Genomic DNA, 115,343 nt, shown 5'->3' with positions numbered 1-115,343 from the left:
TCTTCGAAGAACTTGCAGGCATCCCTGTAGAAGTCGAGTACTCGTCTGAGTTCCGCTATCGCTCGCCGATTCTGGAGCCGGGAACGATCGTGTTTGCGATTTCTCAATCCGGTGAAACCGCGGATACCCTTGCCGCGATTCGGGAGGCAAAGCGGCACGGCGCTCCGGTATTCGGAATTTGTAACGTTGTGGGATCAGCGATCGCGCGTGAAACGGATGCCGGAGTGTTTCTTCATGCCGGCCCTGAAATTGGCGTCGCTTCGACGAAAGCGTTTACGTCGCAGATTACGGTGCTATTCATGCTCGCCCTGCAAATGGGCCGGAGTCGACGCGTCGGAGCGGGCCGTGGACGCGAACTTGTGCAGCAATTGAAGGACATTCCGCAGAAGATTTCACGGATACTGGCCTCGCGCGAAAAGATTGAAACCATTGCGCACCGTTACCGCGACAGCAATAATTTTCTTTACCTCGGTCGCGGCTTGAACTTTCCAGTTGCGTTAGAGGGTGCTCTGAAACTCAAGGAAATCTCCTACGTCCACGCAGAGGGCTACCCCGCCGCCGAGATGAAGCACGGCCCCATCGCCCTCATTGATCGCGATATGCCGGTTGTGTTCATTGCGACGCACGACGGAACATACGAAAAAGTCATTTCCAATATTGAGGAAGTGCGCGCACGTGGCGGACGGGTTCTGGCCATCGCGACAGAAGGCGATACGGAGATCGTCAAGCGGGTGGATGAAGTCGTCTATGTCCCGGAGACTGACGCGCTTCTCACACCGCTCCTGACAGTCGTGCCGCTGCAATTGCTGGCCTACTACATGGCAGTGCATCGGGGCTGCGACGTAGATCAACCGCGAAACCTTGCGAAAAGCGTCACGGTGGAATAAGTGAGACTGCTGCTCGCCATTCTGGTATTTTCATTCGGGGCGTTTGCGTCGCAGTCGGCGGATCTCAAGCGAGCGCTGACTCAGTTTGAGGCCGGAGAGTTTGCCGCGGCTCGCAAGTCCACTCAGGATATTCTGCTGTCCGGGTGTGGTGAAGAGTTGGAAGCTTCGCTGTATCTGCTTGCGCGGATTGATCTGGCGCTGAAGGAACCGGAGTCCGCGCAGAGAGGGGCGGAGCGCATCATTCGCGCCTTTCCGCAAGGAGTATATTACCCGTTCGCAAGGTTTACACTGGCGGAGGCGCTATTCCTGTCGGGAGACGTGGAACGAAGCCGGCGAGAATTGCAGTGGTGCGCCGACAGTTCGGGCGACTCCAGACTCAGAGAGCGAGCCGCCGAGATTCTTGCCGAACACGCGAGTTTTGCGCAAGCTGAGTATCTGTTTCCAACGGATAATGTTGCACGACGGAGTGAAACTTATGGGAGCGAGCACCGTCCGCATGTTCTGCTTCTGCTGGCTTTCCCCGATGCAAATGATCCTGCACCGCGCCAGCTCGAGGAAGCGTTCAAGTTTGCGGCACGGGTGAACAATACATTTGAGACGCACGTCAGGGCCGCAGGTTCCGCGTATCGCACGGTTCAGCTGCTTGATTCTGTGGCGAAGCGCGAAGTAGATTTGATTGTTTTCGCGGGTGACGAGGGATCCGCCACCGCTTTGGCACTGGCCAATGAAGAATACGGCCTTCCGATTCTGAAGATAACCAGCACACCGCATTCACTTGCGCTTTTGTGCGAAGGGATGGTAGAGTTTCTTTCGAGTCATGAGACGATTGCGGCGAATTCGGCGAAGTATGTTGTGCACGAGTTGGGAATTAGACACGCGATTATGCTGACTCCTGATAGCGATATGGGCAAGGCGAACCGTGAAGGGTTCAGAAGAGGGTCAGATAGCGGTCTGGAGTTAGATGCGGATCTTAGTTATCCTGCGGAAACAAAGACTTTGCGACGGGAGCTACATGACGTCTTTTCCGCACCGGACCGGCTTGCCCGTGGTGGCAGCATGGTGGATGCCTTGTTAAGCCGTGAAGAGCGTGAAAGGCTCTTCGGTGATCAGCGTGCGGGTGAAGTCAGTGTTCAAGCTACTACTGTGGAATTCAGTGACAGCGGCAACACCGGACCCAACGAAGCCTTTTTCTTTTCGCTTTCCAGTGACCAGATCAATAACTATTGTTCGCAGCTTGGAAACTTGCCTCGCAGCACAGTTCTTGTCGGAAACAGTTCGTGGCTGGATGAGCGCGCGTTAACCGCGCAGTCGCACATCACGGACGGCATGCTGATAGGTGCGCCGCTGCTGCCGGAAGCCGATGTTCGGACCGAGTTATTGGCGGACTACGAAGCACACAACTCACTTGATGCGACAGTCTGGGAGCTTCTGGGCCTGGATGCAGCTCAATTCGTCAGCGCGGTTTATGCGAAGCAAAAGTCTTCCGGCGGGGATTTTGTGCAAGCTGCGCGCGAAGTCGGAGAGTTTCGCGGCGCGTCCGTGCGGGCGGAGATCGGAGCAAACGGAGAGAATCAACGCTCTCGGATTCTTACCTTTGACGGTCAAGACCTGACCGTGGTCAAATAGTGCAGCTCTGGGAAGCGATTGTGCTGGGGATAGTGCAGGGACTCACCGAGTTTCTGCCGGTATCCAGTTCTGGTCATCTTGTTGTCACGCAAAATGTGCTCGGCTTGCGAGAGCCACAGCTGACTTTTGACATTATGGTTCATCTCGGGACGCTGGCTGCGGTCCTGATCTATTATCGAAAGCGACTCTTTGAGATAATCGCAAATCTGTTCGGGGCGAAACGCGGCGAGGCATTCCGCGTTGTAATGTTGCTCGTCATCGCGACGCTTCCCGCCGTTGTATTTGGGCTTGCCTTCAAGGACGCGATTGAACATGTGTTTGGAAGTCCATTCTTTGTTGCTCTGATGTGGATGGCCTTCGGCCTCCTGGCTATCGTCAGCGCACGCTGGACGACAGGAACGCGATCTTTTGAGAGTATGGGTTACGGCGAGGCGCTGTTCATCGGTTGTGCTCAGGCGATTGCAATTCTGCCGGGCGTGTCTCGTTCCGGATCAACGATCATCGCCGGCATGATTCGCAAAGTGCGACCCGCCTCCGCAGCCGATTTCTCATTTCTCATGGCGATTCCGGCAATCGCCGGTGCAGCTGTCCTTCATCTGAAGGACACTTCTATGTCGGGTGTGTTTACGGATCCGGTCATGCTCGCCGGCGGGGCAAGCGCATTCCTTGTAGGATATGCCGCGATTGCTTGGCTATTGCGACTGCTCGGGCGAGGAATAATTCGACCTTTTGGTATCTACTGTGTTGTTGTCTCGGTCATCACGCTTGTTCTGCTTTTTGTGACCGGTAATTGATTGAGGATGAAGACTGTGAAAAAGTTTGGACAGACGGTGCCGGTGATTGGAATATCTCCGGGCTATGCGGGACCCGACTTGAAGCGAAACTTCGCTCCGGCGGGCCGCATTATTTTCAGTGATTTGAACTACGTTGAAGGGGTGGCCAAGGCAGGTGGTTTGCCGCTCCTGATCGGATATACAAGTGAGCGCGATCAATTGGAACGGTATGCAGATCACCTTGATGGTGTGGTACTGATCGGCGGCGTGGATATCCATCCGTCACGATACGGGCAGGAACCTGAGGCTACCGAACAGGTTCCCGTGCCGGAACGTGATGAGTTTGAGCTGCGGTTTCTTGAGGTGTTTTGGGAGCGAGAGAAGCCGATCTTTGCGATTTGTCGCGGCTTTCAACTTGTGAACATCGCCTTCGGTGGTTCGCTTGTGCAGGATATACCGTCGCACATCGGACCGGTGCATCACCTGCAAACACCCGGTTCTACCAGCATAGCTCATTCGGTTCGCCTCGAAGAAGGTTCGCTTCTGCATAGTATTCTCGGTGAGACCTCGATTGACGTGAATAGCTTTCACCATCAAACTGTTGAGAAACTCGGTCAGGGCCTGAGAGCTGTCGGGTGGTCTGAAGAGGGACTAATCGAAGTCTTTGAGCACGAGACGCATCCTTACCTGCTTTCTGTTCAATGGCACCCTGAACGCATGCGCGACTCGGAACAGCAAGAGTCATTATTCCAACATTTCGTCAGTGCATGTGCGCGTGAGCAGTGTGAAGTGGTTAGCTGACTCCATCCCGACGTTTCGCCGTCTTGCCAAGGCGGTCGAAGAAGGGCATTCGTTCCCTGTGGTGCTGCTTGGGGGGACAGAGGAATTCTTGCTAAGTGAGGCGAAAGACCTTGTGTGCAGGCACCTCTTGCGTGAGGCGAGCGCGGATTTTGACTATTTTGAGGCGGAGGCTGCGGCGCTCGATTCGAAAGATCTGAATTCGCAACTGTCTGCGCTCCCGATGTTCGGGAAGCGGAGAGTCGTTGTTCTTGTCGATCCGGACGGTTTGAAGAGGCAGCGTGAATCGGCGGACAATGAGGCAAAACAGCAGTTGCTTAAGCGGTATGTTGCGAGTCCTTCACCGACGAGCAGTCTGATTCTGATTCAGCCGTTGGAGCGCAAGCCCGGGAAGTTTGAATTGGAAAGATTGCAGGCGGATGCGAATAGTTATTGGTTCTTTGAATTGCGGAGTGATGAACTTGCCAAGTTTGTTCGCAACTTTGTGGCGTCTGCCGGCAAATCGATCGCCGGACCCGCAGTAGATTACTTGATCGAGAACTCATTGGCTCAGCTGCGCGACCTTAAAGCAAAGCTTGAACATCTCATTTTGTTCGCGGGGGAGGCTGCTGAGATCACGCCGGAGATGGCTATGAGGGTAACCGGAGTTACAGCGGAGGTGGAGATTTTCGGGTTTGAGGACGCATTATTGGAGGGAAATGCCTCTCGAGTTTTGGCCGATGCTCGTGAATTAATGGACAAAGGGATGGCACCGTTGGAATTGCTGGGTCGGTTACGATTGTTGACTCAAAAAGTCTGGTTATGCGGTGGGATGGCCGCGCGCAGGCTGCCAGATGATGACTTCAAGCGATTGCTTGGCGGCCAAGTGTTTAAGAAAAATAGTTTTATACAAGCGTCTCGTCGAATCGGGGACGCTCGAATGCAAGAGTTGATGTTGAATTTGCTTCAAATCGAATTGCACCTGAAGTCAAAGTCGTCTGATGTTAGGTCTTTAATCTTGGAATGGTTATGGAATGCGTGTTCTCAAAAAAGTTCGGGAACACTTGGAACCAAGGTCAATCAGCAGGAGTTTGTCAAGTAAGCGATGGACAACAAGCCGTTCGCAGCACATACCGACGAAGAGCTGATCGCCGCGTTCCAAGATGAGAACCAGGCTGCCTTCGATGAGATAGTTCGTCGCTATCGAGATCCGCTCTATAACTTTGTGGTCCGGCTGTTAGGGGATACACTCTTCAGCGAGGACATTGTTCAAGAGACCTTTGTCAGGGTCTACCGGAACAAGCACCGGTATCATCAGGTGGCCAAATTTTCCACGTGGATCTATACGATCGCGTCGAATCTTGCCAAGACCGAATTGCGGCGGCGCAAAGTGCGGAATTTCTTTTCCATCAGTTCCAAGGGCAATGATGAGCGTGACTACGACATCATTGATCAGCATGCGGACGTAGAGAGGGACGTGGACGGCAAAGTGCGCACGGAGATAATCCTGCGGGCGATCGAGAAACTGCCGTACCACTTCAAGGAAGCCGTCTTGCTCAGAGACGTGCAGGATCTGTCCTACGAAGAGATATCAGATGTACTTAAAGTGCCGTTGGGCACCGTTAAATCACGGGTCAATAGAGGGAGAACCCGCTTGCAAGAAGCTTTAAAGTTTTTGGAGAATGAGGAGTCAGATCGTGGTTAGTCCCGACAACAACAACACGACCAACGATTGGGGAAGCGTCGAGCCGGACATGACGGCTGCACATGCGCGAGTCCGGTCGGCGTTGAAAACTCTACCTAAAGCAACTTGTCCGGTTGGATTCGAATTTCGACTGGAACGCAAATTGGCAGGCAAGCCGGTCGGAGAGACCCCCAAGAGTTGGAGCATGGGTTGGCTGGGAGCGGGAGTGGGATTCGCAACCGCGATGGTATTGGCGGTGTTCGTGTTCGATTTCGGCGGAACCACAATCAGCCCTGCAGGTATGGTGCCTACGGCCACGAAGTCCGGTTCAGCAGTTGAGCAGCCTGCGACCATTACGCCGACGACTGAGCAGCCGATGAACATGGCTCAAGAGAAAGCCACCCCAAAGGAATCAGAGCAGCTTGCGGCTACGCCTGACAGTATGAAGGATAAGACGAAGCCGGGAACGTTGCCTGATGGAAATTATCAGGTGGTGAATAAGCCGGGCGGGGGAAGATAGCCTAAGTAGCAAAGGGTTCGGATGGACAAAGCGGCCTCAGCAGAGATGTTGGGGTCGCTTTTATTTGGGTGCTGGGATCAGAAGCCCTTACCAATGTGATGCTAATATAATACAAAATTTACGAAAAGTCAAGACTTTTTCGATAAAATGTTGTAAACGTTTGGGCAAATTGAAGATAGGGTGACAGCCGGGTAGAATCGAAAAACCTTTACAAGATGCCCTGAAAACGGTTCGTGGTTACAAGGGCAACTTGCGCCTAAATCACAGCTTCCCGACCAATTGACAAACCTCGGATTCGTGTCTATATTCAATTCATATGCTTGGACTATTAGGTTCCGTCTTATAAGCGAGAATAGTCATGAAATCTATCCGGCTCTTTATCAAATCACTATGTTTCCTCTTTGTTTTGAGTCTGATGTTCGGGTGTGACGGCAGCGACTCGGACGATGACTCTAACGGAGGTAACCCACAAGCCTGTCTCTTGCACGGACATGTCAGTGACGCAGTTAGTGGCAGCGCACTTCCGAACATACATGTTCGCTTGCTTTCCAACGGTCAACTGTACGCCGACCAGTTCACGACGCAAAGCGGAGACTACTCATTTGCGAATGTGCCATTCGGTGCTTATAGTCTCCACTTTGAGGGTCAACAATGGGATGCTGCAACGGCGCTGCTTGGCCTGAACACGAGCGACTACACCCACAATGTGCAGTTGACAGAAAGGTTTCCGCGCATTCTTGAAGCTCACGGACACGTGGACACACCGGGCGGAGTCACGCACTATTTGTTCTACGACGTGCGGGTTTACGATGCGGTGGGTATCAGTACGGTTACAGCTCACCTCAGCGATAACTCCGGCCAGAACACGGTCACAATTGACTTGAGCGATTCGGATCAGGACGGTGATTTGGAAGGTGAGCATTGGAACACTGCCGGTATCAACTTCAGCTACTCGTTCGGTATCCGTGCTGTAGACACAGACGGGAATCTCGCCGAAGAGTTCTTCTCTTTTGAATGAGGGGGACTGCACAAGGCGAACATGTCATTGGTCCGGCTTAGTTCTTCCTTAGGGTCCAAAGTAGCGGGAACCGGAGGGAGCTGTGGTGCGTTAGCTTGACAAGCAGGAGGAAATGCGTTATATTCCCTCTTGTTGAAAACCCTGAAGGAAACAATAAATGGCTAAGAAACAGACCTTTACTGACAAGCTCTCGAAGAAGAAGAGCTCCGGTGCGGCGCACTGCCCGGTATGTGACGACATCCTCCACCCAGTTCGCGTGCGCGAATTCTCGACCGAAGGAGGTCGCCGCCGCCAGACGACCAAGATGGTCAAGATTTGCAAGTGCAATCAAAACGAGGTGTACGGTTAAGCCGCAGGCCAAGTTAGTCGTCGCCACGCGCAACGCGGATAAGTTCCGCGAGATTCAGGAGAAGCTGTCGGACCTGCCGATTCAGCTCCTGAGCCTCGCGGAATTCTCTTCTCTGCCTGCGACAGACGAAGACGCACCGGATTTGCTGGGCAACGCCATCAAGAAAGCACGTGAAGCCCACGACGGAACGGGGTTGTGGGCAATGGCCGACGACACGGGGTTGGAAGTTGACGCGCTGGGCGGTGCGCCGGGAGTGTTTACGGCGCGGTTTGCGGGTGAGAATGCGACGTACACCGAGAACTGTGCAAAGATGCTGCGCGTGATGAGTGAAGTTCCGCAAGAAGAACGCGGCGCACACTTCAAAACAGTTATTGCCTTGAAGTCCGCCGACACGCTGCATTGCGTTGAAGGTGTTTTGCCGGGGAGAATTGCTTCTGCTAAGCGCGGGGACAAAGGGTTTGGATATGACCCGATTTTTGAGCTTGCGGACGGCAGAACGCTTGCGGAGCTTGAGCTTGCCGAAAAAAACCGCCTGTCGCATCGCGGACAAGCGGTTGAGAAAGTGAAGAAGCTGCTATCGTGGCTGCTGGAGAATCAGCCTTGAAAAGCGAACGGGTTTATTGAAGGGTTTGATCCCCGCAGGCCAGAACGTATCCGCTCGTGAAGCGGATTTTGTGTCTCAGAAACTTACCATTGTTTCGATGCGAACGGTGCGATACTTTTCCCCGTTGGCATAGCTTACACGGTGGTCATAAACGAGGTTGACGTTTTCTGCGAGCGCGAAGAAGACTTTGCCGCCGAAGACAGTGCCATCGTAGGGCTTTTCAAAGAACTTCTCGCGGTTCGGTTGAAAGTAGTAGGCCGCGAGTTTCTTCAAACGACTTAGGTTGGGCGGGGTGAAGGCCGCTTCGCCGTACAATGTTTTGCCGCTTGGATAGTTGGGGCCGTGCATGTCAATCGCCCACGCATAGAGATATCCGAGATCTGTCAAGGACAAGGTTATGTCGCTGTAGAACCCTTCGGCTTTGCCGAGACCTTTCAGCCGCGACTCTTTCGTGCGATACGTGGTGTCGCCGACGACTTGCGTGCGCTCAAGTTCATAGGCAAAATCAAAGTAGTTTCCGATGAATTCTTTTTCATAGCGGCGATACTCGAGGCCGATCTCAAGGGGCTTGAAGACAGTTCGCACGCCCGGAAAAGCCCAGCCCCAACCGTAGTCATGAACCTGCGCGGCCTGCGCGTAACCCCAAAGCGAAAAACCTTTGGACTTGGCCAAAGGAAAACCCACGTCCAGTCCGGTGAGCATGACTTCATCTGTGCGATCACGATAGTCCCGCGGCAGGCGGTAGATATTCGGCAGATGTCCCCATTCGATGAGCTGATCGATCTCCTCGGGTTCCAGCAGATTGAATAGTTCTTCAACTCTGCGGCGATCGTCAATGTCTCTGAAGAGATCCAGACGGTTGGGGACGCCGTCATCGTCCGAATCGTTGAGTCCGTTGAACTGATTTCCGTCCATGCCGAAAGTGGCACCGAAGACTGGACTGAGCTTGATCGGCGGCCGTAGGGCAATTCTCCCTGCTAAGACACCCGGGCCGTCGAGTTCACGAACATTGTTCGTCATGCCCTGATAGCTTATCAGGCCTTTCTTGCCATACTCTCCTTCCACATACACGCCAACGCGCTTGATCTCGGGATACTGAATCGTATTCGCGTAGCGGTGCATGACCATGCCGTAACCGAGCGTGACGTTGTCCAGCGCGCCGACACGCATGTAGAGCGGATCGCCGGGTGCTCCATAGCGGATGTAGTATATCTTCTCGACCGCATCGAGCGGCTCATCCCATTCGTCTTCCTTGAGATTGCCTTCTTCATCCACTCGCAGAGTCAGGTCAAGGCCGAGTCCCCATTTGCCCAGAGGAATGTCAGGCCGCAACCCAAACTGTTGATACAGTTTGCCGTTGATAATGACCATGCCGATCGTGCCGTTCCAGCGAATACGGCGACCGCCGGAGTCACTGGGTCGGAAGGGGGGATCAAAGGCCGGGTCGAGCGCTTCCTGCGGGGAAGCCGGGCAAGCCAGCAGCAGAGCGCACAGCATTAAGAGGACTCGGGTGAACGGGGCCATAATGCTGGTTAAGTTACGTAAATTGGTGAGGTTTGTCAAGTCTTAAGCTGTGAGAAAACTTGCTTTTTCGTGGGGCAAGGGTTATATTTATAGGTTATGTCCAAAGTCGTTTATCTTGATAATGCCGCGACAACGCAGCCTGATCCCGCAGTGGTGGAGGCCGTTCGCTCCGCTTTGACTGAGTCCTGGGGCAACCCCTCAAGCATCCACGAGCGGGGAAAGCAGGCTAAGCTGGCCATTGAACGCGCGCGGCAGTCCATCGCAACGCTTGCCGGTTGTCATGCCGATGAAGTGTATTTCACTTCGGGCGGCACTGAAGCCGACAACTGGGCGGTGCTTGGAACGATCGCGGCGAGCGACAAGGTCAACAAGCATGTTATCGTTTCGGCGATTGAGCATCATGCAGTGCTTGATGCCTCGAAGGCTGCAGAGAAGTCTGGTGTTGCGCTGACTATCGTTCCGGTATCGAGTTCGGGGTTCGTCAATCCGGAAGAGATTCGGAAGGCTATCCGACCCGAGACAGTTTTAGTTTCGGTAATGCATGTGAACAACGAATTGGGAACTGTGCAGCCGATAGTCGAGATTGGGGAGATATGTCGAGAGAGTGGTGTGTTGTTGCACAGCGACTTTGTCCAAAGCTTTGGTAAACTTCCCTTCAAGTTCGCGGGTTCTCCTCTGGATATGATATCAATCTCAGCACACAAGATTCATGGACCGAAAGGAATCGGTGCGCTGATAGTTCGCAGAGGAACCAAGATCGCCCAGAGGCAGTATGGCGGCAGTCAAGAGCGAGGCAAGCGAACCGGCACGGAGAACATGCCGGGGGCAGTCGGCTTCGGCAAAGCTGCGGAACTCTGCCAGAGGATGATGGAAGAAGACGCGATCAGGATACGCGAACTGCGCGACCGATGTGAACGCGAACTTCGTGAGTTGATTCCGGATCTCATTGTGACGCCACTTGACGGTCCTCGCTCTGACGGGATACTAAACGTGCGGATTCCCGGTTGTGACGGGGAGGAGCTGTTGATCGCCTTGGATCTGCGCGGCATATGTGTTTCGACAGGCGCGGCCTGCAGTGCCGGGGCAACAGGTGCTTCGCACGTGATGCGTGCGTTGGGATTGACAGTCGAAGAGGCTCGTTCCAGTATTCGAATTAGCTTTGGCCGTTTCAGCACTGCGCAGGAGGTTGACGAAATCGTGTCGGCACTGCCGGGAATTGTCTCCAAGCAGCGATCTGCATTTCAGGTACATTCATGATTCAGACTACCACCCGTACAAAACTGTTGTGGTTAATCCTGCTGGGGCTGTTGGCCGCAGCGATTCTCATGTATCTAATGTTTGCGCGAGGAGCGGAGTATTCCGCCGAAGCGCTGCAAAATCAGCGCGCAGAGTTAAAGCGCCACGACCTGACTTTAATATCACGAGGGCGGGAGTTTGCCTGCTACGATGTCGCGCTCACGACGATGCAAAATGACACCGTGAGGACACTTTACAGGCTGCCAGCGACGGAGCGTCGGATCAAAGCCGTGATTCTCGTATATGACGCTCCGCAGGATGTTGACGTGCGCGCTCTGTTGGATGACATTCCGGAAGCCCGGCATGCCGCCGTTATGTCCTACAATACGTCGGTGAATTTTGTCAAAGATCGAGACGGCAAGCCAAGCACTGCGACGAACGACTACTGGCAAGGATTGTCCAAAACGCGTCGAGGGTTGGATGTGATATTCCAGTTCCTCAGAAAGCACCACGTGGTTGATAGTTCGCAGATATACATAGCCGGTGCGGGCTGGGCCAATAGTCCGATGCTTGCGGCATTGGCAGGTTTACCCTATCATCGTGCCGGCATCGCGCTGATAGACTATACGCAGGGCGTTGAGGACTGGAAAGAGTCGGCTCCGTCGAGATTCTCGGCTCCGCAAAAGTGGCTGCGCGATGCGGCAATGGGTAAGGTTGCCTATGTTGAATCAGGTGCGCCTCAGGTTTCGAACAAGAAGCTCTACACAGTGGACGGTGAGCATATAGCCTTGTCGGAGGCCTATGCATCAACGAATGATCAAAGTCTGAAGAAAGGTGCGTCGGCGGTCTTGCGCTGGGTTGTGGGCGATGATGTGATACTTGAAACGAAGCCCGGAATTCCGGACTCAGTTTATACCCGCGCCGTAAATATAGATTCCTGAAGAAATGTCAACATCCGTGCCAAGCATTCTGACGCCCTCCAAGACGACAACAAAAACAGTCGTGGCAATTGCCATGTCCGGCGGAGTCGACAGTTCGGTGGCTGCAGCGCTGCTGGTCGAGCAGGGCTATGAGGTGATCGGCTTAACGATGCACCTTTGGACAGATGAGAGGGGAGAGGAGATGTCCTTGAATCGCGCCAGCGGGTGCTGCAGTATTACAATGGCACAGGATGCACGGGCGGTTGCCGATCGAATGGGTTTCAAGCACTATGTGCTAAACCTGTCCAAGGAGTTTCACGGAGCTGTTGTGGAGAATTTCGCAGGAGAGTATCTGAGGGGAAGGACCCCGAATCCCTGCGTTCGCTGCAACACATTCGTGAAATGGCAGACTCTGCTCGAGAAGGCGCGGAAGCTTGGTTGTGAGTACTTGGCAACAGGGCATTATGCAAGGATAGAGCGGGGAGGAGCCAGGACTAAGTTAAAGCGCGCCGCATATCCGGAAAAGGATCAGTCGTACGCCTTATGGGGCCTGTCTCAGGACAGTTTGAGTCACACTCTGTTCCCGCTTGGTGATTTGCCGAAATCACGAGTGCGCGAGCTTGCACGGGGGCTTGGTCTGGTCACCGCAGAGAAGCCCGATAGCCAGGACATCTGCTTTGTGCCAGACAATAACTATCGCAGGTTCCTGGAAGACAACTATTCGTCTCAACTGCGGGTCTTAGGCGGAGGCGAAATTGTCGGGCCAGAAGGCAAAGTTGTTGGCCGTCATGACGGAATCACGAATTTCACTGTTGGCCAGCGCAAGGGAATTGGCTTGGCGGCAGAACGTCCACTCTATGTGACTCGAATCGAACCGGAAACCGACAGAGTCTACGTTGACTACGAGGAAAACTGTCTGACCACGTTCGCTTTTGCACAGGATGCGAATTGGGTGTCCATCGCAGAGCCGAATGAGCCGATTAAGTGCGACGTCAAGGTGCGCTATCGTTCTGAACCGGTGCCGGCTGTGATTGAGGCGCAACCTGACGGTCAGATTCGCATTGAGTTTAAGCACGCGGTGCGTGCGGTGACGCCGGGGCAGTCGGCTGTTTTCTATCGAGACGACTATGTGCTTGGCGGTGCGATTCTCTCCAGTTTTAACGGAGGTCCAGCATGAGCAAAGTCAATGTATTCCCCCGTGTGACCGCGCCGCAGTTGGTGCGTTGCAAGGAAGAAGGGCGCAAGATCGTTGGCCTCACGGCCTACGACGCCGTTTTTGCCGCTCTCGAAGAAGAGGCAGGAGTGGATTTCTTGCTCGTTGGTGACAGCGCCGGAAACGTCATTGCGGGACACGCCACCACGATTCCTATGACGATGGAAGCAATGCTGTTTCTAACCCGTTGCGTGTCGCGAGGCACATCTCGAGTCATGGTAGTTGCCGATATGCCGTTTGGCTCGTTTCAGGTGTCGATGGAGGATACACTTCGGAATGCGATACGGTTTCTCAAGGAGGGTGGAGCACAGGCTGTAAAGCTGGAAGGCGCCGGTTACCTCTTGCCGACTGTTACTCGACTTGTGGATGCAGGAATTCCGGTCATGGGGCACCTGGGATTGACGCCGCAGATGATCAATGTATTCGGAGGGTATGGGGTGCAGGCGACGACTGCGCAGGAAGGCGAGGAGTTGATTCAGCAGGCGTGCGAACTTGAACAGGCAGGTTGCTTTTCGATCGTGCTGGAGAAGATTCCTGCGAGCCTTGCGTCCCGTGTCAGCAAAGAAGTGAAGATTCCGACTATCGGAATCGGATCGGGTGTCGGCTGTGACGGGCAAATTCTGGTAAACTATGACCTGCTTGGGATTTTTGACAAGTTCAAGCCGAGATTTGTACGTCACTACATGAAGGGTGCTGATTTGGTCCGCGAGGCGGTCGCAGCTTGGGTGAATGATGTGCGGGAAGGCAGTTTCCCTGCTGAGAACGAATCGTATGAAGCTCCGCAGCAAGGAGAAATTCCGAAAGGTGCAAAGCGAGGGCGGAAGACTCAGTGAAGGTCTTGACGTCGTATTCAGAACTCGCCGCAGAACTTGACATCCTGTGGAGTTGCGGTGCGCCAATCGGGCTGATCCCTACCATGGGGGCACTGCACGAAGGCCATCTGAGTCTGGCCCGGCTGTGCGGACCGTGCGACGTGAGGGTCGTTTCGATCTTCGTCAATCCGACACAATTTGGACCGAATGAAGATCTGGCCAGATATCCAAGGACGCTGGAGCAAGATGTTGATCTGCTCGAGCATGAAGGTATAGATTATGTGTATGCACCAGACGCAAACGATATGTATGGAGACCGTTCGCCCGTGCTGGTCGTTCCCGGGCCAATGGGCGATGTGTGGGAAGGCGCGATTCGACCAGGTCATTTCGCCGGCGTGCTGACTGTTGTGCTCAAACTTCTTCACCGAGTGAGGCCCGACCTCGCTGTGTTTGGGGAGAAGGACTTCCAGCAATTGGCACTTATCCGAGCGATGTGCCGAAGTTTGGATATTGACGTCAGAATTGTGGCGGGAAAGACGGTCCGCGAGCCGGATGGACTGGCAATGTCTTCGAGGAATCGCTTTCTAAAGTCAGCCGAGCGAGAACGTGCTACCCTTTTGTACAAAGCATTGCATGCCGGGAGGTCGTTGTTCATGGCAGGCGAGAAGCGCCTTGGCGCCATTCAAGACGCGATGAAGAGTCTGATACCAAGCGACATTCCGACTGACTATTTGACGGCTGTTGCAGATGACACTCTCATGGAGATTGATCCTGTGCCGGAGAACGCACGGCTGATTGGCGCGGTTCGGGTGGGCAGCGTGCGACTGATAGATAATCTCCCTGTGTCCGATGCAGTTTCGGAACTTTCAATTGACTGAGCCAGTTTTCCAGATGAGGGACTCCAGACTCGCCGTAGTTGTTCTCGCTGCCGGAATGGGCACGCGAATGAACAGCAACTTGCCCAAAGTCTTGCACAAGATTGCCGGCCGCGAGTTGATACTGCATGTTCTGGATACCGCTGAGAAACTTGGCCCGCGTGAGACCGTTGTGGTGATCGGCCATGGGCGGGAATTGGTGAAGTCGGTTCTATCGGGGAAAGCCGTCACGACTGTCATTCAGGATCCTCCAAAAGGGACCGGCCACGCCGTTTTGCAGGCGAACGAGGCCATTCCGCAGAGCTGTGATGACGTTCTCATACTGTCTGGGGATGTCCCCTTGTTGCGGGAGGATACTCTTGCCAATCTATACGGTGCCCATGTTGACAGCAAGAGTTGCTTGACTGTATTATCGACTATCGCGCCTGACCCGTTTGGGTATGGTCGGATTCTGCGGGGTTATGATGGGGAATTCCTGAGGATTGTGGAAGAAAGAGATGCTACCCCAGAACAACGTAAGATCAATGAAATCAATAGTGGAATTTATGTGGTTGCTCGAAATGCCCTGTTTGATGCGTTGAGACACGTGAAGCCAAACAATGCCAAGGGAGAGTATTACCTTACCGATATCGTTGGGATATTGGGGATGGCTGGGGGACGGATTCAGGCGATTAACGGCGGCTCATATGAAGAACTTCAGGGTATTAACACCCCCGATGAACTGGCCCGCGCCGAGCGGCAGTTTCTTGCACGTCTTAGCGTCTGAAGTGTTGATTTTCAAAGTATTTGTGCTTAACTTAGGTTCTATGCCGAAGCAACGGAGAGATTCATGACTCGCTTGGCCATTGTGACTTTTTTGTCCGTAGCACTTTTTTGTGTATCAGTTGCGGAAGCGCAGTACCGTGCGCAGCAGTCAACCAGTGCAACATCGGAATATTTGCGGGATTATGAGCAGCAACAGCTGGGAGTCAGATCTTTGCGGGGCCTGCTGGACCCATCACGTATGAAGATGTCGCATTCCATGAGCGTTGGCTATGCGAGCTCAGGCGGGACAAGTGTGTCTCGGGGATTGTACATGAATCGAATTGACTATCAGATTGCACGACCTTTGACCTTGACTACACATCTTGGATACCAATTCCAGCCGAGTGGTCCGTCTGAGTGGAATCCCGCAAATACGGGCCAAGACTTTGTAGGTGCGACAGATTTGACTTGGCAGCCGAGTTCGAATTCGCTGTTCAGGCTGTCGGTTGCGAAAGGAATGACACCGGTTGATCGCTGGGGCAATTCGCCGTACGGTTCGTGGGGATACGGTTATAATCCTTGGATGTTTCCAGGCAGGCCGTAGTTCCACGTGGGGGAGTTGATCGAGCGCTTGTTTCTGAAGTATCGTATTGCCTGCCGGATCGGTTGGCTGATTGCTGCGACCGAGAGTGACAATTTCTCGGTCATTTTTTTGGCGGCGGTTCCTCCCAAGTTGATCCCGCACATGTCCGGCATGGGCCATCCCGCCTAAACGTCAGTTTCTGCTTTTCGACCTCGTTTAGGACTTCCAAGAGCGTGTCATGCTGGCGTCGGTTAAACTGTATGGCGTATCCAGGGTCAAAAGAGTACAAAGGCGTTCGTTATAAGGCATGGGAATATGGTGCGGTACGACGATAGATTTAGAGAATTGTGTAACGATAGGCATTTGAGTATAAACCGGAGATTTCGACTGAGAAACGCTCGTCCGTTACAATTGGCTAAACAGATTGCCCAAGCTGCTTTGGAAAAGAAAGCAGAAGACGTTACGATACTTGACTTGACCCAGTTGGATACCGTGACGGATTACTTTGTTATTTGCACGGGAGAAGTGAATCAGCAGGTCAAAGCCATTGCCACACATATCGAGAAGAGCACGCGCGAAACACTTGGCGAGAAAGCCGCGCATCGCGAAGGCATGGACGCATTGAACTGGGTTCTAATTGACTACATCGACGTAGTTGTACATGTGTTCCGCCCGAGTTTCAGAGATTACTATCGACTCGAGGATCTGTGGAGTGATGCGAAAGTAATCGAAGTTGTTGATCAAGCAACTTCGAAAAGCGCAGTGAAGGAGTCCGCGAAGCGCACCGCAGCAATCAAGAAGAAAGCTTTGGTGATCACGCAGAAGTCCGCCGCCAAAAAGCAAGCAGTGAAAAAGAAGACAGCAAAGAAGGCTGCGAAGAAGGCAGTCAAGAAGGCGGTCAAGAAGGCTGCGAAGAAAGTTACTCGACGCAAACGTGACGCCTCAGCGTGAGAAGGGTGCACGACTATCTCAAATCCGCGCTCACGCAAGCGCTGAACTCGCTTGGAGTAGAAGGAGCCGCCGTAACGCTTGAGAAACCGCGCGACGCTTCGCACGGAGATCTCGCGACCAATGCGGCTTTGGTAAATGCGAAGACTGCGAAGGTCGCACCGCGGACTCTTGCTGACAAACTTACTGCAAGTCTCGAGCTTGACGAGACACTCGTGTCCTGTACGGGGGTCGCAGGACCGGGCTTCATTAACTTCAGGTTCGCGCCAGAGTACCTGCAGTCAATAGTCGAACTCGCTTTGGCAAAAGGCGAGCATATCAGCCGGAGCGATGAGCGCAAAGGCGAGCGAATCCTGATAGAGTTTGTCTCAGCAAATCCCACGGGACCGCTAAACGTCGTGAGTGCTCGTGCCGCAGCTGTGGGCGACACTTTGTGTCGAATCTATCGCGAACTAGGTGCTGAGTGTGAGGCAGAGTTCTATGTCAACGACGCGGGCAATCAAGTCGAACTTCTGGGGAAGTCCGTGCGTGCTCGTTATGAGACGCTCTTGGGAAATGAAATTGAGATTCCCGAAGGCGGTTACCACGGGGAATATCTCATCGAGTTTGCACGGGCCATAGTGCAGAAGTACGGCGCCACGCTCCGATCTGAAGGTGAGGAAGAGGCAGCCGCTGTTTTAGGAAGACTCGCGATTGACCACCACCTTGCCCTTCATCGGAAGTCACTCGAATCCTTTCGAGTACACATCGATCGCTGGTTTCAGGAAAGCACCTTGCGTGCAAGCAATGCAGAGTGGCAAGCGTATGAAGCACTTGATTCACGTGGCGCGGTTTACGAAAAGGACGGCGCGATGTTCGTCAGGACTTCTGACTTCGGGGATACGCAGGACTGGGTTATCGTTACGTCACAGGGCAAGCCAACCTACTTTTTGCCTGACATCGCGTATCACTGGGACAAGTTTAGACGCGGATACAACCTCATTTTAGACATTCTGGGACCTGATCACCACTCCTATTTGACGAAGATGTCGGCCGCCATGTCCGCATTGGGGGAAGATTCGAAGAGACTGGAGATCATGCTGCTTCAGCACATCAATCTGCTCCGCGATGGAGAACCTGTCAAGATGTCAAAGCGTGCCGGGCAGATTATCGAGATGGACGAGTTGCTTGACGAAGTAGGAATTGACGCCGCCCGCTATTTCTTTCTGCTGCGACGAACGTCGACACCACTCGATTTTGACATTGAGTTGGCAAAACGACATTCGGATGACAATCCCGTGTTTTACGCGCAGTATGCACATGCACGAATTGCTTCCATTTTCAGGCGCGGGGAGATTCCGTTGCCTGAGAGTGCTGAGCATTTGAATTTGCTTACGCATGAAGAAGAGCTCATCCTATTACGCCGAATAAGAGAGCTCGCCGACGTCTTGACCGACTGTGCTGCGAGCCGTGATCCGCATGGGATGACCGTGTGGCTGCGCGAAGTTGCCGCACAGTTTCACAGGTTCTATCATCATTGTCGTGTGTTGACGACGCCTGCAGAACTTCAAACGGCACGGTTGTGTTTATGCCGGGCCACACAAATTGCCCTGCAGCGCGGGCTAGCGCTGTGTGGGGTGAGCGCACCTACGGAGATGTAGCCTTGAATTCCGCGAGAAAGCCAAGAGTAAAGAGATTGAACAGCGTGTCCTCGCCGGACGTTGTTGTTGTCGGCAGTGTGGCAATTGATATTCTGCATACACCTGTTGTCGAGGGCAAAGTCGTTCTCGGCGGTTCTGCTTTTCATTTCGCAAATGCCGCATCTCGATTCGCTTCGGTAGGACTGGTCGGTGCCGTTGGCGAGGACTATCCGTTCGAGCAGGCGGAGTTCCTGCGCAGAAGAAGTGTGGATTTTCATGGAGTCGAAGTCAAGCAGGGTCAGACCTTTCTTTGGGAAGGACGATATCATGAAGGATTCCGCACGCGCGAGACGATTCGCACTGAGCTTGGCGTGTTCGAGCATTTCTCGCCAAAACTTCCCGAGAACTATCGTCAACCGGACATTCTGTTTTTAGCGGCGATAGAGCCTCGCCTTCAGATTGAGGTCTTAAAGCAGGTTAAGCGCCCTCAACTCGTAGCGATTGACACCTTCCAGCTTTGGATAGATATCGCACGCAAAGATTTCATGAAAGTGCTTAAGCAAGTGGATTTGCTGTTTGTCGACGAGTATGAAGCTCGATGGCTTACAGAAGCTTCAAGCTTGATTGGTGCCGCGCGAGAGTTACTGAAGTTCGGGCCCAAGTGGGTTATCGTGAAGAAGGGTGAGCACGGCAGTTTTCTTGCGTCAAGTCGGGGAATGTTCATGACGCAGACCTATCCCGTTGAAGAGGTAGTCGATCCAACGGGTGCCGGTGATTCGTATGCGGGGGGATTGCTCGGCTACCTTGCAGCATGTGAGAAAATTACAGACGTGAACTTTCGCCGTGGCATGCAGTGGGCATCAGTAATTGGATCTTTCTATGTTGAGGGTTTTGGTCCTGAAGGACTGAAGGACCGGAGCAGAGAAGAACTTGTTGAGAGGCATCGCGCCCTTGCGGCTATGACTCAAGTGCCATGAGTAAAGTCGTAGCACTGAAGTGGTTCAAAGGTGAGCTGCAAATTCTCGATCAGAGGTTACTGCCCAAGCAAGAGAAGTGGATAACAGCGAGAAGCGCTGAAGCCGTTGCAACGGCAATAGAGCGCCTTGCAATACGCGGTGCGCCCGCGATTGGAATCGCCGCAGCTTACGGCGTCGCAGTCGAAGCGCTGCGACCGCGCGCAAATCGCGAAAGCCTGCTGGTCGCGATAGAGAGACTTCGGAGGACGAGACCTACTGGCTACAATCTATTTTTGGCGCTTAAACGCATGAAAGCAATTGTTGAGCGTGCGGAGAGCGTGCAAGGCGCAGCGATCCTTCGTGAGGCTAAGTCGATTCATGCAGAAGATGCCGCGGCTTGCTCTGCGATGGCCAAAGCAGGTCTAACACTGCTCAGTGAGTCAGAGAACGTACTAACCTATTGCAACACAGGGGCGCTTGCAACGGGAGGAATCGGCACTGCTCTTGGTGTCATCCGCGAAGGATACAAGTCAAAGAAGATTCGAGAAGTATTTGCCTGTGAAACACGGCCTGTCGGACAGGGCGCCAGATTGACTGTCTGGGAATGCGTGAAGGAGCGAATTCCCGTTACTCTCATTTGCGACAATATGGTCGCCTCGCTGATGAATTCGGGCAAAGTGCAACGAGTGTTTGTCGGTGCTGATCGAATTGCGAGAAACGGCGATACAAGCAACAAGATTGGGACACTTGGCGTCGCGACAGCAGCATCTAATTTCGGAATCCCGTTTCACGTTGTTGCGCCGACTTCTACGTTTGACTATACTCTTGAGTCCGGGACAGAGATTCAAATCGAAGAACGGGATGCCAATGAAGTCATGCGTTGCACTCCGGGGCTTAAGTCTCTCAAGCGTGCGAAAGTCTGGAATCCTGCATTTGATGTCACTCCGGCACACATGATCCATTCAATAATTACCGAACACGGCGTACACATGCCGCCGTTTCGATTCACAGATTAGAGTTTCTCCCAAAATATTGGTTTCCTTCAAGAAGGATATTGGTATGCATCGTACTTTCTTAGCAACACTTCTTACAGTCTTAACCGCGACATCCACATTTGCGGGAGTCGCGCTAACGTCGGCGCGGATCTACAAGAAACAAGGCGAAATTGCCAAATCAATTCAGTTTTATGATGAGGCTGTCGTCGAGGAACCGGGCAATGCAGACGTACTCTTTGAGCGCGGTGAAATACTTGGTCTGATTGCAATGGATGACGAGCAGGTTGGTTTACGAAAGAAGCTTGCTGGTGATGCAGTAGATCCGCAACGCGCGTTGCTCGAACGAATGGTGACTGATTTTGACGCAGTTCGCAGCATGAGTGATGACAAGAAGGCAAAGAAGCTGATCAAGAAGATCGATACGCTGCTTCAGGACTATTGGTGGGAATTCTATAGTAAGGCTGTGGCGACCGACTCAGCTTACCGGGCAAATGCGCAATCATTTGAGAATAATGAGCGAACTGCCATAGCAGATCGAATTGGCCTAAAAGAGGATGTCAAAGCAGTCTTCCTGAGCGACGATGAGGCTGCCGATTCGATATTCTCTGCTTTTCAAACCCGAGTCTTGGAAACAGGATTGGAAGCAGCGCAAACATCCATAATGCTTGATCCGAAGCACTGGAGCAGTCGCTTTGTGTTCGCACAATTGCTTGGATTCAAGGTCAAGGATGACCAATACGTTAAAGCTTGGAATGAGGCGCTTGAGGCTCTTGAGAACTCAAATTTGAAGTCAGAGGAACCGGAGAATTACAAAACGAATCGAGAGTATGCTCGTCTTCAGTTGATTCAGTATTTTTATGCCTCCGAAGATTATGTGAATACTTTGGCTATTGCTGATAAAATGCTTGCGGATGACCCCGGTTCAATCGAAGCCGTGCAGTATAAGGCTTTCTCGCTCGCAACCATGGCCAACGAGCAAAGTCTGACAGAATCTTCACGGGATTCGCTAAAGCGCGTTGCGTTAAGGGCGCTGGACATGGCTAAGGAATCGAACCCGAGCGATGAGAACATTCTATACTATATTGGGCAGTTCAATCTCCAACTTAAGGACACGGCCGCTGCACTTCAGGCCTTCGATGAGTATTTGACCAGATCGCCCGCTGATCGCGATGTGCTGTTTACTCAAGGCCTAATTTATCTTGAAGGTGACAAATTTGGTGATTGGAATAAGGCAGCTGAGAAGTTCGGTACTATCAAGGACAATGATCCGGATGATGGGGCTGCATGGATTAACTATGGAATCGCACTGATTCGTCTCGGTAAGAACGAGGAAGGGGCAACCGCCGTCAAGAAGGGTGAGAAGCTCTCAGGAAACTGAGTTAGATCGAATGTCTGTCCCGCGACATGTTGCAATCATAATGGACGGAAATGGCCGATGGGCAAAAGCACGGGGGCTAACGCGCGTGGCAGGTCATCGCGAAGGTGTTCGTTCAGCAAGAGAGATCGTGAGAGTATGCGGGGAATTGGGAATTGAAGTGCTCACTCTGTACACATTTTCGACGGAGAATTTCAACCGCACCAAGTCCGAGGTTGATGCGTTGATGACGCTCTTGGTGACAACTATCGGCCGTGAAGTACGCAATCTGCTTGAAAATAACGTTCGTCTTAGTGTGATCGGCAGGCTAGACCATGTTCCCGATAGAACGCGTAGGGCGCTTGAATCCGCAGTAGAAACTTTGAAGGAAAACACAGGTCTTCACCTTGTGCTGGCAATAGCTTACGGTGCGCGACAGGAGATTCTGGACGCCGTAAACCATTTGATGGAATCCGGCGCGACCAAGGTTGATGAAACGATGCTCTCGAAAGCACTATATACCAAGGGTATCCCAGATCCCGACTTAATTGTCCGCACTTCCGGTGAAATGCGATTGTCGAACTTTCTGCTTTGGCAGTCCGCATACGCTGAACTCGTCGTAACTCCCACACTTTGGCCAGACTTTCGCCGCGAGCAATTGATGTTGGCGCTTAACGAGTATGCGCAACGTGAACGAAGGTACGGCGCACGACCAAAGGCAAACGATGCCTGATTGGACACAGCTACTTGCAGACAGAAGGTTTGGATTGATGCAATCCGAGCCGTACCCCGTTGTTGCGCCGATCGCAGTTGAGGCCGTGCTTGAGATTATTATGGTTTGTGCGGATCACGGCTTCAACGTTTTGCCGATGGGCTCCGGAAGTTCCTTCGCTCCAAACCATGAGTTGAAGCGTGACAGAACTCTTGCATTGTCCACTTTGCGAATGCACTCGGCAAGCAGATTGGACAGTGGCTTTCTTCATATCGAGTCTGGAATCTCTTTGAGCACTTTGTTGGGCGAGAATTATCAAGGAGATCGAAAGACTTTGGGCGGTCTGCTCTGCGCAAAAGGAAACTCTTTAGCACGCGAACTTGCTCTTGAAGTAGCGCAGAGAATTCGTAGAATAGAAGTTGCGGATGCTCGTGGAAATCTCGTCGCGTACGCGGGACCTGCGTCACCGAACTATGTAGCGTCTCCTACCAGTTCGCTGTTTCTTGAGTCGAGAGGCAAGGCTGGCGTTGTCATTGGCATGGAACTCAACGCGACAGAACTGCCGATTGTCATTTGCAAAAAATCCCTTAATACATTAGGCGAAGGCAAAGTGAATCAGGTTTTGTCTCGCCAGTTTGCCAATCGCTTGGTAGAGCCAGCATCACTTTTTGACTGGTAATGAGTTGTGGATGAAGACGGCGGAAGAGTCGCGAGATTGAGACGCGGGTGGCGGCGTGTTGTCTGGACTTTAGTAAGTTTCTTTGCGCTCATGCTGGCAACAGTTGTCCTGTTTCCGAGAGCTTTGATCAATCAGGAAGCAGCAGCAAGGCTAACCGAAATCCTCGTTGCAAAACTCGGGACCGAAGCAATCTGCGGTGATGTTGAGATCGGCTGGCGATATGTTAGAATGTGGGATATCGTTTTACCGCTCGATGACCGCGGATCGCGGCTTTCTATTCGACATATCGACGTGGGGATTGATCCCTTAATAGTTTTTGCGCAGCCGGGAACGATTGAGCGAGTATTCAGAAGCGTACATGTGGTTGGGCCCGAACTTACGATTGCCATTGGGGGGAGTGATAGTCCGAAAGCGAATACGAGTTCGATTCCTGATGGATTATTCGAGTTGCTCGCGCGAACAGACAGCCTTCACGCGTTATCCTTCGAAAACGGGCAAGTCTTGTTTCTGGTGGAGGACTCGGTTATTACTGGGCTAAGGGAGTTGCGTGGTTATCTATCCCAGGCGCAGGCAGGCGAATTCAGAATAGAGTCGTATGGGCGGGGGGGGCTTCCTGTCTCGTTCGGAGTTCGAGTGGACGGAAGTATTTTCCCTGCTTATAGTGAACTGGACATCACGGCGTCGTTTGAGTTGTCGGATGGTGAACTAGACTTCGGGCGTCTTGTGCCTGTCGATTTGTCTTCGAACGGTGGGGAGGTTGTTGTACGACTCCAGCAGTCAGAAGGCAACTTAGATGTTTCAGGTCGAGTACAGCTTTCCAGCATTGAAGCGATTGTTAGCGGAAACAGCTATTTTATACCCGATCTGAGTCTGCTGCTCGAAGGTACCGAGTTGCGAGCGGACGAAGTAGAGATTTTGGGGCGTGGTTTCTCTGCGAGTCTTCATGGATCTATCACCTTTGCTGACTCGCTACGATTAAAAGGCAGCATTTCCGCGTTGGTAGATTCACGGTCGATGATGGAGGTTTTTTACGCGGGGAAAACGGTAGTTTCCGGTTCGGCGCAAGTCTCGGCCAGCATTTCAGGTACCGCAAGGCTGCCACTCATTCACGCAACGGTCGCTTCTGAATCGCTCATAATCGGCAAGACTGTCTTTCGGTCGTTCCTATCTGAACTGAGCTTTGCGAAGGACAGCATAAACGTCCTCTCGATGTCGTGCGGATCTGAAATTGGAAGAATAAGCGGATCGGGCGTATACACTTTTGGAGCAAATCCACAAGTAGAATCAAATGTGACGCTGGTTGTTGATAGTATGCCAGATCTGTTTGGCTCTACAAGCACTTTGCAGCGAGTGGATGTTCATCTGTCTGGCGGGATCTCCGCACCAATCATTGAGTGGATTGCGCGCGACTCATCAGATAGAGTTAGCGGTAATGGGAAACTGAGATATTCTGACAGTGCCGTCACTGTAGAATTTGCTGATGCAAGTGGACGGACAGGAGGTGTCACGGTAACTCTGGGCGGTGACTTTGTTACTGCGCGAGTTCAGAATCTGCATACGCTTGTCCCGATCGCGTATCCTGCGCTTGAAAGCATTTTGTCTGATGTTCAGTTTCTGAATGTATACTTTGCCGGTGATGAGGCAAGTGGCTACCTTGAAATCGATGTTACAAGCGATTCAACTTCAAGTAGCGTGGTCTCGGAGGTCTTGAGCGAACTTCAGTTTAACGGTGGCTATGCGCGGCAAGCCGAGCGAACTTACGAGCTGAACGGTGCGTGGAAGGGGAAGACGGGAAGAGGGGATGGTTTCTTCGGTCGCGGTGTAGTGATGGTCCGCGAAAAGCAGATTGAGATTGTGGATCTGTATATTGATGAAGCAGGCCTCCTAAGCGGCTTCGTCTCCCTTGATCCGACTGTCCTTGACCTGCAGCTCTCCATCGATGCGCTGCCCCTTGCAAAGATGCCTATTGTTTCGAGTTTGGCAGAAAAGTGGAATCTGTTGGGGTTAGTATCGGGAGAACTGACGGTCGACGGTAAAGTAGACTCACTTGACTGGTTTGCTGATTTGAGTCTAATCGAAGGCAAGGCGCAGGGTTTGCCGGGCTATTGGGGGCTTCTGACGTTAAGAAGCCGTCACACAATAGTGGATTCCTTGCACTTCACTTTTGGTCGTGGTGTGCGAAGCATCATCGAAATGGAAGGGAATCTCGATCTGTCGAGTGAACATGTCGATTTGCGTGCAAGTTTCCCAACGTCGGAGTGTTCGGACTTCATTCAAGCTTTGACCGGTCGTGGTGGACTCGTCAGTGGCCAACTTGAGGGCGATGTCTTGATCACGGGTTCCCTCAAGTCGCCCGAAGTTCTTGCAAGCATGCGTGTGACGAACGGGGAGCTATTTGGCGAGTTAACCATTGACAGGCTCGCAGTTGACGCGACTCTAACCACTGAGCCTGACGGCACAAGACTGCTTGCGATACCTCAACTCTCGTTTTCAAAGGCGGATAAGTATCGTTTCTACGCGGAGATGATGACGGTGCCTGTTAAAGGCGGGAAGTTCCAAGCACTGCTCGAAGGCCAGGGTGATTTTCTTGATCTTCTACAGCAGGTTGACGCGGATTTTACCTCCGCCGGAAGCAACAGTTCTTTGCGAATAGACTTCGGTGGAACGTGGGATAGGCCGGAATTCAGGGGGGGGAGACTTGAGGTAAATGAAGGGAAGTTTACCTACCCTCCGGCTGCACCGGGTATTCTGGGATTCAATGCGAATGTCATTCTGAATGCCGACGGCAACGTGAGTAATGGCTTCCTACAAGTTGACGAAGGTGCTGACTACCTTCGATTGGATTTCTTGCCGTCCGGAAGCAAAGCCGTCGAGAATCTTTCGCCACTGGTTATCCCGTCGCCGCGAATTGAGCTTGGTATTCTGCACATCTCGACCGCAGCTCAGGGGGCCCTCGTGCGACTTCCGGGCTTCATGAAGCCGGAGTGGTTGTGCCGCCTTTCTTCAGGAACAGGCGATCTTGATGGCCTTACAATCTCCGCACTTGATTCAACTCGATTGCTAATTGCGGGTGATGCTTTCATTCGAGACGGGCGATTCGCCTTTCCTTTTCTCTCTTATGGGGGGGGAACTATGCGACCAGTCACCAAATGGCTTGTTGATCGTCTTTACGAGGCATACTGGGATTTAGACATTGGCATAGGCACCGGGTTGCACTATGATGTGGAGGTTACGGGGTTCAGGGACTCAGAGTTGTTTGCTAAAATGGGTTCCAATCCGTTATTGGGAACCGTCGCGGAGTACTTGGATCACATCTCTGTCGACGCGATCGTCACGCCAACTGATGCTCCCTTGGATATGCGAGGGTCTTTGGTTGATTCAAGTTTGCGACTTGTTGGCCAACTTAGTGCTTCTTCTGGGAGTGCCGACTACCTGGACCAGACTTTCTGGATAGAATCTCTTCGAGCCGACTTTGACGAAACTGACATTTTCCCCGTCCTGCGCGGGCGGGCGGCGACCTACGGTGCCGACTCGCTTGGCAGAACAGTCACTGTGTACCTGACCATCTACGAGATCGACGCGGAAACAAACTCTCGAATTCCGTATGGCCGTTTTGAGGATGTCACGTATGTACTCGAAGCGGATGGTTATGCTGATCCTGAGCAGGTGCTTGCACTGCTTGGTTATGATTTGACAAACCTCTCGCAAGGGAAAGCAACTAAACTGCTAACCAGGACCGCGATGTCTGCGGCTAAGCGCATTTGGCTTGATCCGATTTCTCGAAGACTGGAACGGGCAACTTTTTTGGATCAGATTTCCTTGTCGCCAGGTGGAGGGCCAAGTGCAAGCATGTTTAGAGCGCAACGCGAAAATGTTCTGACTGACACACTCGAATCTGAGGGATTTGTGCGTTTACTAAGAGGTTCGCACGTTACCGTCGGTAAATACCTATACAACGATGTCTTTGTCACCTATACCGGAGAACTCTCGGAAGCGAGCGGAGAGGCTGAAGGAGGCAGACTGGGCTTGATTCACTACTGGAACTTGCAGTACAGGGTGGTGCCGCTCAGTCGCGACTTCGTCCTAGATTTTGCCGTTGAATATGACGAAGCGAGTCGACGCCGTGATGAATCTGTCGCACTCAAGTACTCGTTTACCCTGGAGCCGTAGTCGTGAGCATGAATCTATTGAGGCTTCAGTTTCTATTCCTATTAGTTGCTGTTGTTCTTTTGAGCGTACCGACGCAAGCCCAGGAGAAACTTCGCGTTTTGGGCATTTCGATTGAGGGAAATTCTTCCACCGATGCGGGGCTCATAAGGGCTCATTCGGGGTTGGCCGTTGGGAAGGAGATTACCGGTGATGATGTGCAATCAGGTATCAAGCAACTTTGGAAGCTTAATTTGTTCAGTGATATTCAGATCATTGAAGAGCGAAGCACCACCGAAGGCGTATACCTGCGAGTGCAGGTTCAAGAGTTCAGGCGGCTCGAACGCGTTGACATCCGTGGAAATCGCAAGCTGAAGGGAGAGGATCTCAACGCACTCCTTAAGCTCAGTCCCGGACAAGTTGTGCGCCCGGCTGACGTCACTCGTCTGCGTGAGTCGATGCTAAAGAAGTACAGCGAGATGGGTTTTCTTTTGGCACAAGTGCACGTGGAACAAGATACGCTTGAGAGCAACGGTCGTGTCAGGCTTGATTTGGAAGTACGCGAAGGCAGCAAGGTGAAAGTAAGGCGCGTCGAATTTGAAGGGAATGAGGCGTTCACAGACAGGAAGCTGCGAAAGAGAGTTCGCACAACCAAGAAGACTTTCTTCAGGTCGGGGGAATATAAACGCGAGAAGATTGACGCAGATAAGCTCGCTTTGGTGGCTTTCTATCAGAGTGAAGGCTTTCGAGACGCAGAAGTGCTCAGTGACTCGGTCACATATACTGAGGACAAGCGCGGAATCTATCTGACTTTTCGAATCGCTGAGGGACCAGTTTTCAAGTACGGGACATTCAACTGGTCGGGCCAGAGATTGTTCACTCAGGAAGAGTTGGCGGCTAAGATGCGTGTGGAGACGGGTGAGAGGTACAACCGTCAAGAATTTGATCGAAGTATGGCCGACATAGGATCCATGTATTACGATCGTGGTTACATCTACGCTACGGTAAACCCGGTTGAGTCTGTACGAGATAGCCAAATTGTTGATGTAACCATGGAAGTTGTTGAAGGGAATGAGTTCAAAGTAAACCAAATTTTTGTCACTGGAAACACTAAGACTAAAGAGAAGGTGATTCGACGTGAACTGGTTCTCTATCCCGGTGAGACATTTGACGTCTCGAAGCTCAGACGCTCAATTCGTGAAGTGACAATTCTCAATTACTTTGCAAGTGTTGTACCCGATGTAGTGCCCATTTCCGAGAACCAAGTAGACCTTTACATTGATGTAGATGAGAAGTCAACTGACCAGGCAAATGTCTCTGCCGGGTACAGTCAGCGTGATGGATTCATTGGTTCAGTCGGTTTTCAAATGAACAATCTGCTTGGCAATGGCCAGCAGTTTGGACTGGACTGGAACTTTGGTCGAGTGTACCGATCCTTTACAATTAGCTTCACGGAGCCATGGTTCCGGAACACCCGGACTCTGGTAGGCTGTAGTTTCTTTGATACTCATCGTGGTGGAAGCTACTACGGGTTTGATGAAGATATTATTGGTGGTACACTCCGCGTAGGACGCAGACTGCGCTGGCCGGATGACTATTTCAGACTGGATTACATTTATCGACTTGACCGCACACTATATTCAAGATTCTCGGAGGACTTCAAGGCAAGCAATCCGCGGAATCTGGTAGCTGACGATCCTCGTGTTTCATCAGGGATTACGCAAATCATTTCACGTGACAGCCGTAATGAGGCCGAGTTCCCCTCGTTAGGTTCCGTGAACACTCTTCGCACAGAGTTAACGGGTGGTCCTCTTTTGGGGGATGACCAGTTCTTCAAAGCGGAATTGGGTTCACAATGGTTTTCGCCGATTCTTGGCGACCTTGTGCTTGTGTCAGATACAAGAATAGGCGCGGTAGAGCTGCTCAGTTCGAATCAGCGAGACATTCCATACTTTGACTATTTCTTTATGGGGGGTTCGGGACTGTCGCTGGGGACAAGTCTTAGGGGGTACGACGAGCGGGATGTCGGGCCACAGAGCGGCGGCTATCCTGTCGGTGGAAAGACCATGTTCAAGCAGTCCTTCGAACTTCGGTATCCGATAGTTCGCAATCCGACGATTTACGTGCTGAGCTTTGCAGAGGGTGGAAATGTCTGGGCAAGGTACGAGGACACGAATCCTGCCGACGTGCGCAAATCCATTGGATTCGGAGCGAGGCTTTTCATGCCTTTCATTGGCATGATCGGACTTGATTATGGTTATGGTTTTGACTATTACGATTATCGTGGTATTCGAAGCGGGAAATGGTTGCCGCATTTCCAATTTGGTAGAACTTTTTAACGACATCATAGAAAAGGGTTGATCATGAAACAGAGCATCTTAGTGCTCATTGCCGTCAGCTTGTCTGTTATTCCTGCCATCGCGAAGGAGATGAAGATCGGCTACATCGATTCCGAAGCCATACTCGCGCAGTACACAGACTTCCAGGAGGCGCAGCGCAAGCTTCAGGAAGAGGAGCTAAAGTATATGGCAGAAGCCCAGGCGAAGGAAACTGTGCTTCAAACTATGGTTGAGGAGATACAGTCTCAGAGTTTAATGCTCTCTGCCGAAGCGCGTCAAGAACGTGAGCAGAAAGTTCTGGAAAAGAAGAGAGAGTTGGAACAGTTTCGCGTTGAGACTTGGGGTGAGGGTGGCAAGCTCTACAATAAGAACCTTGAATTATCCCGTCCCATCCTGGAAAAGGTGAACCAAGCTATTGAAAAGATAAGTCAGCAAGATGGCTACGACATGGTGTTTGATGCTGCTGGGGGAAACATTGTCTTCGCCCTCCCGCAGTATGATATCACCGAGCTTGTTCTTCAATCCCTGAAGAAGGAGTAGTCGTGCCAACGATCACGGCAGCACAACTTGCCGAATTGGTCGGCGGTACCCTCTACGGCGACAGCGAACGCGTACTGCGTTCTGTTGCACCATTGGAGCATGCTTCATCTGACAGCGTGACGTTTCTGGCAAACGTCCGGTACGCCGCACTGCTAAGCGAGACGGCGGCAGGTGTTGTCCTCGTTTCATCTGGTGTGAGGCGTGATCAAGGTGACGTGATCGAAACGGCAGACCCATATGCAGCATTTGTGAAAACTCTGGTCTACTTTCATCCGGAAGTGGAACACGGTGAAGGCATTCATGAATCGGCAGTAATCGCTGACGATGTTCAAATTGGTGCAAATGTATTGATTGGCCCTTGCTGCGTGGTTCAAAGAGGGGCTAAGATTGGCGATAATTCGCTCTTGGAAGCTGGCGTATTTGTTGGGGAACAATGTGTCATTGGAAACAACTGTCGAATACATCCCCATGCGACTATTCGCCATCATGTTCAGATAGGGAATCGTGTGACGATTCACTCCGGCACTGTTATAGGAGCAGACGGGTTTGGTTTTGCTTTCGAGTCAGGCAGATATCAGAAAATTCCACAGATTGGGACCGTGATCATCGATGATGATGTTGAGATTGGAGCAAACACCACGGTGGATCGTGCCACGATGGGCGAGACCAGAATTGGAGAAGGCACGAAGATAGATAACTTGGTGCAGATTGCACACAATGTCAGAATCGGTCGACACTGTGTCATTGCAGCGCAAGCCGGGATTTCAGGCTCCACAGTCTTAGGCGACTACTGTCGCGTCGGCGGGCAGGCGGGATTTGTCGGTCACTTGAAGATTGGGGACGGTGCGGCATTCGGCGCTCAAAGCGGAATTTCACATGACGTTCGGCCCGGCGAGGTTCTGTCAGGGAGTCCAGGCAGGCCACATAGTGTCTGGAAGAGAATTGAGGCCGCGCTTCCGCGTTTACCAGAGTTGCTCAGGCGCGTACGCCGGTTGGAGGAACGAGTCGGAATAGGAAGCGGAGAAAAGGAGCGAGAGCGTGCCTGATAAGCAACGAACCATTGCGAATGAGATCGCGATATCGGGAATCGGGTTGCATACAGGCAAGCCCGTAAGTATGACCTTTAAGCCGGCTCCCGAGGGCCATGGTATTGTGTTTCATCGAACTGATATTCCTGGATCTGCCGCGATTCCAGCGCTTGTTGAGTACGTAACAGATATCGCGCGGGGAACGGTACTTGGCAAGGATGGAGTGCGTATCCATACCGTTGAACACGTTTTAGCGGCGGTTGCCGGATTGCGGATAGACAATTTGCGTATTGAGTTGACCGACGAGGAACCACCTGCCCTGGATGGCAGTGCCGGGCCTTTTGTAGAAGCCTTGCTCCGAGCGGAAATTGTTGAGCAAGAGGCTGAACGCGAGTACTTGGATCTCGAAAAGACTTTGACTTACCATGATGACAAGAACGCTATAGACATCGTAATTGTACCCTCTTCCGAGTTTCGTATCACGTATATGATTGACTATCCGAACACGGAACTTGGGACTCAATACACTTCGATGTACTCAATTAGTGAGTTTGTAGAAGAGTTTGCTCGGTCCCGGACGTTTTGCTTGCTCTCCGAGATGCGCGCTCTAAAGGATCGAGGTTTGATTAAGGGAGGTTCACTTGACAACGCAGTTGTCTTTGTGGACCAGGACTTGGGCGAGAACGAGTATGAAGAGCTAAAGTCAGCTTTTGGTTATCGTGGGGAATTGAATCACAACGGCGCGATTCTTGGGGGCGTAGAGTTGCGTTATCCGAACGAGGCTGTAAGACACAAAACTCTCGATTTGGTCGGCGACTTAGCGCTCGTAGGAGTTCCTGTGCGCGGCCATGTGCTCGCTGCTCGCGCAGGACATGCCTCACATGTTGAGGTAGCAAGAATGTTGCGCCGACTTCTTGAGGCCCAGCGAATTGCCCGCCGCTATGGCGGGAAAGGAGGCAGAGGTTTCGTCTTTGACTCTGAGGCAATTGAGCGGCTACTTCCGCATCGTTACCCAATGCTGATGGTCGATCGTATTCTTGAGTTAGTGCCTTCCGAGCGAGTCGTTGGAATCAAGAATGTGACCCGAAATGAACCGTTCTTCGATGGACATTTCCCAGGACGTCCTGTAATGCCTGGTGTTTTGATCGTCGAAGCGATGGGGCAAACCGGGGGTGTCTTGCTGTTGAATTCAGTCGAGAATCCTGAGAGCAAGCTTGTTTATTTTACCGGCCTGGATAATGTCAAATTTCGTAAGCCAGTGACGCCCGGCGACCAAGTTCGATTCACTGTCGAGATGTTGTTGTTCCGGCGCGGCATCTGCAAGATGAAGGGAACTGCTCATATAGACGGTGCCTTAGTTGCAGAAGCAGAAATGACTGCAGCAGTTGTAGATAGAGAGGGATAGCAACGAATGCCAATTATACATCCACATGCGTCGGTATCGGCTTCAGCGATCATTGCAGATGACGCAAGAGTAGACGCTTTCGCAGTAATCGATGACGATGTCGAGATTGGTGAGGGGTCGTGGATCGGCAGTTCGGCTCGGCTCTTTTCTGGCGTTCGGATTGGAAGAAACGTCAAGATCTCGCCAATGGTTTCACTTGGTGGAGAGCCGCAAGACAAGAAGTTTGGTGGCGAGAAGACCCGTGTGTATATTGGTGACGATTCTGTTCTCAGGGAGTTTGTGACTGTAAATCGGGGAACGGCCGCCACAGGAAGGACAGTTGTTGGCGCGAACTGCCTCATCATGTCTTACGCTCATATCGCGCACGATTGTGTGGTTGGGGATCAAGTAATACTTGCCAACGGGGTGCAGCTCGCTGGACATGTTCATGTTGATGAATGGGCGATTCTCGGTGGACTGGTACCAGTTCATCAATTTGTACACATTGGCAGGCACTGCATGATTGGAGGAGGGTTTCGCGTCCCCAAAGACGTGCCCCCTTATGTTCTCGCGGCTGGCCAGCCCCTTGCCTACAGAGGACTCAACGTCATCGGTTTGAGAAGAAGGGGTTTTAGCGCGGAGCAGATAAAGACAATTCGAGATATCTACCACTTGCTGTATCGATCAGGACAAAACACGAGCCAAGCAGTCAAGAGGATACTCGACCTTCATGGTGATTCAGAGTACGCAGCAGAGCTCGCCGAGTTCATCAAATCATCCAGACGAGGGCTTATGCCGGGGAGGTCACATTTCAGCCAGGAGGAGCTTCTGTGATTCTGGAGATTTGCCATGACGGCAGGTTACCCGGTCAGTACTTGATGGAGCGAGACCAGAAGGATCTGGAAGCGGCTGCTTCTAACTCTATGGGACCTTGTTTGAAGGTCTACGAGTGGGACGTGCCGACTTTGTCGGTCGGGTTTCACCAAAAAACTGACAAGTTGGACTTGGATGCGCTGGCTAATAGTCAGGTGCCGCTTGTCCGACGACCTACTGGTGGCGCCGCTGTACTGCACAGTGAAGAATTAACTTACGCTATCGTGATTCCGAAAGTGCCAGAATTGCGAGCGGGGGCCTTGTTGCAAGAGTATGTTGGACGCTCTATAGCGTCAGCACTGAACGAGATTGGCGTTTTAGCTGAACTTGATGAGCGTGGTGAGGCGTTGGCTCCGTTGGAAAACCGTACGTCTTGTTTTGTGCGAACATCACGATGGGAAGTTGCTGTAAGGGGTAAGAAGATTGTTGGAAGTGCGCAACGGCGTTTGGGAGATGCCTTGTTGCAGCACGGTTCGATATTATTAGGCGATGACCACTTGCGGATATCGGACTTTCTTGTCGTTAAGTCTGAGTCGGAAAGAGAGATGCTGAAGCGGAGACTTGAAGCAAAGTCTACATGTGTGAATCGCGAGATTGGACCGCAAGACTTGCGTGAACCGTTGAGGAAAGCCCTTGCGCAGGCTTTTACTTATCATTTCGGAGATTTTCTCCGCTCTATTAGTATTCGGAGTGTTCCTGTCGCTTGAAGCGGGTGCTGATTCAAGGAGCGACGGGTTCAATTGGCAGATCCGCATTGTCAATAGCGGCCGAACAACATGATCGCCTGAAGTTGGTTGGTTTTTCTTCTTCACGTCGCGTCTCAGAATTGCTTGAGACCGCGCGACAGTGGCGACCACAGAGTTTGGCTATCGTACATCTATCAAGCGAGAATGTGTTTGCCCTGCAGGCAAAGAGGCTCGGCGTCGCAGAAATATTTGTCGGAGAGGACGCTCTCGTACAGCAGGCTGGACAGAGTGATTACGACATTCTGCTGAATGCCGTGTCAGGCTCTTCCGGAATAATGCCAACCATCGCAGCGTTGTCGCGTGGAAAGGATGTTGCTCTTGCAAACAAAGAGACGCTCGTTGCAGCGGGTGAAGTAGTCGTAAAGTGTGCGCGTGATAACGGCGCTAATCTTATTCCAGTCGACTCCGAGCATAGCGCGTTGTTTCAATGTTTGATTGGTGAGGAAGTGGCGTCCGTCAAACGGTTGTGGCTTACCGCATCAGGCGGGCCGTTCTGGGGCTGGAACTCTGCGGAGTTGTTAACCGTTACACCAAAGACGGCACTTGAGCATCCCACATGGGTGATGGGACCCAAGAATACTGTTGACTCCGCGACGTTATTCAACAAAGGTCTTGAAGTTATTGAAGCTGTGATGCTGTTTGGCATGCCGGTTGAAAAGATTAGAGTGATTCGCCACAAGGAGTCTGTGATTCACTCACTTGTGGAGTTTTGTGACGGGAGTTTCAAAGCCCAACTCTCGCGCCCTGACATGCGACTTCCAATTTTGTATTCGCTAAGCTACCCTGAACGCTGGGAAAGTGAACTGGTGAACTCAGATCCTGCAGCATTTGGGGCGTTACACTTTGACGAGATTCGCATTAGCGATTACCCTTGCCTTGAATGTGCCTTCCGTGCGATTGAAATGGGTGGTATTGCGCCTGCTGTCCTCTCGGCGGCAGACGAGGTAGCTGTTCAGGCATTTCTGGATGAAAGAATCAGATTTGACCAGATAGCTATTGTGTTAAACGAGTGCTTAGACAAGGTGACGGGAGGAAGCGGAGGAGATCTTGAGTCGATCATGAGAGCGGACAGTAGCGCCCGTCGTGTTGGCATGTCGGCAATAAATCGTTTGGCTGCCGGTTCTTCAACCCCACTATGCTGATAACCATTCTATCGTTTGTAGCCGTTGCGGGCATAATAATAGCTATTCATGAGCTTGGGCACTTTCTTGCCGCCAAGCTGACGGGCATGCGCGTGAAGAAGTTCTCGATCGGTTTTCCCCCACGAATTTTCACCAGACAAATTGGTGAGACTGAGTTTTCACTTTCCTGGATTCCGCTTGGCGGGTATGTGCAGATTGCAGGTATGGTCGACGAATCCATGGACGGCGAGGGGATTACAGGTGCTCCGGATGAATTTATGTCAAAGAATGCTGCACAGAAAGTGTTTGTACTCTCTGCGGGTGTTCTTATGAATTACCTAACTGCTATTGTCATACTAATCAGTTTGACACTGACTATGGGCATTCCGGAAGTCAACTTGCCGGTCATTGGTGAAGCGATCGAAGGGAGACCGGCCGCAATTGCCGGTCTATCAGCCGGAGACAGAATCACTTTGATAGACGGGAAGGCTGTGGAGAAGTGGGAAGATGTCGTGCAATTAATCACCTCTTCCAAGGATACGGTGTTTCTAACGGCTGTACGTGATGGCCTAAGTGTTTCTTTTGCGGTTCCGACAGAAGTGATAGCGGCTGGAGATTCCTCTCGCCGCGTGATTGGAATTGCGCCCAAAGTGGAATTTCGCGATGCGGGGATCGGCGAAGCCGGTAGCTCAGCGTTCATGTTTTGTTGGAATACAACCAGAAACCTTGCGGGCTTCATTGGCGATCTAATTGGTGGTAGAGGGAGCCTTTCGCAGCTTTCGGGACCAGTGGGTGTCGCACAGTTGTCCGGTCAAAGCGCCAGGCAGGGTGCCGGCGAGTTTCTGTTTTTTATCGCGTTTGTGAGTGTGTCAATCGGCTTCTTGAATATCCTCCCGTTTCCGGTGTTGGACGGCGGTCACATCGCTATAGTACTGATTGAAGCAATTATTAGAAGACCTGTCCCAACGAAGACGAAGCTCGTGATTCAGCAGGCCGGAATGATAGCACTACTCTTGCTGTTGGTAGTGGTTTCCTACCACGACATATTGCGGTTGATTGGCGGGTAGTCTGTGAGTACTTTCTTCGCGCGAGCCACGAGTGCTGTCCTGTTTTCGTTATTGTGTATCGGACTGGCTTGGGCCGATGAGAGTGAGTTAAACTCAAGAGCACTTGAGCAGTTTATTCGCGGAACGACAGCCGCACAACAGGGGAATACATTCGAAGCCTGCTTCTTCTTTGAGGAAGCACTGAGACTCGATGCGAGTTCACCTTTCCTGTATGTAGCTTTAGCAGAACAGTACATTCAGCTTGCGCAACGCACAGAGACGACAGAGTCGTTTGACCGCGCCGAATCCAGGCTAAAGCAAGCCTTAGAGCTTGATCCCAATTATGCTCCAGCACTTGAGCTAATGAGCCGATTGCTTTCGGCGCGTGGGAAAGTGGACGAAGCACAGCGAATGGTCGAGCATCTTGTCAAGTCTTATCCAGATGAACGGAAGTATAAGATCGACCTATTGACTTTGTCACTCACTAACGGCAGATTTGATCGTGTGGACGAAATGTATCGTGAGCTATCGCCGGATTCTGCACGAGACTCTGACCTTGCTCGACAGGTGGTCGCAATCTATCTGATGTCAGGCGAGACGGAGAGAGCATTACCATACATGGAATCCCTTGCCATTGATGACTCTCTGAGTGCCCCAGTTGCATACACGCTTGGTACTTTATATTTGCAGACAGGCGATACGGCCCGCGCTTTGGTTGAGGTCGACAGAGCACTTTCATTGGATTCCACAGATTCACGAACTTGGTATCTTAAGCTTGTTATTGAGTTCAATAAGGGTGATTTTGCGCAGGTCTTGAGACTTGCTTCGGCAGCAAGAACGGCGGCCCTTGAAGATGCTCGGTCTGCGAATCTTGAGGGCTTGACGCAATTGCGTTTGGGGGACACCACCGCAGCAATTGAGCGATTTCAGCGTGCTTTAGATATTGATTCAACGCTTTACTCTGCGGCTGGCAGCCTTGCCGTTCTATATGACGCGAGAGACAGTACTGACTTGTCTGTGAACTATTACGAGCAAGCTATCAGCTTCTCCGATAGTGCGGCGATTTACTTGAATAACCTGGCTTATACACTTGCAGTGCGTGGAATTGAGCTTGAAAGGGCTCTATTCCTCGTTGAAAAAGCGCTTGAAACTGAGCCTCTCAATGCTTCGTATCTCGACACTAAAGGATGGATCTACTACCGAATGGGGCGATTTGAGGATGCGGAAATCTGGGTAAGAAGGGCACTAAAGCTTGATCGTACGAGTGCTCCAATTCTCGAACATTTAGGCGATATTCATTCGGCGCTTGGAAAGAAATCGCTGGCCCGAAAGTATTGGCAGCAGGCACTGAAATATGATCCAAACTTGACGACGGTCAGGGAGAAACTTGCTCCTTAGGGGACTGTTACTTTCTTGCCTGATTTTTGTCGCTGCATGCGCTGTGAGAAGTCCTCTTGCGCGATTTGAGCAAATGAAATCCGCCTCAACTCGCCCGGCGATCTTTTCAGAGTTGCTTATGGAACCGAGCCAAGCGGCAGCGACTATTCGTCTGAAGGCCCCTGGGCTTCGCGGTAAGGCACGCGGAATAGTCAGGCACGCGGGGGGGGGAAACTACCTCGTTGAGCTCTATGGGCGGAACGAGCTCTTCTTGAAAGTGTATTTTACATCGAGTCAAACGGTCCTTTGGCCATCTGCAGGAATGCCGCGATTTTTCTGGCCCAATGAGATACCTACACTAAACAGTACCGTGCATTCAAGACTTCCGAATTGGCGGCTTGACGATGTCTTGCCTGTGCCGCTGATTTCGCAACAATCTGACTCCTTATTTAAAGAGTACGAGTGGGCGACCGACTCCAAGAATAGAGTTATGGCGAGAATCAGCAGACCCGGTTGTTCGCCACTTCTAAAACTCTATGAAAAGAAATCCGGCAGAATAGCATTCCCACACAAAGTCGTTACTCTTAGTAATGAAAGCGGATCATCGAAAGTGATCTGGTCGTTAGAACCTATCACACGCAAATAAGGGCGCTTCGTATGAGTACACCGCAGATTAGCGTCGTGATTGCCCTCTTCAACGAAGTCGAGTCGTTGCCGGAGTTGCATAGACAGTTGTCCGTTACGTTTTCTGAGCTCGGCAAGACATATGAGTTGCTTTTCATTGACGACGGTAGCAGAGATGGATCTCTCGAGTTCTTGAAAAAGCTTGCGATGTCTGATTCGCACGTTCGTGCTATTTCACTGCGACGGAATCAAGGGAAGTCTGCGGCACTCGCTGTCGGATTTGACGCGGCGCGAGGTGAGCGGGTAATTACTATGGATGCGGATTTACAAGACAATCCTGCGGAGATTCCAGCCCTACTTGCGAAATTGGATGAAGGTTATGATCTTGTATCAGGCTGGAAGAGGAAGCGCTACGACCCACTTAGCAAGACGTTACCGTCCAAATTCTTTAACGTAGTCACGAGCTGGGTGTCCGGAATCCGGCTGCATGACTTCAATTGTGGCCTAAAAGCTTACAGGCAAGCTGTTGTCAAGGATCTGTTTGTATACGGAGAACTTCACCGCTTTCTGCCAGTTCTTGCTCACAAGATGGGCTATCGCTGCACAGAGATCCCCGTCGTTCATCGAGCGCGGCAATTCGGAAAGTCCAAGTTCGGAATGAGCCGTTTTTTGAATGGGTTTCTTGATTTGCTTACAGTCGTATTTCTGTCTGGTTACAATCGCGCACCATTGCATTTCTTTGGATCACTTGGCCTGATTTTTGGACTGATAGGATTGGGTATTAACGGTTACCTTACCGCACTGAAATTGGCAGGTCAGCCAATCGGAAATCGACCGTTGCTCTTTCTCGGCGTACTATTGATGGTTATCGGTGTTCAGTTTTTTTCATTTGGCCTTATCGGAGAAATGCTGACACACGCCAATGAGCGGCAACGCACTTATCCCGTCAAGTACGATAGTTCCCGTGACTCTACTCCTTTAAGCAGTTAATAGATCTTGTCGTGAAGTTGGTGAGCAGGATTCAATCGCGACACGCGGGGACGTTCAAAGGCGTCCTTTTTCTTGCAGCCCTTGTCTTGGTCATTTCCGTGCTTGCCTACTCTCAATACTTGGTTAGTGAACTGAAAGAGAGCACCCGCAAGTCGTTGACTCAGAAGATTGCCACCTATTCTGCACTTATTCGGAGCGATAATCCTGAGTTGATTGGTTTCGCGCTTGAGCAGATCCAAGACGTTGAGTTTCCGATCATCGTTACGGATGACCATGGCAGGCCTAAGCTGTGGAAAAATGTCGGCATCGAATCCGGGGACACCAGCCGCGAAGCGCAGACGCAACTTGCCATGCTCGTGCGAAGAATGGATGCTCAAGGAAACACCGCACTTCCGATCTTTGTCTCTGAGCAGTCGACGGACTGGTTTCACTACGGTGACTCCGTTGTGATTCAGCAGCTTCGCTGGTTGCCGTGGATAGAAGTGTTAGCTGTAGCTCTCTTCATATTTGTTGGATATCTTGGTTTCCAAAACATCCGCCGTAGCGAAGAGAGGATGGTTTGGGTGGGGCTTGCAAAGGAAACTGCTCATCAGTTGGGAACACCTCTTACGTCGCTCATGGGATGGATCGAGCTGCTCAAGGCTGAAGGTCGTGATACTCACACCGTTAGCGAGATGGAGCGTGATCTTGCAAGATTACAACGAGTCACTGCACGATTTTCTCAGATTGGGTCACATACACCGCTCGTCTCGACACGCGTCAGACATATCGTGGAAGAGGCCGTTGACTACTTTCGAATGCGACTCCCACGCGGGGAAACTGCAATCGAGTTAGAGGTGCAGTCAATAGCCGACCCGCACGTCATGCTGAATCCCGAACTCTTTGGCTGGGTTTTGGAGAATTTGATACGGAACAGCATAGACGCCATGCGATCGACCGGTGGGCAGATTCGAATAGTGTGTGAGGAAACCGCCACATCCGTTATTGTTGATGTGCATGACAGTGGTGTTGGCATCCCTGCTCGAAGCCGCCGTGATGTTTTCCGTCCGGGTTATACAACAAAGAAGCGTGGATGGGGTCTTGGACTTTCCTTATCACAAAGAATTGTTGAAGAGTATCATGGAGGCAAGCTAAGCATAAGAGAGTCGACACCAGGAAAAGGAACCGTCATGCGCATTGCGCTTCCAAAGGGGTCGGAAAAGTCGTGAGTGCCCGAGCATGGAGAATTGCGCGCAGTTTCGGGATTCTGCTTGTGATTCTCGTCGTTCTTGCTGCACTGGAAGTGGGTTCGCGCCTGTTCCTTGAGGGTGCCGCGGTTCAGGGTGCACGACGCGAGGTTGTCGTGACAATTCCGCAAGGATCAAGTCTTGATGAGATTGCAGGCATACTCTATCGCGAGGGACTGATAGAGCATCCCAGATTGTTCAGCCTCGCTGCGCGCCTGCTGAAAGCAGACACAAAGTTGCGGGCTGGTACTGTAAAGTTGTCACTCGGGCAGTCATTGGTAGAGTTGATTCAATCTTTATCAACGGCAAAGGCTGTAGGGCTTCCGGTGACGATTCGCGAAGGCCTTGTGAGCAGTCAAATTGCAGAAATCCTGTCAAGGGATCTTTCCATAGACTCCGCAGACTTTATGCGTGCCGTCTTTGATTCAGCTTTGGTTCGTCAGTTAGGGCTAAGTGCTCCTTCATTTGAAGGCTATCTTTTCCCTGATACCTATTTTTTCACCGGAAGTGAGACTCCTGCGAGAATCATTGAAAGAATGGTGGCAAACTTCAGGGTGAAATTGCCGGCAGATACGGAAGCGAGGCTTTCAGAGTTGGGGATGTCGCTGAACGAGATCCTAACTCTTGCGAGCATCATCGAGTGGGAGTGCATGATATCGAGTGAAGCGCGTGTCATCTCGTCAGTTTATCACAATCGACTTCGTCGAGGCATGCTTCTGCAGGCGGACCCGACTGTTGCATATGCGCTGGGCAAAGGGCCCTCTCGACTTTACCTCAGTGACCTTAGAGTGGATAGCCCCTATAACACATACAAGTATGTTGGACTACCTCCCGGTGCAATTAACAATCCGGGAAAGCGTTCGATTGAGGCGGCACTTCGTCCTGCACAGACATCCTACCTGTTCTTTGTCGCACAAGGCGACGGCACCCATGCATTTACGGCGACTTTTGGTGAGCACCTTCGTGCAAAGGAGAAGCTTGATGAGTTACGGCAGGTCCCTTCTCAGGATGTAGACGCTGGAATTCAGGGATAACTTTGAGTCGGAAAGTCATACAGTCGTTTTTATCGACTCTAAACTCTGCGCAGGCAGATGCGGTCAAGTCGTCGCTTGGTCCAACGCTGGTGTTGGCCGGTGCTGGATCGGGGAAGACGCGCGTACTTACTGGCAGAGCATTGTATTTGATCCACGAGCAAGAGGTAGTTCCGTCTTCCATAGCAGTCATGACGTTCACCAACAAAGCTGCACGTGAACTTCGTGATCGACTAAGGCAGGCTCAGGCAGATGCGAGTGAGTCGGAGTCGCCTTGGGCCGGAACATTCCATGGGTTTTGTGTTCAGCTGTTAAGGCATTTGGGTCATCGTGCGGGCCTCTCACGAGATTTCACGATCTATGATGAAGAAGACAGTCTGAGAACTGTGACAGAAATCCTTCGAGATCGGGGTATAGCGCGGGAAGGAGTTACGGCGAGGCACGTTCGAAGCATAATATCTAGAATCAAGAACGGCAGCAAAGTGGATACGCGTCAACCAGTAGTACGTGTTGCTGAAGAACTGTACGACGACTATTGCCAACGGCTCCGACTCGCGAATGCATATGACTTTGATGACCTGTTGTTGACACCTTTGGAACTGATGAGAAACAATGCGGAGTTTCGCGAATCTCTTCAGCGTCGCTACGATCACGTTCTTATTGATGAGTTTCAAGATACCAATGCCGTGCAATTCGAACTTGCATGCCTGATTGCAAAACCTCAGGACAACATTTTTGCCGTAGGCGATGATGATCAGAGTATTTACAGCTGGCGCGGAGCAAATTATCGCAATATCTTGGATTTCTCGAACAAACTTAGCAATGCAAAAGTGTTTCGATTGGAGCAGAACTACCGTTCAACTCAGCCAATTCTTGAAGCAGCCAATGACGTCATCTCCGAAAGTCTTCATAGGCACGAAAAGAGACTCTGGACTGCTCGTGAAAGTGGCGACAAAGTCACGCTTAGAAGTTACTCGCGGCCGGCAGACGAAGCCAATGAAATCATCGGAGAGGTCGAGTTTCTTCGCGAAAAGCGTGGAATCAACTACAGTGATGTAGCGGTTCTCTTTCGAACAAATGCCGTCAGCCGTTACTTCGAGGAGGTGCTCGTTCAGCAGCGGATTCCCTATAATGTGATAGGTGGCGTACGTTTCTACGAACGCAAGGAGATAAAAGATCTCATCGCGTACCTGCGTGTGCTCGCGAATCCTCTTGATGAGCAGGCTTGGCTTAGGGTCTTGCGCGAGCTTGCACAAGGGGTAGGCGCTACGACTATCGAGAGGATTGTAGGTGCAGCAAGAAGTCGACCTGAGAGCTTGTCTCTGCTGATGGAAGAGGAGTTCCTGTCTGTGCACACAAGCGGTGCTCCTCGAGCTAAGGCTTGCGATTTCATTGGCCGACTCAAAACTCTGAAGGCAAGGTTGAGTGAGTTAAGCGTTTCCGAAGTTGTTGATCAGGCTCTGGAGTCGAGTGGAATTGTGAGCAGTTATGAGAGTCAAAGCGATGAGGACGCCCGCGAGCGCATGGAGAACCTTCGACAATTCGCGACGGGCGCATGGGAGAGAACACAGGCAAACGCAGCCCTATCACTCGCAGAGTTTCTAAGTGAGCTTGCCCTTGTTTCGGATATTGATGAGTTAGAAGATCTCCAGGAAAGGGTTACCTTGATGACGATTCACGCTTCGAAAGGACTTGAATTCAGAATTGTGTTCGTTGCAGGACTTGAAGAGAATCTGCTCCCACACTTCCGTAGCTTGGAGTCCGTTGAATCAATTGAGGAAGAACGTCGTTTGTTGTATGTCGCGATGACGCGGGCAATGGACCGACTTTACTTGTCATATTCAGAAACACGGCCGATGAATGGCCGTTTAGAGTTCCAGTCTCCTTCACGCTTTCTTTCCAGTATAAGAGTCGAGCACTTGCGAGGAACGGGTGTTCCCAATCGGCTTTCATCGCATTACGCAGTCTCTGATGAAGCGGAAGGGGACAATCTTTGGAAAGTTCAGAATTATGCGAGGGTTGCAGAAGTCAGCATTCAATCGCGAGCGACTTCCACTTCAGGGATCGACTTTCGAATAGGTGATGTGGTTGAGCATTCTGAGTTTGGTATCGGGACAGTGACTGCTAAGTCAGGGGACTTGGATTCATTAAAGGTTCGTGTCGCATTTAGCGGATATGGCTCAAAACTCCTTGCCGTAAAGTATGCAAATTTGAAGAAACTCTCATGACAGTAGAAACAGAAGATATTATCAGGCTGGCGATCGAGGAAGATCTCGCTGGAGACATGATGGATGTGACGACCGATTGGCTTGTCGATCGAGAGTTGCATGGGGAGGCATGGATTGAGGCACGCGAAGACGCCATCATCGCGGGCCTTGATGTGGCACGTCAAGTCTTTCACAGCATTGATCCAGACTTAAAGTTCACGTCTTTGTGTGCAGACGGAGATCACGTGCGACCGCTCAATCGCGTCGCATCTGTCTTTGGGCGAGCCGTTTCCATTCTGAAGGCTGAACGAACTGCGTTGAATTTCTTGACGCATCTGTCCGGAGTCGCGACGAAAACGGCAGAATTGGTGCATCTTACGCGACCCTATGGAACGAAAATTTGGGCAACGCGCAAGACAACTCCCGGTCTGCGCAGACTGGAGCTTGCAGCAGTACGGGCAGGAGGCGGTGATACATATCGTGAAAGCCTGTTTGACAGAGTACTGGTAAAGGACAATCACATTGGCATCATTGGCGGCATTGAAGCGCTGAGTCGTAAGCTTGACATCAATGGTGAACTCGATCCCCGAATCGCAGATGGAAAGGTTGAGGTAGCAAGTCTGTACGAGCTTGAGATCGCCGTGCGCATGGGTTGGAAGCGGATTCTGCTTGATAACTTCGCACCTGAGCAGGTACGGGAGGCTGTTGAGCGCTATGCGACGGATGTCGAATTGGAGGCGTCTGGTGGTATCACAACTTCGAACATCCGCGCATTCGCGGCCACCGGTGTTTGCGCTATTTCAATCGGGCAGTTAACGCATTCGGTGCGATCCGTTGACTTCGCTCTGGAAGTTGACTGGTCGGTCGCGTAGCCTGAAGATGGCAGAGTTTCGGATCGATCCCCTGAGAGGACATACTGCGCTCGTCAATGACCGACGCGGACATCGGCCCTCAGAGTTCTCTGTAACCATCGATACTGCTAGCCCATCGGTTTGCCCGTTTTGCCCTGGTCACGAGCAGCAAACTCCGCCTTCAAGTGAGCAGGATCGAACCCAGGGCTGGAGCTGGCGGCTCTTTCCCAACTTGTACCCTGCAGTAAGTGAAGATGCTATGACCACTATGCAGGGCGATGGAACATGCACATCCTTTCCCGCTTTCGGTTATCACGAAGTACTAGTCGAGACTGATGAACACCATGGCCGCGCGGACGAGTATGCCACAAATCGTTGGCTGGATGTGATGTGTATTTGGCAGAGAGGCTTGCGGCGATTCTATGGAGACTCGCGTGTTCGTTATGTTCACATCTTTCGCAACCAGGGTTACCGTGCCGGTGCGACCATCGTTCACCCGCATCAGCAGCTTGTCGCCTTGCCTTTTGTTCCCAACCAAGTTTCAGAGCGGATCAGACGGATGGGCGTGTGGACAAGTTCAGGCTGTGAGCATTGCAACTGGTTGAAAGCAGAGTTGCAGACGCAAAAGAGGGTGCTGGAAGAATCTCGTGAAGCGGTGGCACTCGCCTGTTTTGCTCCGCGGTTTCCATTTGAGTGGCAGATAGTTGGACGTGCTCATCAGCGCTTTGACGAATTGGATTCGGACAGTCTCAGTTCCCTTGCAGGAATGATTTTGAGCGGATTGTCTGCAATGAGGAACGCGGTCAATGACCCGGACTTTAATCTAATCTTGTTTTCCACACCGCCAGATATTCCCGATGTCAAGCCGACTTGGGCGATCGACATCTTGCCTCGGATTGGTACGCAGGCCGGTTTTGAATGGGGAACAGGTGTTCATATTGTCTCAGTTCCTCCTGAGGAGGCAGCAGACTTGCTTGCAGATCATTGGCGATAACTTGTTAAAGCTATAATAATTAATAGTATATATATTCTGTCAGCGAGGTTATGTTGTTATATGGCACTTGACATTCTGAGTCCTGTGCACTAAATTTCAAGACTTTGCACGTAAAGGATAAATCGATATGTCAACTTTTCACGCCCGTCCGCAAACAGCTGAACGCAACTGGGTTGTTGTGGACGCCCAAGAGCAGATTCTCGGGCGCCTGAGCAGCCGAATTGCCTCAATACTGCGCGGCAAGAACAAGCCGCAATATACTCCCCATGTGGATACGGGAGACTTTGTCGTCGTTATCAATGCCGACAAGATTCGCGTGACTGGAAATAAGCTGGATACAAAGACCTATTTTCGCCATAGTGGATTCCCCGGTGCTGAGACGCATACTCCCATGCGAAAACTGGCGGAAAAGCATCCGGAGCGGATTATCTATCTCGCTGTAAAGGGAATGATGCCGCGTACTCGCCTTGGCCGCAAGCAGTTGCGTAAATTGAAGGTTTACGCTGGTGCAGAGCATCCGCATTCGGCTCAACAGCCCGTCGCAGTCTAAGTCTTAACACAATATAGAATCATGAAAGATTCCCGAATTTACGCTACTGGCCGCAGGAAAACTGCGATTGCCCGCGTTTGGCTTGCCCCCGGCACCGGCAAATTCTCTATCAATGGTAAAGACGTCCTTGGCTACTTCAAGCGCGATGTCCTGCAGATGTTGATTGAGCGGCCCCTCATTGTCACTGATACCCTCGGCAAAGTCGACATCAAGGCGACCGTCATAGGAGGTGGCAAGTCCGGTCAGGCAGGCGCTTTTCGATTGGGTATTAGCCGTGCGCTTACAATCCTGGATGAAGCGCATCGCCCCATTTTGCGACAAAATGACTTGCTGACGCGCGATCCTCGTGAGAAGGAACGCAAGAAATATGGCAAGCCTGGTGCCCGCAAGAGCTTCCAGTTCTCAAAGAGATAACATTTTAGCTGCGTCGCTGCGGCGCATTCACTACCGCTCGGTCTGATCTTGAGACGGGTGTCTCCTTGAAAGGAGATTCACTCAAGAGACGACGGCCGGGTTGCGAAAAACCCACAGGAGACTTCATGTCACGTGTTACCCTGCAGCAGTTACTGCTTGCCGGTGCTCATTTCGGGCACCTTACCCGCCGCTGGCATCCCAAGATGGCGCCGTATATCCTTATGGACAAGAACGGTATCCATCTTGTTGACCTTCGCCAAACTCAGACTGCCCTCGAACGCGCTTGTGCCGCCGTTTCAGAAATAACGGCCAACGGTCAGCAATTACTGATGATCGGTACCAAGAGTCAGGCCCGTGAAGCCATCTCCTCGGAAGGCAAGCGTGCCCAGACTCCTTTTGTCGTTGAACGTTGGCTTGGCGGTATGCTCACGAACTTCGCAACGATCCGTCAGGGTGTTAAGACGATGGAGTCGATTGAGCGTATGATGACTGATGGTACCTTCGAGAAGATCTCGAAGAAAGAGCGCTTGATGAAACAACGCCAGCACGAGAAGATGATGCATACGCTCGGCGGTATCCGCGAGATGCGTCATTTACCCGGTGCGATTTTCGTTGTCGACATCATGCGCGAAAAAATTGCTGTTGCGGAAGCTCGCCGGCTTGGCATCCCGGTTATCGCGATTTGCGATACCAATGTTGATCCGACCGTTGTGGACTTTCCGATTCCTGCCAATGATGATGCCTTTAAATCCATCGCACTCATTACTCGTGCGATTGCAGAAGCGGCGATTGAGGGAATTGCAAGGTACAAGGCGAACGCTGATTTAAGACAGGCGCAAGCCGATGTGGAAGCCCGCGAACTTGAGGCTACGGGTGAGGCGCGACGTCGCGAACGGGAGCATGGCCGTTCGGAACGTGGCGATCAGGGTGGTGCACCACGACGACGTCGAGTTCGCCGTCCGCAAGACGAGCAGAAGCCAGAAACGGCTTCAGAGTAATTCAACAGAATAATACGAACGGAGATAGTTGTGTCCGAAGTGACAATCAATGCAGCAGACGTCGCGATGCTTCGCCGTGAAACCGGCGCAGGCATGATGGACTGCAAGAAAGCTCTTGCTGAAGCTGGTGGTGACCGCGAAAAGGCTCTCGAAATTCTGCGAAAAAAAGGACAGGCCGCGGCAGAAAAGCGTGCTGAGAGGTCCGCAGATGAGGGGGTTGTCGCTATTGTTTCGTCAGAAAACGGTAGCGCTGCTGCAATGGCAGAAGTGCGTTGTGAGACTGACTTCGTTGGCCGCAATGAAGAGTTTCGCGTATTCGCAAAGGAACTAGCCGCGTATGTCTTGAACTGGTCAGACGGAGAAAAAGGAAGCGTAGAAGCTCTTAAGTCTCAGAAGTTTGGCGGTTCGACCGTTGGCGAAACGCTGACGTCTATGATTGGCAAAATCGGAGAAAAGCTCGAGATTGCGCGAATCGGCAAACTGGTTACTGCAAATGGCTTTGTAGGATCCTACGTCCATTCGGATAACAAGTTGGGTGCTCTGGTTGCGCTGGAAGGTGTCAACGGATCGGCTCCTGAGATTCAGGCCCTGGGCCGCGATTTGGCGATGCAGGTTGCTGCATCGGCCCCTGACTTTCTTACCAGAGATGAAGTACCTGCTGATAAGATCAATGCTGAAACCGAACTTGAGAAAGACCGTGCACGACAAGAAGGCAAGCCTGAGCCTGCCGTTGCCAAGATCGCGGAAGGGCGCGTGAACAAGTGGCTGGCAGGTATTGTCCTGCTCGAACAGCCGTTCATAAAAGAACCCAAGATGATGGTCAAGGATGTCGTTGCCGCTGCCGAGAAGTCAGCGGGCAATCCCATTAGTGTGAAGTCGTTCATTCGTTTCCGTGTTGGCGCGTAGCTGATCTGAAGTGTAATGTTGCGCTATCCAAGAGTTCTCCTGAAGTTGTCCGGCGAGGCCCTTGCCGGTGAAGGAGCGTATGGTATTGAAGCAACAACCTTAGGTGCTATGGCAGATGAGCTTGCCGAGGCCTCCCGCCTAGGCGTTGAAATCGGAATTGTCATCGGGGGTGGCAACATATTTCGGGGACTGAAGGGCGCCGCTACAGGGATGGACAGAGTTGCCGCGGATCAAATGGGAATGCTCGCGACGGTGATCAACAGTCTTGCATTGCAGGATGCTCTTGAAAAGCGAGGGCTTGACACAAGAGTCCAAAGTGCTATTCCGATTCAGACAGTTGCCGAGTCATTTATTCGACGGCGAGCAATGCGTCACTTGGAGAAGCGACGAATCGTAATCTTCGCTGCAGGAACTGGAAGCCCGTTTTTCACAACCGATACGGCTGCGGCATTGCGGGCCAAGGAGATCCGCGCAGATGTGTTGCTTAAGGGCACGAAAGTCGATGGAATATATACTGCCGATCCGGTCCTCGATGCGACAGCCACAAAGTATGACAGAATTACGTATATGGAGTTTGTCGAACGTCAATTGCGAGCGATCGATTCAACTGCTGTGACGTTTTGTATGGAAAATAGTATTCCCATCCAAGTCTTTAACTTTAAGATTCGCGGCAACCTGCTCCGCTTGCTGACAGGCGAGCCCATCGGAACGTTAATCGCGAATCCAGCCGCCGCATGATTAAGGAAATTCTTGCTGACTGCGATCTAAGGCAGAAGCGTACAGTTGAGGTGTTGCGACAGGAGTTGACGCGCATTCGCACTGGCAAGGCGTCCGCGGGTTTGGTTGAGCCGGTGAAAGTTGAGGTGTACGGCACTGAAATGCCGCTTTCGCAGGTGGCCACCGTCACAACTCCGGACGCTCGGACGATAATGATTCAGCCTTGGGATAAGAGCACACTGGGAGCGATCGAGAAAGCGATCCAGAAGTCGGACTTGGGATTGAACCCGAATAATGACGGTCAGCAGATTCGCTTGTCGCTTCCTCCCCTTACTGAAGAGCGCCGCAAAGAACTCGTAAAGATCGTCAAGAAGTACTGCGAAGACGCCAAGACGGCCGCGCGCAATGTTAGACGTGATGCGAATGATCATGTCAAGCGGCTTGAAAAGTCCCACGAGATTTCTGAGGATCAGTCCCGCGATGCTCATGACGAAATCCAGAAGCTAACCGATAAGCATATCAAGGAGCTGGATCATCTCCTTGAGCTTAAAGAAAAGGAAGTCATGGAGATCTGAGGCTCGCCTCGGCTTTATGATAACTTCAGCAAGACTCTTTGAAATACTTGCGCGTGCGAAAGCAAAGCGGGTTGCGGTGGTCGGCGACTATATGCTTGATCGTCACATTCAAGGCTTGGTGAGACGCATTTCACCAGAGGCACCCGTGCCGGTAGTCGAGATTGATGACGAGAGAAGCAGCTTGGGTGGCGCCGGGAACGTAGCGGCCAATCTTGCATCATTAGGGATTCAGGCAGTAGTGTTTGGGATCTGCGGTAAGGACAGCGCCAGCGACCTTCTGCTCGAGCATCTTACCGCGTTTGGCTGTGATTGTTCAGGGCTGATTGAAATGAGCGGCCGCCGTACAACTGAAAAGATCCGGGTTATTGCCCACGACCAGCACGTAGTTAGGGTCGACCGTGAAACCGTGCATCCGTTGGAGAGTAGTGAAGCTGAGAAGTTGCTTGGCGCGCTTGAGTCCTCGCTATCTTCTCTGGACGCGATTGTACTGCAGGACTACAACAAAGGTGTGCTGACAAGGCCCGTGATAGAGCGCACGATGAAATTGGCCGGCAAGCGGGGCATTTCTGTTGCCGTTGATCCGAAGTTCGAGAACTTTTCGGTCTATAGAAATGCCCACTTATTCAAGCCGAATATTAGGGAAGCTGAACGCGCTCTAGGCGTCTCAGTTTCGGATGAGACATCCTTGAATGAAACGTGCAATCGATTGCTCGAAATGCTTTCTCCTGATGTTCTCATGCTCACTCGCGGCGAAAAGGGTATGACTATCTGTACGAAATCGGAGCGAACGACTATCCCGACTCATGCAAGGAGCGTCGCGGATGTCTCCGGTGCCGGTGACACGGTAATCTCAACTTTTGTAGCTTGCGAATTGGGCGGTGCAGGGATTATTGAGGCAGCAACGATTGCAAATGTTGCCGCAGGGATAGTGTGCGGGCAAGTCGGTGTTGTGCCGATTGTGACACATCAGTTAAGCTCTGCGCTAGATCGCGCAGTCTAAGTATCGGGCGACTAGCTCAGCTGGTTAGAGCGCTGGTCTCACATACCAGAGGTCATAGGTTCAAGTCCTATGTCGCCCACCATGCATAACTCTGCTAACTTCCTGCCCGGCTTGTTGGACCGCAAGGACGCAGTTTCGCGTTGCTACCTCGAACGACTACGCGGAAGCAAGCTGGTATTTACGAATGGCGTCTTTGACATTCTACATCGCGGGCATGTGGAGTATCTGTACGAGGCAAGATCTCTTGGCGATCTCCTTCTCGTAGGTTTGAATAGCGATTCTTCTGCCAGCCGATTGAAGGGCAGCGGTCGTCCATTGAATAATGAATTCGACCGTGCCTCAGTGTTGTTGGCCCTGCGATGTGTTGATCTTGTCGTATTGTTCGAGGAAGATACCCCTGAGGACCTGATTAAGGCATTGGAACCGTCCATCCTCGTCAAGGGCGGTGACTACGAAATCTCGCAGATTGCTGGTGCCGATTTCGTAAAGTCTCGTGGAGGTGAAGTCTTGACAATTCCATTTCGTAGCGGTTATTCCACTACATCCTTGATTTCAAGATTCGCAAAGCGCGATAAATAACTCATGTTTGATGATCTGACTTCCAAGCTTGACCGCGTGTTTCGGAATCTACGCGGAGTTGGCAAGATATCGGAGTCGAACATCCGTGAGGCGACAGCGGATGTGCGACGTGCGCTGCTTGAAGCCGACGTAAACCTTCAAGTTGCCCGCGACTTTTTGGCGAAAGTGGAAGAGAAGGCGCTCGGACAGGAAGTAATGAAATCGCTGCAGCCGGCGCAGCTTTTTGTTAAGATCGTTCATGATGAGTTAGTCTCACTTCTTGGTGAGAAAGAGGCACGTCTTAGCTCTGCGAAGAAGCCGCCGACCGTTATTATGGTGGTTGGGCTACAGGGCTCAGGAAAGACGACTTTCTGTGCGAAACTGGCTCGTCACTTTAAAGCTAAGGGTCGGAGACCGTTGCTGATTGCAGCTGACCTTCAGCGTCCAGCAGCTCAAGATCAATTGCAGGTTCTTGGTGAATCCATCGGTGTCAGCGTTTATCGCGGAGAGACAAAGAACCCGGTGGAAGTTTGCGAGGCCGGGCTACGACATGCTCGCAAAATCAGCTTAGATCCAGTTATCCTGGATACTGCCGGCAGACTTCACGTTGACGATGAACTGATGACTGAACTGGATCGTGTGCGAAAGGCTACTGATCCTGTAGAAATCCTGTTTGTGGCCGATGGTATGACCGGACAGGATGCAGTTAATTCGGCTAAGTCGTTCTTCGATCGCTTGCACTTTTCTGGCGTCGTTCTGACAAAGATGGATGGTGATACGAGAGGTGGCGCGGCGCTCTCAATTCGTGCCGTTACCGATGTACCGATCAAGTTTATGTCCGTTGGTGAGAAACTTGATCAACTTGAACCATTTCATCCCGATCGTGTTGCTGGTCGAATTCTGGGACGTGGCGACATCGTTACGCTTGTGGAGCGCGCGCAGGCGACGATTGACGAGGAAAAGGCTGCAGAACTTGAAGCCAAGCTGCGCAAAGCGGATTTTAATCTGCAGGACTTTCTCGATCAGCTGAAACAGTTAAAGAAGATGGGCTCCCTGACTGACCTGCTCGGGATGATTCCAGGGATGGGCGCTCGAATGAAGAATATGCAAGTTGACGAGCGAGCTCTGAAGCACACAGAGGCGCTGATTCTTTCCATGACGCCATTTGAGCGCGAGAGGCCGCAGGTTTTGAATGCAAGTCGTCGTAAGCGCATTGCTTCAGGAGCGGGGCTGTCAGTTCAGCATGTAAACCGGATGATCCAGCAGTATGAGCAGATGGTCACGATGATGAAACAGTTGCGCAAGGCTGGGCCAGGACAGGTACGTCGCGTGTTGGGTCGCTAAGAGAATTCAGATAATCTATAATATAGGAAAACTAAGTTGGCAGTTCGCATTCGTTTAGCCCGCGCGGGACGCAAGAAGATCCCCTGCTTTCGTATTGTGGTCATGGACAGCCGCAAACGCCGCGACGGTGCTTATCTTGATCAGCTCGGTGTGTATTATCCCTCGCAGCAGCCGGCGAAGCTGGAACTGTCTTCGCAAAAGGCGCTGGAATGGCTGCGCAAGGGTGCACAACCGAGCGATACTGTCCGCAGTCTGCTATCACGCGAGGGTGTCCTAATCCAATTTGATCTGCTGAAGCGCGGTGCGGCTGCAGATCAGGCAGCGGCTGAAGGTGAGCGCGTTCGAAACGCTGCTCGCTTGCGTGCAACACAGAAAATCGAAACGGCAGCTGACCGCCGCAAAGCAAAGGCTGCAGAGGCAGCCGCGGCAGCTGAGGCGGCCGCCGCAGAAGCGGCAAGGGCCGAGGCTGCGAAAGCTGCACAAGCTGCCAAGGCCGCAGCTGATGCAGCGGTAGCCGCCGCAGGAGAATCAGGCGAAACAGCAGAGCAGGCTTAAACATCTGTCCTAAATATATCGCCTTCTGATCACTCACACATCTTGGCGAAAAGGAAAGTGATGGAAGACTTCATCAGCTTTATCGTCAAACACTTGGTTGAGAAACCCGAGTCTGTTCGCATTGAGAAGGTGACCGAAGATACTGGTCGCATTCTGTACAAGCTGTACGTTGGACAAGGTGATCTCGGTCAGGTAATTGGAAAAGAAGGGCGGACCGCAAGATCGTTGCGTACACTTGTGTTCGCTGCCGCAGCACGCAAAGGAATTCGTGCTGGTTTCGAGATTGTGGATCCTGCGATGCCTTCGAAGGGTGCGGAGCCCCCACATTTGGATATTGTAGGCAGCTCAGGTGAACACGCCTGAGCCGCGCAGTTCAAATGATCTGGTTCTGATAGGGGCCGTTGTTGCCGCGCACGGCTTGCAGGGAGCGGTGCGAGTCGAACCGTTGACAGACTTTCCAGAGAGATTTCGGACTCTCAAAGAATGTATGCTTCGAATGTCTGACGGGACGGTACTCGAGATTAGGATAAAGCGCTGTAAGCTTGCGACGAACGGTGTCCTTTTGAATTTTGACGGGATCCGGACCCGTAATCAGGCAGAATCGCTTCGTGGCGCCACAATCGAGATATCGCTGAATGACCGCCTCAAGCTGCCTGAAGATCTATTTTATATCAGCGACATGATCGGTTGTATAGCGGTAGATGAATCAGGACAAGAAGTTGGCAAATTGTCCGATGTTTTGCGAGGCGCCCAAGATATCCTGACAATACAGACTCCTGTGGGAGATGTCATGGTGCCGTTCGTGGATGCGTGGGTGGGTGACGTCGACCTTGAACATCGCAGAATCGTAGTCCGTCGCTTTTCAGAACTGCTGTCCAGCGAGGAAATTCCACCAGCGGTTGGCGAGCGTGATCATTGACATCATAACTGCCTTTCCCGAGCTAATCAGTGCTCCGCTGAATCAGTCGATCATGCAACGTGCATTGTTGTCCGGGGAAGTTGAAATCTGGTTGCATCAGCTTCGGCATTACACGACCGACCGCCACGGAAAGGTCGACGATGTTCCATATGGAGGTGGCGCTGGAATGATCATGATGGCACAGCCCGTATTTGCCTGTCTTGATGCATTGTTCACTTATCGCGCACCTCTTCAGAATCCTCAGCGGATTTTCATGTCTCCGCAAGGGAAGCGGCTCACGCAATCAGTCGTCGACACGCTCGTCAGGTCGACGTGGCTGATTGTCCTTTGTGGGCATTATAAGGACGTTGATGCCCGTGTTTTCGAACGGGACTCATGGGAAGAAATATCGGTTGGGGATTTTGTCGTCAGCGGTGGAGAGACGCCTGCTGCATTGTTAGTCGATTCGATTGTGAGAAGGTTGCCGGGAGTTATTGGCAATCAAGCGTCGGCAGATGGCGACAGTTTCGCAGATGGAGATTTGGACTGTCCTTACTTCACAAGACCGGAAGTTATTGAAGGACTGAGTGTGCCGGAAGTTCTGCTTTCCGGTCATCACGAGAAGATCGCGGAATGGAGAGTAACAGAACGGTCTTTGCGCACACGTGAGCGACGTCCGGACCTGCTGCGAACCGATACCTTGAAAAACAAGCATTAGCATAGATAGAGGCAGAAATGAACCGCATCGCAAATTGGACGATGGATGATCTTCGACAAGATATTCCCAGCTTTGTGCCTGGGGATACCTTGATTGTGAGCGTCCGCGTCATTGAAGGCGACAAGGAACGTATTCAAGCGTTTCAAGGAGTTTGTATTGGCCGGCATGGCGGCGGCCTTGATGAAACTTTCACGGTACGCAAGCTCTCCATGGGGATTGGCGTCGAGCGTGTATTCCCCTTGCATTCGCCGCGAATAGCCAAGATTGAGGTCTTGCGCCGAGGTCGTGTGCGGCGCGCAAAGCTTCACTACCTGCGTGGTTTGACCGGTAAGAAGTCCCGTATCCGCGAGAAGGCGCGCGAACTTGTTTCGACCGAAAAGGTCAGCGAGTAGTACGCTCTCGCTTCAGGAATTAGGCTGCAGGTGTCCGCAAACTGCGGAAGAATAGGGAAGACGGTGTGAACCCGTCGCTGTCCCGCAACTGTGATAGAGTGACTTACTCTTAGCCAGGAGACCTGCCTGCGGCTTTCACCAACCTTCGGAGACAAGGAAACTGGTGGAGGCTCTTCGCAATTTGCGAGGAGAATCGAATGAGTGATACTGGCGGTTTTTCGAGTCCGCCGTTGATGTTGACTCGAGCCTCGGCTCTGGTGGCAGTCGGTCTTGCGTTAGGATATCTTTTGGCCCCTGTTCCCAATGTGGAGCTTGTGACCGCGACATGTTTTTGCGCGGGTTACCTGCTCGGACTGGGCGCGGGGGTTTTGTGTAGTGTTCTGATCGAAACTCTGTTTGCAGGCTTTCACCCCATGGGCAGTTCTTTTGGCTTGACGCTGGTAGCGCAAGTCACTGGAATGGCGGGCGCGGGTGCCGTTGGAGCCTTGGCACGAAAAGTGGCATTTGCTGGCTCAATTACATATCGAGCAATCGTCGTCACTGTACTTGGGGTTGTAGCAACGATTTGGTTCGATACTCTTACTAACCTGGCCTTCCCAGTGGCGGCCGGGTTTTCTATTGACCAGACTCTTGTTACCTTAGGCTTAGCCGCACCTTTTGCATTGATTCATTTGGTGTCAAACGCGCTCGTGTTTCTCTTGATTGTTGTGCCTCTGCTGCCCAAGATGGTAAAACTAATTGAGCAACCGCTTTAATGAGATTCTTACGCATATTCGTTTTGTTTGTCGTTTCCGTGCCTTTGTATTCACAGGTCATGACTATGGATGCATGGCGTTCGTATGCGTACGAAGATATGAGTGACTGGATGCGAAGACTTCCAGGTATGTTTCCGATGGACTACGGTGTCGCTGGGGCGCCCGTAGTATTCAGACCGTGGGGATTCAATCCATGGTACATTGGAGTTGAACGAGATGGCATACCCTGGCATCGTTTCAGTGACGGTCTGTACGAGTCTAATCTGGATTCTCCTGAAGAATTGGAGTCTGTTGCATTCGCTGTTGATGGGCTGGATCCACTGGGCACATTGAAGCTCACAGGAAGGAGCATGCCTGCCGACTCTCCGCGAACTGAGTTACTAGTCAGGGAGGGCTACTATGGATTTGGAAGAGTTGATTTTGCGCATGCCCAGAGCTTCTCGCCACGATTCTCTGCTGAGGGGAGAGGGAGATTGTTCTGGTACAATGGCCTGCGCGAGGGGATCAGCAAGTCAAAGTCGTACAAACTCCGCGGGGAGTTGAACTATAGGCTGAATTCGAACTGGAACGCAACGATTGAGTACGGCGGATCTAACGCGGAAGCTCAGTCCCCGCAGGTGTTAAGGCCTGCTCCGAATCAGGTAGTCCGACCGAATATCTATTGCGAGCGTGAGCATGGGACTGTCAGAATGCGAGGCATTCGCGATGGCAGCAGTATTGAATTCGGTGCGCATTTGAGGCAAGACAGGGAGGAAAGAGACAAGTACTTCGGTTTGCGGGAACAATATTTCTATGGCTTCGTTGATGCATCCAAAGTTATGGGGTGTTCGGACGTTGGCCTCAGACTTGCCTTCGAACGCGCCAATTTCAGTTTTCCTGGAGAAAGTGCATTAGTAGAGGAGGATGTATCTCTACAAGGTCGTGGATCAATACAATCAGCAGTTGGAAGCCTTAAGGCGCGCATACTCTATCGCAAAAAGCTGAACAATCGTGCAAGTGACAAGCATGATAACAACCAGGATGATCTCTCGGCCGCAACGGAGATTCTTACGCCCCGATTCCTGAATTTCGCAATCTATGGTTTAGGCTTGTTAGGCAGGAAGTCTGTACCGACATACTGGCAGATCGCACAGTTTAGAATTGAAGAAAGAGGATTACTCGTAGACGACGGCTTTGCCAAGAGTGGATTTTTTGGTGGAGTGCTCCCGCAGTCCGAGGCAAATAGGGGCTACGAAACGGCTCTTGACTTTGCAGAAGCAGGGCTTGATTGGACGTCAAAAAGGGGAAGATTACGCTTGGGCTGGAGGTTTGCGACATCAAACGGCTACGGTTTTGTCCAGCGAAGCGATACACTATATTTGGACGGCCAAAGCCAAAGCAATCGGTTTGAAGGTCCGGCTGGTAGCTCCGAGATTCGAATCACTAAGCATGTAAGATTCCAATCACTTGGTGAGATAGTTGTCGATGCTGATGAGAAATCCCGCGCGCTTGACACGCGTTCTTTTTCGCGTCTTGTGTTCTCTCGCACGTTCTTCAAGTCGCAATTGCATATAGAATCATACGCTGCCTACGAGCACATCGGGCGGCGACGGGCGACTTCGGACTTGCGTAGCGAGGTGATCGGACCCGCACATCTCGTGCACTTCAGAATTGAAGGAACTATTGAAGGCGTGACTCTCATTTGGGGAGTAGAAAACCTGACTGGGCAACACTATGAGTACTTGCCTGGCTACATGATGATTCGGAAGGAAGAGTACTTTGGTCTTCGATGGACACTCGCTCTCTAAAGTATATTGCCCTTGGATTCTCACTGTTAGGATCTCTGTCGTCTGCCACGGAGTCAAACTCCCTGCACACTACATTGCCGGAGGTGATAATCTATGCCTCGGATAATGCAGTAATTCGCTCATATAAGAAGGAGGACATCGAGCAGAGCAGAGCGCGGAATGCTGCCGAGTTTCTGCAGCAGTTGCCAGGCGTGACATTGCGAGATGACGCTGCTTCCGGCGGAAAACAGTTCGCGAGAATTGGCGGCTCAAATGTTAATCAGGTTTTGGTCTTGCTTGATGGTGTTCGAATTGACGATATTGGAAGCGGTGAAACAGACTTGGCGCGCATTCCAGTCGACTGGATTGAGTCAATAGAGATTGTGAGAGGCGGCAGTGGTTTTGGAGCTGAAGCGATTGGAGGCGTAATCTCGATTCGGACTTCGACAGTGAAGCAGAAGTCCGCCGCGGTGCGGTTGGAGGGCACCGGTACCTTTGGTGAGTTGTCCGCGAGGCACGAGTGGATCGGGCAAAGCTTGAGAATAGTCACCGGAGTCTCACGCGCACAGGGCAATGGGCGCTATAGATTTCGTGTAACTGAGTATGATGGTAATGGTCCTTTCACGCAGAATCTTGGTCAGGAGTTCAGGCGTCAGAACAATGCAACCAGCAGAGACCGATTCTTTGGTAAAGTCGAGAACTTCGTGGGCAGAGTGAAACTGACATCGACCTTGTGGCTCGAGGAAGGTGAATTCGGCCTCCCGGGTTACTTAGCTCCGCGACCTACTCCGATGGCAAGTCAAGTGGAGTCCTATCGCTCCTTTCTCTTTGACTTAGAGCTTCCAACGCCTAAGGGCACAATCACCACGAAGCTCTCGCAACAGACACAAAGAAAGGAGTATTCCGACCCTGATCCATATAGTTTTCTCAAGACTTCACGTGAATATGCGAGAAGGTCAGCAATCTCTTCAAGCTGGGTAGGAATGTCAAGCGGGATCCAAGTTTGTGTAAGAGTCGAGGGCGAACGCGAGAGCCTGGAAAGCGGCATATTGGCAGACGACCAGGCTGATCGTCTGCGCTGGCGTGTTACGGGAGGTATTGGAAAGACAGTATCAATTCGAAAGAATCAAAGCTTTAGTGTAGATGCAGGCCTAAACGTGGAGCGATTCGGCGACTCTAAGTTGCAATCATTACCTTTTGGAGAAGTAGCATATGACTTTCGGACCATTGTCAATGCGTCGGTTGGACTTCGTGGTTCCATGTCATATCATGCCCCAAGTTTCTATTCGCTTTTCTGGAACGATGAACTCCTGGCGCAAGGTAATCCGGACCTTAGGGCGGAATCCTCTACACAGTTTCAGACTTTCGGCACCCTCTCGACAAATTCTCGATTCAAGTCAACTTTGGACGTAGTGCTGTCAGACAGCCATGTCCGCGATTTGATTTACTGGCGGCAGACTTTTGATGGTCGCTGGACGCCGCAAAACCTGAAGAGTGCAACACTTGCTTCTTTTGCAGTCTCAATCTCACAAGTAGTAGTCCCCAGAATTGTCAGCGTTGGTTCGTCAATGGAGTGGCTGGAGGCCAGAGATCGGAGTGGCGATCGGCTTACAGATGGGAAGTATCTAATATATCGCCCAGCAAGGACTTTTCGTGGGAATTTGACTGCGCAGTCTGGTGGTTTTCACGGAACAATTAGTACTTTCTGGTCTGATAAGCAAGCTGTTTTGGAGACAAATTCCAAATGGTTGCCGGAGTACACCTTAGTGAACACTGACGTCGCAAGGTGTTTTTCATTGGGAAGTACTGCGATTGAAGTTGGCGTGCGTTGTGAAAATGTCTTTGACGTAGACTATCGTGTTGTACGTCACGCTCCGATGCCGCTGAGGCAATTCTGGATGTATGTCAACCTTAAATGGATGTGAGACCATGATTCGCGCTTCAATGCTATTACTTGTGCTCCACCAGATGATAGCCTTTGCCCAAATCTTTTACGTTGTGAACGGTTTGGACGAGAGTCTGGGGTGGGTTAACTATCAAACTGGTCAGCATGTGGCGCAGGCGGTGACCTTGGGTAACATCCCTAATGATGTCGTGGTGTCTGAAGCAAGCGTGTTCGTCGTCAATTCTGGGTATGGTACCGTTCAGGAAATCGATCGGCGAACTTTACACACGTTGCGGGAAATCTCGGTGTCGGGCGCGGTCAACCCATGGGCAGCGGCTCTTCTGCCTAATGCGAGGCTTGCCGTCTCCGCAAGTGTAAGTGGGACACTCTCCGTGATCGATCTAACGAGCGGCTCTGTCGAGATCACTCTTCATTCGGGTGTTGGTACGCAGGCAATTGTGGTCTACGATGACACATTGTTCGTGCTGAATACGGGAGTAAATTTCCCTGAATTTGGACAGGGTGTCCTAAAACGCTATAGTGTGCAGAATCTCGCGTTAATTGACTCCGTAGTACTTGGAGTAAACCCGCAGGGGATGGTGAAGATTGGAAGTGAGTTGCATGTCGCCTGTACCGGTAATTATACAAATGTCGCAGGCAGCATTTACATAGTCAATTTAGCATCTATGAATGTAGAAACGGTGCTTGACGTGGGAGGCATGCCTGCTTCTCTTTCCGCACATGGTGAATACGTATATGTCGCGGCAGGTGGATGGGGTGATTCAGGGCAGGTCTTCAGATATAATGCAACCACGAGGCAAGTACAAAACGACGCGAGCAATCCGATTTTGTGCGGAGTCGGCGCTACAGACATTGAGGCGCTGCCCGGCGGACTTTTTGCAGTGACTTGTTTTGGTGAGGCCACGTTGGAAGTCCGGAGCGGTGGAGGAGAATTGATTGCCAGCTACCCTATGTCTGCAGGCCCTGGTGCCTTGACGATGTTGTGGGAGACGAGCAATCTGAGTCCGCCCGGCGCGCCGGTGCCGAAGGAATTTCGTGTTCTGACAGCCTTTCCAAACCCCTTTAATAGCGCAGTCACTTTTGCGACCGAGACAATAATTGCTGGCAGTGGAACTATTGACGTGTATGACGCATTGGGCAGGCACGTTGCCGAATTGGCAATTTCTGAAGGGCAAAGTTTTGTCCAATGGGTACCGGGGGTGGCTGGACGGGAAGAGGTTTCAGCCGGTGCCTATTTTGCACGGCTGCGCCAAGAAGGCAGCATTACTCCTATTCGAATTGTATATGTAAAATAAACAATATCTTACTCATCTATTTGATCAGCGAAGACGGGTTGCGATTCACTTCGGAAAATCGTATGTTTACAGATTGCCTGAAGTAGAATCACAACCCGCTTTTCTCAGCCAACTTGCAAAAGAAACGAATACTTTCCGGAATGCGCCCGACCGGCCGTCTGCATCTCGGCAACTATGTTGGTGCGCTTGAGAATTGGGTTCAATTGCAGGATAAGTTTCAGAATTTTCACCTCGTTGCGGATTGGCATACGTTAACTACCGACTACGAGCACACTCGCCAGATTCCTGAAAACATTCGTGAGATGGTCACAGACTGGCTTGCGGCCGGTATCGATCCCGAGAAAAGTCCGATTTTTGTCCAGTCAGCAGTGAAAGCGCACGCCGAGCTATATCTGCTGCTAAACATGATCATTTCAACCGGTCGCCTTGAACGTAACCCGACTTTGAAAGATCAGGTGCGTGACTTAAACCTCGAAGATGCAGTAACGGCCGGTCACTTAACGTATCCTGTACTGCAGGCAGCGGACATCATGATGTACAAGGGTGAAATCGTTCCAGTCGGGGAGGATCAACTCCCTCATATTGAGGTCACTCGCGAGTTAGCGCGAAGATTCAATAATCTATATTCACCCAAGTCGCCGATTTTTCCTGAACCTGACGGAATGCTGACAAACTTCCCTCGTTTGATTGGTTTAGACGGGCGGCGCATGTCAAAGACACTTGGAAATACGATTCTTCTTTCCGACTCTCCAGAAGAGATTCGCGGGAAATTGCGCAAAGCGGTAACTGATCCTCAAAAGGTACGCAAGAATGACCCTGGTCGCCCAGACGTTTGTTTAGTATTCGGCTATCACAAGAAATTCAATGCTTCTGAGGTTCAGGAGATTCGATCTGGTTGTGAAAGTGGCGCTTTGGGTTGTGTAGAGTGCAAGTCGCGCTGCGCGGATAGAATAGTTGAGCATCTTGCGCCAATTCATGAGCGAAGACGTGGTCTTGAGAAGAATCCACAGTATGTGAAGGATGTGATCGCTGAAGGCAACGCACTTGCAAACGCGGTGGCCGCACAAACTATGACTGAGGTTCATACGGCGATGGGGTTTGGCTCATGAGTATCTGGCAAGTCAAACTTCCGAGATTTGAGGGACCGCTCGACCTGTTGTTGTTTCTCGTCACGCGTAAGGAGTACGACATTCTTGACTTGCCTATGGCAGAGATTACTGCGTCGTACCTCGAAGCCTTGGACGAGATAGGCGTGGATAATCTTGAAGATGCTGGCGAGTATTTGCTGATGGCAGCCACTCTTTTGTCAATCAAGACCAGAATGCTGTTGCCGCATACGGAGACGAATGAGGAGCTGGACATCGATGATCCAAGGCGTGAGCTTGCGAATCGACTTCAAATATACGCCAGGATCAAGGAAGCAGCAGAAGACCTTGGTGAGCTTGAGCTAAATATGTTTGAACGGCGACCTCTGGCTCGTGAAGCAGTCCCCGTTGAGTCTCGTCCGGAAGGACTCGATCTGCTCATGCCACTATCAGTCTACGAATTGGCTCGAACTATGGAGGAAATTTTAGCGCGGAGGGAGATTCGAGTTTTTCACGATGTCAAATTGCTCGGAGTATCGGTTGAGGAGCGCATTCGCTGGGTCTTAGGGAATCTGCTAAGTGCTTCGCACTTCGGACTGATTGAGAAGCTGCGAGACGTGCCTGACCGAATTGTCTGGGTGACGACCTTTCTTGCTCTGCTTGACTTAGCCCGACACAACAGAGTAAGGCTCGAGCAAAACCAGCCCTTTGATGAGATATACGTGTTCAAACCAGAAGCAATTGATAGTCAGGCGGCGTGATGGTATCCTGGACTGAAGGCCAGTCGCTTCCCGAGAATGAGAGCGGGTCATCTCCTGATCACATGGAGTCTGAACTCGATGGTGAGGAGCAACAGGAAGCCGAAGATCATGAATTCAAGCGGAGGCGCTTGCTGAAGCAGACCGAGGCATTGTTGCTTGTGAGTACAGAACCCTTGACCGAGACCGCATTCATAAACGCTGTCGGAAAGCGGGCGAAGGGTAAACTTGGTGAAGTGATCGAGGCGCTGAATGAGGAATATGTCACTCATGACCGTGCGTTCGAAATCCTGCCGGTCGCTGGTGGTTTTATGCTTTTCACGCGCCCTGAGCATGGAGAGCTGCTACGTCGATTCTTGGCGGACAAAGCCCGTACGAGGCTGTCACGTGCGGCACTTGAGACACTGTCGGTCATAGCGTTTCGAGGCCCGGTCACACGAGTTGAAGTGGATGAAATTCGTGGTGTGGATTCTGGTGGAGTGCTGCGCAATCTGCTCGATCGAAGGTTGATACGGGTGAAAGGACGCGCGGAAGTCGTGGGCAGGCCGCTCTTGTATGAAATCACCGATGAATTTCTGAAGTATTTTGGGATTACCAACGTTTCGGACTTGCCGCGGCACGCTGAACTGACCCGCGAATTGGGCGAGCTTCGCGATGCAGATCAGACAGTTATGCAGTTAAGTCATGTCGTCGAAGGTGAGGACTCCGAAGACGATTCAGAAGTTTCGACTGTACATACTAAAGGGAACGGACATCAGCTTCTTTCCCCAAAAAACTTATCCGAAGACAAATTGGAAGATTAGTCATGAATATTAAGGGAAGCAGAATCCTTGTACTGGGAGGTTGGGGCCTTGTGGGTGTTGCCGTGTGCAAGCAGTTACTTGAAAAGAAACCCTCCCACCTAATAGTATTGTCGCTGCGCCAAGAAGAGGCGCTTGATGCAGTTCGCGAATTGGATCCACACAAAGGTAGCACCGAGATCATCGCTGAGTGGGGCGACATTTTTCTGCCTGCAAGCCTGAAAGACAAGGCGCGGGCGCAGATTCTAGGTGATGTCTCTTTGCGACGAATGTTCCTTGATGGAGTTTTCGAAAAGCCAAATCGTGAGCGCTTGCATTCGTTCTTTCTCTATCAGCTCATTGAGAAGCACAAGCCGGATTTGATCATTGATAGCGTAAATTCAGCAACGGGTTTGGCATATCAAGACTCCTACACGGCTTACTATGATGTTAGAAAAGCTCTCGATAGCGAAGATGGCGATTCATCCGGCGTTTCACTTGAAGAGCGTGTGGAAAGACTTGCCAGCACGATTAGTTTGCCGCAGCTGATTCGACACTTGCAGGTGCTAAACGAAGCATGCCGGACTAATAACGTCCGAATGTACCTGAAGATCGGAACCACAGGTACAGGTGGAATGGGGCTCAATATCCCTTACACACATTCGGAGGACCGCCCTTCGGGACAGCTCCTTAGCAAGTCTTCTATCGCCGGTGCGCACAGCCTGCTGCTTTTCCTCATGGGAAGAACTCCTGGTTCGCCGTACGTCAAAGAGATCAAGCCTGCTGCGGTAATCGCTTGGAAGAAGATATCGCATGGTGAGATAAGGCGCGGTGGAAAACCAATCCCGTTGTTCGACTGTGACCCAGGTGCGGCCTATCAGTTATCTTCTGTATTCAAGCGCGTCGATGATTCTTGTGGTTCGCCTCTTGGCGAGAATATGAAGTCGGTCTACATCGATACCGGTGAGAACGGGATATTTTCCACGGAAGAATTCTTCACGATCACTGCCGCGGATCAGATGGAATTCGTAACTCCCGAAGAGATTGCGCATTCGGTTGTCACCGAGATCGAAGGTGGCAATAGTGGTTTTGATGTGGTCGGAGCACTTGACTCCGTAGTTATGGGACCCACTTACCGAGCGGGAATTCTGCGCAAGGCTGCTCTGGACGAAATGGTCAGACTTGAGAAAGAAACGGGCCATCGAAGCATTGCATTCGAGATGCTCGGCCCACCACACCTTTCGAAGCTTCTGTACGAGGCATACTTGATCTGGCTTGCTTATCCGCATGTATCCGACTTCTGTAAGCAATCGCATGATCGCTGCTCTGAAGCGTTATTGCAAATCGTGAAGTCAAATACGCATTTGCGAGCGACAATTCTTTCAATTGGTGTGCCTATACTCCTTCCTGACGGTGAGAGAATCTTGCGTGGGCCGGAGGTTAAGATTCCTCCTTACGCAGGCTCAAACGAGTTTTCGGTTGATCAAGAGAGCCTGAATGAATGGGTGAAGAAGGGCTGGGTTGACTTGAGGCCAGAAAATATGGCATTATGGCAGCGTCGCATAGAGAAGCATCTGCAATTTGATGAGGAATCAAGCAGGAGTGATTCTTCCTCAGGGTATCCCTGGGACAGCCGGTTCGAAGGTGAGAGCGACACGCACTTTGTCGGAAAGATCGTGACCCGCATTTTCATTGATGAAGAGAATGGTGGACGCATCAAAGGATGAACGATGTGTCAAAGTCACTCGTCGTGGCGATTGACGGCCCGGCAAGTAGCGGAAAGTCTACAACTGCGAAGTTGGTTGCTCAGAGACTTGGGTTCATGTACCTGGACACTGGGGCTATGTATCGAGCTGTCGCGCTCAAAATATATCGGAGTGGTATAGAGCTAACCGATCGCAAAGCCCTTCAGGAGCTTCTGGAGCATACTGTTGTTGAGCAGGTTTCTAACTCGGAGGGTGTGCATTTTCTGCTTGATGGCGAGGATGTGTCTGATGACATCAGGACACCTGAGATTTCACTTTGGGTCGGCCCAGTCTCCGAACATGCCTTGATTCGCGAGAAGCTTGTCGCATGGCAGCGCGAGATTGGCAAACGCGGCGGCATAGTTGCGGATGGGCGTGACATTGGTACAGTTGTGTTTCCTGATGCGGGTGTAAAAGTGTACTTGAGCGCAGACCCCCACGTGCGTGCCTTGCGTCGACAAAAAGAGTTGACAGCGCGCGGCATAGTACAGTCTGTCGAAGAAGTTGAGCAAGCGCTGGTAGCGCGAGATCAACGTGACTCGTCGCGAGAACATAGCCCATTGAGAAAGGCAAGCGACGCAGTAGAGATTGACACGACACATCTTACTATTGGTGACCAAGTTGATCGTGTATTGGCACTCGTGAAGAAGCACGGAACCATTGCGACTGCCAAGTAGTAAGGTATGCGACTGTTCTACGCAACGGTTTCCCTGTTTTCTCGCTGTATGTTTAAAGCCCTGTTCGGCGTGCGCGTTACAGGCATGGATCGCCTGCCAAAGACTGGTCCGTTACTGATCTGTTCAAACCACAGGTCTAATCTTGACCCGCCGCTATTAGGGGGGTTCCTAAAGAGGGAGGTGCACTTCTTTGCGAAAGCCGAACTTTTTAGGAATAGGTTGGCAGGAAGACTCTTGCGCAAGCTGAACGCGTTTCCCGTCAGGCGCGGCCAGTTGGACAAGTCCGCCATGTCTGCATGTATGAAGATTCTCGGCCGCAGTAACGCGCTGGTGTTTTTCCCCGAAGGGACGCGGGCACCCGCTGACGGTTTTCTTGTGCCCAAGTTCGGCGTTGGTTGGATCCTGCGAAAGACACGTGCTGATGTCTTGCCAATCTACCTGCATGGGACTGCTAATGCCAAACTTTTTAGGTTTCCGCGTCCACAGCTCGAAATAGTGATTGGTGAAACAATTCCGGCTGAAGTTTTGATTAGTGATTCACCTGATGACAAGTCCGGATATCAGACTATTGCAAATCGAATACTCGAAGCGATACGATCAACTTCACGATTTGCAACTCTGTCTCGGATCGATTATCACGGCAACATATTTGACCGCGACGTAATTGATGATGAGCGACTTCGATAACCTCAATTTCTGAGGCTTTATACATCCAAACCCCGTTTCCCCGCGGGCATAAATAAAGGGGGGAAAGGTCTAAATGAGTGAATTTAACCCAACCACTGCAGTCGAAGAAACGGCACCTGCCTATCAGGATGATGTTCTCTTCAAGGGCAGGAAAGTCAAACGTGAAGATCTGCCTGAGGAAAGGCAGAAAATGACGCAGGAAGCGCAAGACCTCGCAAATCTATACGCCAAGCTCGTGATGGAGTATCGCGAGGGCGAGATTGTACAAGGTAAAATTGTCTCGATCACCGATAAGGAAGTCTCGATTGATATCGGCTTCAAGTCGGAAGGCACAGTCGCGCGCGACGAGTTCACAAACATGGTGGACGTGAAGATCGGCGATGATGTCGAGGTATTTCTTGATCGCGTAGAAGATCATAGTGGTCAGCTTTCCTTGTCAAAGCGTAAAGCCGACTTCATGAAGACCTGGGAACGAATCCAGAAGATTTTCGATGACGCAGAGATCGTTCAAGGCACAATCATGCGGAGAATTAAGGGCGGATTCGTTGTCAACATTATGACGGTAGAGGCGTTTCTGCCCGGTTCTCAAATTGATGTTCATCCTGTCCGCGACTTCGATGCGCTGGTTGGCAAGGAAATGGACTTCAGAATTGTGAAGTTGAATGATGCGCGTAAGAACATTGTGGTTTCGCGAAAGGTCATTATTGAAGAAGGCCTCAAGGGCGTTCGTGAGAAGATCCTCTCGGAACTGCAGGTAGGCGACATCATGGAGGGAACCGCAAAGAACATCACCGATTTCGGTGTCTTTGTTGATTTGGGTGGTGTGGACGGATTGCTGCATATCACTGATATCTCGTGGGGCAGAGTGAGTCATCCTTCCGAAGTTGTGCAACTTGATCAGAAGCTCACAGTAAAGGTCCTCGACTACGATCGGGAGCGACAGAGAATCTCGGTCGGTTTGAAGCAGCTGCAGCAGCATCCCTGGGATGGTGTGGATGAGAAATATCCGGTTGGTGCAAAGGTTCGAGGAAGAGTTGTCTCGATCGCACGATACGGCGCGTTTGTTGAGATTGAAAAGGGACTTGAAGGACTGGTTCACATATCGGAAATGAGTTGGACTCAGCACGTCAAGCACCCTTCCGCCATGCTGTCCGTTGGCGATGAAGTCGAGGTTGTGATTCTTAATATCGATAAAGAGGGTCGCAAGATTTCGCTGGGCATGAAGCAGGTGGAGCCAGATCCCTGGGAGAACCTCGAGACGAAGTATGCGCCAGGTTCGCGGCATACCGGTAAAGTTCGGGATCTTGTGCCGTTTGGTGCCTTTGTTGAGTTGGAAGACGGCATTGACGGTCTTGTGCACATTTCTGACTTGTCTTGGACAAAGCGCGTTCGGCATCCCGGTGAAATCCTTCAGAAAAGTGAAGAAGTCGAAGTCATCGTACTCGGCTTCGATCGAAATGAAAGGCGTATCGCACTTGGATTGAAACAGGCCCAATCTAATCCATGGGATGAGTTTGAGTCGCTCTATTCCGTTGGGTCGCAAACTACCGGTAAGGTATCGCGAGTCATGGATAAGGGTGTGATTGTCGAACTGCCGCGCGAGGTGGAAGGATTTGTGCCCGCAAGCCAGCTCAAGCGTATTACAAAAGGTGGAAAGCAGTCTGTTTCAGTAGGTGACGAGATTGCCCTTGAGGTGATTGAGTTTGATCGTGAGAATAAGAAGATCATTCTCGCGGCACAGGCACCTGATGGAGCCGATGATGAGCTTGATCAGGAAACTCGCGAGAAGTACATTGTCGGTGAAGGTGACATTCCGGGAATCGATGACACTTCAGCAAGCGACCCCGAGACTCCGACCGTGACCGAGTAATGAGCTCTCAGTCGAAGGAGTCTTTGCGTGTGTTTGTTCAGACGATGGGCTGTAAGCTGAATCAGTACGATAGTGAGATGATATTGACTCAGTTTCGCTCGAACGGATACGTCGAGTCCTCCTCGGTGCGAGACGCTGATCTGATTGTGATCAACACGTGCGCGGTGACTGAAATTGCTGAACGAAAGGGCCGTGCGGCTGTCCGCGCGGCCCTTCGCTCCAATCAGCGCGCACAGGTCATCGCGACGGGCTGCATGGCGGAGCGGGCTCCGAATGAGTTACTATTGGCCGGGGCTCAGAAGATTTTAGGCAATAGAGAGAAAGAGAGTCTTTTCGGTTACCTTGGGAATTCCGAGCCTGTTAATGTCGGCGGAGTCAACGACAATGCGGCATGGAGCGATGGGACAGTAGTACGCGGACTGCAGGGTCGCGTCAGAGCTTTCCTGAAGGTACAGGACGGTTGCTCTCAGTTCTGCACATATTGCATTATTCCGGCATTGCGTGGAAAAGGTAGAAGCCTTGCCATTGATGACGCGGTAGAGCGCACGCGCGAACTGGTCGACTTCGGTGTGAAGGAGATCGTGCTGACTGGCGTTGCGCTGGGAACATACGGCTTTGATACTGGCAGCGAGGACAGGTTGCCAGACCTGATTGCCGCAATCTCTGCCGTGCCGGGACTGACAAGGCTTCGGCTGGGCAGTGTGGAACCGTGGGCTGTTTCGGAACGTTTCTTGAGTGTCGTTGCCGAGTCAGACGTTGTCTGCCCACATTTGCATCTGCCGTTTCAGACTGGGACTGATCAACTCCTGCGACGAATGAATCGCCGTTACTCTGTTTCTCACCTGAAGTGGATTTTTGATCGTGCATTTAAGTTACGTGACGACTGGGGGATTGGGGCGGACGTAATTGTGGGTTTTCCGGGCGAGACTGAGGCTCTTTACAGAGAAACTAAGGCCTTTCTGGCAGAACACCCCGTATCGTATTTACATGTGTTTCCATACTCTGTCAGACCAGGAACCCCGGCGGCTAAGTTGGCTGACAAAGTCAGCGATGAAGAAGTGAGTGTGCGAGCCGGTGAATTACGCGAGCTGTCGCGTCAATTACGCAGCGCCTTTCATTTGCGCCATGTCGGGTCGCTGGTAGAGGTTATTGTTGAAAACCGCGGCAATAACTCACATTTGTACGGGCATGCCCGCAACTATTCCGATGTAGCAGTTCCGCGCACTATGGCAAAGCCGGGTGATCTGTTGGCACTTACAGTCGATAGTGCTGATCAAGACTTTGTTTACTGTAACTAAGTGGTTTATTATTATGGCTATTCCAAGCGTAAATCGGCAACGTATGATCGATCTGTTTTTCAGCCTTGTTCAGATCGATAGCCCTTCCAAGAAGGAAGTAGATGTCGCTCTTTTCATCGAAAAGCTGCTCGCTGGTACAGGTGCGAAAGTGTGGCAGGATGATGCGGGCGAGAAGATTGGTGGAAATTGTGGTAACCTGCATATTCGGATCCCTGCGCGCAAGTCCGGTTCCGGTGCGGTGCTGTTCTCCGCACATATGGACACCGTGATGCCGGGACTGGGGATCAAGCCTCGCCTTGACGGCAATGTAATCCGCTCAGACGGTACGACGGTCCTTGGGGCCGATGACAAAGCTGGTGTTACAGCGATTCTTGAAATGCTTCAGTGTATTCATGAGTCGGAAATGCCGCATGGTCCCATTGAAGTAATTTTTGATGTTGCGGAGGAAATTGGTCTGATGGGGGCAAATGTTGTCGATCTTTCTCAAGTTGAGGCGAAGTTTGCTATCGTGCTCGACGGGGAGGAAATGGACCAGATCATTTACAAGTCGCCCAGCGCGAACCGCATGCTCTATGAGATCGAGGGAATTGCCGCACATGCCGGAATGCGTCCGGAGAATGGGATATCCGCGATAGAAGTGTTTGCAGAGGCAGTTTCAAACATGAAACTTGGCCGCTTGGACGAGGAGACAACGGCGAACATTGGGACAGTTGAATCTGGGCGAGCTACGAATATTGTCGCAGACCACTTAACAGCTCGCGCAGAGGTTCGCAGCCATTCAGTGGAGAAGCTCGAAGCGCAAACTAAGGCGATGAGTGAGGCTTTCAACAGAGCAGTCGCAAAGTTCGAGCGCATGATTGACGGCCAGCTAAGGCGTGCGGTGTTCAAGGAGTCGATAAAGCGTGAGTTCAAAGCAATGCACGTACCTACCGACTCAATACCGTTTCAGATCGTGTCCGAAGCAGGCCATACATTGGGGTTGGACATGAAGCCGCTGGCAATTGGGGGTGGGACGAATGCAAATGTGTACAACGAGAAAGGCTTGCCTGCTGTTGTCATCGGATGCGGTATGAAGGAAGAACATACAACAAGTGAGCACGTGCTGGTTGATGACTTGGTGAAAGCTGCACAGCTGTGCCTTGCCATCTTACAGAAAAATCATGAGCGAAGTCTATCTTAGCACTTTGATCGGAGTCCTTACTCTCAACGCGACCGTTCGGTCTTCGACGACCTCTGCCACTTAAAGGCGGGGGTTTCGTTTTTGAATCTTGGTCACTTTAACCCTACGGAAGAATTATGACTATGCAGTTTGGCCGCATCGTTGGTATCGGCCTGACCTATGACGACGTTCTGCTCATCCCTGCTGAATCTACGGTGCTTCCTTCAGAAGTTGATGTAAGCACTCAGTTTAGCAGGAATATTCGTTTGAGAATTCCTCTGGTTTCAGCTGCGATGGATACGGTTTCGGAAGCCGAGCTTTGTATTGCACTGGCCCGCCAGGGTGGAATTGGCGTGATCCATAAGAACATGCCTCCGGAAGATCAGGCGGTGGAAGTGGACCGCGTGAAACGAAGTGAATCGGCCGTGATTTTTGAACCGTACACGCTACCTCCTACTGCGACGCTGGCGGATGCCCATGCGTTACAGCGCGCCAAAGGTGTCAGTGGTATTCCAATTGTAAGCGCCGACAAGACTCTGGAGGGCATCATTACCGACCGAGACATGCGATTCGAAACTGATTTGACCATGCCTGTGACAAAGTTGATGACTCCGCGGGAAAGACTGGTCACAGCCCCCGTAAAAACGGATCTTGGTACTGCGGAGCAGGTTCTTCAGAAGCACCGAATTGAGAAACTGTTATTGCTGAACGAATCCGGAAAACTCGCAGGCTTAGTTACTGTCAAGGATATTCAGAAGCGAAGTCAGTTTCCCAATGCTTGCAAGGATGGGGAGGGGCGGTTGCGAGTTGCGGCGGCAGTGGGTATCGGCAGCGATGCTCAGGTCCGGGCAGAGCTGCTTGTCAAGGCTGGTGTAGATGCTCTCGTCGTTGACTCGGCGCATGGTCACTCCCGGAACGTCTTGAGCACGGTTGAGAAGCTTCGTGGCCAGTTTCCGACAGTGGACATAGTAGCGGGAAACATCGTTACAGGGGAGGGGGCAAAAGCGCTCGTCTCCGCCGGGGCTGACGCGGTCAAAGTAGGCGTGGGTCCCGGTTCAATTTGCACCACACGGGTGGTTGCAGGGGTAGGCGTGCCGCAGGTTACGGCTGTGATGTGGGTTGTAGGAGCCGTGCTGGAGGAGGGGATACCTGTGATTGCTGATGGGGGTATCAGATACTCGGGAGACATTGCAAAGGCGCTGGCAGCAGGGGCCTCTTCGGTGATGATTGGGAGCCTATTTGCTGGAACTGAAGAAAGCCCTGGTGAAACAGTCCTCGTGGAAGGACGTAGCTACAAGCTGTTCAGGGGGATGGGTTCGATTGGAGCGATGAAAAAGGGATCAGCAGACCGCTATTTCCAAGCTGCATCCCAAGCGAGCGGCAAGTTTGTGCCTGAGGGGATTGAAGGCAAAGTTCCGTACAAAGGCAAGTTAGCCGATACGGTCTTTCAGTTGGTAGGCGGAATCAGGGCTTCGATGGGATATTGCGGGGTCAGCACAATTGCTGAAATGCAGTCTAAACCAAGGTTTATCGAGGCGACGTCAGCGGGCTATCTCGAGAGTCATCCGCACGATGTTTCGATCGTGCAAGAGGCCCCGAATTACTCGAGGCCCAAGTAAGCTTGACATGGAGACAAAAAAGAGCCGGTGAAATTGCTGTGGCAGGAGGGGGACGATTGCCACGAGCTCACCGGCTCGGCGGGGGGCGATTTAAGTTTCAGGAATTCAACGAATTAGCGTGACGCGCAAGGCGAGCCTTGCGGCGTGCTGCAGTTCGACGGTGAAGAATCCCTTTGGACGTCAAACGATCCAGAACCTCATAGGCATTCTTGAGCTGTTCATTCGCGTTGACTTTGTCGTTGGTCAGTAAAACACGCTTTTCAGCCGTACGGCCTCGGGAGCGATCCCTGCGGTTTCGCTCATTGGCCTTTGCGGCTGTTCGCATCCGCTTTTCGCATGACTTGTGTTGTGGCATTCTGTCGAAAAAATCTTATCTTGTTGATATTGCTATTACAAGCCGCATAGCGGCACCCTCAAGAACCCTTCGGTCCCTGAAGTGCCGCAATATAAACAAGACTCAACTGAAAGTCAAGTGAACGATTTCGTGCTCCCACAAGAACTCCTGAGCGAATTGGCCGGAAAACGGAATATTGCCGTTCTGACAGGCGCGGGGATTTCAGCAGAGTCGGGTTTGGGGACATTTCGAGGAAAGGAAGGCATCTGGAACAAGATGCGACCGGAGGAGTTGGCCAGTATGGAGGGCTTTATGGCGAACCCCGAGCTCGTGTGGGAGTGGTACAACTACAGGCGCAGCGTTCTGGCTGAAGCCAAGCCAAATCCGGCGCATCATGCTCTGGCAAAGTGGGAGTCAGCGTGCCCTAAGTTCACTCTAATTACGCAGAACGTTGATGGGTTGCATCAAATGGCAGGGAGTAAGAGTGTTCTTGAGCTCCATGGAAGCATCAAAATTAATCGCTGCCTTAGCTGTGCGCAGGAGTCCGGCGATGAACCTGTCCGATATGAGGGCAAGATTCCGTGCTGCTCTTGTGGAGGAAAACTCAGACCCGGGGTAGTGTGGTTTGGAGAAATGCTGCCAGAGGCCGTGCTAACTCATGCATTTCGAGCCAGCACAGAGTGTGACTTGTTCATTGCTGTTGGTACTTCAGCCGTGGTCTATCCCGCCGCCTCACTGCCTGAAATGGCTTTCGAGAGCGGTGCACTAACGATCGAAGTTAATCTCGAACATACCCCGTTTACCGAATCAGCACATTTCCACCTTTCAGCACAAGCGGGTCTTGCCGTACCTGCCTTGTATCATGCCTGGTCACATTGTAACATGACTGCATCGAACGACATATGAAGAGAGTCTCTTCGAAATCCTTGACGCGTGCTTTCCTTCTCGCTTTCCTGATTGTTTTAGGCTCTGGATGCGCGTACTACAACACCTTTTATAACGTTAAGCAGGATTTTCGTGCTGCGGAGCGGCAGACAAAGCGTAGCGCACAAGGTGCTGTGCAAGAGTCTCAGGGCGGACAACCGAACCGTCCCGGTCAACCGCAGCAAGGAAATGTTCCTGTGCAGCAATATCAGCAGGTTATACAGTCCTGTGGCAAGCTCCTGGAGTTTTATCCGAAGAGCCGCTGGGTAGACGATGCGCTGATGGTAATGGGTGTATCCTATTACCGCCTTCAAGAGTTTTCCCGTGCGGAACGGAAGTTCACAGAACTTGTGACGATTTTCCCTAAGAGCAAGCATGTTGAGTCTGCCACGATATGGCGCGCAAAAGCACTCGTCGCACAAAATATGCTCGAAGAGGCTGAACGTGTCTTAAGGCGTGAAGAGAGCACACTAACTTCACCGGATGCAAAGGCCGGTGCAAGCAGGACTTTGGCCGAAATCTATGATGCGAGAGGGAATCCGGAGGAGGCGGCCAAGTACTTGGAACAAATCAGCAAGATCTCATATAGTAGAGATGATAAGGCGACTGACAACTTACGGCTCGGTCGATCGTACCTCGCAATGGGCGAAAAGGAAAGGGCGCGAAATGCGCTTCTTCGCTGTCTTGAACTAACTCGGTCTACTGAAGAAGCTTTTCAATCTCGCAAACTCCTCGCTCTCATTGCATCCGAGGAAGGTAATTATCCGCAGGCCGTAAGCTATCTGCTTCCCCTGCGAACCGACCGCAGATTCCTCGACCGCTCCGGCGAGGTTGAGGTGGAGCTTGCGCGAGTGGAAGCGAGGTGTGGCGACCCGACGCTCGCACTGCGAATGCTTGAGAATTTCGGGGTCACGAGCTCGCCCGGAAACAGCAAAGCGCAAGCGTACTATCTGCAAGGAGAAGTCGCTCGCGATAAACTTGGTGACTTTCAATTAGCGAAGGCAAAGTTCGATAGCGTCACGACCGCGGGAGGCTTACGAGAACTCCAAGATTCTGCGCGGCAAGCTGCAAGAAGGCTTGAGTCCGGTCTCACGGCTTTGAACCAGATTCCTATCTTGACAGATAGTCTGGCATATTACAAGGACAATCAACCAGCATTGGAAATGGAGACTGACCAAGGAGTTGTCAGAGAGGATACTGTTCGCATTGAACGTCAGCAAGACCTTTTAGTAGATTCTGATTCTTTCGGGGAAGATAGTTCTCAAAAGGTTCTTCAGGACACGGCTAACGTCAGCACGTTGGATACGGCTCGCGCCGTCGCACTCACTCCGGCCGAGCTGATTGCGGACTCAATAATGCGTGCGCTCTTCCAAAGAGACTCCCTCAGAAAGAGAGAAGAGGCGGCCCGCGACTCTCTTCAGCCTGCAGAAGATGAGGATGTGCGCATCGGCGAAGGCGAAGTGCAAGCAACTCCTCAATCTGGACCCAATAACGTCGACCTTTATTGGATGAGAAGGCGCGGTGTCAGCAGACGTCTTGTTACGGCACATTTGGAAGCTGCGTCGTTCTTCGAGACCGTAGCAAGGAATGCTGACAGCTCTTACCGTCATCTTGAAGCAGCGGCAGCGGTACCTGATTCGTCAATTGAACATTGGCGGGCGGTTCTTCAATATGCCTTTGTACTTCAGAAATCGCAAGTGGACTCAGCTCGACTTAGAGGCGAATCGCTCCTCAGAGAAGTTTCAGAGAGTGAAGAAGTACCTATCGATCTCCGAAACATCGCACGAGCCAAACTGAACCTGCCTAACTTTCCGGTTGAGGAGTCCGAGCAAGCAAAAGCGCTTCGAAATGCCGAGGCGATGTTATTGGGCGGTGCGGATGCGGTAGAGGTTATCGCGGCATACCGTCAGACCTTGTCGTTTGACAGTGCAAGTTTGGAAGGCTCGAGGGCCTTGCATGCGATTGCGTACCTGCAGGAGTACAAGCTTGGCGACTTTGAATCGGCGAGGAAGACTCATCAGGCAATCGTTGATGTATTTCCGGACTCCTCGTTTACAGAGATGTCCAGAAAGAGGTTGGCAGAACCGGACAGCAATTCGATATTTCTGGTTCCAGAAGAAGAGCTGCAGGTGAGTTTTCAGCCGGTGTTCGATCTGCTTACTTCAGAGTCTGATTCGACAGGCTGGCCTCCTGATATCGGGACACTACGCGGGCGGCGTTTCAAATAGTGTCCAATCTCAAAATCAGATTAATCTCGGCTGCGATTGGAATTCCACTGCTCCTTTATTCGGCAGCGACTGGAGGAGTATGGTTGTTAGTAGTCATTATTGGGATCCAGTGCTTGCTTCTGAGCGAGTGGAGGATCTTCGCTGCTGCGATGAACGTGCGGCTTGGAGTGCAATACCTGGCCGTGATTCTACTGGGAGTTGACTTACTTGTGATGAAACACGGCAATCCGGTCATTCTTGGTGCCACCATCACAGCACTTTACGTCTGGATCCTTACTTCCGTGTTCAGTCGAGCGCGCGCTCCACTCATCCAGCTTGGTCTGGGCGCATTGTTCTTGGTCTATGCCGCGGCTCCATTATCGATGTGGATCCTGATTCATGAGATTTCGAGCCCGCTTCGGCATGGTCCATTAGGTGCACTTGGAATTCTGTTTGTTGCGACGTGGATTTGTGACTCATCTGCTTACTTTACTGGGCGGTCGTTTGGAAGAAACAAGTTGTTTCCGGAGGCTAGCCCAAACAAGACTGTCGAGGGTGCGGTCGGCGGTTTGCTTGCTGCCGCGCTTCTCTTGCCGTGTTTGTACTTGTTGGGCCTTGCGGAACCAGATCCACTTGATTACCTCATACTACCGGTATTAGTTGGAGTAGCCGGCCAGATGGGTGACTTGATCGAGTCCCTGATGAAGCGAGAAGTGCAAATCAAGGATGTTTCAAACCTGATTCCGGGTCACGGCGGATTCCTCGACCGCTTTGATTCGCTGCTGTTGTCCACACCACTCTATCTCGTATTTCTTTACGCCACCAAACTGTGACAAACTCGACTAGTCAGGAATTCCCCGCTCCCGCAAGAGTCGCACCTTCTTATGCTGGGGCCGACCCACGTGTTGTGGAGATGTTTGATCGAATCTCCGGTACCTATGATCGTTTGAACAGAGTATTCTCATTAGGTGTTGACCGCTGGTGGCGTCGTGCTTCAGTTAAGTCACTCGAATTGGTCCCGCACATGCGGATTCTTGATTGCAGTGCTGGCACCGGGGACATGTCATTTGAAGCACACCGGCAATGTCCTGGAGTTCATACCACATTGTATGACCCCGCCTCCAGCATGCTTGAGTTGGCTAAGACCAAGGCATTGCGACGAGGAATTGCGCTGGTTGATCTGGTATGTGGAGCAGCAGAAGAGATCAAATACCCTGATGCGAGCTTTGATCGATTCATGGTGGCTTTTGGTATCAGAAACTTCCGTGATCTGGGGAAAGGTCTTTCCGAGCTAAATCGAGTGCTTAAACCTGGCGGAAAGGGTGTGATCCTTGAGTTTACGCCAGATCGCTCTGTGTTCATCGACAAGGTGTTTAAGGCTTACATGTGGTGGGTTATGCGGCCACTTGGAGGCGCAGTGTCGAACGACCGAGAAGCCTATCGCTACCTTGCTGAGACAATTCAGCAATTTCCAAGTTCAAAACGCCTTCACGAGAAGTATTTAGAAGCGGGTTTTCGACGCGTCGACGCCAGACAGTTTTCCTTTGGCATTGCCACAAGCTTCCTTCTGACCAAATAGCTTAACGTGCAAGCCAGACAGGCCATTCGTCTCGCGGATATTCCTGCTCTGTCCTTCGCGGTCGCTTCACTTGTTGGTGTCGTAGGATCGCTGTTCATCCCTCTTTCAAAGGACACGGGTTTCGCGATTGCTCTGATACTTGCAACTGTGGCACTGGTTTGTCTTGCGTTCCCGCAGGTTAGCAAGCTCGGCGGTTTGATTGGGTACGTTGCCATCGCAACTCTGGTCCTTGCGCGTGGTGAATCACACATAGCAAGGCATGACCGTGCATGGCTCGCACAGATAAACTCTGACACCGTGATAGCAAATTGTCGCGGTGTTGTTTTGTGGAGAGAAGGCGGACGGGAATCAGCGAGGAGCGAAAAGTTTCGTCTCGGAGGCGTTCGTCTTGAGATAGGTGACTCCGTTCTGGAGAGTGCCTCACTTCAAGTTCGATTGTCTTTGCCGCTGTCTGATGCAACAGCCATCAACATCGGCGATGTTGTTGCGTGCAAGGTAAGAATTGTCCCTATACATCTTGGGCAGGGGCGTTCGGTTCGGGAGGTAACTTGGTCACTTCGTGATCGACTTTGGGCGGACGCAAGAGTTGCCGATAGGTCAACTCTAATAGTAATAAAGGGAAGCCGTGGGATAAGTTACTACGTTGAGCGAACTCGCGCGGCGATTCTCTCAGTCTTTTCAAGAAGTCTCTCCGCCGATGCGTCGGCGGTGGCAGGTGCACTCTTGCTCGGATCCCGGGACGCTTTCTCGCCCGGTTTTCGATTGAATCTTCAGACTACGGGCCTTGCCCATCTGTTTGCGCTCAGTGGTCTGAATACTGGTTTGTTGGTTTCGCTGTGTTGGCTTGCGCTTGCTACATTCCAAGTACCGCGAAACGCGCGATATGCAGTGCTAATCCTCTTACTTGTCGCCTATACGTTGCTTGGTTTAGGCGTACCGTCCCTCTTTAGATCCGCTCTGATGGCGTTTCTATTCATTGTAGGAAGAATGCTTACCCGTGCCAGTCATCCGGCTAATCTTCTGCTCTTTGCTTTTGCGATAGAACTCTTTTTTTGGCCTTTGCATTTGCTGGACGCGGGTTTCATCCTGAGCTACTTGTCAATGTCCGGCATTCTGGCAGCCTATGTCGGGCTTTCGAAACCGGTTCAGAGTCTTCTGGACGCAGGTACGGTGAACATGAGCCGGCGAATCTCCGAAATTCTGACAGGAACCCTCGGTGCCCAACTGTCAACCGCTCCGGTCGTTGCACTTCTTTTTGGCCGTGCCCCCGCACTCGCAGTTCTTGCAAACATCGTGTCAATTCCACTGTTCTCATTATTGATCGTGCTGATACTTCTTTTTTTGGCTGCTTCCACTATTGCAGAGGTCGCTGCATATCCTTTCGCACAGGTAATAGACTTGATTGCCAAGGGATTTGCAGTCGGTACATCAGCTGTTGCGAGTCTTCCGATGGCGAGTATCACTTCCGGCAACGGTTGGAGTATTCTCACAATCGGTGTGCTCACTCAGGCAATTGGCATCGCACAATTGTGGCGAGGCAGAGTGAAACAAGGTTTAATGCTCAGTCTTGTTTGCTTGAACGCTATCGTTTGGAGTAGTTTCATAGACCAAGATACAAAGGGCGAAGTAGCTTGGATTGGGAGTGGGCGATGCTCTGCATGTTTTGTAAGACTCGGTGAATCCTGTGGGTTAATTGGCTTCGGGGCGGCATGGGACGCAGAAAGGACGGCATATGCCGTGCATGAAAGACTGTTGCAAAGCGGGTACAAATCTTTAGACTTTGCTGTTGCCCTAAACAGAAGTTCCGAGCACATTGGAGGTGCGCCTGAGGTTCTGAGCTTGCTTCGGCCCGCATTAGTTCTTGATTACTCAAGCGAAAGACGTACCGATGCGTCAAACATATTTGATGCTGCCATCAGATTGCATACCATACGTGTAATCGAGCCAGAAGTCGGAGAAGAATTTGACTTTGACGGTACCACGTTTGCTACGCTGATGAGATCGTATGAAGAAACGAGAGAGTCTGCCGCTTTCTTGTTTGCATTATCGGATGACGTAGTTGTGGGGTATACGCACCAGATCCCTGGCACCGAAGGAGATCTCCGCGAGTGGACTATGAACCGGAGCCGCGTGTTGGACATCGATTTCTCGGATTGTGAGATTTCAAGCAGAAGTCTGCACGAGTCTGCCTCCGATCGGAAGCCTAACAAGGGACGCGACCATTGGATCTTAAATGAAGGTGGCTGGAGGCGTGAGGAGTCGCTTGGTGAGATGCTTGTTAAGCTGTGGTCAATCCCGGAGCCGATTAATGTCCAAACATAGCCAAGAGCTGAACGCGACGATTCCCGAACGGTTCGAATGCGCCTTGCAGAAAGACGGAATTCAGATGATCTGCGGATGTGATGAAGCCGGCCGCGGCCCTTTGGCCGGACCGGTGGTTGGCGCGGTAGTGCTTTTCAAGGATTGCGACACACTCTGGCGGTGCCGTGATTCAAAGAGTATCTCGTCGATGGTTCGGGAGAGACTTGCCGAAGAGATTCGTACGTCATTGGTGTGCGCGTTTGCAGCGGTATCGGCGGAGGAGATCGATCGTACAGACATCAGAATTGCCTCGTTGCTTGCCATGAAGTCAGCGATCGAGGGCATCGGAGTTGAGCCGCATGCTGTTTTCGTAGATGGCAGAGACAAGATACCTGGCGTAGAGAATTGCCATGCAATCATTAAAGGTGACGTTCGGGTTGCAACGATTTCCGCCGCATCAATTATCGCTAAAGTTGAGAGGGATCGCACAATGCGGGAGTATCATCTGCTGTACCCGCAATACGGATTCGACCGAAACATGGGCTATCCGACTGCTGAGCATCGCCGAGCGCTGAAGCTGCACGGGCCTTGTCCCATCCACCGCAAGAGTTTTCACGGTGTTCTGGAATTGGTGGTTTAGGCTTTGGGGCAAGTCTCAAAGTATGACGGCTCGTAAGCGCGGGCTTGCCGGTGAAGATATCGCTTGCCAGTATTTGGAGAAGAATGGACTCAAAGTGCTTGATCGAAATTGGACTCGTAAGAATGGAGAGATCGACATTGTGTGCAAGGACGGCAATGTCATCGTATTTGTAGAGGTGAAGTCAGCTAGTCGCGTGTCGGAGTTTCTTCCCGCAAACAGGGTGAACAAACAAAAGCAAGAACGAATCAAGCAACTAGCGCGCACCTATCTACGAATATGCCGCTTGGATAATCCTCGCAGGTTTGACATAGTAACAGTAGTATGGAAAGGTGAACTACCATGTGTTTCGCACTATAGGAATGCGTTTCATTAGTGCACTATTCTTGTTGTCACTACTTTTGGGGTCAGTAGCCAAGGCCGGCATCCTGCTCTCTGAGGTAATGTTCGACCCAGACGGAAGCGAGAACACAGATGAATTCATTGAACTTTACAACGATTCTGCCTTCCCACAGCAGCTTCAGGGTTGGATGATAACGGACGGTTCTGGCACCGATACGCTCGATGATTCCGGAATGGGACTTCTTGCGCTTCCAAGACAATTTGTGTTGATTCTGGATCCGGACTACATTGCCGACCAAAGCATGACTTATGATGGACTGGTTCCTACTAGCGCGTTGGTCGTGACTGTTTCGAACGGAACTTTTGGAAGTCGAGGACTGTCGAATAGCAACTCTGAGACGATCAGTTTGTTAAGCTCAAACGGAACTGTAGTTTCAGCTTATTCGTACTCAATAGGAAATACTCCTGGACATTCGGACGAAAAGGTCCGTCTGGCTGGTGGCAACAGTGCTGAGAATTGGGCTGATAGTGAAGTCCGGCACGGAACGCCAGGTTTTCGAAACAGCGTTACTCCGCCAGAGTTTGACCTTGGGATTGCGAGATTTGTGGCAGATCCCAAGCATCCCAATATCGGCGAACTATTCACGTTGTATTCGACGGTGCTAAATTCGGGCGCACATTCAGCAGGCAACACTATTAGACTCTCTGTCGACTCCATCGGAAGCGGTGATTATGAATTACTATTCGAATCGTCGATTGGCATAGTGTCTCCTGCTGACAGCCTCGAATTCATGTGGGAGCGTCGACATGGGGGGAGAGGAATCGCGCGGTATCGAGTCCAGCTGATTGATGGAGATGATGATTCAACGAACAACTCTGCTTCACTTCTTGTTTCAAGCTCAGTTGCAGCAGAGGGGCTAGTCATCAATGAAATCCAATTTGATCCCCTGCCGAACCGATCAGAATGGGTAGAATTGACGGTGGCGGGCACAACGCCGATCTCTCTCTCAGATGTGACATTCTCGGATGGGCTGGGCATTTCTGACACAAGCAGAAGGTACAGGCTTCCGGATCAGTTGCTGGAGTCCGGTCAATTTGTAGTGTTAGCGGCGGACAGCTCAGTTTTTTCAGAGCAGATCCCCATTGAAGCTGTCGTCCATGTGTTTGTTTCGGGTGCGCCGACATTGAATAACAATGGCGATTCACTGATTCTGTGGGACGTGTCGGGGGATATACTGGACCGCGTTGACTATCGTCCCAACTGGGGCCAGGGAGGAAACGGAGTCTCGCTCGAACGGTTGTCACTTTCAAGCGAATCAAATTCTCCCTCTAACTGGGGTTCCTCTGTGGACATGACAGGTTCGACTCCAGGACGTATTAACTCCCTCGCGTTGCCACGTAGCAGATTCGAAACGAGCTTGAGCATTTCGCCATCCCCGTTCACTCCGAATGGAGACGGTATTGATGATGTAACAGAAATCAGCTATGTGCTTGGCACGCCGGGAGGGACGATCGACCTGTTTGTGTTTGACCTACGGGGACGTCAAGTACGCAGATTGGCCGGAGCACAGAGCGGTTTGACGGCTGGTTCGGTCATTTGGGACGGGCGTGATGACAAAGGGTTTGTCTTACCTACTGCAAGGTACACCGTGCTGCTCGAGGCCGAAGTGAATGGCGGTATGAAGCGTGAAAAGTCGACAGTGATTCTTGCTAGACCACAATGAGGTTGATTCAATTTGAACGAATCGGGGTGTTCTTTCCAGGACGTACCCTATTCTCTAACATAAATTGGGCTCTCTTTCGTGGCCAAAGGGTTGGATTAGTTGGTGTCAATGGTGCAGGGAAGAGCACATTACTTAAACTCATCTCCGGCGAACTTCATCCGTCTGAGGGACAGATTTCCTTGGCGCGTGATGCATCGGTTGGTTACCTTCCTCAGAGCGGAGTTGCATTTCGAGGACGTGAACTGTTTGCAGAGGCTTTTTCCGGTCTCCCGGATATTCCACATTTGCAAGAACAACTCACGCAAGCTCGCGAGGCCTTAGCGGAAAGCCCGCACGATGAGGCTCTGTTAGAACTGGTCGGTGTCCTTGACCATCGATTTCACATGCTAGAGGGCTATCGCGCGGAGGCTAAGGTCGCGGCAGTGCTCGGTGGATTGGGCTTCAAGGAGAGTGACTTTGGGAGGCGAACTGACGAGTTCTCTGGCGGCTGGCAGATGAGAATTGCGCTGTCCAAGCTTCTGTTACATGATCCGGACATTCTTCTCCTTGACGAACCAACCAACCACCTCGACCTGCAAACGGTGCTGTGGCTGGAAGGATTCCTTCGTGACTTTGGTGGTGCAGTTGTGCTTGTGAGTCACGATAGACAATTTCTTGACGGAATGGTTACAGAAATTGCTGAGTTGGCCTTTGGCAAATTAACAATCTACCCCGGCAACTACTCGAGCTACGAGGCGGGTCGCGAAGAAAGAGATTCGCAGCTTATCCGCGAGCAGGAGAAGATTGATGCCGAGCGCAGGCATCTCGAAAAGTTCGTGGAACGGTTCCGATACAAGGCAAGCAAAGCTACACAAGCTCAGAGTCGATTGAAGCGGCTTGAGAAGCTTGAGGACGTCGAGCAACTGGCACATAGCAAGCGTATTCACTTTCGGTTTCCTGAAGCTGAGAGTTCGGGCAAATGGGTACTGGAGTTGAAGCAAGCAGGAAAGGACTATGGTGATCTAAAAGTTTTTGAGCAAATCGACTTGGTTGTCCAACGTGGGGAACGCATTGCTCTTGTCGGTGCTAACGGGGCAGGAAAGTCAACACTTTGCAGATTGATTAGTCAACAAGAAATGCCCAGCAAGGGGAGCGTTTTGCTTGGACACAACGTACGTGTTGAGTCCTTTGCACAAGAAGCCGAGTCCACGCTGAACCTCGATGCAACTGTTTTGGAAGAGGCCGAAGCAGACAATCGAACACTTTCACAATCTGAGCTACGTGGATTACTTGGTGCCTTTTTGTTTCAAGGAGACGACGTGTACAAGAGAGTTCGCGTCTTGTCGGGAGGTGAAAAGTCGCGACTTGCCTTGGCCAAACTGTTGCTCAGGCCGGCGAATTTCTTGATTCTTGATGAGCCGACTAATCACCTTGACATGTCTTCCCAGGACGTTCTGCTCGATGCACTGAAGCATTACGGAGGGACCTTGCTGGTTGTCAGTCATGATCGTTATTTTCTAGACAGGCTGGTTAATCGGGTTTTGGAGCTGGATAAAGGCCGGATGAGGGACTGGCCCGGAACCCTCAGTGAATTTCTTGAAAGAAAAGGGATTGCGTCCCCCGGACAGGGGTCGCGGGTCACAAGCTCGGCAGGTTTGCATACCGCGATCTCGCCTGAAAAGTCCGAGGGTGCACGTTTCGAGAAGGACAAGAAACGTCTTGAAGCGGAAATCCGAAATCGCTATTCTGCGGAATTGAGGCGCCTTAAAGAGGAATGTGAACGATGCGAGACTCGAATAGGGATGTTAGAGGCCCGACAGGTGCAATTGGAAGCGCTACTCTCGGATCCCCTTTTTTATGCACAGGCGGAACAATCTGGAGCGATTATTCAAGAGTACAGAAGTATCCGCGATGAAATTCCGTTACTGTATAACGAGTGGCAAGAGGCGGAGGTCGAACTATCGATGCTGGAAGTATCTAAAAATAATGAACTTAAAATTGTTCGAGACAATTTCGACGCTTGACAATCCAGCAACTCATTGCTATATTAATAGGTTACCGACACAAACACTGAAAATGAAGTAACGTATGGCGCTTAAGACTCGCGTCGCAGTCGTCGCACTTGGCGGAAATGCGATATCCTCGCCAGACGAGCCTGACACAATTGCCAATCAGTTTCGGCATTCGCGCAGCGCGCTGCAAGGTGTTGCCGAATTGTTGCATCGTGGATACAATTTAGCTATAACACACGGCAATGGTCCGCAGGTCGGAAATGCCTTGTTGCGGGTAGAACTGGCAAATGGAAGGACTCCCGATCTCCCCTTAGGTGTGATCGTAGCTGATACCGAAGGCGGAATGGGCTATATGATTGAGCAGTGCCTTCAGAACGTCCTACTACGCCGTGGGCAGGGGCACGTTGAGGTTGTGACAATTGTCTCGCAGGTTTTGGTTGACCCAAAAGATCCGGCGCTCCAGAATCCAACGAAGTTCATCGGACAATTTTATTCCAAGGAAGTTGCTCTGTCCAAGGCGAGGGAGGTAGGCTGGACGGTTAAGGAAGATGGCACTCGCGGGTGGCGGCGCGTCGTCGGGAGTCCGATGCCTTTGGAGATATTGAATCATTCTGTAATCAGACAACTGGTTCATGGGGGTACTGTGGTAGTTGCTGCCGGAGGAGGTGGGATCCCCGTCTATCGCGAGCCTGATGGCTGGCTTGAAGGGATTGATGCGGTCATTGACAAAGACCGCGCATCGGCCGTGCTTGCCAGAGACATTGACGCGCAAGACCTCTTTATCCTCACGGCGACGCCATACGTCTCTCTGAACTTTGGCAAGCCTGATCAAAGAGATCTTCCGCGATTGTCTCTCAGTGAGGCCCAGAAGTATCTTGCGGACGGACAGTTTCCAGCTGGAAGCATGGGACCCAAAATTGAAGCAGCTATCAAGTTTCTACAAGAAGGAGGAGAGAGAGTACTGATTTGCGATTTGGAAAGATTCGTTGAAAGTGTCGACGGACATTCTGGAACTTGGATTTTGCCTAATTAGGAATAAAGATAAATAAACCTTCATGAAGATTCACGAGTATCAAGCAAAGAAATTGCTTTCTCACTATGGTGTGCCAGTACCACACGGTGCACCTGCTCTCACAGTTAATGATGCAATTCAAGCGGGCCTTGGATTGGGAGGTTTCCCGGTTGTAGTTAAGGCGCAGATTCACGCCGGCGGCCGTGGTAAAGGCGGCGGGGTAAAACTTGCTCGATCGGAAGATGAGCTAAAGTCGTACGTCTCTTCAATTCTTGGAATGCGGTTGGTTACCCACCAAACTGGCCCAGCAGGACAAGAGGTGCGACGATTGCTCATTGAGCAGGGCATGAAAATTGACAAAGAATTTTACGCAGGAATCCTGCTTGACCGCGCACAGTCTCGTAATGTTTTTATGGTGTCTACTGAAGGCGGAATGGATATCGAGGAAGTTGCCGCAAAGACTCCGGAAAAGATTGTGAAGGTTGCGATTGATCCTGCGACTGGTTTTCAGCCGCATCATGCACGCAGATTGGCGTTCGCACTGGGCCTCAGCGGTGCGGCCTTCAAATCAGCGCAGGCATGCTTCACAAAACTTTACAAGGCATACACTGAACTCGATTGCAGCCTTGTGGAAATTAATCCGCTGATTCTCTCTGGCGATCAGATAATTGCTTTGGACGCAAAAGTCAATTTCGATGATAACGCTCTCTTCAGACATCCAGAGTTTGATGAATTGCGCGATCTTGCAGAGGAGGATCCCGCGGAAATTGAAGCGTCCAAGCACAGTCTCAATTTTATTAAGCTGGATGGCAACATCGGTTGCATGGTGAACGGTGCTGGACTTGCCATGGCAACGATGGATATCATCAAGCTGTACGGTGGTGAACCGGCGAATTTTTTGGACGTGGGCGGAGGTGCCAATGCAACAACGGTTGCTGCTGCATTTCAGATCATTCTCGCAGATAAGAACGTCAAAGCGATTCTCATAAACATTTTCGGAGGAATCGTACGATGTGATCGCGTTGCGGGTGGAGTTATTGAGGCCGCAAGGACCGAGCATGTCGCGATTCCAGTCGTTGTCAGACTCGAAGGCAACAACGCTGACCTTGCCGGGCAAATGCTGCGAGATTCAGGGCTAAATTTCATTGTCGCGGGCGATCTAGCCGATGCGGCACAAAAAGCCTGTGCGGCAGTGAAAGGATAGAGTAATCATGAGCATTCTACTAAACAAAGATACGAAGATCATCGTTCAGGGCATTACCGGCTCAGAAGGTTCTTTTCACACTCGTCAAATGCTGGAGTACCGCTCTGCGGTTGTGGGCGGGGTTACTCCCGGCAAGGGCGGTACGACTTTTGATGACCAAGTGCCAATTTTCGACAGTGTTCGTGACGCTGCGGAAACTACGCGGGCCAACGCGAGTATCATCTTTGTACCGCCAGCATTTGCTGCCGACGCTATTCTGGAAGCGATTGACGCTGACATCGAATTCATTGTAGCGATCACTGAAGGTATACCTGTGCGGGACATGATAACTGTCAAGCACGCATTACGAGGATCTAAGTCTCGTCTGGTCGGGCCAAATTGTCCCGGCGTCATCACTCCAGGGGTGGGCAAGATGGGGATAATGCCAGCTTTCATTCACCGCGAAGGTCGCTGTGGAGTGATCAGCCGAAGTGGTACCTTGACGTACGAAGCGGTCAAACAGTTAAGTGATCGCAAGATCGGGCAGTCGACTTGCGTCGGCATCGGCGGTGATCCGATTCCCGGCTCAAATTTCTTGGATATCCTTAAACTGTTCAAAGATGATCCAGACACTGACGCAGTCGTGATGATTGGAGAAATCGGCGGATCTGCCGAGGAAGAGGCAGCAGATTACATACAACACGAGTTCCGGAAACCAGTAGTCGGCTTTATTGCTGGTCAAACAGCTCCTCCTGGCCGTAGAATGGGACACGCAGGAGCGATTATTGCCGGCGGTAAGGGTACTGCAAGGGAAAAATTCGCTGCCTTGGAAAAGGCGGGAATTCATGTCGCGAAGTCTCCCGCGGATATAGGTGAGACCATGGCAAGAGTGCTCAAGAAGTAAATAAAGCAAATAAGCAAGGGAAAGATGGAACGCACTTTAATGATTATCAAACCTGATGCGGTCTCTGCAAGACGTATCGGTGACATCATCGCTAGGGTCGAGAAGGAAGGTTTCAATATTACTGGACTCCGTTACGAGATTCTCTCGAAAGAACAAGCCGGCGAGTTTTATGCAGTTCACAAAGAGCGGCCTTTCTTTAGCGATCTTGTGCGTTACATGACAAGTGGGCCTGTCGTATTGGGACGTCTGGAACGTGAGAATGCCGTTAACCACTGGCGTTCGGTGATCGGCGCAACGGATCCTTTGAAGGCTGAGCCGGGCACCATTAGAAAGCTATACGGAACAAACATTGAAGCGAATGCCGTGCATGGTTCTGACTCACCAGAGAACGGAAACAAAGAGACAGAGTTTTTCTTCGGGAAATGAACACTCTAACGGGTGAGACGTCAGCTACTTATCGAAGAGTCGTGGTACCTGAAGGGCTGCTCCTCTTTTGTGCACTCGTGTTCTTGATATGTGTGGCCGCGTGCACAACGTGGAGCGTGATGCTGATGCTTGCCACTTTGTTTGTGTTCGCCGTTCTCTTTTTACGTGCGGATTTCAAAGTCATTCGCCAAACTCTATGGGCGACGAGATACCTCTTTCTTGTGGCTGCGCTTCTCCATGTTGCGTTTAGACTGTGGCTGTTATCAGCTTCAGATGAGGCACCACGGACTGAACATCTTTTGAATACTGGCTTTTTCATGGTTCGTCTGTTCATCTTTGTCACTACAACAAGTGTTCTCGTAAGTTATCATAGTCCGATTGCCTACGCCGAGGCCGTATCCCGTGGCTTAGGACGATTCATTGGATCGAGATTCGCCGGACAAGTTGGTGTCGTCGCGGCACTCGCCTTGGGTATGGTGCCACGGTTACGAGCCCAGTCTGAACAGCGCACACTTGCCCGAAGGCTACGACTTGTTCCATCCCCTGCGAGATTGCCAGACAAGCTCGCGTTCGTACGTCAGGAATTTTTCGCAACTGTGCAAAACGCAATGAACAACTCGCAGTCAATGGCGCTAGTATTGTGGTCGCGCGGCTACGAGAGTGGTGCAGCCTTCTCTAAACCGATGGGAAGTCGTGCGGATGTAACGACGATAGTGTCGTGTCTTCTCTTTTGCACAATTTGCCTATCCACCCTGTAGAATCGGCGAATCGTCTTGTGCGGAACGCTGAGCGATTTAGATACCGGCTCGACTTGCAGTATGATGGCACCGCGTTTTCAGGCATGCAATACCAGCCTGGCCGACGAACAGTACAGGAATGCGTGGAAGAAGCGCTCTTACCGCTCTTCGGCCAGAGTGTTCGATTGGTCCCGTCAAGCAGAACGGACGCCGGTGTTCATGCGGATCTTCAGGTAACACATTTTGACGCACCCGTAAGAAGGCCCGTCGTTTCAATCCTTCGGGCAGGTAACTCTGCTCTGCCTCCCGATGTGAGAATTCTTTCTGCAGAGGAGAAAACTGTCGACTTTCATGCTCGATTTTCTGCAAGATGGCGGGGTTATCAGTATCGAATCTCCCTGGAGCCTGTGGCTATTGGTCGACAGTATTTGTGGCAGTTCTTGCAGAAGCTTGACGTCAACTTGCTTTCGTCCCTTGCTGAACAAATAGTCGGGACGCATTGTTTTAAGGCATTCGCACATGAAAATCCGTTGGAAAAGCACGGATACGAGTGCAGTGTATACGAGTCCAAGTGGTACGCAAATGGCCGTATTCTAAACTATGAGATACACGCGAGTCGTTTTGTTCACGGTATGGTTCGCATGCTTGTCGGTACTATGGTTGATATTGCCTGCTCAAGGAGAGGTAAGACGTCGATCACAGACGTGCTTCTGAGCAAAGATAACACGAATGCGGGCACGAAGGCGCCTGCCTGCGGGCTCACTTTAAACGCGATCGGTTATTCCGAATGGCCAGCAGTCTAATCACGCGACTTTGTACACACTGATGGGGCGATTCTGGCAATACTTCGTTCTTGGCTTGATGGGTGGCTTCGTGCTGCTATGGATAGTCCATCGAGATCAACAACATTACGCCGAAGTTGAGAGTTTAAAGCTTCGGCTTGACTCGTTGCAGTACTACATGACATCTCTCGAGATGAAGACTACTGGCGTGTCGCTTGGGACGGACGATCACGCTTACCCCATACAAATCTCAGGCGACGAAGTCCGGTCGAGCCGCGAGACGGCGCTGACTCGTGCGATCGCGATTGCATCCGATGCCGTTGTCGGAATTAGTGTCGAAACTGTAACTGAGGTTGCAAATCCTTTTGTCCCTCGAGACCCGTTTTTTCGGATGTTTCTTGATGAAAGGTTCTGGCCTCGCACCGTCAAGAAGCAGGCGTCCGGTCTTGGTTCGGGTTTCATATTCACACGGGATGGTTACATTGTAACAAATGAGCATGTGGTGAAGAATGCCGTGTCTGTGGCAGTCACTACAACGGCGGGTCAGAAGTACGATGCGCGAATCGTTGGGACTGATGAGCTGCTCGATATGGCTTTACTTAAGATAGATGGTGAGAATCTGCCCTTTATTGAATGGGCAAATAGCGATGAAGCGATGGTGGGTGAGTGGGTTATTGCCATTGGCAATCCTTACGGTTTGTTTGACATCAATGATCAGCCATCGGCTTCCGTTGGAGTTATTTCCGCTCTAAATCGAGATTTCGAACGTGACTCAGACGGTAGATTGTATTCTGATATGATTCAGACGGATGCGGCTATTAATCGTGGTAACTCAGGTGGACCGTTAATTAATGCTGAAGGCCGAGCGGTGGGCATGAATACCTTGATATTCACTGAGAGCGGCGGATCAGTAGGCGTAGGATTTGCGATTCCATCGAATCGAATCGTGAACTCGATCGAGGACCTCCTACGAGGCGGAGTTGATCGAAACTATTGGCTGGGTATTCGAGCGAACGATTTGCGTGGCGTGATGTGGAAGATGTTGGATTTGGCAGAGAACCGCGGAGCGGTTATAACAGGTGTTGATCCGGGAAGTCCCGCTGAGCGCGCAAATCTGAAAGCTGAGGATGTTATTCTAAAAATTAACGATCGGCAGATAAATCGAGCGCGCGATGCGGTAGATTATGTCAATAACACTGATTTGCGCGTCGGAGATAAACTCACTATTGTGATCAGCCGACGTGGAACGATCATGACGAAAGAGTTGGAATTGTTGCCCATACCTAAGGTTGGTGCGTATAACGGATGATTGAGCGATATTCTCGAGAACCCATGTCATCACTGTGGACTGAGGAGGCTCGGTATGACATGTGGCTGAAGGTTGAGCTTGCTGCTCTCAGGGCGCGCGCGTCGAGGAATGAGATTCCCTTGGATGTCGTCGAACAGATCTCTCAAGATGCACGCTACTCGATTGACGAGATACACGAAGTCGAAGCTGACGTACAACATGATGTGATTGCATTTCTCACGGTTGTTGCGCGCTATGTTGGCATGAATTCTCGATTTGTGCACCTTGGACTTACTTCCTCAGACGTGGTTGATACGGCTTTCGCGTTGCAGATCAAGCGATCAGCTGAACTAATCTTGGACGACATAAAGGCTGTTAGAATCGTCCTGCGTCGTCGAGCATTGGAGTATCGACGTACGCCATGTGTCGGACGAACTCATGGAATTCATGCAGAACCGACTGTTTTCGGACTAAAGTTCGCGTTGTGGGAGGATGAGTTCTCCCGACATGAAATACGATTCAGAGAGTGCTTACCGCGGATCCTCGTGGGAAAGCTTTCAGGTGCCGTCGGCAATTTCGGCCACACTGACCCTGAGCTTGAGGAATTGGTTATGGCAGAACTTGGAATTGGAGTCGCTCCGATTTCGACTCAAGTCGTAAGCAGGGACTTGCACGCCGAGTTCTTGAATATGCTGGCAGTCATCGGCGGAACAATCGAGAAAATTGCTGTCGAGATTCGTCACCTCCAGCGCACGGAAGTAAGCGAAGCATTTGAACCCTTTGGGCGGAAGCAAAAGGGGTCTTCGGCGATGCCACACAAGCGCAACCCGATTCTCTGTGAACGACTCACCGGCCTGTCGCGGATGTTGCGTGGCTATGCCGTTGTAGGTATGGAGAATATCGCACTATGGCATGAGAGAGATATCTCCCATTCATCGACTGAACGTGTTGTCTTTCCAGACGCTTGTATTGCTATTGATTACATGTTGCACCTCCTTTTGCGCGTTCTTGAAGGTTTAGAGGTTGACACCGATCAGGCGGTGAGAAATTTGGATTTGACACATGGAGCCTTGGCATCGGAGAGGGTATTACATGCCCTAATTGAACGAGGTTGGCTTCGTGAAGCCGCTTACACCGTAGTCCAGAGGTCCGCACGAGAGGCAATCCGCAGCCGCAGGCCGATGGCAGACTTGTTAAAGGCTGATGCTGAGGTGATGCAGACACTGGATGTAAAGACGATTGATTCTCTTGTCGAACTTAAGCCTGATTATGAAACAGCTGATCTGTTATTGCGTCGGCTAGGGATCGTGGATTAACTGAACTTACAATGAACCTCGATAAACTTGAACTAATTGTGCAAGGAAGCTCAAAGAAGCTCTTTGCGACAAATCGCCCGAGCTATGCAATCCTTGAGTTTACGGACGACGCTGGTAATCCCCGTGAGTCACGTAAGTCGTCATTTGTGGGAAAGGGTGAAATCAACTGCGGCGTTTCGAGTTTTCTGTTTCAGTACCTTGAGAATTATCACGTGCCCACACACTTTGTGGAAAGACAGTCGCCAACAGAGGTTGCAGTGCGTCGCGTGGAGATGTTTGACATCAAGGCAATTGTGTACAACGTAGCGACAGGGGAATTCGCAAGGCGGTTTCGATTAGACGACGGAAGGCCACTTGACTATCCAGTTGTTGAGTACTTCCTGAAAGATCCCAGCCTGAATAATCCAATGGTAAATGAGAGTCATGCCGTCGCACTTGGTTATGGTCGATCGGATGACTTGCGTACAATGCAGCGTATTGCAACCAAGACAAACGCAGTTTTAAAATCGCTATTTGAGCGACGTGGGTTATTGCTTGTCGAGTTTGAGCTTGAGTTTGGTGACGCGGGTGATCACATTTGTATCGGCGATGAGCTTACCGCGGACACCTTCAGAGTATGGGATCACAAAACAAACCGAAAGCTTGATCGTGATCGGGCGTTGCAAGATCCAACCGGCGTTGAAAAAGCCTATCGTGAACTCTACGAGCGCCTGACCAGCGCAGTCTAAAAGTCACAATTGTATGAGATTTGCGAAGGAAGCATGGCCACTTGTTTTGCCTCCAGTGATTTCCGGCACAGGACTGTGTTTCGTGTCGATCACATTGGATCTGCAGATGTTATGTGCTGTGGGTGTCTTTCTAATTGTACTTGGTATTGCAATATTATTGTTTTTTCGGGATCCTGAGCGACAGGCACCCGCTGATAGGCGTGCTGTCCTTGCACCTGCCGATGGCGTTGTGGTCGAGATTGAGACACTTGATGATGGCAGAAAGTTCGTGGCGGTTTTTCTCTCTGTATTTGATGTCCATGTCAATCGCTCGCCATTCACCGGGGTGGTGAGTTCAATTGTGGCACGTCCGGGAACATATCGCCACGCAAATTCGCGTGAAGGCGCACGTGGAAATGCGCGCATTGATATCGAGTTGCAGTCTGAACAAGGGGACATTCGTTTCAGTCAGTTGTCAGGACTGATTGCGCGGAAGATCTCATGTAAGGCAAAACTGGGAGACAGACTTGCGGCAGGTGAGAGGTTCGGACTTATCTATTTTGGATCGCGCATGGAAGTTGAGTTGCCGGAGACTGCTGATATCGTGGTCAAGACCGGTCAACGGACCAAGGCCGGTGAGACTGTGATTGCTCGATTTCGTGACCTTATGTAAACGTGAGGACGTAAATGAAGTATCTAGCAAATATTCTCACAGCCTTAAATCTGGTTTTCGGGTTTTCTGCTATTCTGCTAGCCATTGACGGACATGCATCGCTTGCGGCCTGGCTAATCGTCTTGGCAGTGATTATGGACGCGTTTGACGGAAAAGCTGCACGATTCTTCGGCGGCTCTTCGCCACTTGGCCTTCAGTTCGATTCCATGGCCGATGTCGTTTCCATGGGAGTCGCGCCCTCTGTTCTTTGTTATATTGTAGCTTTCCGCGAGGACTCGGTGATAGGAATGGTGGTTTGCACACTGCCAGTTCTTGCTGCGGCCTACAGACTTGCCCGATTCAATGTTAAGGCGTCAAAACATTCAGGCGCTTACGAAGGGCTGACTTCTCCTTTGCATGCCTGTCTCATTTCCACATTTGTTATACTGAATTTCAGAATTTGGGGGGAAGTACGAAGTGTTGAAGTATTGGCCGGTTTGCTTTTGCTCACAGCGCTTCTGATGGTTAGCAAGGTACCGATTGGCGCTTTGCCACGATTCACATTAAGAGAGCAGGGTAGGAATTCGAGACGTGTTGTTATACTTGCCCTTTGCATCGGCGCGGCAATGATTGATCCGCCATTGCTGGCTTTCCCAGTTATATTGCTTCTCATTGTGTCTGCTGCTATAACGGGTCAATTTCAAACGAGAAGACTTCACGAGCTTGCAGATGTGGATCAGCCTGAACCCTTCACCACACGTTGGAAGAATCCTTGAAAGCTATTGTTACAGTGGAATTAAAAGGTGGCGTACTTGATCCTCAGGGTCAAGCCATCCAGCAGTTACTTGTCCAACGTGGGTATACGCAAGTCGCCGGAGTGCGCGTGGGCAAGAAGGTCGAAATTGAGTTGCAGCAGGTCAGTGAAGAGCAGGGAAGAGTGATTGTGTCCGAAATTGCAGACCGTTTGCTGGCAAACCCAATCATTGAGACGTACCGAGTCGAGATTGCATGAGCATTGCAGTTGTCACGTTTCCAGGTTCGAATTGTGACCGTGATTGCGTCCATGTTCTCAGAAACATTGTTGGCGCAACAGTGCAAGAGGTGTTTCACAAGGAGACCAGTCTGGGAAGTTGTTCTGGGGTGCTCCTTCCTGGAGGATTCTCTTATGGTGACTACCTTCGAGCTGGAGCGCTTGCAAAGATTTCTCCGATCATGCCAGCCATCAACGAATTTGCAGATTCCGGGGGACCAGTTCTCGGCATTTGTAACGGTTTTCAAATCCTCTGTGAAGTCGGACTGTTGCCCGGCGCTCTGATGCTAAACCGAAATTTGCGCTTCATTTCGCGCTGGGTAGGACTCCGGGTGGAAAATACAGACACGATCTTTACGAAGCACCTTTGGCAAGGTCAAATTGTCCGGATGCCAATCGCGCATGCAGAAGGCAATTTCACTGCTGATATTACAACTATATCCAGTATCGAGGCCAACAACCAGGTGGTGTTCAGGTACGCGGAACCATCGCGTTCGGATTCTCCGAACGGGAACCCGAACGGCAGTACAAACGCGATTGCCGGCCTTATAAATAGATCAGGAAATGTCATGGGGCTTATGCCGCACCCGGACCGTGCTTCCGAGGAGATTGTAGGGTCTGTGGATGGACTGCCTCTTCTTAGTGCATTTGCGGAAGCCGCGCTGCAAAGTGCCCGTGTAGAGTTCTCTTCTTAGCTCAGATGAATCTTGGCGTAGGCGAGATAGCTGTTGTTGTCCTTGTTGTCATGCTGCTGTTTGGCGGGAAGCGCCTGCCGGACACTGCGCGACAATTAGGGCGAGGCATTTCCGAACTTCGCCGTTCCTATCTCGAAGTCAAGCGGGATATAGCATCCAGCCTGAGTTCAACTGTTTCTCCAACCCAGAAAGACACAAACGCGCCGAATGCATCTTTGCATCCCCAGCCCGGAGACGTTAAGACAAAATCCTCGACAGATTCCTGATGCGGTAAGGTCTGCGCTGGCTCGCGCACGCGAGTGTGAGTCTTTGGGCGCGTTTATTTCCTTGCTTGATGAGCGTGCGCTACTCCATGCAGAGAAGGTGGTCACAGCACTCGAGACGGGCCAACAGCTCCCCCTTGCCGGCTTTATTGTTGCTGTGAAAGACAACATTTCCGTTAAGGATTGTGCATTAACGTGTGGATCGAAGATTCTTGACTATCACCCTGCTCTATTCACCGCAACGGCAGTGGAGAGACTCGAGCGTGCTGGTGCTGTGATCATTGGCAAAACGAATCTGGATGAGTTTGCAATGGGGTCGTCAACGGAGAATTCTGCTTTCGGCCCAACTCGTCACCCTGTTGATCCCACAAGGGTTCCAGGGGGATCTTCGGGCGGCAGCGCTGTCGCTGTGGCAACTGATACATGCCATCTGGCATTGGGCAGTGAGACTGGAGGCAGTGTCAGACAACCCGCTGCTTTCTGCGGCGTTGTTGGGTTAAAGCCGACGTACGGCCGAATTTCGCGCTACGGTCTGGTCGCATTCGGTTCGTCGCTCGACCAGATTGCGCCGTTTGCCCGGTCATGCGAGCACGTTTATCAATCGTTGAAAGTGATGTCGGGGAGCGATCCGCGCGATTCGACCTCTTCTGATACGCCTGTGCCGGACGCGGCCTCATTGCTTGATCCAGTGCGACCACTTCGAATTGGCTTGCTCCGTGACTACCTTGAGCATGATGCGCTTTCACCTGAAGTAGCATCAGCCTGCCAAGATGCAATTACGAAGCTGAGGTTAGCAGGCCACGAGCTTGTTGACTTAGCGCTTCCTGCCCTTAAGTACTCGATTCCAGTCTATTACATCGTAGCTACTGCAGAGGCAAGTTCGAATCTCGCAAGATTTGATGGAGTCCGGTATGGTTTCAGGAATCCCGATGCTCGTGACCTTTTGTCAGTTTACGACAAGTCGCGAGGTCGTGGTTTTGGTGCAGAAGTAAGACGGCGCATAATGATGGGAACGTACGTTCTCTCCACAGGGTATTATGATGCGTACTATAATACAGCGCTGAAAGTTCGAAGAGTGATTTCCGATCAGATCGTATCGTCATTAGGTGTGGTTGACTTTATTTTAACACCAACGACTCCTACCACCGCGTTTCGCTTGGGCGAGAAGTCGAATGATCCAGTCGCAATGTACCTCTCTGATGTCTTTACTGTTCCTGCAAATCTTGCGGGCGTGCCTGCACTATCGGTTCCCTGGAGCACGGATCGCGCGGGATTGCCAATCGGAATTCAGCTAATAGGTAAGCATTTTGCAGAGCGGGAACTTCTGGCTGCGGGTTCTGTCTTGGAAAAGTTACGCTCGTCATGATGAATTCTGAGTACGAGTTGATAGCTGGACTGGAGATTCATGCACAGCTCTCTACGAGAACGAAGGCTTTCTGCCGCTGCCCCAATCTCTATGGTGTGGAACCCAATACACTTGTTTGTCCAGTATGCCTTGGCACCCCAGGGGCTCTGCCTGTTCTCAACAGAGAGGTGGTTGCACAGGCTATTCGCCTTGCTGTCGCTGTGCAAGCAACGGTGCACCTTCGTTCTCGGTTTGACAGAAAGAACTACTTTTATCCGGATCTCCCAAAGGGTTATCAGATTTCGCAGTTTAACTTTCCGTTTTCGACTGGTGGTTCAATCCGAGTAAAGGCGAACGATCAGGGAAAGACTATACGTATCACACGTGCTCATATTGAGGAGGATGCAGGGAAATCCATGCACCTGCCGGACGGGTCGACCGTAATCGATATGAATCGTTGCGGCGTGCCTCTCATCGAAATAGTGACAGAGCCAGACATTCGTTCACCTCAGGAAGCCGGTGCTTACTTGGCTGCGATGCGGGAGCTATTGAGATTCATCGGAGTGTGCGATGGAAACATGGAACAGGGATCGTTGCGCTGCGATGCCAATGTTTCGGTGCGGCGATTAGGCGAGACTAACCTGCGCGAGAGAACCGAAATGAAGAATCTCAACTCAATTCGCGGTGTAGAGCGCGCTATTGATGCAGAGATGCGCAGACAAATTGCAGTATATGAGAGTGGTGGCAGGATATTTCGTCAGACGATGCAATGGGACGATCAAGAAGCGAAGCTGTCACCGATGCGTGAGAAGGAAGGCTCAGACGACTATAGATACTTCCCCGATCCGGACCTTCCTTGGTTAGAACTGCAAAGCGACTATGTAAACTCAATTCGAGCAAGCCTTCCCGAACTCCCGGACTCCCGTCGAATTCGTTACCGCAAGGAGTATGAACTGAATGAAGAAGCCGTGTTTCTCTTGGCGTCGGATCGCGCGCTCAGCGACTACTTCGAAGCCCTCCTGAAAGAAGGTCAATCTCCAGTTACCTGCGCTGCATGGGTTCAGGGCGATATTCAGCGATTGCTTCGCGAAAACTCTATGGAAATCGAGGAGTTTCCAGTTGGACCGAAGCGATTAGCTGGCGTTATTGCTGCTGTAGAGCGCCAGGATATCAATCGGTCCGTAGGCCGTGACCTACTTCGTAGGATGCTGACAGACTCTCGTTCAGCTGATGAAATCATTAGGACAGAAGGATTGCTGCAGGTTCAGGATGAGGCTGCGCTAAAGAGTGTGGTATTGGGCATCCTGAATAGCCACCCAGAGGAGAAGCAGAGGTTCCATGAAGGCAAGACTAAGATGCTTGGTTTCTTCATGGGACAGATAATGAAGGAAACGAATGGTAAAGCGGACCCAGTCGCATCTCGCCGAATACTAATGGAATTGCTTCAAAGCACGGAGTAGTTACACCGAATGCAGCTCATCTCTCTCAGTATCTCAGGATTCAAGTCTTTCGCCATAGAAACGGCTATTCAATTCGCTCCTGGCGTTACTGGCGTCGTGGGACCCAACGGCTGCGGCAAGTCAAACGTTGTTGACGCGCTTCGATGGGTCTTGGGAGAGCAGCGTTCATCAATACTTCGCGGAGAGAGGATGGAGAACGTCATCTTCAATGGTACTGCGAAGCGAAAACCATTGAATATGGCGGAAGTTCGTGTTAAGTTTGACAACGATTCCGGCAGGATTAATCTACCGTACTCGCAAATCGAGATAGCAAGAAAGTTGCATCGGGATGGTACGTCAGAGTATCTGATCAATGGAAATGTTTGCCGCCTGCGAGACATTACAGATATGCTCCAGGATAGCGGACTCGGCCCGAATGCGTATACGATCCTTGAACTAAAGATGATCGAGGATATTCTGCGGGAGGAAGGTGAAGGACGCCGCCAGCTCTTCGAGGAAGCATCTGGAATTGCAAAGTATAAGCTAAGGCGTCGCCAAGCGCTGGCAAAGCTTGCTCAGACTGACGAGGATCTACTTCGGCTCGCAGACATTATTGCTGAAGTGGAACGTCAGGTGAATTCGCTAAAACGTCAGGTTAGCAAGGCGAAGCGCTACCAGGAGTTGGCAAACGAACTTAGTCTGGCGGAAAGAGCCCTCGCGGTCACAGAGTATTACAGAATTGTCGACGAACTCGCACCGATGAAGCATGCATTGGCGGATGCAAGCAACCGTGCCGAGGATAGTGTTGGACACTTGCGACGATTCGAAGCGCAAGTTGAAAAGATGAGGTTAGAACAATTCGAGAGTGATCAACATTTAGGTGAATTGCGCAAGGAACTGCAGGAGGCAGTTGCTGAAATCTCCATGTTGGAAGCCGAGAAGGCGGGGGCTGAGGCGAAGCTTGCTGCTGCTCGAGATTCTCTCGAACGCGCGCAACGACAGATTATCCTCGCAAAGGATAAGCTTTCATCTCTGGAAGCAAGACGAGAAGGTTTGACAAAAGACATCTCTGACTGCGACATTGCTTTGCTTGAGGCGACGCATCTAAGTCACGAATCAAAGAATTCGTTTGACGTTAGTCAAGCAGCACTGAGAGACGCAGAGACATCCTACAAGGATGCTGATTCACGACTCGCCGCATTGAACAAGTCACAGACTACGCTTGAGAACGAACGTGCGAAGCATCTGGAGAATATTGCTCGCCAAAAGGGCAGACGTGAGTCGGCAATTCAATCGCAGGATCAGGTTCATGCGGAGCGAGCCGAGTTGGAGCGGAAATTGGCGGCAGCAAGGGAGACTCTGAAATTAAGTGAAGCGAAGTTACGCACAGCGATTCATGATCACGAACAAGTAGAGCAAGGCGGGTTTCTTGTAAGTGAAAAGCTGAAGGTACTTGAATCGAAGCTGCACGAGCTAAAGCGAATTGAACATGCGACTCAATCGCACATAGGTCTTTTGCGAACATTGGAGCAGCGTGGGCAGCGCGCTTCTTTGCCGATAAAGTTAGTGCGTGAAAGAATCGCAAGCGTCTTGCTGGTTGCGGATCACGCAGTGGTTGATGCGAGGTACTCAAAGGCTATTCACGCGGCATTGGGTGACTACGCTTATCACCTTGTTGTTAAAGATACACAGTTGTTACAAGAGGCAGTTGGAGCTATTGTCCAAGGAGATGCTGGACGGTGCGGTTTTGTGATCGCGGATCTTGTAACCCATCATGAGCTGCCAATTATACCCCCACAGGCAATAGGGTGGGCAGGCAGTTTCGTTAATGTCTCGGAATGCTCTGATGTAATCAAAGCGCTGCTTGAGAAGTGTTTAATCGTGGATAGCTTCCCGACGGCGCTCAAATTGCAGCCATTCCTCGTGCAGCACAATGCTCGTGCTGTTACGCTCGATGGCGAGTGGCTTGATTGGACTGGAAGTTGTTTCACAGGTGCCGAGGAACTTGATACACCGAATGACCTTGGGCTGGCGCATCAGTTGGAGATCCTGAATCAGACGTTAGACTCTGCGCTTAAAGAGCGTGGCCTGGTTGAAGAGGAGATATTGGTCATCAATGGTGAGATTGAAGCATGGAAGAATCGTCTAAAGGAGTTTGCTGACGAGGTTTCGCTTGCGAGAACGCTGAAAGACCGTGAGAATGCTGAAGTGCTACGATTGGAAACGCTGGTACATTCGCTTAATCAGCGCGAGGAGGCTGCATTAAGCCTGATTTCGGAATCAGAGGAGGCTGAGGAAAGGCTTCGTGAAGAGGTTTCGCGAATTCTTGAAGTCCTGGAGGAGTGCCGAAGAGAAGGAGGAAGTGTCCAAACGGAGATTGAAGTACTGTCAGAACGGGTATGGCAGGCGCGCCAAGAGAATAGTGCGTCACGTGATCGTTACCATGAGGCGATGCGTGCTCTCGATAAAGTTCGACACAGGCGGGAGCTTCTGGATGCGGAGTCTAATCGACTGACGTCGACGGAAAGAGAACAACATGAATCAATCTCCAACAGTTCTGATCTCGCCGAGACTGGAGCGAATACCATTCGAGAATGCGAATCACAGCTTCAGGATATCGCTCGGAAATTAGGGGAACTTTTCAAGGCGCGTGATGCGCGGTTTCGCGCGGTCGACGATGCACAACGTGGAAAAGATGCTGCTCGCGGCGAAGTGTCCGCAATGGAGGAGCAGTTGAAGAAGTTGCGGGAGAACCGTGAGCTTGCGATAGAGAATCAACGCAAGCTGGAAGTTGCAATCGCGAAGTACGAGGGAGAGTTGGAGTCTTTGGCTTCCCACAGTAAATCGCACTTTGATCTCGACCTCTCTCAAGATCGAGTTCCGGAGAACTTGCATGAGTTGAGGTCACTTGAAGTTACTGAAGAGAAGATTTCGGAGTTACGGAAGAAGATTGAGAATCTTGGCCAAGTGAATTTGCTGTCAGTCGAGGAGTTTGAGCGGGAGACCCTGAGGCTGGATGACATGCTGAGCAATCGCGCTGAACTTCTCCAGGCGAAGTCAACTCTGGAAGAGACGATTCGAAAGATCAATGAGACAGCTGAAGCTAAGTTCTTACACACATTTGAAGCGGTTCGCGGAAATTTTCAATCGTTGTTTTCTGAGTTTTTCCCCGCCGGAGAGGCTGATTTAATATTGAGCGGAAAAGATCTGCTCGAGGCGGATATCACAATGTGGGCAAATCCGTCTGGAAAGCGGTTGAAGTCGTTGTCGCTGATGTCCGGCGGAGAGAAGACTATGACTGCGATTGCCCTTCTATTCTCTTTGTATCAAGTCAAGCCTTCGCCTTTCTGCGTGCTTGACGAAGTGGATGCGCCGCTAGATGATGCGAATATTGATCGTTTCACTCGCATGATTAGACGTCATAGTGATCATACGCAGTTCATTATGATTACGCACAATAAGAGAACGATGGAAGTGACGGATAACCTCTATGGCGTCACGATGCAGGAAGAGGGCGTTTCAAAATTGGTCTCTGTGCGTTTGTTGAATCCGGCGGATGCACAGACTGCGCGCACGGAAACGGTCGCGACTGGTTAAGAAGGATGCCGCGCATGTGTTACAGGTTAGCGACGTTCGCTTGTGTGTATGTGATTTGCGCGCTTGAGGTACACGCCGTTGGCGTGGAAGTTGACATCGTGACCTTCTATGGCAACGACAGCCTAACGTACTGTGAAATCTACGTCGGTGTCGAGCGTGATGTTCTCTACTACAACAAGGTAGGAGAGGATAGCCTTGTGGCGGAGTTCTCGATAGTGTCATCCCTTGCTATGGATAATGCCGTCTTTCTGTCAGATACTATTGACACACGTGATGCCGTAAGAGGAGTAGTTCAGCGAGATGCTGGATCATACTTCCCGTACACCTTTCGGTACTTTATGCGACCAGGTGAGTATGAGCTTGACATATCGCTGCTGCAACAGGCTGCCCGAAGTGTCCATCAGGTTAAGCGCACATTTTACGTATCTGAAGTAAGGGATGCTTTTGGATTGTCAGGGATCGCGTTGGGTGCAGAAATGAGTTTTACGGATTCCAGCTCTGCTTTCTACCGAACTGGACTGCATTTTGTTCCCAACCCTTCTGGATTCTATGGTCGTGAACTGCCGATGCTGTATTACTATCTCGAGTGTTATGGTTTGAGCGCGGATGCGAACTTTGCCGATTCGCTGACCATAACACGACGAGTCTTATTTGCGGAGTCCGGCGAGCCGGCCAAGCAACCCGCTGTTCGTAGACTGAAGAAGCCAGGTACTTCGGCCGTTATAACTGACGGTTTTCCGGCGTACACTCTGCGGACAGGAACTTACCAGTTGGAGATTGTTGTTTCGGAACCTGGGATGCCGGATCGGAAAGCAAAAAGGAAATTCTACGTCTATCGCCCAGAAGATCTGGCTGTTGGTCGCGATGCACAGCTTGATCCGGAAATGCAAAGTCTGCTTTTGGCGAGCAGCGGCAATATTCTCGATCGAATTGACCCTGATAGCGCCATCACACTGATGAAGTACCTGCTGACCAGACAGGATGACAAGCGAGTACGTAACATGGATGCGGAAGGTAAACGAGCCTTTCTTATTGATTTCTGGAAGAATCGTGAGCCTTCTGATGCAGAAGCGCCGAATCGGTATTTCGCGCGAGTGGCCGAAGCGAATAGAAGATACAGCTTCTTACAGAACGAAGGATGGCGGACAGATCGAGGCAGGGTTCTAATCATGTACGGTGAACCTGACGTGATTGATCGCAGGTATGCGGAGGCGCAAGTCCCAGATCACGAGATTTGGCACTTCGATCGGATAGAAGGTGGAGTCTACTTCGTGTTCTTCGATCGTTCCGGATTCGGCGACCTGGATCTCGTTCACTCTACCAAGCGAGGAGAAATCTATAATCCAAACTGGATGCAAAATATCCCCGACAAGAATACTTCGACTCGAGGACTCAGGTGATTGATTGTGCAGTGCGTGTTGAGTCCCTCGGGAAGACGTACCGCGATGCCGCCGGTTCGGTCGTAATTGGTTGCAAGGACGTCTCATTTCAAGCTGGCTACGGCACCATATTTGGAGTTCTTGGGACCAATGGTGCAGGCAAGACGACCATACTTCGCATGCTCGCGACGATGCTGAAGCCCACTTTGGGATCGGCTAAGGTTGCTGGAAAAGATCTGCTTGGCGAACCACAGGCTGTTCGCAGGTCCATCGGATTCCTCTCTGCTTCGACCGGAGTGTATGGAAGACTGACAGCTGAAGAAATGCTTAGGTACTTTGCCGCGCTGCATGGGTTTTCGAGTTCGGAAGCCCGACAAAAAATTCAGAATGTGTCGGCATTGCTTGACTTAGATGACTTCCTTGACCGTCGGTGCGAGAAGTTGTCTACTGGACAGAGGCAGCGTGTCAGCATAGCCCGGACAATTCTGCACGATCCCCCCGTGCTGATCTTCGATGAACCCACAAGTGGTTTGGATATACTGGCCGCTTCGCAAATTGTGAAGTTCATGAAGAAGAGCAGGGAAGAGGGCAAATGTGTATTGCTTTCGACTCATGTTATGCGTGAAGCTGAGTTGTTGTGTGATGAAATATTGCTGATCCATAGAGGAGAGGTGAGAGACCAAGGATCTGTAGCGGAACTGCAGCGGCGGTATGATAGTTCTCACCTGGAAGTTGTCTTTCTTCGTGCAATCGGCGAGGAATCGTCTGTCTTTCTCAACTGAATCTGGCCCTACCTTTGCGAAAGACGGGTGCAATGAATCGAAAGACACCCGCTTTTCCAATCATTATTGCGGCGGCAGGCCTCAGTGCAGCAGAGGGGGCTGTGCTCCAGACCTTATTAACTGCACTGAGGTTCAGGGATGAGCCGACATACTTTCATAGTTTGAGAGTTGGGGACTTGGCGCGGCGAGCCTCCGCGAGATTGGGGCTGGCGAGCGATGCTCAACAAAACATCTTGTTGGCTGGCCTTCTTCATGACATCGGAAAGCTGGCGCTGCCAGACCACGTGCTCAATAAGTCCGGCAGACTAACCAAACACGAGCGAAGCGAGATTGCACGTCATCCTGCCTTAAGTGCAGAAATTCTAATTCCTTTCACCAAATTCGAACGTGCACGGGAGATCATACTCCAGCATCACGAGAGACATGATGGATCTGGCTATCCGGCGGGAAGACGGGGGGATGAGATTCTGATTGAAAGTAGTCTATTAGCAGCAGCGGATGCTTTTGATGCGCTATGTCACGAGCGTCCCTACAGAGAGCCGTTGACAGCAGAAGAAGCCATCGGGTGGATGGAAAGTGAAGTCGGAAGGCAGTTTAGGCCTGCCGCTTTTTATGCTCTTGTTGAAGAATTAGAGTCCGAGGGACCCAATTTACACGACTCACGCATTTTCGTTCGCCAACCAGGTTGAGCAAGAGTTATCCGTATGTGGTATGGTCTCTAAGAGTTTGTTTTTACATAATCTTAATTTATCTTGTCGCCTTTTAGATGTTGGGGAATTTTTTACAGGGGTATTGCGTAAACCAACGCAAGTGCTTATATTTAGAAGTTTCCGAAATTTTGATTGGAGCGTAATGATCCTTCGTTAGAGGTTTCTATAGGCGTGGCCAAGTTGGCCTTGTCATCTTTTGTGTGATATTCCTATTCCTCTAACGTTGGCGTTCGCTCGCTCCGCTAATGGCTATATATGCCGAACGGGCAGCTCGCCCGGTTCGGCTTTTTATTTTACGAGATGACGAAGCAATCTTACAGATATCTTGGACTTTTGGCCTACCTGCTTGGAACATGCGTTACAAGTTTGGTTCTGGCATCGTCAGCGGTAGTTCTTGAGTCGACCGCAGAAAGGTTTCAAGCACTTTGGTCGCCCAATCTTGATCTGGGTTCTAAAGGTCCAGACACAAGATTGGAATCGCTTATAACGTCCGTGGAATGGATGCCGGAAAACGGGAGACTAATTCCTGTTCAAGTCCTGCTTGTGGCGTGTCCGATCGGAACAACTCCGAGGATTGTTAATCGGGGAATAAGGTACCAAGTCTCAGAGATACTGTTACCGGACGCTGAGGTTGCTGCAAATGAAGACGAAAGAGCACCAAAGTCGGCCGTCACGTTGCGCGCTGTTGAAGCGTGGCGCGGATTTCAGATCGCCCATATTGCTGTGAGAGTTGCCGAGACCGAAGGGGGGAGTACCAAAATCCTGACATCTCTTGATTTAGAGGTGATTTTTGAGGGTGCGACCGTACCGATAGGACCATATCCGCGCGAAGAGAAACTTCTGCGCGCACTTACCTTAAATGGCGATAACGCGACCCGCTGGTGGAGATTGCCTGTGTCACCCGTTAGCAGGCTCGATGATACTGAATCTTGGCCAGATTTTCAGCTCTACAAGCTTGGAGTTACGGAAGCTGGATTGCATGCCATGACAGCGGAGTGGTTGCAGCAGCAAGGTGTTCCTGTGATTGGCGTCACATCGAGTCAAATCAAGGTGTTTGGTAATGGTGGTCGGATGCTCCCGTCAGGATTGTTGTCCGTTCCGGACTCGCTTCTTCGAGAGAATGCAATCCTTGTGGAAGATGGCGGAGATGGCAGAATGGACTCCGGTGACCGAATTCTATTCTACGCAGAAGGTCTCAAGGGCTATGACTACGCTGACGGCAGTTTGCTTGGTGACCACGGTCACGCAAGCCCATATGCCACAGAAAATGTCTATTGGGTCGGCGTCGATCCTGCGGGGATGCCTGGACTGCGAATGGGAACACTACCGGAGTTTTCGTCATCTTCGACTCAGGTATCCACGATTACAGGACGCAATTACGTGGACCAGGATCTGTATATCTACGCGGCAGGCTCAGATCAGACCAATTCAGGCATCATCTGGTATATGGCCACACTGGACGCCCAAACGGAGCGGTCGTTTTCAATCAACCTTGAAGCGGCCAACACCGGTCGCGGTATGCTTCGCTTGAGAATGAGGGGTTCGGGAATTGGCGGGGGATTCGATGTCAGGGTGAATGACCAGTACGTCAGCCAAGGGGTATTTTCCGATCCGCTCGTAATTCAGGTTCCGGCCGGCGTCTTCGCCGCAGGAAACAATGTCATCAGGCTGACTAATCGGTCCGCAAGCGGCCAGATTCATCTGAATTATATTGAAGTCGAGTATGAGCGGGCTGTACAAACATCTTCCGGAACGATTGAGATAATTTCGCCAAGCGGGTCTGATTGGTACGGGTATCAGGTTACCGGTCTAGATGCGAGCTCGTATCTACTTGACGTATCTGATCCGCTAATGCCGCGTGTCAGGCGTGGAAGCAGTTTTTCGGATTCATCGCAAGCAGGGGCATTGCGCCGGTATTGGGCGACCAGTCCGAGCAGAATTCGTACTCCTTTGTTCCGCGGCCGCAAGGTCTTTGATGCGGCAGACTACGCGCGCTTGCGCAGTTCACAGAATGAGGCCGGTATCATTATTGTTACTTATGCCGCATGGTACGAGGAACTTGAGCCATTGCTGGACATGCACGCGCAATATGAAGAGGAGCCTCTTCGGGCCGTACGGGTCAAGTTGAGTGACATCTTTGACGAGTTTTCGGGCGGCGTCTACGATCCGGTTGCAATTCGTAACTTCTTGCGATATGCTTATCTGAATTGGCGAGGTCCGGCTGGGCAGGCGGAGCCGCCGAGGTATGTGTTGTTTGTAGGTGACGGTGACTATGACTATCGCAATCTGCTTTCAAATACCGATGATAATTGGATGCCTCCCTGGGAGAATGGGGGGGTCTGCACGGATGATTACTATGTGGATTTTGATGACAGCGCGACGCTTCTTGATATGATCTCAGGTCGCTGGCCAGTTCAATCGGCGCAAGAGGTGCGAGCGATAGTGGAGAAGACTGTCGAGTATGCTTTGAGGCCATTCTACGGTGCGTGGAAGAATACAGCAACATTTGTCGCCGACGATGAATGGAAGGAAGGACGCTGTGCGGAAGACTTCCATACAACGGATTCTGAGAATCTTATAAATGAAGTTCTTCCAAACTACTTCACGTTCCGAAAGATATATGGCATTCTCTATCCTTTCCGTCAATCCAGCTCGACCTCTCAGAAGCCTGATGCGACAAGAGACCTGCTGGAAACAATAAACAACGGCACGTTGTTGATCAACTATGTCGGTCACGGAAACGAGCGCGTCTGGACTGACGAGCAAATGTTTGTAATGGATCGTGACTTTCCAATGATCAGAAATGAACGCGTTTGGCCGGTAATCGTGGCTGGGACGTGCACGTGGGGAGGCTTCGACCGACCGAATGAGAGATGTTTTCCTGAGCTGCTCCTGGGCGGACGATATGTTGGCAGTGTCGCATGCATTGCAGCGACACGATTTACATTCGTGAACCAGAATCAGCAGCTCACAGAAGTATTCTACGAGGAAGTGTTCAGGCAGGGGATAGATCGCCGACAGAGTCTTGGCGAGGCACTCCAGCTTGTCAAGCCATTGAGGTCCAATAACAGCCTGTATCATTGTCTTGGAAATCCGGTGCTGCGATTAGCAACTCCCGAGTACTATGCATACGTTGACCAACGTGATGATTCACTTCAGGCAGGAGCACTTTTTACGCTGAGCGGGTATGTGTCGCAATCGAGTGGGACTCTCGAGGCAAATCTCAAGAAGCTACCGACTGATCGCTCTCTTGATGAGGATGTATGGACTGACTTTCATGGTATTGTTGAAGCTCGAGTCTTCGATTCAGAAGATTCTGCAGCGTATTATTTCCCGTTACGTACGAATTGCAGCGTACCCTCGCAGATTCCATACTATTACGGTCTCCCCGGAAATGCTATTTTCCGCGGCCGTTCATCCATCGTGAATGGACGATTTAATGTGACATTTCGAGTCCCCCGGGACATCCAGTATGGCGGCGAGAATGCGAAAGTGAGTTTGTACTTTTATGGCAAGTCGGAAAGTGAACAGGACTCCGCCGATGGAATAGGAATTGAACAACCGCTGCGTATCGCAAGTCAGGCGGCGGTGGTTACGGACTCGATTCCGCCGCAAATCGAGGCGTGGCTCGAGAATACATCGTTTAGAAGTGGTGATCAGGTGAGTAGAACACCACGACTTATCGTCCGACTATCGGATGAATCGGGCATCAACCTCTCAGGTGAAGTTGGCCATCGGATTACAGTCCGTATCGATGACGCACAAGCTGAGGATATCACTCAGTTTTTCAATTATGACATAAACAGTCACATTGAAGGAGAATTGGTGCGTACGCTCGGACCTTTCTCAGATGGACCACATCAAATGACGATAGAAGCTTGGGACTCATTCAACAATCTTAATCTCAAGAGATTCGACTTTGTTGTTGGTCAGAGCGCAGAGGAAGGATTTGCCATCCGCGACGTGCTGAATTGGCCAAACCCAATGAGCGATGAGACTTACTTCACTTATTCTTTGACTCAGGACGGTGCGAGGGACGTTAGGATCCGTATCTACACCATGACAGGCAAGCAAGTTGACGAAATTGACGGTCTGGGTGTCCGTCAACTATATAATAGCAACAGCAATCGGCCTTGGCATGGCCGTGATCGTGAAGGACGCGAACTCGCAAACGGTGTTTACTTCTATAGAGTGATTGCCCAACATGAAAGAGGTTTTAGTGCCGAAGCCACGGGTAAACTCGTTATACTACGCTGACGAAGAAAACTGAAATATAGGTAGGAGATCACATGAAGAGAAGGATGTTTGCAATCTGCGTCATTCTTGCTGGCTTAATGGCTTCGCAAGTTTATGCGGCCAGTGTCAGTCAAGCGACGCTGCTTTTCCTCAAGATTGCACCCGGAGCGCGACCTGCAGGAATGGGAGAGACGTTTGTTGCAATTGCTGATGATGCAACGGCGACGTGGTGGAATCCCGCCGGTCTTGGTTTCCAAACCAAGAACGAAGTGACAATGATGTATTCCCGCTGGTTACCGCAATTCAATTTGTCGGACCTCTATTACGCGTTTGTTGGTGGTTCGTACTATATACCAGAGTGGGGAACCGTCGGTGGCAATGTGATGTTTCTGAACCTCGGTGAGACTCAAAGGACTGGTCCCTCGGGTGAGGATCTTGGAACATTTTCGTCATACGAGATGGCAGTCACAGGTACATATGGTGCTTTGGTGAATGAGAATCTCTCTATGGGCGTCGCGCTAAAGCTGGCATATAGTAATCTGTCTCCAGTAGGCGCCGGTGCAGAGCAAGGGAAGGGCGTAGCAACGGCAATAGCGGCCGATCTCGGCTTGCTTTACAAAGCTACATTCATGCCAGGGCTGTCCTTGGGTGCAAACCTTTCTAACATGGGTCCGAAAGTGTCGTATATTGATCGAGCGCAAGCCGATCCACTGCCAACGACGTTAAAGCTTGGTCTTGCGTTTAAGGTTCTGGACCAAGAGTACAATAAGCTGACCGTGGCAACGGACGTTGACAAGGAATTGGTAAAGCGTGACAATCTTGGTCGTTCGGATGAATTCTATGAAGCGCTTTTTTCGGCTTGGGGTGACGGAGATCTTGTCAAGTCCCTGATCTGGCATCTCGGTGCAGAGTACTGGTATTCTACACTTGTGGGGCTTCGTGGCGGATACTACAACGACCACTTAGGCCGCGTCTTTCCGTATACGTTCGGCGTCTCGCTTAAGTATAGTACCTATAGATTTGACTTCAGCTACCTAACGGCCGGTGAGAATCATCCTCTCACTGACACAATGCGCTATTCGCTTTCCGTGGAGTTCTAACCTGTTTATTGTCCTTCTCGCAGTACTGCTGTCGTCCTTGTCGCCTGCATGGGCAGGAACGGCGCTGCCGAATAACTTCGTGCAATGTGCGCCATCGCGGCTTGATGATCGTTGGCCAGTCGGTCTGCCGATTCGACTGTGTGCAGTTCGCGTCGAGTTTCAGACCGATGAACTGTCCGGAACAACAGGAAATGGAACATTCGGTTCGGGACTTCCTGACACTTTAAGAATCGATCCACTTCCACATGACAAAGCATACTTCGAGGATCACCTGGCGTTTCTCGCCGACTACTATTCCACCGCGTCGCGAGGATCCATATCGTTTGCAAGTCTTGACGTGTATCCGGATGGTGCCACGGAAGCGTATCAATTAGCGCATCCGATGTGGCATTACAACTACAATTCGGATACCGCACTACTGAATATGCGATTGGTCGAGCTCTTTGTCGAGTCAATGAGGTTAGCTGAGACCGACATAGACTTTACCGAATACGATGCCATTATCCTATTCCATGCAGGAGTGGGAAAAGACTTCAATGTAGGTTTTGACAACACGCCGTTTGATATTCCTTCCGCATATATTTCGGAGGATGATCTAACACGTATAAGCGGCGCGATTCCTGCCGGAGTCACACGCGGACTGATTTTGCCGGAATCGCAGAATCAGAACGAGACGCTTGACCTTGGGATCGAACTTTCATTGAATGGGGTCATGATCAAACTGTTTGGGAACTGGCTCGGGATGCCGGATCTTTATAACACAGAAACTGGTGCGAGCGGAATCGGCCGTTGGGGCATGATGGATCAAGGATCGGGAAACGTGAATGCCATCGTTCCCGCGTTGCCGGACGCCTGGTCGAGAATCTATATGGGTTGGGATGTTCCGCAAGTCATTCACCCTTCTGGAATCGGTGACACAGTACGGATTGGGCGTTTTGGCGAGTCCGGGACCAAGATTGTGAAGGTCCCGGTAAGCGGAAGCGAATACTACTTGCTCGAAAACCGCGATGCAGATGCAGATTCCATAGGATTTGTGACTGTTGAGGATAGAGATGGCAGGACAATGCACATTGATCGCGGCGGGAATCTTTTCGTGGAAGATGAATTCCGCGTGCCGGTACGAGCTACGCACTATGACTACGGTATCCCTGGAAGCGGTATTCTTATTTGGCACGTAAATGAGCAAGTGATTGCAGAAGGGATTGGCAGAAACCGCGTAAATATTGATCCCAATAGGCGTGGAGTTGATTTAGTTGAAGCCGACGGCTCGCAGGACATTGGTCGCGAGTACGGCTTTGCCTCATCCGGATCGGGTACCGAACTTGGGATTCAAGAAGACTGTTGGTTCCGTGAGAATCGCGCATTCCGCGATGCCAACGGCGGTACTGTTTTTGTTCGATTCAATGATAACACACGGCCTTCGGCTCGGTTAAGTGACCATGCATATACATTCCTCGAGATATCTGACTTCTCCAGTGTTGCTCCTGTCATGACATGTAGAATTCGAGGAACGCTTGTTGAACGTGGTTTCCCGATTCATGTTAGTGATTCCGCGGCACACTGGTCCGCCGCTGATCTCGATCAGGACGGGCGACGCGAAGTATATGTGCAAGCACACGATTCATTGTTCCTTGTGGCTGACAGCGGTGCCGTCTATCAACTGACGGTTCCGTCAGGTTCCCATTTGAGCAATACAGGCAAGACCACGATTGAAATTGCCAAGGTATTGACTTTCGTTGGCAGTCAGATCGGCTTGATTCAGAGAACTGAGCATGGTATGGATTCTGTCTTTCGGCCGCTGCCACAGGGGGCAATTAGTGCTGAAAAGGTGTTTATTTGTCGGGATGCCACAGGTGCGACACGCTATGTGTTCACCGGAAGTCATTTAGGTGCCGTTTACGACGAAAACCTTGAACTCCTTGGAACGATTCCTGATTCACTGCAATATATTCCTAACTTCACATATCTTGAGATTCCCCCCGCGCGATATCTCATTGGATGGGATAGTAACTCGGTGCATCGATTTGAAATTTCGACCTCTCTCTTGCTCCAGTGGAGTGCTGAGTTTTTCCAACTGCTAGACTATCCTGTCATCGTCCAGGAAGTGACGCGATCGAATATATTTTTCCCCGGGGTCGGCTATCTTGACGCGGAGACCGGAGAGTTGATATGCGACGTTAGTGATTGTCTTCCGCCGGAAGTCGATTGGGACGGCGACGGGAGAGTTGATGGCGGAGGTGTCGACGGCGCAGCCCGTGTGCCACGAGAGAATTTTGCCTTGAATGATGTAACTTCAAGCGAAGTTTTTGATTTGAATTTCGATGGCGATCCGGATATATTGCGATTGGTTGTGCTTTCAAACGCTGAGAGCAGTCTAACTGGCCGTGAATTGGTGGCATATGATCACAATACGAACAGGTTCCCAGACTTCCCGCTCGCAATCAACGGCGATCCGAAGTTGATTCGTCTAAGCAACTCTGAGCACCGCTACCATATTTTTACGGAAGTCAAGAACGGCGAGCAGTTGACGCTGAATGTAATGCGGCTTCCAATTTCGCCTGAAGGTACTGTTAATGTAGTCTACCATGCACCGGATAACATCATTGTCGTCGGACCATTGAGGCCACAAGTACATGAGCGGGAGAGTTTTGTTTACGTCTGGCCAAACCCAAGCAATAGTGTTGCAAATTTCCGACTAACACTTCCATACGCAGCAAGAGCGAGCGTATCGATCTTTGACATTGCGGGCAGGCGAATTGCGGAGGTAAGCGGTTCCTCATCTGCAGCAGGTGCGTTTGAGATTCCGTGGAAGGCGTCAGGAGTTCAGAGCGGTGTTTATATTGGTCGTGTCGAGGCCATTGGAGGTGGGCAAACCCACTCAGCAGAAGTCAAGATTGCTGTGGTGCGTTGATGCAACTTCTATTGCTCTGCGTTCTAATCTGTGTGACAACTGTGTCGCCGACGCTTTCACAGACAGCAGAATTCACTCGCCCGCATCTTGTCTGGAAGACCTTTGAAACTGATAATTTTGTTGTCCATTTTACAGAAGGCTTGGAAGAGGTTGCCTTTCTCGCTGCAGACATAGCTGAAGAGATTCACGAGCCGCTTTGCAGAATATATGACTATCGGCCGGACACAAAGGTTTCGCTAATCTTCTCAGACGAAGACGATGTCGCAAACGCCGGCGCGTACTTCCAGTCGAACAAGATCAAGTTCTACGCAACGTCAATGGCTTGGGACTTTCGTGGAACTCATAACTGGTTGCGCAATGTCGTAACACACGAGTATACGCACATGATTCAACTTGGTGCGTCACGTAAGTGGTCGCGTCGCTTTCCTGCAATATATATCCAAGCCCTTGGTTATGAACCGGAGCGGCGGCCCGACGTGTTATACGGGTATCCCAATACTCTCGTTAGCTGGCCGCTTCCTTCGGTTACCATACCTGCTTGGTTTGCTGAAGGTACTGCGCAGTATCAGTTCAAAGGGACTGGATACGACTTCTGGGATAGCCATCGGGATATGCTCTTGAGACAAGCGGTGCTTGCAAATCGCCTGCTTTCGTTTGAAGACATGGGTTTCTTCGGCAAGACGAGTCTGGAAAGTGAAGGAGTTTACAATCAGGGATATGCGCTTGTCAAGTACATTGCGGACAGATCAAACGGAGTAGTTACTCTTGCAGACATTTCGCACAAGATGTCAAGCGCCTGGCCGGTGACTCTCAACGACGCAATTGCCTCAGTGACAGGTAAGGCGGGCATTGAGTGGTATCGCGAGTGGAAGCGAGACATTGAAGTGCAGTACCGATATGTGAAGGAGAATCTTGAGCCTTACTTCACGGTCGCAGACACGATGGACAAGAAAGGATTCGTCGGTTTCTACCCAAGATTCTCGCATGACGGCACGAAACTAGCCTTTGTGTCAAACTCCGGGCGGGAGTACTTCGGGCAGTCTTCATTATATGTTTATGACCTCAGGTCGGACAGCACGAAGCTCGTCGTGGGTGGAGTGCAAGGCGGAATTTCGTGGCTTCCCGATGATTCAGGGATTTTGTATGCCGCAAGATCTACGAAGAATCCTCATGGTGCGCTTCTGCATGACATCTATTTGTATACATTTTCCGACAAGAAGACCATTCGTTTAAGCCGCGGGTTGCGCGCGGAATCTGTCGATGTCAGTCCGGATGGAAGGCTGCTTGTCCTTACTGTTAACGAAGAGGGCCGTCGTGACATTGCAATCGCATCCATGCCCGATCACAAGGTGAAAGTCCGTCCGTTTGGCCTGGGTGACCTATTGATGCGTGTCCCCTCATTGCCGCATGAACAATTCTACCTGCCAAGGTGGTCTCCCGATGGTTCGCGAATCGCTGTTGGCCATCACTTGCGCGAAGGACGCTCAGTTCGAATCTATGAGTTCATGTCAGAATCAAACTCTATCAGCCTTTTGAATGAATTTGAAGGAAACGGTGGTGAACTTCGGGACCCAACCTGGAGCTCGACTGGCGACTCTCTGTATGTCTCCTACGATGAGAGTGGGATTGCGAATATTTACCGTTTAAGCATAAAGGATGGAAACCTTGACAGATTGACAGTCGTACTGGGGGGGGCTTTCTACCCAGCAGTGCGCGGTGAGAAGCTGGCATATTCGGAGTTTTGTGGAGATGGCTTTAGAATTTGTGTAGCAGACAGTCCGAGCGTAGTTAGATTGCCCAGAAGTGCCCTTGATGAGGCAGAGAGCTATCTCGCTCGGGTTCCTAAGAACGAAGT

103 protein-coding genes, 1 tRNA gene and 1 riboswitch (2 of these 105 only partly in view) are annotated in these 115,343 nt (G+C 51.3%); of the genes, 102 read left to right on the top strand and 2 right to left on the bottom strand.

Features of this window, described 5'->3' with window-relative positions; translation table 11 throughout:
- The 9 genes from glmS to rdgB form a co-directional block, all read left to right on the top strand.
- Positions 1-887, top strand: partial view of a glutamine--fructose-6-phosphate transaminase (isomerizing) gene (gene glmS / locus KJZ99_01825; GenBank protein MCL4304634.1) — the final stretch only. Its footprint begins 937 nt before the window's first position; only the last 887 of its 1,824 coding nucleotides appear in the window; the start codon falls outside the window, past its left edge; it ends in the stop codon at positions 885-887.
- On the top strand, positions 888-2,513 hold the full coding sequence (locus tag KJZ99_01820; protein ID MCL4304633.1) for a hypothetical protein: 1,626 nt from the start codon (positions 888-890) through the stop codon (positions 2,511-2,513). It begins immediately after the preceding gene.
- Entirely contained in the window at positions 2,513-3,307 is a 795-nt protein-coding gene (gene uppP / locus KJZ99_01815) for an undecaprenyl-diphosphatase UppP (protein MCL4304632.1), read from the top strand. The genes KJZ99_01820 and uppP overlap by 1 nt, the downstream gene beginning before the upstream one ends.
- 15 nt (positions 3,308-3,322) lie before the next feature.
- Entirely contained in the window at positions 3,323-4,087 is a 765-nt protein-coding gene (locus KJZ99_01810) for a gamma-glutamyl-gamma-aminobutyrate hydrolase family protein (GenBank protein MCL4304631.1), read from the top strand.
- On the top strand, positions 4,062-5,165 hold the full coding sequence (gene holA / locus KJZ99_01805; protein ID MCL4304630.1) for a DNA polymerase III subunit delta: 1,104 nt from the start codon (positions 4,062-4,064) through the stop codon (positions 5,163-5,165). The genes KJZ99_01810 and holA overlap by 26 nt, the downstream gene beginning before the upstream one ends.
- Before the next feature lie 3 nt (positions 5,166-5,168).
- Entirely contained in the window at positions 5,169-5,768 is a 600-nt protein-coding gene (locus KJZ99_01800; GenBank protein ID MCL4304629.1) for a sigma-70 family RNA polymerase sigma factor, read from the top strand.
- On the top strand, positions 5,761-6,267 hold the full coding sequence (locus tag KJZ99_01795; protein ID MCL4304628.1) for a hypothetical protein: 507 nt from the start codon (positions 5,761-5,763) through the stop codon (positions 6,265-6,267). Before KJZ99_01800 ends, KJZ99_01795 begins: the two co-directional genes overlap by 8 nt.
- Before the next feature lie 358 nt (positions 6,268-6,625).
- Positions 6,626-7,285 carry a carboxypeptidase regulatory-like domain-containing protein gene (locus tag KJZ99_01790; GenBank protein ID MCL4304627.1) on the top strand — a complete coding sequence of 220 codons (660 nt, stop codon included), beginning with the start codon at positions 6,626-6,628 and terminating at the stop codon, positions 7,283-7,285.
- A 326-nt stretch (positions 7,286-7,611) separates the two neighbouring features.
- Positions 7,612-8,238 carry an RdgB/HAM1 family non-canonical purine NTP pyrophosphatase gene (gene rdgB, locus KJZ99_01785; protein MCL4304626.1) on the top strand — a complete coding sequence of 209 codons (627 nt, stop codon included), beginning with the start codon at positions 7,612-7,614 and terminating at the stop codon, positions 8,236-8,238.
- 75 nt (positions 8,239-8,313) lie between these two features.
- Here rdgB and KJZ99_01780 read toward each other — a convergent pair whose 3' ends face one another.
- A complete protein-coding gene (locus KJZ99_01780; GenBank protein ID MCL4304625.1) occupies positions 8,314-9,735 on the bottom strand; it encodes a hypothetical protein in 1,422 nt (473 codons plus the stop codon).
- Positions 9,736-9,858: 123 nt separating this feature from the next.
- Between KJZ99_01780 and KJZ99_01775 the strand changes: the two genes are divergently transcribed.
- The 60 genes from KJZ99_01775 (at position 9,859) to guaB (ending at position 72,955) form a co-directional block, all read left to right on the top strand.
- Positions 9,859-11,019 (top strand): cysteine desulfurase, encoded by a 1,161-nt coding sequence (locus KJZ99_01775; protein ID MCL4304624.1) that lies wholly within the window; start codon positions 9,859-9,861, stop codon positions 11,017-11,019.
- Positions 11,016-11,939 carry a hypothetical protein gene (locus KJZ99_01770; protein ID MCL4304623.1) on the top strand — a complete coding sequence of 308 codons (924 nt, stop codon included), beginning with the start codon at positions 11,016-11,018 and terminating at the stop codon, positions 11,937-11,939. Before KJZ99_01775 ends, KJZ99_01770 begins: the two co-directional genes overlap by 4 nt.
- 4 nt (positions 11,940-11,943) lie before the next feature.
- On the top strand, positions 11,944-13,095 hold the full coding sequence (gene mnmA, locus KJZ99_01765) for a tRNA 2-thiouridine(34) synthase MnmA (protein ID MCL4304622.1): 1,152 nt from the start codon (positions 11,944-11,946) through the stop codon (positions 13,093-13,095).
- Entirely contained in the window at positions 13,092-13,964 is an 873-nt protein-coding gene (gene panB, locus KJZ99_01760) for a 3-methyl-2-oxobutanoate hydroxymethyltransferase (protein MCL4304621.1), read from the top strand. Before mnmA ends, panB begins: the two co-directional genes overlap by 4 nt.
- The gene (gene panC / locus KJZ99_01755; protein MCL4304620.1) at positions 13,961-14,821 is read left to right on the top strand and encodes a pantoate--beta-alanine ligase; all 861 of its coding nucleotides are present in this window, start codon (positions 13,961-13,963) and stop codon (positions 14,819-14,821) included. The genes panB and panC overlap by 4 nt, the downstream gene beginning before the upstream one ends.
- A complete protein-coding gene (locus KJZ99_01750) occupies positions 14,814-15,584 on the top strand; it encodes an NTP transferase domain-containing protein (GenBank protein MCL4304619.1) in 771 nt (256 codons plus the stop codon). Before panC ends, KJZ99_01750 begins: the two co-directional genes overlap by 8 nt.
- A gap of 63 nt (positions 15,585-15,647) precedes the next feature.
- Positions 15,648-16,166, top strand: coding sequence for a hypothetical protein (locus tag KJZ99_01745; GenBank protein MCL4304618.1), 519 nt, complete (start codon positions 15,648-15,650; stop codon positions 16,164-16,166).
- Between the two features lie 6 nt (positions 16,167-16,172).
- Positions 16,173-16,334 carry a hypothetical protein gene (locus KJZ99_01740; protein MCL4304617.1) on the top strand — a complete coding sequence of 54 codons (162 nt, stop codon included), beginning with the start codon at positions 16,173-16,175 and terminating at the stop codon, positions 16,332-16,334.
- Between the two features lie 126 nt (positions 16,335-16,460).
- A complete protein-coding gene (rsfS, locus tag KJZ99_01735; protein ID MCL4304616.1) occupies positions 16,461-17,096 on the top strand; it encodes a ribosome silencing factor in 636 nt (211 codons plus the stop codon).
- Between the two features lie 5 nt (positions 17,097-17,101).
- Complete coding sequence (locus tag KJZ99_01730; GenBank protein ID MCL4304615.1) at positions 17,102-18,733, top strand: arginine--tRNA ligase; 1,632 nt, start codon at positions 17,102-17,104, stop codon at positions 18,731-18,733.
- 35 nt (positions 18,734-18,768) lie between these two features.
- Complete coding sequence (locus KJZ99_01725) at positions 18,769-19,689, top strand: sugar kinase (protein ID MCL4304614.1); 921 nt, start codon at positions 18,769-18,771, stop codon at positions 19,687-19,689.
- Positions 19,686-20,684 (top strand): S-methyl-5-thioribose-1-phosphate isomerase, encoded by a 999-nt coding sequence (gene mtnA / locus KJZ99_01720; protein ID MCL4304613.1) that lies wholly within the window; start codon positions 19,686-19,688, stop codon positions 20,682-20,684. Before KJZ99_01725 ends, mtnA begins: the two co-directional genes overlap by 4 nt.
- Positions 20,685-20,727: 43 nt before the next feature.
- Positions 20,728-22,041, top strand: coding sequence for a tetratricopeptide repeat protein (locus KJZ99_01715; protein MCL4304612.1), 1,314 nt, complete (start codon positions 20,728-20,730; stop codon positions 22,039-22,041).
- Positions 22,019-22,750 carry an isoprenyl transferase gene (locus KJZ99_01710; GenBank protein ID MCL4304611.1) on the top strand — a complete coding sequence of 244 codons (732 nt, stop codon included), beginning with the start codon at positions 22,019-22,021 and terminating at the stop codon, positions 22,748-22,750. The genes KJZ99_01715 and KJZ99_01710 overlap by 23 nt, the downstream gene beginning before the upstream one ends.
- On the top strand, positions 22,743-23,408 hold the full coding sequence (locus KJZ99_01705; GenBank protein MCL4304610.1) for an FAD-binding protein: 666 nt from the start codon (positions 22,743-22,745) through the stop codon (positions 23,406-23,408). Before KJZ99_01710 ends, KJZ99_01705 begins: the two co-directional genes overlap by 8 nt.
- Positions 23,409-23,444: 36 nt before the next feature.
- Positions 23,445-27,578, top strand: coding sequence for a hypothetical protein (locus tag KJZ99_01700; protein MCL4304609.1), 4,134 nt, complete (start codon positions 23,445-23,447; stop codon positions 27,576-27,578).
- Positions 27,579-27,676: 98 nt separating this feature from the next.
- Complete coding sequence (bamA, locus tag KJZ99_01695) at positions 27,677-29,893, top strand: outer membrane protein assembly factor BamA (protein MCL4304608.1); 2,217 nt, start codon at positions 27,677-27,679, stop codon at positions 29,891-29,893.
- A 24-nt stretch (positions 29,894-29,917) separates the two neighbouring features.
- Positions 29,918-30,433, top strand: coding sequence for an OmpH family outer membrane protein (locus tag KJZ99_01690; GenBank protein ID MCL4304607.1), 516 nt, complete (start codon positions 29,918-29,920; stop codon positions 30,431-30,433).
- 2 nt (positions 30,434-30,435) lie between these two features.
- Positions 30,436-31,479, top strand: a complete 1,044-nt coding sequence (gene lpxD / locus KJZ99_01685; protein MCL4304606.1) for a UDP-3-O-(3-hydroxymyristoyl)glucosamine N-acyltransferase — start codon at positions 30,436-30,438, stop codon at positions 31,477-31,479.
- Positions 31,472-32,866 carry a bifunctional UDP-3-O-[3-hydroxymyristoyl] N-acetylglucosamine deacetylase/3-hydroxyacyl-ACP dehydratase gene (locus tag KJZ99_01680; GenBank protein ID MCL4304605.1) on the top strand — a complete coding sequence of 465 codons (1,395 nt, stop codon included), beginning with the start codon at positions 31,472-31,474 and terminating at the stop codon, positions 32,864-32,866. Before lpxD ends, KJZ99_01680 begins: the two co-directional genes overlap by 8 nt.
- A 6-nt stretch (positions 32,867-32,872) precedes the next feature.
- Positions 32,873-33,679, top strand: a complete 807-nt coding sequence (gene lpxA / locus KJZ99_01675) for an acyl-ACP--UDP-N-acetylglucosamine O-acyltransferase (GenBank protein ID MCL4304604.1) — start codon at positions 32,873-32,875, stop codon at positions 33,677-33,679.
- A complete protein-coding gene (locus tag KJZ99_01670; protein MCL4304603.1) occupies positions 33,676-34,425 on the top strand; it encodes a hypothetical protein in 750 nt (249 codons plus the stop codon). The genes lpxA and KJZ99_01670 overlap by 4 nt, the downstream gene beginning before the upstream one ends.
- Positions 34,422-35,606: a 1-deoxy-D-xylulose-5-phosphate reductoisomerase gene (gene dxr / locus KJZ99_01665; GenBank protein MCL4304602.1), complete on the top strand. Its 1,185-nt coding sequence runs from the start codon at positions 34,422-34,424 to the stop codon at positions 35,604-35,606. The genes KJZ99_01670 and dxr overlap by 4 nt, the downstream gene beginning before the upstream one ends.
- On the top strand, positions 35,600-36,652 hold the full coding sequence (locus KJZ99_01660; GenBank protein ID MCL4304601.1) for a M50 family metallopeptidase: 1,053 nt from the start codon (positions 35,600-35,602) through the stop codon (positions 36,650-36,652). The genes dxr and KJZ99_01660 overlap by 7 nt, the downstream gene beginning before the upstream one ends.
- A gap of 3 nt (positions 36,653-36,655) precedes the next feature.
- Entirely contained in the window at positions 36,656-38,029 is a 1,374-nt protein-coding gene (locus tag KJZ99_01655) for a tetratricopeptide repeat protein (GenBank protein MCL4304600.1), read from the top strand.
- A 636-nt stretch (positions 38,030-38,665) separates the two neighbouring features.
- Entirely contained in the window at positions 38,666-39,622 is a 957-nt protein-coding gene (locus KJZ99_01650) for a glycosyltransferase (protein MCL4304599.1), read from the top strand.
- A gap of 20 nt (positions 39,623-39,642) precedes the next feature.
- Positions 39,643-40,830 carry a HAMP domain-containing histidine kinase gene (locus KJZ99_01645; GenBank protein MCL4304598.1) on the top strand — a complete coding sequence of 396 codons (1,188 nt, stop codon included), beginning with the start codon at positions 39,643-39,645 and terminating at the stop codon, positions 40,828-40,830.
- Positions 40,827-41,882 carry an endolytic transglycosylase MltG gene (mltG, locus tag KJZ99_01640; GenBank protein MCL4304597.1) on the top strand — a complete coding sequence of 352 codons (1,056 nt, stop codon included), beginning with the start codon at positions 40,827-40,829 and terminating at the stop codon, positions 41,880-41,882. Before KJZ99_01645 ends, mltG begins: the two co-directional genes overlap by 4 nt.
- A gap of 2 nt (positions 41,883-41,884) precedes the next feature.
- Entirely contained in the window at positions 41,885-44,107 is a 2,223-nt protein-coding gene (locus KJZ99_01635; GenBank protein ID MCL4304596.1) for a UvrD-helicase domain-containing protein, read from the top strand.
- The gene (nadC, locus tag KJZ99_01630; GenBank protein ID MCL4304595.1) at positions 44,104-44,958 is read left to right on the top strand and encodes a carboxylating nicotinate-nucleotide diphosphorylase; all 855 of its coding nucleotides are present in this window, start codon (positions 44,104-44,106) and stop codon (positions 44,956-44,958) included. The genes KJZ99_01635 and nadC overlap by 4 nt, the downstream gene beginning before the upstream one ends.
- Positions 44,959-45,196: 238 nt before the next feature.
- Complete coding sequence (locus KJZ99_01625; GenBank protein ID MCL4304594.1) at positions 45,197-45,931, top strand: DUF4921 family protein; 735 nt, start codon at positions 45,197-45,199, stop codon at positions 45,929-45,931.
- Positions 45,932-46,058: 127 nt separating this feature from the next.
- Positions 46,059-46,481: a 50S ribosomal protein L13 gene (gene rplM / locus KJZ99_01620; GenBank protein ID MCL4304593.1), complete on the top strand. Its 423-nt coding sequence runs from the start codon at positions 46,059-46,061 to the stop codon at positions 46,479-46,481.
- A 21-nt stretch (positions 46,482-46,502) separates the two neighbouring features.
- A complete protein-coding gene (rpsI, locus tag KJZ99_01615; GenBank protein ID MCL4304592.1) occupies positions 46,503-46,895 on the top strand; it encodes a 30S ribosomal protein S9 in 393 nt (130 codons plus the stop codon).
- 125 nt (positions 46,896-47,020) lie between these two features.
- Entirely contained in the window at positions 47,021-47,893 is an 873-nt protein-coding gene (gene rpsB / locus KJZ99_01610; GenBank protein ID MCL4304591.1) for a 30S ribosomal protein S2, read from the top strand.
- Between the two features lie 30 nt (positions 47,894-47,923).
- The gene (locus tag KJZ99_01605) at positions 47,924-48,799 is read left to right on the top strand and encodes an elongation factor Ts (protein ID MCL4304590.1); all 876 of its coding nucleotides are present in this window, start codon (positions 47,924-47,926) and stop codon (positions 48,797-48,799) included.
- Between the two features lie 15 nt (positions 48,800-48,814).
- Complete coding sequence (gene pyrH, locus KJZ99_01600) at positions 48,815-49,537, top strand: UMP kinase (protein ID MCL4304589.1); 723 nt, start codon at positions 48,815-48,817, stop codon at positions 49,535-49,537.
- Complete coding sequence (frr, locus tag KJZ99_01595; protein MCL4304588.1) at positions 49,534-50,091, top strand: ribosome recycling factor; 558 nt, start codon at positions 49,534-49,536, stop codon at positions 50,089-50,091. The genes pyrH and frr overlap by 4 nt, the downstream gene beginning before the upstream one ends.
- 16 nt (positions 50,092-50,107) lie before the next feature.
- Positions 50,108-51,091, top strand: a complete 984-nt coding sequence (locus tag KJZ99_01590) for a bifunctional hydroxymethylpyrimidine kinase/phosphomethylpyrimidine kinase (GenBank protein MCL4304587.1) — start codon at positions 50,108-50,110, stop codon at positions 51,089-51,091.
- 5 nt (positions 51,092-51,096) lie between these two features.
- Positions 51,097-51,173 (top strand) — tRNA-Val (locus KJZ99_01585).
- On the top strand, positions 51,173-51,670 hold the full coding sequence (gene rfaE2 / locus KJZ99_01580) for a D-glycero-beta-D-manno-heptose 1-phosphate adenylyltransferase (GenBank protein MCL4304586.1): 498 nt from the start codon (positions 51,173-51,175) through the stop codon (positions 51,668-51,670). The genes KJZ99_01585 and rfaE2 overlap by 1 nt, the downstream gene beginning before the upstream one ends.
- Before the next feature lie 3 nt (positions 51,671-51,673).
- On the top strand, positions 51,674-52,993 hold the full coding sequence (ffh, locus tag KJZ99_01575) for a signal recognition particle protein (protein ID MCL4304585.1): 1,320 nt from the start codon (positions 51,674-51,676) through the stop codon (positions 52,991-52,993).
- A 36-nt stretch (positions 52,994-53,029) separates the two neighbouring features.
- Positions 53,030-53,548, top strand: coding sequence for a 30S ribosomal protein S16 (gene rpsP / locus KJZ99_01570; GenBank protein ID MCL4304584.1), 519 nt, complete (start codon positions 53,030-53,032; stop codon positions 53,546-53,548).
- Between the two features lie 60 nt (positions 53,549-53,608).
- Positions 53,609-53,911, top strand: a complete 303-nt coding sequence (locus KJZ99_01565; GenBank protein MCL4304583.1) for a KH domain-containing protein — start codon at positions 53,609-53,611, stop codon at positions 53,909-53,911.
- Positions 53,898-54,467 (top strand): 16S rRNA processing protein RimM, encoded by a 570-nt coding sequence (rimM, locus tag KJZ99_01560; GenBank protein MCL4304582.1) that lies wholly within the window; start codon positions 53,898-53,900, stop codon positions 54,465-54,467. Before KJZ99_01565 ends, rimM begins: the two co-directional genes overlap by 14 nt.
- Positions 54,457-55,164, top strand: coding sequence for a tRNA (guanosine(37)-N1)-methyltransferase TrmD (gene trmD / locus KJZ99_01555; GenBank protein ID MCL4304581.1), 708 nt, complete (start codon positions 54,457-54,459; stop codon positions 55,162-55,164). Before rimM ends, trmD begins: the two co-directional genes overlap by 11 nt.
- Before the next feature lie 17 nt (positions 55,165-55,181).
- Positions 55,182-55,556: a 50S ribosomal protein L19 gene (gene rplS / locus KJZ99_01550; GenBank protein ID MCL4304580.1), complete on the top strand. Its 375-nt coding sequence runs from the start codon at positions 55,182-55,184 to the stop codon at positions 55,554-55,556.
- 11 nt (positions 55,557-55,567) lie between these two features.
- A riboswitch (cobalamin riboswitch) is annotated at positions 55,568-55,701 on the top strand.
- A gap of 52 nt (positions 55,702-55,753) precedes the next feature.
- Entirely contained in the window at positions 55,754-56,311 is a 558-nt protein-coding gene (locus KJZ99_01545; GenBank protein MCL4304579.1) for a hypothetical protein, read from the top strand.
- Positions 56,312-56,421: 110 nt separating this feature from the next.
- Positions 56,422-58,098, top strand: coding sequence for a hypothetical protein (locus tag KJZ99_01540; GenBank protein MCL4304578.1), 1,677 nt, complete (start codon positions 56,422-56,424; stop codon positions 58,096-58,098).
- On the top strand, positions 58,080-60,002 hold the full coding sequence (locus tag KJZ99_01535) for a TonB-dependent receptor plug domain-containing protein (GenBank protein MCL4304577.1): 1,923 nt from the start codon (positions 58,080-58,082) through the stop codon (positions 60,000-60,002). Before KJZ99_01540 ends, KJZ99_01535 begins: the two co-directional genes overlap by 19 nt.
- Positions 60,003-60,006: 4 nt before the next feature.
- Entirely contained in the window at positions 60,007-61,278 is a 1,272-nt protein-coding gene (locus KJZ99_01530; protein ID MCL4304576.1) for a T9SS type A sorting domain-containing protein, read from the top strand.
- A gap of 113 nt (positions 61,279-61,391) precedes the next feature.
- Positions 61,392-62,387 (top strand): tryptophan--tRNA ligase, encoded by a 996-nt coding sequence (trpS, locus tag KJZ99_01525; GenBank protein MCL4304575.1) that lies wholly within the window; start codon positions 61,392-61,394, stop codon positions 62,385-62,387.
- The gene (locus tag KJZ99_01520; GenBank protein MCL4304574.1) at positions 62,384-63,124 is read left to right on the top strand and encodes a segregation/condensation protein A; all 741 of its coding nucleotides are present in this window, start codon (positions 62,384-62,386) and stop codon (positions 63,122-63,124) included. The genes trpS and KJZ99_01520 overlap by 4 nt, the downstream gene beginning before the upstream one ends.
- Positions 63,124-63,924 carry an SMC-Scp complex subunit ScpB gene (scpB, locus tag KJZ99_01515; protein ID MCL4304573.1) on the top strand — a complete coding sequence of 267 codons (801 nt, stop codon included), beginning with the start codon at positions 63,124-63,126 and terminating at the stop codon, positions 63,922-63,924. Before KJZ99_01520 ends, scpB begins: the two co-directional genes overlap by 1 nt.
- Before the next feature lie 2 nt (positions 63,925-63,926).
- Positions 63,927-65,627, top strand: a complete 1,701-nt coding sequence (locus tag KJZ99_01510) for a short-chain dehydrogenase (GenBank protein MCL4304572.1) — start codon at positions 63,927-63,929, stop codon at positions 65,625-65,627.
- Positions 65,624-66,322, top strand: a complete 699-nt coding sequence (cmk, locus tag KJZ99_01505; GenBank protein MCL4304571.1) for a (d)CMP kinase — start codon at positions 65,624-65,626, stop codon at positions 66,320-66,322. Before KJZ99_01510 ends, cmk begins: the two co-directional genes overlap by 4 nt.
- 6 nt (positions 66,323-66,328) lie before the next feature.
- The gene (locus KJZ99_01500; protein MCL4304570.1) at positions 66,329-67,009 is read left to right on the top strand and encodes a 1-acyl-sn-glycerol-3-phosphate acyltransferase; all 681 of its coding nucleotides are present in this window, start codon (positions 66,329-66,331) and stop codon (positions 67,007-67,009) included.
- 190 nt (positions 67,010-67,199) lie between these two features.
- Positions 67,200-68,879, top strand: a complete 1,680-nt coding sequence (rpsA, locus tag KJZ99_01495; protein MCL4304569.1) for a 30S ribosomal protein S1 — start codon at positions 67,200-67,202, stop codon at positions 68,877-68,879.
- The gene (mtaB, locus tag KJZ99_01490) at positions 68,879-70,177 is read left to right on the top strand and encodes a tRNA (N(6)-L-threonylcarbamoyladenosine(37)-C(2))-methylthiotransferase MtaB (GenBank protein MCL4304568.1); all 1,299 of its coding nucleotides are present in this window, start codon (positions 68,879-68,881) and stop codon (positions 70,175-70,177) included. Before rpsA ends, mtaB begins: the two co-directional genes overlap by 1 nt.
- Before the next feature lie 43 nt (positions 70,178-70,220).
- Positions 70,221-71,357: a M20/M25/M40 family metallo-hydrolase gene (locus KJZ99_01485; GenBank protein MCL4304567.1), complete on the top strand. Its 1,137-nt coding sequence runs from the start codon at positions 70,221-70,223 to the stop codon at positions 71,355-71,357.
- Positions 71,358-71,479: 122 nt separating this feature from the next.
- The gene (guaB, locus tag KJZ99_01480; GenBank protein MCL4304566.1) at positions 71,480-72,955 is read left to right on the top strand and encodes an IMP dehydrogenase; all 1,476 of its coding nucleotides are present in this window, start codon (positions 71,480-71,482) and stop codon (positions 72,953-72,955) included.
- 97 nt (positions 72,956-73,052) lie between these two features.
- Here guaB and rpsT read toward each other — a convergent pair whose 3' ends face one another.
- Positions 73,053-73,310, bottom strand: a complete 258-nt coding sequence (gene rpsT / locus KJZ99_01475) for a 30S ribosomal protein S20 (GenBank protein ID MCL4304565.1) — start codon at positions 73,308-73,310, stop codon at positions 73,053-73,055.
- A 156-nt stretch (positions 73,311-73,466) separates the two neighbouring features.
- On the opposite strand from rpsT, the gene KJZ99_01470 reads away from it, so the two are divergent.
- From KJZ99_01470 to KJZ99_01310, 33 genes are all read left to right on the top strand, one after another.
- On the top strand, positions 73,467-74,195 hold the full coding sequence (locus KJZ99_01470) for an NAD-dependent deacylase (protein ID MCL4304564.1): 729 nt from the start codon (positions 73,467-73,469) through the stop codon (positions 74,193-74,195).
- Positions 74,192-76,441, top strand: a complete 2,250-nt coding sequence (locus KJZ99_01465) for a tetratricopeptide repeat protein (GenBank protein MCL4304563.1) — start codon at positions 74,192-74,194, stop codon at positions 76,439-76,441. Before KJZ99_01470 ends, KJZ99_01465 begins: the two co-directional genes overlap by 4 nt.
- Positions 76,441-77,253, top strand: a complete 813-nt coding sequence (locus tag KJZ99_01460; protein MCL4304562.1) for a phosphatidate cytidylyltransferase — start codon at positions 76,441-76,443, stop codon at positions 77,251-77,253. The genes KJZ99_01465 and KJZ99_01460 overlap by 1 nt, the downstream gene beginning before the upstream one ends.
- A gap of 80 nt (positions 77,254-77,333) precedes the next feature.
- Positions 77,334-77,999: a ubiquinone/menaquinone biosynthesis methyltransferase gene (locus KJZ99_01455; GenBank protein ID MCL4304561.1), complete on the top strand. Its 666-nt coding sequence runs from the start codon at positions 77,334-77,336 to the stop codon at positions 77,997-77,999.
- 6 nt (positions 78,000-78,005) lie between these two features.
- Positions 78,006-80,321, top strand: coding sequence for a ComEC/Rec2 family competence protein (locus KJZ99_01450; GenBank protein ID MCL4304560.1), 2,316 nt, complete (start codon positions 78,006-78,008; stop codon positions 80,319-80,321).
- Positions 80,308-80,940, top strand: a complete 633-nt coding sequence (locus tag KJZ99_01445; GenBank protein MCL4304559.1) for a ribonuclease HII — start codon at positions 80,308-80,310, stop codon at positions 80,938-80,940. Before KJZ99_01450 ends, KJZ99_01445 begins: the two co-directional genes overlap by 14 nt.
- Positions 80,941-80,962: 22 nt before the next feature.
- Positions 80,963-81,313 carry a YraN family protein gene (locus tag KJZ99_01440; protein MCL4304558.1) on the top strand — a complete coding sequence of 117 codons (351 nt, stop codon included), beginning with the start codon at positions 80,963-80,965 and terminating at the stop codon, positions 81,311-81,313.
- A 10-nt stretch (positions 81,314-81,323) separates the two neighbouring features.
- The gene (locus tag KJZ99_01435) at positions 81,324-83,003 is read left to right on the top strand and encodes a lamin tail domain-containing protein (protein MCL4304557.1); all 1,680 of its coding nucleotides are present in this window, start codon (positions 81,324-81,326) and stop codon (positions 83,001-83,003) included.
- Positions 83,000-85,006: an ATP-binding cassette domain-containing protein gene (locus KJZ99_01430; GenBank protein MCL4304556.1), complete on the top strand. Its 2,007-nt coding sequence runs from the start codon at positions 83,000-83,002 to the stop codon at positions 85,004-85,006. Before KJZ99_01435 ends, KJZ99_01430 begins: the two co-directional genes overlap by 4 nt.
- Before the next feature lie 64 nt (positions 85,007-85,070).
- Positions 85,071-86,027 carry a carbamate kinase gene (locus tag KJZ99_01425; GenBank protein ID MCL4304555.1) on the top strand — a complete coding sequence of 319 codons (957 nt, stop codon included), beginning with the start codon at positions 85,071-85,073 and terminating at the stop codon, positions 86,025-86,027.
- Positions 86,028-86,049: 22 nt separating this feature from the next.
- Positions 86,050-87,210, top strand: a complete 1,161-nt coding sequence (gene sucC, locus KJZ99_01420; protein ID MCL4304554.1) for an ADP-forming succinate--CoA ligase subunit beta — start codon at positions 86,050-86,052, stop codon at positions 87,208-87,210.
- 7 nt (positions 87,211-87,217) lie between these two features.
- Positions 87,218-88,093 carry a succinate--CoA ligase subunit alpha gene (sucD, locus tag KJZ99_01415; GenBank protein MCL4304553.1) on the top strand — a complete coding sequence of 292 codons (876 nt, stop codon included), beginning with the start codon at positions 87,218-87,220 and terminating at the stop codon, positions 88,091-88,093.
- A 24-nt stretch (positions 88,094-88,117) separates the two neighbouring features.
- On the top strand, positions 88,118-88,519 hold the full coding sequence (gene ndk, locus KJZ99_01410; protein ID MCL4304552.1) for a nucleoside-diphosphate kinase: 402 nt from the start codon (positions 88,118-88,120) through the stop codon (positions 88,517-88,519).
- Positions 88,516-89,277: a hypothetical protein gene (locus KJZ99_01405; GenBank protein MCL4304551.1), complete on the top strand. Its 762-nt coding sequence runs from the start codon at positions 88,516-88,518 to the stop codon at positions 89,275-89,277. The genes ndk and KJZ99_01405 overlap by 4 nt, the downstream gene beginning before the upstream one ends.
- Positions 89,278-89,294: 17 nt before the next feature.
- Entirely contained in the window at positions 89,295-90,059 is a 765-nt protein-coding gene (truA, locus tag KJZ99_01400; protein ID MCL4304550.1) for a tRNA pseudouridine(38-40) synthase TruA, read from the top strand.
- Between the two features lie 22 nt (positions 90,060-90,081).
- Complete coding sequence (locus KJZ99_01395) at positions 90,082-91,347, top strand: trypsin-like peptidase domain-containing protein (GenBank protein ID MCL4304549.1); 1,266 nt, start codon at positions 90,082-90,084, stop codon at positions 91,345-91,347.
- Positions 91,344-92,642, top strand: coding sequence for an adenylosuccinate lyase (locus KJZ99_01390; GenBank protein ID MCL4304548.1), 1,299 nt, complete (start codon positions 91,344-91,346; stop codon positions 92,640-92,642). The genes KJZ99_01395 and KJZ99_01390 overlap by 4 nt, the downstream gene beginning before the upstream one ends.
- Positions 92,643-92,653: 11 nt before the next feature.
- Positions 92,654-93,370, top strand: a complete 717-nt coding sequence (locus tag KJZ99_01385) for a phosphoribosylaminoimidazolesuccinocarboxamide synthase (protein ID MCL4304547.1) — start codon at positions 92,654-92,656, stop codon at positions 93,368-93,370.
- A gap of 82 nt (positions 93,371-93,452) precedes the next feature.
- Positions 93,453-94,022 (top strand): phosphatidylserine decarboxylase family protein, encoded by a 570-nt coding sequence (locus tag KJZ99_01380; GenBank protein MCL4304546.1) that lies wholly within the window; start codon positions 93,453-93,455, stop codon positions 94,020-94,022.
- A gap of 14 nt (positions 94,023-94,036) precedes the next feature.
- Positions 94,037-94,777: a CDP-diacylglycerol--serine O-phosphatidyltransferase gene (pssA, locus tag KJZ99_01375; GenBank protein ID MCL4304545.1), complete on the top strand. Its 741-nt coding sequence runs from the start codon at positions 94,037-94,039 to the stop codon at positions 94,775-94,777.
- Positions 94,774-95,013 carry a phosphoribosylformylglycinamidine synthase subunit PurS gene (gene purS / locus KJZ99_01370; protein ID MCL4304544.1) on the top strand — a complete coding sequence of 80 codons (240 nt, stop codon included), beginning with the start codon at positions 94,774-94,776 and terminating at the stop codon, positions 95,011-95,013. Before pssA ends, purS begins: the two co-directional genes overlap by 4 nt.
- Entirely contained in the window at positions 95,010-95,726 is a 717-nt protein-coding gene (gene purQ, locus KJZ99_01365) for a phosphoribosylformylglycinamidine synthase subunit PurQ (protein MCL4304543.1), read from the top strand. The genes purS and purQ overlap by 4 nt, the downstream gene beginning before the upstream one ends.
- A gap of 5 nt (positions 95,727-95,731) precedes the next feature.
- Positions 95,732-95,992, top strand: a complete 261-nt coding sequence (locus KJZ99_01360) for a twin-arginine translocase TatA/TatE family subunit (protein MCL4304542.1) — start codon at positions 95,732-95,734, stop codon at positions 95,990-95,992.
- A complete protein-coding gene (gatA, locus tag KJZ99_01355) occupies positions 95,934-97,355 on the top strand; it encodes an Asp-tRNA(Asn)/Glu-tRNA(Gln) amidotransferase subunit GatA (protein MCL4304541.1) in 1,422 nt (473 codons plus the stop codon). Before KJZ99_01360 ends, gatA begins: the two co-directional genes overlap by 59 nt.
- Positions 97,352-98,794 carry an Asp-tRNA(Asn)/Glu-tRNA(Gln) amidotransferase subunit GatB gene (gene gatB / locus KJZ99_01350; protein MCL4304540.1) on the top strand — a complete coding sequence of 481 codons (1,443 nt, stop codon included), beginning with the start codon at positions 97,352-97,354 and terminating at the stop codon, positions 98,792-98,794. The genes gatA and gatB overlap by 4 nt, the downstream gene beginning before the upstream one ends.
- 9 nt (positions 98,795-98,803) lie before the next feature.
- A complete protein-coding gene (gene smc, locus KJZ99_01345; GenBank protein ID MCL4304539.1) occupies positions 98,804-102,370 on the top strand; it encodes a chromosome segregation protein SMC in 3,567 nt (1,188 codons plus the stop codon).
- A gap of 14 nt (positions 102,371-102,384) precedes the next feature.
- A complete protein-coding gene (locus tag KJZ99_01340) occupies positions 102,385-103,770 on the top strand; it encodes a GWxTD domain-containing protein (GenBank protein MCL4304538.1) in 1,386 nt (461 codons plus the stop codon).
- Complete coding sequence (locus KJZ99_01335) at positions 103,767-104,531, top strand: ATP-binding cassette domain-containing protein (GenBank protein ID MCL4304537.1); 765 nt, start codon at positions 103,767-103,769, stop codon at positions 104,529-104,531. The genes KJZ99_01340 and KJZ99_01335 overlap by 4 nt, the downstream gene beginning before the upstream one ends.
- A gap of 32 nt (positions 104,532-104,563) precedes the next feature.
- Positions 104,564-105,220: an HD domain-containing protein gene (locus KJZ99_01330; protein MCL4304536.1), complete on the top strand. Its 657-nt coding sequence runs from the start codon at positions 104,564-104,566 to the stop codon at positions 105,218-105,220.
- A 492-nt stretch (positions 105,221-105,712) separates the two neighbouring features.
- The gene (gene porU / locus KJZ99_01325; GenBank protein ID MCL4304535.1) at positions 105,713-109,498 is read left to right on the top strand and encodes a type IX secretion system sortase PorU; all 3,786 of its coding nucleotides are present in this window, start codon (positions 105,713-105,715) and stop codon (positions 109,496-109,498) included.
- 32 nt (positions 109,499-109,530) lie between these two features.
- The gene (locus KJZ99_01320; protein MCL4304534.1) at positions 109,531-110,577 is read left to right on the top strand and encodes a UPF0164 family protein; all 1,047 of its coding nucleotides are present in this window, start codon (positions 109,531-109,533) and stop codon (positions 110,575-110,577) included.
- 37 nt (positions 110,578-110,614) lie between these two features.
- Positions 110,615-113,488: a hypothetical protein gene (locus KJZ99_01315; protein ID MCL4304533.1), complete on the top strand. Its 2,874-nt coding sequence runs from the start codon at positions 110,615-110,617 to the stop codon at positions 113,486-113,488.
- Positions 113,488-115,343: the 5' portion of a PD40 domain-containing protein gene (locus KJZ99_01310; GenBank protein MCL4304532.1), read on the top strand. It continues 1,252 nt past the right edge of the window; 1,856 of the gene's 3,108 nt are visible here — the first part of the coding sequence; it begins with the start codon at positions 113,488-113,490; its stop codon lies off the right edge, out of view. Before KJZ99_01315 ends, KJZ99_01310 begins: the two co-directional genes overlap by 1 nt.

The organism is bacterium, assembly GCA_023382385.1.
In the GTDB taxonomy this organism is placed as follows: domain Bacteria; phylum Electryoneota; class RPQS01; order RPQS01; family RPQS01; genus JABWCQ01.
The sequence above is the reverse complement of the archived record's forward strand: the minus strand, read 5'-3'. Positions and strand labels throughout refer to the sequence as shown.

Coding starts and splice junctions, on each gene's coding strand:
- KJZ99_01800 (MCL4304629.1), top strand. CDS start 5,169: ATGGACAACAAGCCGTTCGCAGCACATACCGACGAAGAGCTGATCGCC.
- KJZ99_01790 (MCL4304627.1), top strand. CDS start 6,626: ATGAAATCTATCCGGCTCTTTATCAAATCACTATGTTTCCTCTTTGTT.
- KJZ99_01780 (MCL4304625.1), bottom strand. CDS start 9,735: ATGCTGTGCGCTCTGCTGCTGGCTTGCCCGGCTTCCCCGCAGGAAGCG.
- KJZ99_01775 (MCL4304624.1), top strand. CDS start 9,859: ATGTCCAAAGTCGTTTATCTTGATAATGCCGCGACAACGCAGCCTGAT.
- KJZ99_01770 (MCL4304623.1), top strand. CDS start 11,016: ATGATTCAGACTACCACCCGTACAAAACTGTTGTGGTTAATCCTGCTG.
- mnmA (MCL4304622.1), top strand. CDS start 11,944: ATGTCAACATCCGTGCCAAGCATTCTGACGCCCTCCAAGACGACAACA.
- panB (MCL4304621.1), top strand. CDS start 13,092: ATGAGCAAAGTCAATGTATTCCCCCGTGTGACCGCGCCGCAGTTGGTG.
- KJZ99_01745 (MCL4304618.1), top strand. CDS start 15,648: ATGACTCGCTTGGCCATTGTGACTTTTTTGTCCGTAGCACTTTTTTGT.
- rsfS (MCL4304616.1), top strand. CDS start 16,461: ATGGTGCGGTACGACGATAGATTTAGAGAATTGTGTAACGATAGGCAT.
- mtnA (MCL4304613.1), top strand. CDS start 19,686: ATGAGTAAAGTCGTAGCACTGAAGTGGTTCAAAGGTGAGCTGCAAATT.
- KJZ99_01715 (MCL4304612.1), top strand. CDS start 20,728: ATGCATCGTACTTTCTTAGCAACACTTCTTACAGTCTTAACCGCGACA.
- KJZ99_01705 (MCL4304610.1), top strand. CDS start 22,743: ATGCCTGATTGGACACAGCTACTTGCAGACAGAAGGTTTGGATTGATG.
- KJZ99_01690 (MCL4304607.1), top strand. CDS start 29,918: ATGAAACAGAGCATCTTAGTGCTCATTGCCGTCAGCTTGTCTGTTATT.
- lpxA (MCL4304604.1), top strand. CDS start 32,873: ATGCCAATTATACATCCACATGCGTCGGTATCGGCTTCAGCGATCATT.
- KJZ99_01660 (MCL4304601.1), top strand. CDS start 35,600: ATGCTGATAACCATTCTATCGTTTGTAGCCGTTGCGGGCATAATAATA.
- KJZ99_01650 (MCL4304599.1), top strand. CDS start 38,666: ATGAGTACACCGCAGATTAGCGTCGTGATTGCCCTCTTCAACGAAGTC.
- nadC (MCL4304595.1), top strand. CDS start 44,104: ATGACAGTAGAAACAGAAGATATTATCAGGCTGGCGATCGAGGAAGAT.
- KJZ99_01625 (MCL4304594.1), top strand. CDS start 45,197: ATGACCACTATGCAGGGCGATGGAACATGCACATCCTTTCCCGCTTTC.
- rplM (MCL4304593.1), top strand. CDS start 46,059: ATGTCAACTTTTCACGCCCGTCCGCAAACAGCTGAACGCAACTGGGTT.
- rpsI (MCL4304592.1), top strand. CDS start 46,503: ATGAAAGATTCCCGAATTTACGCTACTGGCCGCAGGAAAACTGCGATT.
- rpsB (MCL4304591.1), top strand. CDS start 47,021: ATGTCACGTGTTACCCTGCAGCAGTTACTGCTTGCCGGTGCTCATTTC.
- pyrH (MCL4304589.1), top strand. CDS start 48,815: ATGTTGCGCTATCCAAGAGTTCTCCTGAAGTTGTCCGGCGAGGCCCTT.
- frr (MCL4304588.1), top strand. CDS start 49,534: ATGATTAAGGAAATTCTTGCTGACTGCGATCTAAGGCAGAAGCGTACA.
- KJZ99_01590 (MCL4304587.1), top strand. CDS start 50,108: ATGATAACTTCAGCAAGACTCTTTGAAATACTTGCGCGTGCGAAAGCA.
- rfaE2 (MCL4304586.1), top strand. CDS start 51,173: ATGCATAACTCTGCTAACTTCCTGCCCGGCTTGTTGGACCGCAAGGAC.
- ffh (MCL4304585.1), top strand. CDS start 51,674: ATGTTTGATGATCTGACTTCCAAGCTTGACCGCGTGTTTCGGAATCTA.
- KJZ99_01565 (MCL4304583.1), top strand. CDS start 53,609: ATGGAAGACTTCATCAGCTTTATCGTCAAACACTTGGTTGAGAAACCC.
- rplS (MCL4304580.1), top strand. CDS start 55,182: ATGAACCGCATCGCAAATTGGACGATGGATGATCTTCGACAAGATATT.
- KJZ99_01545 (MCL4304579.1), top strand. CDS start 55,754: ATGAGTGATACTGGCGGTTTTTCGAGTCCGCCGTTGATGTTGACTCGA.
- KJZ99_01540 (MCL4304578.1), top strand. CDS start 56,422: ATGCGAAGACTTCCAGGTATGTTTCCGATGGACTACGGTGTCGCTGGG.
- KJZ99_01535 (MCL4304577.1), top strand. CDS start 58,080: ATGGACACTCGCTCTCTAAAGTATATTGCCCTTGGATTCTCACTGTTA.
- KJZ99_01530 (MCL4304576.1), top strand. CDS start 60,007: ATGATTCGCGCTTCAATGCTATTACTTGTGCTCCACCAGATGATAGCC.
- KJZ99_01520 (MCL4304574.1), top strand. CDS start 62,384: ATGAGTATCTGGCAAGTCAAACTTCCGAGATTTGAGGGACCGCTCGAC.
- scpB (MCL4304573.1), top strand. CDS start 63,124: ATGGTATCCTGGACTGAAGGCCAGTCGCTTCCCGAGAATGAGAGCGGG.
- KJZ99_01510 (MCL4304572.1), top strand. CDS start 63,927: ATGAATATTAAGGGAAGCAGAATCCTTGTACTGGGAGGTTGGGGCCTT.
- cmk (MCL4304571.1), top strand. CDS start 65,624: ATGAACGATGTGTCAAAGTCACTCGTCGTGGCGATTGACGGCCCGGCA.
- KJZ99_01500 (MCL4304570.1), top strand. CDS start 66,329: ATGCGACTGTTCTACGCAACGGTTTCCCTGTTTTCTCGCTGTATGTTT.
- rpsA (MCL4304569.1), top strand. CDS start 67,200: ATGACGCAGGAAGCGCAAGACCTCGCAAATCTATACGCCAAGCTCGTG.
- mtaB (MCL4304568.1), top strand. CDS start 68,879: ATGAGCTCTCAGTCGAAGGAGTCTTTGCGTGTGTTTGTTCAGACGATG.
- KJZ99_01485 (MCL4304567.1), top strand. CDS start 70,221: ATGATCGATCTGTTTTTCAGCCTTGTTCAGATCGATAGCCCTTCCAAG.
- guaB (MCL4304566.1), top strand. CDS start 71,480: ATGCAGTTTGGCCGCATCGTTGGTATCGGCCTGACCTATGACGACGTT.
- rpsT (MCL4304565.1), bottom strand. CDS start 73,310: ATGCCACAACACAAGTCATGCGAAAAGCGGATGCGAACAGCCGCAAAG.
- KJZ99_01465 (MCL4304563.1), top strand. CDS start 74,192: ATGAAGAGAGTCTCTTCGAAATCCTTGACGCGTGCTTTCCTTCTCGCT.
- KJZ99_01455 (MCL4304561.1), top strand. CDS start 77,334: ATGTTTGATCGAATCTCCGGTACCTATGATCGTTTGAACAGAGTATTC.
- KJZ99_01445 (MCL4304559.1), top strand. CDS start 80,308: ATGTCCAAACATAGCCAAGAGCTGAACGCGACGATTCCCGAACGGTTC.
- KJZ99_01440 (MCL4304558.1), top strand. CDS start 80,963: ATGACGGCTCGTAAGCGCGGGCTTGCCGGTGAAGATATCGCTTGCCAG.
- KJZ99_01430 (MCL4304556.1), top strand. CDS start 83,000: ATGAGGTTGATTCAATTTGAACGAATCGGGGTGTTCTTTCCAGGACGT.
- KJZ99_01425 (MCL4304555.1), top strand. CDS start 85,071: ATGGCGCTTAAGACTCGCGTCGCAGTCGTCGCACTTGGCGGAAATGCG.
- sucC (MCL4304554.1), top strand. CDS start 86,050: ATGAAGATTCACGAGTATCAAGCAAAGAAATTGCTTTCTCACTATGGT.
- sucD (MCL4304553.1), top strand. CDS start 87,218: ATGAGCATTCTACTAAACAAAGATACGAAGATCATCGTTCAGGGCATT.
- ndk (MCL4304552.1), top strand. CDS start 88,118: ATGGAACGCACTTTAATGATTATCAAACCTGATGCGGTCTCTGCAAGA.
- KJZ99_01405 (MCL4304551.1), top strand. CDS start 88,516: ATGAACACTCTAACGGGTGAGACGTCAGCTACTTATCGAAGAGTCGTG.
- KJZ99_01395 (MCL4304549.1), top strand. CDS start 90,082: ATGGGGCGATTCTGGCAATACTTCGTTCTTGGCTTGATGGGTGGCTTC.
- KJZ99_01390 (MCL4304548.1), top strand. CDS start 91,344: ATGATTGAGCGATATTCTCGAGAACCCATGTCATCACTGTGGACTGAG.
- KJZ99_01385 (MCL4304547.1), top strand. CDS start 92,654: ATGAACCTCGATAAACTTGAACTAATTGTGCAAGGAAGCTCAAAGAAG.
- pssA (MCL4304545.1), top strand. CDS start 94,037: ATGAAGTATCTAGCAAATATTCTCACAGCCTTAAATCTGGTTTTCGGG.
- purQ (MCL4304543.1), top strand. CDS start 95,010: ATGAGCATTGCAGTTGTCACGTTTCCAGGTTCGAATTGTGACCGTGAT.
- KJZ99_01360 (MCL4304542.1), top strand. CDS start 95,732: ATGAATCTTGGCGTAGGCGAGATAGCTGTTGTTGTCCTTGTTGTCATG.
- gatA (MCL4304541.1), top strand. CDS start 95,934: ATGCATCTTTGCATCCCCAGCCCGGAGACGTTAAGACAAAATCCTCGA.
- gatB (MCL4304540.1), top strand. CDS start 97,352: ATGATGAATTCTGAGTACGAGTTGATAGCTGGACTGGAGATTCATGCA.
- smc (MCL4304539.1), top strand. CDS start 98,804: ATGCAGCTCATCTCTCTCAGTATCTCAGGATTCAAGTCTTTCGCCATA.
- KJZ99_01340 (MCL4304538.1), top strand. CDS start 102,385: ATGTGTTACAGGTTAGCGACGTTCGCTTGTGTGTATGTGATTTGCGCG.
- KJZ99_01330 (MCL4304536.1), top strand. CDS start 104,564: ATGAATCGAAAGACACCCGCTTTTCCAATCATTATTGCGGCGGCAGGC.
- KJZ99_01320 (MCL4304534.1), top strand. CDS start 109,531: ATGAAGAGAAGGATGTTTGCAATCTGCGTCATTCTTGCTGGCTTAATG.